At 62.5% G+C, this 113,713-nt stretch carries 109 protein-coding genes, 1 tRNA gene and 2 pseudogenes (1 of these 112 running past the window's edge); 48 read left to right on the top strand and 64 right to left on the bottom strand.

Annotated features, from left to right (window positions below):
• The 6 genes from AB7531_RS07960 to AB7531_RS07935 form a co-directional block, all read right to left on the bottom strand.
• Positions 1-1,944, bottom strand: the 5' portion of a protein-coding gene (locus AB7531_RS07960; RefSeq protein ID WP_354102278.1) for a DUF3631 domain-containing protein. It extends 444 nt beyond the left edge of the window; 1,944 of the gene's 2,388 nt are visible here — the first part of the coding sequence; it begins with the start codon at positions 1,942-1,944; its stop codon lies off the left edge, out of view.
• A gap of 65 nt (positions 1,945-2,009) precedes the next feature.
• Positions 2,010-2,657: a hypothetical protein gene (locus AB7531_RS07955; RefSeq protein ID WP_063981270.1), complete on the bottom strand. Its 648-nt coding sequence runs from the start codon at positions 2,655-2,657 to the stop codon at positions 2,010-2,012.
• A 72-nt stretch (positions 2,658-2,729) separates the two neighbouring features.
• Positions 2,730-2,963, bottom strand: coding sequence for a hypothetical protein (locus AB7531_RS07950; RefSeq protein WP_063981269.1), 234 nt, complete (start codon positions 2,961-2,963; stop codon positions 2,730-2,732).
• Between the two features lie 209 nt (positions 2,964-3,172).
• Positions 3,173-3,367, bottom strand: coding sequence for a helix-turn-helix domain-containing protein (locus tag AB7531_RS07945; protein ID WP_063981268.1), 195 nt, complete (start codon positions 3,365-3,367; stop codon positions 3,173-3,175).
• A 39-nt stretch (positions 3,368-3,406) separates the two neighbouring features.
• Complete coding sequence (locus AB7531_RS07940) at positions 3,407-4,111, bottom strand: hypothetical protein (protein ID WP_187387935.1); 705 nt, start codon at positions 4,109-4,111, stop codon at positions 3,407-3,409.
• Positions 4,112-4,117: 6 nt separating this feature from the next.
• Positions 4,118-4,471, bottom strand: a complete 354-nt coding sequence (locus AB7531_RS07935) for a hypothetical protein (protein ID WP_187387934.1) — start codon at positions 4,469-4,471, stop codon at positions 4,118-4,120.
• On the opposite strand from AB7531_RS07935, the gene AB7531_RS07930 reads away from it, so the two are divergent.
• Both AB7531_RS07930 and AB7531_RS07925 read left to right on the top strand, forming a co-directional pair.
• Positions 4,470-4,781 (top strand): hypothetical protein, encoded by a 312-nt coding sequence (locus AB7531_RS07930; RefSeq protein WP_063981266.1) that lies wholly within the window; start codon positions 4,470-4,472, stop codon positions 4,779-4,781. The two genes, AB7531_RS07935 and AB7531_RS07930, sit on opposite strands and share 2 nt — an antisense overlap.
• Before the next feature lie 112 nt (positions 4,782-4,893).
• Positions 4,894-5,205 (top strand): helix-turn-helix transcriptional regulator, encoded by a 312-nt coding sequence (locus tag AB7531_RS07925; RefSeq protein WP_441279927.1) that lies wholly within the window; start codon positions 4,894-4,896, stop codon positions 5,203-5,205.
• Positions 5,206-5,223: 18 nt separating this feature from the next.
• On the opposite strand, the gene AB7531_RS07920 is transcribed toward AB7531_RS07925, so the two are convergent.
• Complete coding sequence (locus tag AB7531_RS07920) at positions 5,224-5,433, bottom strand: hypothetical protein (RefSeq protein ID WP_187387933.1); 210 nt, start codon at positions 5,431-5,433, stop codon at positions 5,224-5,226.
• 158 nt (positions 5,434-5,591) lie between these two features.
• A pseudogene (locus AB7531_RS07915) lies at positions 5,592-5,930 on the bottom strand (SOS response-associated peptidase family protein); the annotation flags it as partial.
• Positions 5,931-6,104: 174 nt separating this feature from the next.
• Between AB7531_RS07915 and AB7531_RS07910 the strand changes: the two are divergent.
• From AB7531_RS07910 to AB7531_RS07900, 3 genes are all read left to right on the top strand, one after another.
• The gene (locus AB7531_RS07910) at positions 6,105-6,368 is read left to right on the top strand and encodes a hypothetical protein (RefSeq protein WP_063981263.1); all 264 of its coding nucleotides are present in this window, start codon (positions 6,105-6,107) and stop codon (positions 6,366-6,368) included.
• An 836-nt stretch (positions 6,369-7,204) separates the two neighbouring features.
• Positions 7,205-7,384: a hypothetical protein gene (locus AB7531_RS07905; RefSeq protein ID WP_063981262.1), complete on the top strand. Its 180-nt coding sequence runs from the start codon at positions 7,205-7,207 to the stop codon at positions 7,382-7,384.
• 41 nt (positions 7,385-7,425) lie between these two features.
• Positions 7,426-7,614: a hypothetical protein gene (locus tag AB7531_RS07900; protein WP_148312123.1), complete on the top strand. Its 189-nt coding sequence runs from the start codon at positions 7,426-7,428 to the stop codon at positions 7,612-7,614.
• A 28-nt stretch (positions 7,615-7,642) separates the two neighbouring features.
• On the opposite strand, the gene AB7531_RS07895 is transcribed toward AB7531_RS07900, so the two are convergent.
• Positions 7,643-7,888: a PilZ domain-containing protein gene (locus AB7531_RS07895; RefSeq protein ID WP_063981261.1), complete on the bottom strand. Its 246-nt coding sequence runs from the start codon at positions 7,886-7,888 to the stop codon at positions 7,643-7,645.
• Positions 7,889-8,219: 331 nt separating this feature from the next.
• Here AB7531_RS07895 and AB7531_RS07890 point away from each other — a divergent pair, with 331 nt between their 5' ends.
• Positions 8,220-8,387, top strand: coding sequence for a hypothetical protein (locus tag AB7531_RS07890; RefSeq protein WP_354102280.1), 168 nt, complete (start codon positions 8,220-8,222; stop codon positions 8,385-8,387).
• A 36-nt stretch (positions 8,388-8,423) separates the two neighbouring features.
• Here the strand turns inward: AB7531_RS07890 and AB7531_RS07885 are convergent, their stop codons facing one another.
• Positions 8,424-8,720, bottom strand: a complete 297-nt coding sequence (locus tag AB7531_RS07885) for a hypothetical protein (RefSeq protein ID WP_063981260.1) — start codon at positions 8,718-8,720, stop codon at positions 8,424-8,426.
• 151 nt (positions 8,721-8,871) lie between these two features.
• On the opposite strand from AB7531_RS07885, the gene AB7531_RS07880 reads away from it, so the two are divergent.
• From AB7531_RS07880 to AB7531_RS07850, 7 genes are all read left to right on the top strand, one after another.
• Positions 8,872-9,102 (top strand): hypothetical protein, encoded by a 231-nt coding sequence (locus AB7531_RS07880; protein WP_063981259.1) that lies wholly within the window; start codon positions 8,872-8,874, stop codon positions 9,100-9,102.
• Between the two features lie 237 nt (positions 9,103-9,339).
• A complete protein-coding gene (locus tag AB7531_RS07875; protein WP_245328547.1) occupies positions 9,340-9,663 on the top strand; it encodes a cyclic nucleotide-binding domain-containing protein in 324 nt (107 codons plus the stop codon).
• Positions 9,664-9,742: 79 nt separating this feature from the next.
• The gene (locus AB7531_RS07870; protein WP_245328546.1) at positions 9,743-10,003 is read left to right on the top strand and encodes a helix-turn-helix domain-containing protein; all 261 of its coding nucleotides are present in this window, start codon (positions 9,743-9,745) and stop codon (positions 10,001-10,003) included.
• A gap of 702 nt (positions 10,004-10,705) precedes the next feature.
• Positions 10,706-13,420: an autotransporter outer membrane beta-barrel domain-containing protein gene (locus AB7531_RS07865; protein WP_084794974.1), complete on the top strand. Its 2,715-nt coding sequence runs from the start codon at positions 10,706-10,708 to the stop codon at positions 13,418-13,420.
• Between the two features lie 840 nt (positions 13,421-14,260).
• Positions 14,261-15,325, top strand: a complete 1,065-nt coding sequence (locus AB7531_RS07860) for a ketopantoate reductase family protein (protein WP_063981258.1) — start codon at positions 14,261-14,263, stop codon at positions 15,323-15,325.
• Between the two features lie 242 nt (positions 15,326-15,567).
• Entirely contained in the window at positions 15,568-16,386 is an 819-nt protein-coding gene (locus tag AB7531_RS07855) for a YkgJ family cysteine cluster protein (RefSeq protein ID WP_063981257.1), read from the top strand.
• 105 nt (positions 16,387-16,491) lie between these two features.
• Positions 16,492-18,003, top strand: coding sequence for an ATP-binding protein (locus AB7531_RS07850; RefSeq protein ID WP_063981256.1), 1,512 nt, complete (start codon positions 16,492-16,494; stop codon positions 18,001-18,003).
• A 6-nt stretch (positions 18,004-18,009) separates the two neighbouring features.
• On the opposite strand, the gene AB7531_RS07845 is transcribed toward AB7531_RS07850, so the two are convergent.
• From AB7531_RS07845 to AB7531_RS07795, 11 genes are all read right to left on the bottom strand, one after another.
• Positions 18,010-20,325, bottom strand: a complete 2,316-nt coding sequence (locus tag AB7531_RS07845) for a TonB-dependent receptor (protein ID WP_063986109.1) — start codon at positions 20,323-20,325, stop codon at positions 18,010-18,012.
• Complete coding sequence (locus AB7531_RS07840; protein ID WP_063981255.1) at positions 20,306-21,379, bottom strand: HoxN/HupN/NixA family nickel/cobalt transporter; 1,074 nt, start codon at positions 21,377-21,379, stop codon at positions 20,306-20,308. Before AB7531_RS07840 ends, AB7531_RS07845 begins: the two co-directional genes overlap by 20 nt.
• Before the next feature lie 254 nt (positions 21,380-21,633).
• The gene (locus AB7531_RS07835) at positions 21,634-22,374 is read right to left on the bottom strand and encodes an ABC transporter ATP-binding protein (RefSeq protein ID WP_063981254.1); all 741 of its coding nucleotides are present in this window, start codon (positions 22,372-22,374) and stop codon (positions 21,634-21,636) included.
• Positions 22,371-23,219 (bottom strand): ABC transporter ATP-binding protein, encoded by an 849-nt coding sequence (locus AB7531_RS07830; protein WP_063981253.1) that lies wholly within the window; start codon positions 23,217-23,219, stop codon positions 22,371-22,373. Before AB7531_RS07830 ends, AB7531_RS07835 begins: the two co-directional genes overlap by 4 nt.
• Positions 23,219-25,042, bottom strand: coding sequence for an ABC transporter permease (locus AB7531_RS07825; RefSeq protein ID WP_063981252.1), 1,824 nt, complete (start codon positions 25,040-25,042; stop codon positions 23,219-23,221). The genes AB7531_RS07830 and AB7531_RS07825 overlap by 1 nt, the downstream gene beginning before the upstream one ends.
• 56 nt (positions 25,043-25,098) lie before the next feature.
• The gene (locus tag AB7531_RS07820; RefSeq protein WP_063981251.1) at positions 25,099-26,256 is read right to left on the bottom strand and encodes an ABC transporter substrate-binding protein; all 1,158 of its coding nucleotides are present in this window, start codon (positions 26,254-26,256) and stop codon (positions 25,099-25,101) included.
• Positions 26,257-26,311: 55 nt separating this feature from the next.
• The gene (locus tag AB7531_RS07815) at positions 26,312-26,896 is read right to left on the bottom strand and encodes an alkylhydroperoxidase domain protein (protein ID WP_063981250.1); all 585 of its coding nucleotides are present in this window, start codon (positions 26,894-26,896) and stop codon (positions 26,312-26,314) included.
• A gap of 12 nt (positions 26,897-26,908) precedes the next feature.
• A complete protein-coding gene (locus tag AB7531_RS07810; protein WP_063986108.1) occupies positions 26,909-27,532 on the bottom strand; it encodes a CMD domain protein in 624 nt (207 codons plus the stop codon).
• A 37-nt stretch (positions 27,533-27,569) separates the two neighbouring features.
• Positions 27,570-28,604: a putative FMN-dependent luciferase-like monooxygenase gene (locus AB7531_RS07805; protein ID WP_063981249.1), complete on the bottom strand. Its 1,035-nt coding sequence runs from the start codon at positions 28,602-28,604 to the stop codon at positions 27,570-27,572.
• 123 nt (positions 28,605-28,727) lie between these two features.
• On the bottom strand, positions 28,728-29,522 hold the full coding sequence (locus tag AB7531_RS07800; protein ID WP_028153283.1) for a MetQ/NlpA family ABC transporter substrate-binding protein: 795 nt from the start codon (positions 29,520-29,522) through the stop codon (positions 28,728-28,730).
• A gap of 410 nt (positions 29,523-29,932) precedes the next feature.
• The gene (locus AB7531_RS07795) at positions 29,933-31,378 is read right to left on the bottom strand and encodes an MATE family efflux transporter (RefSeq protein ID WP_063981248.1); all 1,446 of its coding nucleotides are present in this window, start codon (positions 31,376-31,378) and stop codon (positions 29,933-29,935) included.
• Between the two features lie 142 nt (positions 31,379-31,520).
• On the opposite strand from AB7531_RS07795, the gene AB7531_RS07790 reads away from it, so the two are divergent.
• Positions 31,521-32,099, top strand: coding sequence for a TetR family transcriptional regulator (locus AB7531_RS07790; protein ID WP_063981247.1), 579 nt, complete (start codon positions 31,521-31,523; stop codon positions 32,097-32,099).
• Between the two features lie 23 nt (positions 32,100-32,122).
• Here AB7531_RS07790 and AB7531_RS07785 read toward each other — a convergent pair whose 3' ends face one another.
• The gene (locus AB7531_RS07785; protein ID WP_187387932.1) at positions 32,123-32,677 is read right to left on the bottom strand and encodes a hypothetical protein; all 555 of its coding nucleotides are present in this window, start codon (positions 32,675-32,677) and stop codon (positions 32,123-32,125) included.
• 263 nt (positions 32,678-32,940) lie between these two features.
• Between AB7531_RS07785 and AB7531_RS07780 the strand changes: the two genes are divergently transcribed.
• Entirely contained in the window at positions 32,941-34,728 is a 1,788-nt protein-coding gene (locus tag AB7531_RS07780; protein WP_441279926.1) for a peptide ABC transporter substrate-binding protein, read from the top strand.
• Here the strand turns inward: AB7531_RS07780 and AB7531_RS07775 are convergent.
• Complete coding sequence (locus tag AB7531_RS07775; RefSeq protein ID WP_187387931.1) at positions 34,691-35,668, bottom strand: AraC family transcriptional regulator; 978 nt, start codon at positions 35,666-35,668, stop codon at positions 34,691-34,693. The two genes, AB7531_RS07780 and AB7531_RS07775, sit on opposite strands and share 38 nt — an antisense overlap.
• A 220-nt stretch (positions 35,669-35,888) precedes the next feature.
• On the opposite strand from AB7531_RS07775, the gene soxC reads away from it, so the two are divergent.
• From soxC to AB7531_RS07740, 7 genes are all read left to right on the top strand, one after another.
• A complete protein-coding gene (soxC, locus tag AB7531_RS07770; protein ID WP_063981243.1) occupies positions 35,889-37,160 on the top strand; it encodes a sulfite dehydrogenase in 1,272 nt (423 codons plus the stop codon).
• A complete protein-coding gene (locus AB7531_RS07765; protein ID WP_063981242.1) occupies positions 37,147-37,695 on the top strand; it encodes a c-type cytochrome in 549 nt (182 codons plus the stop codon). Before soxC ends, AB7531_RS07765 begins: the two co-directional genes overlap by 14 nt.
• Before the next feature lie 10 nt (positions 37,696-37,705).
• A complete protein-coding gene (locus tag AB7531_RS07760; RefSeq protein ID WP_063981241.1) occupies positions 37,706-38,173 on the top strand; it encodes a DUF302 domain-containing protein in 468 nt (155 codons plus the stop codon).
• 32 nt (positions 38,174-38,205) lie between these two features.
• Complete coding sequence (locus AB7531_RS07755; protein WP_063981240.1) at positions 38,206-38,541, top strand: hypothetical protein; 336 nt, start codon at positions 38,206-38,208, stop codon at positions 38,539-38,541.
• A gap of 153 nt (positions 38,542-38,694) precedes the next feature.
• Positions 38,695-39,756 (top strand): HlyD family secretion protein, encoded by a 1,062-nt coding sequence (locus AB7531_RS07750; RefSeq protein ID WP_283017535.1) that lies wholly within the window; start codon positions 38,695-38,697, stop codon positions 39,754-39,756.
• Positions 39,753-42,083 (top strand): ABC transporter permease, encoded by a 2,331-nt coding sequence (locus tag AB7531_RS07745; protein WP_283017536.1) that lies wholly within the window; start codon positions 39,753-39,755, stop codon positions 42,081-42,083. The genes AB7531_RS07750 and AB7531_RS07745 overlap by 4 nt, the downstream gene beginning before the upstream one ends.
• Complete coding sequence (locus AB7531_RS07740; protein WP_063981237.1) at positions 42,070-43,044, top strand: HlyD family secretion protein; 975 nt, start codon at positions 42,070-42,072, stop codon at positions 43,042-43,044. The genes AB7531_RS07745 and AB7531_RS07740 overlap by 14 nt, the downstream gene beginning before the upstream one ends.
• A gap of 116 nt (positions 43,045-43,160) precedes the next feature.
• On the opposite strand, the gene AB7531_RS07735 is transcribed toward AB7531_RS07740, so the two are convergent.
• Positions 43,161-43,307 carry a hypothetical protein gene (locus AB7531_RS07735; protein ID WP_187388109.1) on the bottom strand — a complete coding sequence of 49 codons (147 nt, stop codon included), beginning with the start codon at positions 43,305-43,307 and terminating at the stop codon, positions 43,161-43,163.
• Between the two features lie 440 nt (positions 43,308-43,747).
• Between AB7531_RS07735 and AB7531_RS07730 the strand changes: the two genes are divergently transcribed.
• On the top strand, positions 43,748-45,673 hold the full coding sequence (locus AB7531_RS07730) for a sigma-54-dependent Fis family transcriptional regulator (RefSeq protein ID WP_063981236.1): 1,926 nt from the start codon (positions 43,748-43,750) through the stop codon (positions 45,671-45,673).
• 94 nt (positions 45,674-45,767) lie between these two features.
• Here AB7531_RS07730 and AB7531_RS07725 read toward each other — a convergent pair whose 3' ends face one another.
• The 10 genes from AB7531_RS07725 to AB7531_RS07680 all read right to left on the bottom strand — a co-directional run bounded on the left by AB7531_RS07725 (position 45,768) and on the right by AB7531_RS07680 (position 55,685).
• Positions 45,768-47,396, bottom strand: a complete 1,629-nt coding sequence (locus AB7531_RS07725) for a molecular chaperone GroEL (protein WP_063981235.1) — start codon at positions 47,394-47,396, stop codon at positions 45,768-45,770.
• Positions 47,397-47,474: 78 nt separating this feature from the next.
• Positions 47,475-48,263 (bottom strand): metal-sulfur cluster assembly factor, encoded by a 789-nt coding sequence (locus AB7531_RS07720; protein ID WP_256376462.1) that lies wholly within the window; start codon positions 48,261-48,263, stop codon positions 47,475-47,477.
• A gap of 5 nt (positions 48,264-48,268) precedes the next feature.
• Entirely contained in the window at positions 48,269-49,312 is a 1,044-nt protein-coding gene (locus AB7531_RS07715; protein WP_063981233.1) for an amidohydrolase family protein, read from the bottom strand.
• 111 nt (positions 49,313-49,423) lie between these two features.
• Positions 49,424-49,780: an MmoB/DmpM family protein gene (locus AB7531_RS07710; RefSeq protein WP_028150059.1), complete on the bottom strand. Its 357-nt coding sequence runs from the start codon at positions 49,778-49,780 to the stop codon at positions 49,424-49,426.
• Positions 49,781-49,826: 46 nt separating this feature from the next.
• Positions 49,827-50,930 (bottom strand): aromatic/alkene monooxygenase hydroxylase subunit beta, encoded by a 1,104-nt coding sequence (locus tag AB7531_RS07705; RefSeq protein WP_063981232.1) that lies wholly within the window; start codon positions 50,928-50,930, stop codon positions 49,827-49,829.
• A gap of 49 nt (positions 50,931-50,979) precedes the next feature.
• A complete protein-coding gene (locus AB7531_RS07700) occupies positions 50,980-52,020 on the bottom strand; it encodes a 2Fe-2S iron-sulfur cluster-binding protein (RefSeq protein WP_063986107.1) in 1,041 nt (346 codons plus the stop codon).
• 105 nt (positions 52,021-52,125) lie between these two features.
• Positions 52,126-53,796, bottom strand: coding sequence for an aromatic/alkene/methane monooxygenase hydroxylase/oxygenase subunit alpha (locus AB7531_RS07695; protein ID WP_028156528.1), 1,671 nt, complete (start codon positions 53,794-53,796; stop codon positions 52,126-52,128).
• Positions 53,797-53,946: 150 nt separating this feature from the next.
• Positions 53,947-54,216, bottom strand: a complete 270-nt coding sequence (locus AB7531_RS07690; RefSeq protein WP_283017538.1) for a hypothetical protein — start codon at positions 54,214-54,216, stop codon at positions 53,947-53,949.
• Positions 54,213-54,584 (bottom strand): hypothetical protein, encoded by a 372-nt coding sequence (locus tag AB7531_RS07685; protein ID WP_187387930.1) that lies wholly within the window; start codon positions 54,582-54,584, stop codon positions 54,213-54,215. The genes AB7531_RS07690 and AB7531_RS07685 overlap by 4 nt, the downstream gene beginning before the upstream one ends.
• 57 nt (positions 54,585-54,641) lie before the next feature.
• Positions 54,642-55,685: an NAD(P)-dependent alcohol dehydrogenase gene (locus AB7531_RS07680; RefSeq protein ID WP_063981231.1), complete on the bottom strand. Its 1,044-nt coding sequence runs from the start codon at positions 55,683-55,685 to the stop codon at positions 54,642-54,644.
• Positions 55,686-56,021: 336 nt separating this feature from the next.
• Here AB7531_RS07680 and AB7531_RS07675 point away from each other — a divergent pair, with 336 nt between their 5' ends.
• The 9 genes and pseudogenes from AB7531_RS07675 (at position 56,022) to AB7531_RS07635 (ending at position 66,177) form a co-directional block, all read left to right on the top strand.
• The gene (locus AB7531_RS07675; protein WP_063986104.1) at positions 56,022-57,899 is read left to right on the top strand and encodes a sigma-54-dependent Fis family transcriptional regulator; all 1,878 of its coding nucleotides are present in this window, start codon (positions 56,022-56,024) and stop codon (positions 57,897-57,899) included.
• A 99-nt stretch (positions 57,900-57,998) separates the two neighbouring features.
• Entirely contained in the window at positions 57,999-58,421 is a 423-nt protein-coding gene (locus AB7531_RS07670; protein WP_063981230.1) for an SseB family protein, read from the top strand.
• A 137-nt stretch (positions 58,422-58,558) separates the two neighbouring features.
• Positions 58,559-59,159: pseudogene (locus AB7531_RS07665) on the top strand (transposase); the annotation flags it as partial.
• Positions 59,160-59,445: 286 nt separating this feature from the next.
• Positions 59,446-60,447 carry an autoinducer 2 ABC transporter substrate-binding protein gene (locus tag AB7531_RS07660; protein ID WP_028150067.1) on the top strand — a complete coding sequence of 334 codons (1,002 nt, stop codon included), beginning with the start codon at positions 59,446-59,448 and terminating at the stop codon, positions 60,445-60,447.
• Between the two features lie 112 nt (positions 60,448-60,559).
• Positions 60,560-62,044 (top strand): sugar ABC transporter ATP-binding protein, encoded by a 1,485-nt coding sequence (locus tag AB7531_RS07655; protein WP_063981229.1) that lies wholly within the window; start codon positions 60,560-60,562, stop codon positions 62,042-62,044.
• Complete coding sequence (locus tag AB7531_RS07650; protein WP_063986103.1) at positions 62,037-63,041, top strand: ABC transporter permease; 1,005 nt, start codon at positions 62,037-62,039, stop codon at positions 63,039-63,041. Before AB7531_RS07655 ends, AB7531_RS07650 begins: the two co-directional genes overlap by 8 nt.
• Positions 63,038-64,045, top strand: coding sequence for an ABC transporter permease (locus AB7531_RS07645; protein ID WP_063981228.1), 1,008 nt, complete (start codon positions 63,038-63,040; stop codon positions 64,043-64,045). The genes AB7531_RS07650 and AB7531_RS07645 overlap by 4 nt, the downstream gene beginning before the upstream one ends.
• Positions 64,046-64,051: 6 nt before the next feature.
• Positions 64,052-65,467 (top strand): FGGY-family carbohydrate kinase, encoded by a 1,416-nt coding sequence (locus tag AB7531_RS07640; RefSeq protein WP_283017539.1) that lies wholly within the window; start codon positions 64,052-64,054, stop codon positions 65,465-65,467.
• Complete coding sequence (locus AB7531_RS07635) at positions 65,464-66,177, top strand: class II aldolase/adducin family protein (protein ID WP_441279925.1); 714 nt, start codon at positions 65,464-65,466, stop codon at positions 66,175-66,177. The genes AB7531_RS07640 and AB7531_RS07635 overlap by 4 nt, the downstream gene beginning before the upstream one ends.
• 90 nt (positions 66,178-66,267) lie before the next feature.
• Here AB7531_RS07635 and AB7531_RS07630 read toward each other — a convergent pair whose 3' ends face one another.
• On the bottom strand, positions 66,268-66,444 hold the full coding sequence (locus AB7531_RS07630; protein WP_167768162.1) for a hypothetical protein: 177 nt from the start codon (positions 66,442-66,444) through the stop codon (positions 66,268-66,270).
• 428 nt (positions 66,445-66,872) lie between these two features.
• Positions 66,873-67,712: a DUF1194 domain-containing protein gene (locus tag AB7531_RS07625; protein ID WP_283017540.1), complete on the bottom strand. Its 840-nt coding sequence runs from the start codon at positions 67,710-67,712 to the stop codon at positions 66,873-66,875.
• Here AB7531_RS07625 and AB7531_RS07620 point away from each other — a divergent pair.
• From AB7531_RS07620 to AB7531_RS07605, 4 genes are all read left to right on the top strand, one after another.
• Positions 67,704-68,723: a hypothetical protein gene (locus AB7531_RS07620; RefSeq protein ID WP_187387929.1), complete on the top strand. Its 1,020-nt coding sequence runs from the start codon at positions 67,704-67,706 to the stop codon at positions 68,721-68,723. The two genes, AB7531_RS07625 and AB7531_RS07620, sit on opposite strands and share 9 nt — an antisense overlap.
• 45 nt (positions 68,724-68,768) lie before the next feature.
• The gene (locus AB7531_RS07615) at positions 68,769-70,400 is read left to right on the top strand and encodes a winged helix-turn-helix domain-containing tetratricopeptide repeat protein (protein ID WP_187387928.1); all 1,632 of its coding nucleotides are present in this window, start codon (positions 68,769-68,771) and stop codon (positions 70,398-70,400) included.
• Positions 70,401-71,884: 1,484 nt separating this feature from the next.
• Entirely contained in the window at positions 71,885-72,118 is a 234-nt protein-coding gene (locus AB7531_RS07610; RefSeq protein WP_187387927.1) for a hypothetical protein, read from the top strand.
• A gap of 1,303 nt (positions 72,119-73,421) precedes the next feature.
• Positions 73,422-73,613, top strand: coding sequence for a hypothetical protein (locus AB7531_RS07605; protein WP_028150075.1), 192 nt, complete (start codon positions 73,422-73,424; stop codon positions 73,611-73,613).
• Positions 73,614-74,128: 515 nt separating this feature from the next.
• Here the strand turns inward: AB7531_RS07605 and AB7531_RS07600 are convergent.
• From AB7531_RS07600 to AB7531_RS07530, 15 genes are all read right to left on the bottom strand, one after another.
• Complete coding sequence (locus AB7531_RS07600) at positions 74,129-74,317, bottom strand: hypothetical protein (protein ID WP_223153873.1); 189 nt, start codon at positions 74,315-74,317, stop codon at positions 74,129-74,131.
• A gap of 358 nt (positions 74,318-74,675) precedes the next feature.
• Positions 74,676-75,206: a DUF1269 domain-containing protein gene (locus tag AB7531_RS07595; protein WP_028150077.1), complete on the bottom strand. Its 531-nt coding sequence runs from the start codon at positions 75,204-75,206 to the stop codon at positions 74,676-74,678.
• A gap of 261 nt (positions 75,207-75,467) precedes the next feature.
• On the bottom strand, positions 75,468-76,457 hold the full coding sequence (gene dhaK, locus AB7531_RS07590) for a dihydroxyacetone kinase subunit DhaK (RefSeq protein WP_063981221.1): 990 nt from the start codon (positions 76,455-76,457) through the stop codon (positions 75,468-75,470).
• Between the two features lie 39 nt (positions 76,458-76,496).
• Positions 76,497-76,922, bottom strand: a complete 426-nt coding sequence (locus tag AB7531_RS07585; protein ID WP_063981220.1) for a hypothetical protein — start codon at positions 76,920-76,922, stop codon at positions 76,497-76,499.
• Positions 76,919-78,517, bottom strand: a complete 1,599-nt coding sequence (ptsP, locus tag AB7531_RS07580) for a phosphoenolpyruvate--protein phosphotransferase (RefSeq protein ID WP_063981219.1) — start codon at positions 78,515-78,517, stop codon at positions 76,919-76,921. Before ptsP ends, AB7531_RS07585 begins: the two co-directional genes overlap by 4 nt.
• Positions 78,518-78,522: 5 nt before the next feature.
• Complete coding sequence (locus AB7531_RS07575) at positions 78,523-78,837, bottom strand: HPr family phosphocarrier protein (protein WP_063981218.1); 315 nt, start codon at positions 78,835-78,837, stop codon at positions 78,523-78,525.
• On the bottom strand, positions 78,830-79,231 hold the full coding sequence (dhaM, locus tag AB7531_RS07570; RefSeq protein WP_028150082.1) for a dihydroxyacetone kinase phosphoryl donor subunit DhaM: 402 nt from the start codon (positions 79,229-79,231) through the stop codon (positions 78,830-78,832). The genes AB7531_RS07575 and dhaM overlap by 8 nt, the downstream gene beginning before the upstream one ends.
• A complete protein-coding gene (dhaL, locus tag AB7531_RS07565; RefSeq protein WP_063981217.1) occupies positions 79,228-79,842 on the bottom strand; it encodes a dihydroxyacetone kinase subunit DhaL in 615 nt (204 codons plus the stop codon). The genes dhaM and dhaL overlap by 4 nt, the downstream gene beginning before the upstream one ends.
• On the bottom strand, positions 79,839-80,846 hold the full coding sequence (locus tag AB7531_RS07560; RefSeq protein WP_063981216.1) for an ABC transporter ATP-binding protein: 1,008 nt from the start codon (positions 80,844-80,846) through the stop codon (positions 79,839-79,841). Before AB7531_RS07560 ends, dhaL begins: the two co-directional genes overlap by 4 nt.
• On the bottom strand, positions 80,839-81,936 hold the full coding sequence (locus tag AB7531_RS07555) for an ABC transporter ATP-binding protein (RefSeq protein ID WP_063981215.1): 1,098 nt from the start codon (positions 81,934-81,936) through the stop codon (positions 80,839-80,841). The genes AB7531_RS07560 and AB7531_RS07555 overlap by 8 nt, the downstream gene beginning before the upstream one ends.
• A gap of 6 nt (positions 81,937-81,942) precedes the next feature.
• Complete coding sequence (locus tag AB7531_RS07550) at positions 81,943-82,155, bottom strand: hypothetical protein (protein ID WP_063981214.1); 213 nt, start codon at positions 82,153-82,155, stop codon at positions 81,943-81,945.
• Positions 82,152-83,105 (bottom strand): carbohydrate ABC transporter permease, encoded by a 954-nt coding sequence (locus AB7531_RS07545; protein ID WP_028150087.1) that lies wholly within the window; start codon positions 83,103-83,105, stop codon positions 82,152-82,154. Before AB7531_RS07545 ends, AB7531_RS07550 begins: the two co-directional genes overlap by 4 nt.
• Positions 83,102-84,061 (bottom strand): carbohydrate ABC transporter permease, encoded by a 960-nt coding sequence (locus AB7531_RS07540; protein ID WP_014492573.1) that lies wholly within the window; start codon positions 84,059-84,061, stop codon positions 83,102-83,104. The genes AB7531_RS07545 and AB7531_RS07540 overlap by 4 nt, the downstream gene beginning before the upstream one ends.
• A 103-nt stretch (positions 84,062-84,164) precedes the next feature.
• Complete coding sequence (locus AB7531_RS07535) at positions 84,165-85,511, bottom strand: ABC transporter substrate-binding protein (RefSeq protein WP_063981213.1); 1,347 nt, start codon at positions 85,509-85,511, stop codon at positions 84,165-84,167.
• 422 nt (positions 85,512-85,933) lie between these two features.
• Entirely contained in the window at positions 85,934-88,504 is a 2,571-nt protein-coding gene (locus AB7531_RS07530) for an ATP-binding protein (RefSeq protein WP_283017541.1), read from the bottom strand.
• Positions 88,505-89,284: 780 nt separating this feature from the next.
• Between AB7531_RS07530 and AB7531_RS07525 the strand changes: the two genes are divergently transcribed.
• Positions 89,285-89,707: a hypothetical protein gene (locus tag AB7531_RS07525; RefSeq protein ID WP_084795334.1), complete on the top strand. Its 423-nt coding sequence runs from the start codon at positions 89,285-89,287 to the stop codon at positions 89,705-89,707.
• Positions 89,708-90,408: 701 nt separating this feature from the next.
• Here the strand turns inward: AB7531_RS07525 and AB7531_RS07520 are convergent.
• Positions 90,409-90,624, bottom strand: coding sequence for a hypothetical protein (locus tag AB7531_RS07520; protein WP_063981210.1), 216 nt, complete (start codon positions 90,622-90,624; stop codon positions 90,409-90,411).
• Between the two features lie 191 nt (positions 90,625-90,815).
• Between AB7531_RS07520 and AB7531_RS07515 the strand changes: the two genes are divergently transcribed.
• Positions 90,816-91,103, top strand: coding sequence for a PilZ domain-containing protein (locus tag AB7531_RS07515; protein ID WP_084794970.1), 288 nt, complete (start codon positions 90,816-90,818; stop codon positions 91,101-91,103).
• A gap of 551 nt (positions 91,104-91,654) precedes the next feature.
• Here AB7531_RS07515 and AB7531_RS07510 read toward each other — a convergent pair.
• Positions 91,655-92,032 carry a hypothetical protein gene (locus tag AB7531_RS07510; protein WP_063981209.1) on the bottom strand — a complete coding sequence of 126 codons (378 nt, stop codon included), beginning with the start codon at positions 92,030-92,032 and terminating at the stop codon, positions 91,655-91,657.
• Between the two features lie 374 nt (positions 92,033-92,406).
• On the opposite strand from AB7531_RS07510, the gene AB7531_RS07505 reads away from it, so the two are divergent.
• Positions 92,407-94,209: a flavin-containing monooxygenase gene (locus AB7531_RS07505; protein ID WP_283017542.1), complete on the top strand. Its 1,803-nt coding sequence runs from the start codon at positions 92,407-92,409 to the stop codon at positions 94,207-94,209.
• Between the two features lie 778 nt (positions 94,210-94,987).
• Here the strand turns inward: AB7531_RS07505 and AB7531_RS07500 are convergent.
• From AB7531_RS07500 to mnmA, 4 genes are all read right to left on the bottom strand, one after another.
• Positions 94,988-95,064: transfer RNA gene (locus AB7531_RS07500), tRNA-Met, on the bottom strand.
• Positions 95,065-95,308: 244 nt separating this feature from the next.
• On the bottom strand, positions 95,309-95,674 hold the full coding sequence (locus AB7531_RS07495; RefSeq protein ID WP_063981206.1) for a hypothetical protein: 366 nt from the start codon (positions 95,672-95,674) through the stop codon (positions 95,309-95,311).
• Positions 95,675-95,861: 187 nt separating this feature from the next.
• On the bottom strand, positions 95,862-96,500 hold the full coding sequence (locus AB7531_RS07490; RefSeq protein ID WP_063981205.1) for a class I SAM-dependent methyltransferase: 639 nt from the start codon (positions 96,498-96,500) through the stop codon (positions 95,862-95,864).
• A gap of 21 nt (positions 96,501-96,521) precedes the next feature.
• Positions 96,522-97,703 (bottom strand): tRNA 2-thiouridine(34) synthase MnmA, encoded by a 1,182-nt coding sequence (mnmA, locus tag AB7531_RS07485; RefSeq protein WP_063981204.1) that lies wholly within the window; start codon positions 97,701-97,703, stop codon positions 96,522-96,524.
• 357 nt (positions 97,704-98,060) lie between these two features.
• Here mnmA and AB7531_RS07480 point away from each other — a divergent pair, with 357 nt between their 5' ends.
• From AB7531_RS07480 to AB7531_RS07440, 9 genes are all read left to right on the top strand, one after another.
• Positions 98,061-99,623 carry a flagellar hook-length control protein FliK gene (locus tag AB7531_RS07480; RefSeq protein WP_063981203.1) on the top strand — a complete coding sequence of 521 codons (1,563 nt, stop codon included), beginning with the start codon at positions 98,061-98,063 and terminating at the stop codon, positions 99,621-99,623.
• Positions 99,624-99,636: 13 nt separating this feature from the next.
• Positions 99,637-100,344 carry a flagellar hook assembly protein FlgD gene (locus AB7531_RS07475; RefSeq protein ID WP_063981202.1) on the top strand — a complete coding sequence of 236 codons (708 nt, stop codon included), beginning with the start codon at positions 99,637-99,639 and terminating at the stop codon, positions 100,342-100,344.
• 372 nt (positions 100,345-100,716) lie between these two features.
• Positions 100,717-100,992, top strand: a complete 276-nt coding sequence (sciP, locus tag AB7531_RS07470; protein ID WP_002714638.1) for a CtrA inhibitor SciP — start codon at positions 100,717-100,719, stop codon at positions 100,990-100,992.
• 188 nt (positions 100,993-101,180) lie between these two features.
• Positions 101,181-102,791 carry a flagellar basal-body MS-ring/collar protein FliF gene (gene fliF, locus AB7531_RS07465; protein ID WP_166080900.1) on the top strand — a complete coding sequence of 537 codons (1,611 nt, stop codon included), beginning with the start codon at positions 101,181-101,183 and terminating at the stop codon, positions 102,789-102,791.
• A 17-nt stretch (positions 102,792-102,808) separates the two neighbouring features.
• A complete protein-coding gene (fliG, locus tag AB7531_RS07460; protein WP_028153248.1) occupies positions 102,809-103,900 on the top strand; it encodes a flagellar motor switch protein FliG in 1,092 nt (363 codons plus the stop codon).
• Positions 103,900-104,523, top strand: coding sequence for a FliH/SctL family protein (locus AB7531_RS07455; protein ID WP_063981200.1), 624 nt, complete (start codon positions 103,900-103,902; stop codon positions 104,521-104,523). Before fliG ends, AB7531_RS07455 begins: the two co-directional genes overlap by 1 nt.
• Positions 104,524-104,526: 3 nt before the next feature.
• Positions 104,527-104,877, top strand: coding sequence for a flagellar motor switch protein FliN (fliN, locus tag AB7531_RS07450; RefSeq protein ID WP_018318401.1), 351 nt, complete (start codon positions 104,527-104,529; stop codon positions 104,875-104,877).
• A 51-nt stretch (positions 104,878-104,928) separates the two neighbouring features.
• A complete protein-coding gene (flbD, locus tag AB7531_RS07445) occupies positions 104,929-106,314 on the top strand; it encodes a sigma-54-dependent transcriptional regulator FlbD (RefSeq protein WP_028153246.1) in 1,386 nt (461 codons plus the stop codon).
• A 381-nt stretch (positions 106,315-106,695) separates the two neighbouring features.
• The gene (locus AB7531_RS07440; protein WP_063981199.1) at positions 106,696-107,844 is read left to right on the top strand and encodes a M20 family metallopeptidase; all 1,149 of its coding nucleotides are present in this window, start codon (positions 106,696-106,698) and stop codon (positions 107,842-107,844) included.
• A gap of 169 nt (positions 107,845-108,013) precedes the next feature.
• Here the strand turns inward: AB7531_RS07440 and AB7531_RS07435 are convergent, their stop codons facing one another.
• The 7 genes from AB7531_RS07435 to AB7531_RS07405 form a co-directional block, all read right to left on the bottom strand.
• A complete protein-coding gene (locus tag AB7531_RS07435; RefSeq protein WP_028160973.1) occupies positions 108,014-108,169 on the bottom strand; it encodes a hypothetical protein in 156 nt (51 codons plus the stop codon).
• Between the two features lie 97 nt (positions 108,170-108,266).
• Positions 108,267-108,848 (bottom strand): flavin reductase family protein, encoded by a 582-nt coding sequence (locus AB7531_RS07430; protein WP_063981198.1) that lies wholly within the window; start codon positions 108,846-108,848, stop codon positions 108,267-108,269.
• Positions 108,849-108,880: 32 nt separating this feature from the next.
• Positions 108,881-109,717, bottom strand: a complete 837-nt coding sequence (locus tag AB7531_RS07425) for an ATP-binding cassette domain-containing protein (protein ID WP_063981197.1) — start codon at positions 109,715-109,717, stop codon at positions 108,881-108,883.
• Positions 109,718-109,724: 7 nt separating this feature from the next.
• On the bottom strand, positions 109,725-110,531 hold the full coding sequence (ssuC, locus tag AB7531_RS07420) for an aliphatic sulfonate ABC transporter permease SsuC (RefSeq protein ID WP_063981196.1): 807 nt from the start codon (positions 110,529-110,531) through the stop codon (positions 109,725-109,727).
• On the bottom strand, positions 110,528-111,694 hold the full coding sequence (gene ssuD, locus AB7531_RS07415) for an FMNH2-dependent alkanesulfonate monooxygenase (protein ID WP_063986101.1): 1,167 nt from the start codon (positions 111,692-111,694) through the stop codon (positions 110,528-110,530). The genes ssuC and ssuD overlap by 4 nt, the downstream gene beginning before the upstream one ends.
• Before the next feature lie 8 nt (positions 111,695-111,702).
• Positions 111,703-112,665, bottom strand: a complete 963-nt coding sequence (locus AB7531_RS07410; protein WP_063981195.1) for a sulfonate ABC transporter substrate-binding protein — start codon at positions 112,663-112,665, stop codon at positions 111,703-111,705.
• 38 nt (positions 112,666-112,703) lie between these two features.
• Entirely contained in the window at positions 112,704-113,654 is a 951-nt protein-coding gene (locus tag AB7531_RS07405; protein ID WP_063981194.1) for a sulfonate ABC transporter substrate-binding protein, read from the bottom strand.
• Positions 113,655-113,713: the final 59 nt, after the last annotated feature.

Here is a 113,713-nt window from a genome sequence, read left to right as displayed (position 1 = left end):
CCGAAGGTTCTCCGACCTCACCTCATAGTCGCGCAGGGTGACCGCGAGCTGGCTGGGTGTGTAGGCCTGCCCCTTGTTGACGGTGTGCCACGGCGCATCCTCGAGCCCGAACAGCTCCTCAAGTATCCTCTTGGTGGCAAGGCCATGCGGAATCGCCTGCGCGACCGCCACCAGGTTGTTCAGGAACACCGTGCGCAGGTCCCCCAACAATCTCAGGTTCAGGCTGACCGGCGTGTCCCGGCTCACGGCAACGAGGGCTTCAGCGGCCTCACGCGCCAATGTCGGCCACGCGCCGCCCGCCAGATCGGCCACCGCCAGCAAAGGCTCCCAGCCGTCCGCCTGACGATCCTCGACAGATGGCGGCATGACGGGTCGCGCCTCCTCGGCGTCGGCGGCCACCATGCGCGCCCAGCCGATCAAGCGTCGGCACAGGGCCGCGCCTTCCGGGGTATGAAGGCGGTGACGGAAAGGCTCAACGCGCTCGCCGCGTAGACGCCGGCGCATACGAATAATGATGCTGCGGGTCAGGATGGTGTCCGGCAGCCAGCCAATCCCGGCCAGTGCGACGGCGGCATAGCTCTCGATCTCTTCAGTCTCGACAATCGTGCCGCGAACCACGCAGCGCCCAAACTTGGCGCCGCGCCTATGACCGCTATTGATAAAGGCCCGGATGTCCTCGTGCTCCTTCGCCCTGGGACCAAAGATGGTGTCGATCTCGTCGAACAGCACGGTCGGTTGTCCCTCATCGCTGCCGGTCTTGCGGAACAGGTAGGAGGCCGACGAGTTCATGGTGTTGATGGGACGGGGCACCAATGGCTCGGTTACCTCGAGGCACCGCGTCTTTCCGCTCTCCGGCTCGGCCGACAGAAACGCAAGACGCGGCGTGCTTTCCCACGCCGACATCAGATGCGTATGCGCAATCCACAGCGTGTGCGCGATGGTGGCATGCTCAGACGGGTAACAGACGAACCGATCCAAATAGATGCGCACGTCGTCGAGCAAAGGGGCACCGTCGTGCTCGGCAACCGCGTCAATTGCGGCGTCCTCCTCCCTTTGCCTGTTTTCCCGTAACAGCCGTAACCCGCTCTTCACCAGTTCCGGGATCTCGCGGTGGCGTTCCTTCCAGCGCTTGTCGCGCGGTGCCTCCGATCTCGCCATCAGACTGCGCAGCGTATTGACCACCGCACCGGGATCGGTTCCCGCCGTAACAAGCTTGGCGGCGAGATCGCGCAAGCTGTCGTGCAGGGCATGGCCGGCGAGAATGTTCGCGTAAAGATCGCCCCAGTTGCCAGACGCCTCGCTGCCGTTGGTACTTTCGCCACCAGTAGGCGCATCACGGTGCTTGCCGTTGGCGTTGTCGTTCCTGCTGCGCTGATAGCCGTGGTTCAGCATCACCGCGGCGAGATCGTCCATCAATGCCTGCGCTTCGGCCTCGTCAATCAACGGCAACTCCGCGCGCTTGGTGTTGCCGGGATTGCCGCCGCTCCACTGGTACATTTCTTGAGTGTCGGGGTGAACGCCGTGGACGACAACTTGCTGGCCACGGCAGAGGAACTCGACCTTCTGGTTGGTGTCACCGTCAGGCGCGGTCAGCAGGACCTGTACCTTCGCGAATGGCATATCGGTGCGGAACGGAATAGCGACCTTGGGACGACGCCCATAACGCAGCAGGACCTTGCCGAGCTCACCAAACCGCTCGCGCACCAGCGCGACAGCGGCATCAACGGCGGCCTCGTCCAGAACGTCGATATCCAATGTTGGGCAATGCGCGCAGAGCATGCCGGTGTTGGTGGCGCTGGGGTACAGCCTGCTCCAGATAGCAAGATCGTCTTGGGAGACCCCGACGCGCTCCGGCCAGCCCTCGAGAACCGCCGCTTTGCCCTCCACCGGGGTCGGCACGTACCCGGATTTGATCATGTGCTGGCGTATGTCGGTGGGTGTCACGGCTGGCCTCGTCGAAATTGAGACTAGGAAAGGGCGAGGCCGAAGCCTCGCCTTCGCAACCTTGGTTAGCGGATGGGATCGTTCATCCCGCCGCTATCGTGCGCGATGGCAATCACCTCCGCGCCGGGAATGCTCCAGTCCACGATCTTGAAATACGGCTTGGATCTCATGCCGTACTTTGTCCGCATGACCTGCCATTCCAGCGACAGCAGCGGCACGACGCCGGGGCGAAGACGGCGGGCGTTGCGTACGGCGTTCTTGAGATCATCCACCGCGCTGCGTCCGCCGGCCGAGGCCGTGCAGAAGGTGTAAGCCGTACACGTATGCGGGTCGATGAGCAGCACCTCTCGCGAGTTCTGCAACGGATCGGTGGGTTTGTCGTCGGGGCCGCATTCCCACTTGCTCTCGTCGGTGTAGCCGAGTTCGTGACGATTAGGATAATGGCCATCGATCTCCGTCACGAAGTCGACGACCTTGCCGTTTTCCCACCTCTTCCAGCCTGTCCTGATACTCAAAGCGATGTAGCAGCTGCCATTGGGGATCGCCGCCTTTTCCTTGCCGGCAAACCACTGTTTGTCGTCAAAGCGCAGCAGCGTACCCTGGATCTGACGACCGGCGCCCTCGTCATCGATGGGGCTGTTCCAACCGTCATCAACGAGTGTGTAGGCCTGCATGGCAGTGCCAGCGTCAGCGTTGTTCACGTTGTCGGCCATTGTCTTTTCTCCTCTTTCCTTGATCACCAAAAGGACGGCGGCACCGCTCGTCACGGTGCCGCCGTCAGTCGTCTAGGCCGCTTCGCGCAACTCATGCAGGCATCCCTGCAGTTCGTTAAGGAACTGAACGGCGGCGTTAATCGCGACATGCGCCTCGTTCGCGCCGCCGAGATCGTCCGGGTGGATGCGGTCGGCCGCCATATCCAGACCGAAAATCAATTCGCCGATCGTCCGGTCGAGGATCGCGTTGCCGATCTTGCCGCAGAGGCTTGCAGCCCCTGCCTTCTTCGCATAGATGATACTCATCTACCTGCGCCTCCGGGCGCGCTCCGGCCCACTTGTTGTTACCTCTCGGGGGGTCGGTATTTGCCGAGATTGCAGGTGGCTTTCGACTTGCCGGTCAGGCCACCTGCTCGACTCTCTGTTTTCCGCGGCCATCTTCGATCCCTGCTCAGCCGTCTTCCGGCGTGAGCAAGCTCCGCGTGGTCATCTGGGCGCGGGAGCGCGCCGGTCAGCTACGCGGCCTCCGGCGACTGCCTTACGGGCAAGGACTTGATCCACGCCTTGAGTGCCTCGGCGGTGATGATCGTGCGCGCGCCGGCCTTCCTGGCCTCCAGCCGCCCGCGCTTGATCTCGGAAAAGATCAAGGTCCGCCCGACGCCCGCGCGATGCGCGGCCTCGTCAGGCGAGAATGCGAATATGTCGTTCATGGGTGTTTCCCGTCGTTTAGGCCGCACGTGAGCGGCCTTCTACGAACGGGGTGTACGCTTCCGCCGGCTCTTTTGGACGTGGGGGAGTTTTGAAGAAAGATTCAAATCTCCCCCATGGGCCCGTGCAGTCGAGAGGGCCCGCGCAATCGTCTCCGGCTTGTAGGGCCTGCCGCGATTGAAAATACGCAATTCCTGCAGCGTCGCCTGAACAAATCTGACGTAGGGGCCGCCGACGACTTGATCGTCGCTTCGACTGCGGCGCGCAGGACGATTGAAGTGCCGCTTATAGATGGCCGTGAGGTAGACACCGGCGAGCCAGTCGAACGGACTGAGCTTTTCTAAACCCAGCTCGGCCATCGTTCTCCTTGCCGCTTCGGTTGCCCACGCAGGCTCCTCGATCGGCGTGTTGTAGTCCGCTGCCGCTGCGGTAATGAGCTTCACGACAGTTCGGGCGTCAGGGTCAACGTCAGCCAGCGCACGCGATATAGCAACCCACGCATCTTCGTCTGCAAGACGTGAACTCAGCTTGCGTGCCGCCTTCTCAATCTCGCCGACCTTTTCTTTCCGTTTGGGCAAATCCGCCAACTTCTTCCGAGTAACGTACCAGGTGCGCGCCCAGTCCAAGTCACGACACAGTTCGGCGACGTCCAGAACAGTTGCGATCCCGGTTTCGGAGATGATTGCCTTGACTTGGTTCCGCCAATCGTTCGATGGCTCCGGGAATTTTCCGCGAACAACTGGCACGACCAATTACCCCTGAGCGCGTACGAATGGCCGCACGTCCCGGTCTTCCGATAACCCATGCCGAAGCGTGTCGAGATAATCCGCCCACACCTGCATCATTGCGATCCGTTCGCCCCAAAATTCGGCGGCGTGCATGTAGGCGCGGCGAACGTCGTTCTCTACCATGTGCGCAGCTGACGCTCGATCGCGTCCGGATTCCAGTGGACCATCTCGTTGAGCAATGTCGATGCGATCGCCTGGAAGCCCGACGCGGTCCGAGAGTTTCGCTGGGGCTCGCTCAATTTCGACGACGAGAGACTTACCGGCGAGGCCGCACTCTTTCAGGTGCTTGGACGGGAGGATCACATTCCATTTTCCCATGTCCGGCTCCTGCGTTTCTGACCTGGCACCCGAAGTGGTGTATCATCACCACCAGGTCACTCGCCCTTGGCGCGGGCAACTCGCCAACAGCGCCGGTGAGACCTTTGAATACTACCTCAACGAGATTGACGAAACCATGGTCAGCCTCACAATCCGTGTTACCGCGGCGATTGAACGCGAAATGTTCTCCAAACTCGTTACTTTCACAACCGGTGCGTTCAGCCAAATCGAAGCAGCGGTAAGACGATTCGTGAATCCGCGGGCGATCCGCCGCCGCTCGGAGATCAACCTTGAACAGCGAGAACGGTAACGCGGGGGCGCTGAGGCGGTAGCTTTGGGTTGTCAATACGTGCCGCCAGGACGTTGCCATGAGTACCGGATGTTGGCGCATCAAACCTCCCGGGCCTGAGGGGAAGTTCGTAATGACCGCAGCAAGGCGAACACCCAACGAGACAAGCGTTGATGCGGCGCGCAGGTCTGGTCCTCGCCGCATGCTCAACGAGAAGCAGGTGCTGGCGATCGTTCCCGTTTCCAGAACTACAATTTTTCGACTGGAGAAATCCGGCCGCTTCCCCAAATCGACCTACATCTCCCCGAACCGTCGCATCTGGTTTGAGGACGAGATCGTGGCGTGGCAGAATGCTGTCGATGAATTCAACCCGCATCGGGCTCGGGGCAAAGGACGTCGCCCGCGTACGGCTGGGGGCAAATCGAACGCGCGCTTCTCGCCGTAGTCTGGGAACCTGAGCCGCTTACGGCTTGGTTTCCCTTGGGAAGACCAACGATCGATCGTCGAAGTCCTGAACCGGAAGTTTGGCGCTGCCGACGGCTTGAGGCGGTTGCGGCTTCGACGTCGCGAGCCCAGTCGTCGTCGAATGGGTGAAATGCAAGCCCGATCGCATCAACCCGGACCCTATTCCGAGCAGAGCGACGAGCACGAGTGCCGACATCATCATCTTCATGGCAAGCTCCATGCGATTGAGAGTTTGCGCCCAACGCTCCGTGTACGGCGCGCACCACAAGCCGAGTGTGAACCGCCTCACATCTCTCGAAGGCGTGATCATTGTCGTGCCGTTATCGCGGCGACCAGTTCGCCGGGCTCCGATCTCGGCGCGCAGCGCTATGCAATCGCTGCCTTGTCTTCCTTGTCCGCTCCGCGCATCACGATCCGCAGCGCGTCATCCGGTAATGGCCGCTGCAATGCCTTGGCCTCGTCCCACGCCGCGCGCATCCAGACATCGCGCTCCTCATCGGTGGTCAGGATCACCGGCATCGCTTTCGGATCGATCGGCTCGACCACCGCATTCGGCGCGGTTGTCAGGAAGCCATAGACCTGATGCGGTCCTGGCACCGGCTTCGACTTGGTGCCGCGATCACCGTTGAACGTCGTCCGGATGCCAGCGAAGGCGAACAGCAGACGGTCCTCGTTCAGCGCGAACCACACCACATCCTTTTTCTTAATCCCTGCTGTCCCAGCTTCCGGACAAGCAAAAGTTTAATAAAATTTGCCACTTAACTCTAAATCAGGTTCCAGATTTTCAGTTCAGTTGAAGGGCGTATGGTTGCTTTCATTAAACCATGCGCTTCCGTTACGTACCAAAAGCCAGCGCGGCCAACGTACCGAGGACTGCACATGAACAAGCATCCTACCGAAGGGCTGCTCTTTTTTGATGGCAGCCAGAATTTGCGTGTCATTGCTTGCGATGTCAGCCGAACCGGCGCCGTCGTCCACTCAGACCGGCTCGGCCTGCTACCGATCGATTTCTACATCACGTTCGACGACTTTCTGACGGTGGCAAAATGCCGGCTCACATGGCGCTATCGCGACGATTTCGGCGTCGTTATCGACCGCTGGCTAGATCTGCGTCAGTGGATCGCGGGCAACCAAGCAGGATAAGGCGGATCGCATCGGCCCCGGCGGACAACCATGAAAAAACCGCCGCGCGATTATGTTCGGGCCTCGATCAGAAGCGCTGCTGCGCCGGTGTACCAGCCGTGCTCGCACGGCGACCAGCGAGGGCCGACAGTGGTTGGTTATGCATCCACCGACGGCCATTTTCTGATGGGCATTTCGTTGTAGCGCGCGTGGTTCAGCTCCTCGGCGGTGAACAAATCGCATGTCCAAGCGCCGCCCATCCATGGGCTGTTGGCTCCATCATTACCCTGCGGTCACTGATTTTCCGTCCGTACTCGATCAACCCGGCGCGCCAAAGCCACCACACCGACCGTGTACTGCGGCCCTCCCGATTCACGAAGCCGAACGAGAACACGTGGGGGTCATGCGTGACTTCGCCTCGCGCGGCGGCTTCCAGTGCGCTTCGCTGCGATTTGGTCAGCCCTATGTCGTCCGGAGGTTCCTGCGCCATCGCCCAACATTGCCGTCCCGAAGGAAACTATGCCGCAAACCATTGCTAATGATGGTCCACTTTTGAGCGTAGGAACTCAGGGCAAAGGTCAGCCCCGGCGCCGGGGCTGGAAGGCGCCGGAGACCGCCGCTGCCTCGCCCGCCGCCGGAGAGATCTTTGGAGGAGGACATCCGTCAAGGACGGGGCCGTTGAAACGCTGAGATAAGTAGTCGTCGTCAGCAAGTGCAGTTTGTGCCATTCGGCGTATCAACAACGGAAAGGCCATTGCCGCTAATGGATACACGGGAACCGGTGTTGCGAGGCGAGATTTCGACCATAATGTGTGCGGGCGAATTTGCCGCTTTTTGCAAAGGATGGCTCGAGACCCATGGGGCGCTGGAAAGTAAGTTGGACCGAGCAAGAGATCGAAAAGCTCAAATTGCTGGCGGGCACCATGCCGCTCTCGCTGATCGCCAAGGAGCTTGATCGCACCACGGGCGCTGTGCTGGCGAAGGCGACGGCAAAAAAGCTCTCGATAATCGTGCACACACGTAGCGGTCGGGCCTGAGCCCACGCGCCGCAGATTCATTTGGCTGGGGAGGTATGGGCGTGGATCGGGAACGTCAGCGCGGATTGGACGCAGGCCGGCGTTGGGCCAAGGTTGCGACCGCGCATGAGATTGCCACCGTGGTCAGCGGATCGTTCGACGACGTTTGCCGCATCATGCCGCCCGATGTATCGGACCACTTCGTTGGCGGTTTCCGTGAGGGGGTGCTCCACGTCTGGCGCGGTGCGTGATTTACCTGCAAACAATTGGAGCGCGGTATCAAAAGACAAATCTGACGCCGCACGTAGTCCCGTGCCGCCACACTACATGGCAGCGCCTCGTCGTCTTGAAGCCATCCAGCGACAGATCGAAATCGCGAGAAAACACGTAGAATGGGCAGTGAAACTTCGCCCCCTGATCGTTCACGTCCTTCACCACGCAGCCATGAACGCCGTCAATTCCGTCAAAGTGAATCATCGCGGGTTGGTTGATTTCAATGCGCGCCAATGCTCGCCGCTCAATCATAGGACCAACTCCAAACGTCATCGGATCAAAAATTAACGCGATAATCGGCGCAGACTATCGCGACGATTTGGATTTAAAAGTAAGAGACCATAACTTTTTAAAATTGTACGAGGTTCAAATCTTTCCAAACGTGTGCGCGCGTGGTCCCCGCGCGATCTTGTGCATGTTTCGCACCCGGCAAACCAATCCAGCCGAGACGACGAGTGGCGCGACGGCAGGACGTAGTCAGCGCGAGATCAAACGATTGGATGCCGTCAAAACGGTGCCAGCAATGCCGCCTTAGCCACTCTTACCGGTGAGGACCTGATCTTGAAACGTAGGAGAGTACGTCATGCCGCCGACCGATCAGTCGCGAAATCATGTTGGCGAACTGAACGAGAGAAAGAATTGCGAGGAATTCCAAAATCATTTCAAAAAGCCTCCGGGTTCGAAAATTCGCTGTTGTAAAACACGCCCCAGCCCGGAGACCGCAAAACTAAAACTGTTTGGTGCGGCGTAAACGCAAAATAGAACGCTTCAACGAAGAAACAATAAATCAGTTGCTTTTCGGCAACAGCACGAGGAGATTGCAGCGTTCTCGTAAACACGCTGTTATTTGCCGCTGGTCGCCAACATGCGCCAGCATCATCCGTACCGTTCGTCGAGTGGTGGGCTCGCCGCACTTGTCGGCCATCTCCTGACAAACGCGAGCGATCTCGCCGCGCACCTGGAACACCACCCGCTCGATGCTGCGCCGGATCGTAAGGAAGCCATGGAATTCGCCTGCGAGCTGCTGCACACCAGCAAGGCATTCCACAGCATGGTCTGCAATCGGCTCGAAGTGATCTGCCATGAAGACCTCGACACCATCGCGGCGCCATGGGTCGTGCCGTTCGTCGCGACGGCGCTGGCGCAGTCCAGAGAGCGCTACAGCAGCAAGATCGGCGAAGCACGGCTGATGGTGGGCAACTGCATCAGGATCATGTGCAGGGCTCCCAAGAGCCGTGCTGGGTGCCACTGCTGCGATCGGGCTGCGGTTTCAACTCGAAGGCTACGTTCCGGCTGTTCCAGATTTCGCCAACGATCAGCACACGCTGGCGGGCCACAAGCTGGGCCGTGGTCTCGATCACTTCCGCAGCGAAGGCGCGAAGCTTGTGCCGCCGCCGGTCGATGATGATCCCTACGAGGACGAAGTCTACCGGCTGTGGGCGATCAAGCAGCGCGGCAGGCCCTGAACGTCCCGTCCGGCCTAAGGGCCGACGTAGAAGCAAGTCGCGTTTTGGCCCCGCGGAAGTAGTGCCGCTTTGGCGTCGGTTTTGACTTGAAGCACGCGCTCTCAGTCGCAAAGCTGCCCGTCGGTGACACTCCTTAGCCTTGACTTACATAAAATAGACGCGTCACCTCGGTCGGAGAGGGCCAATACTGCCATCGCGCGGGCACCGGCGGCATAACATTCGTAACCGGAGTTCGGGATGCAGGTCAGAAACAACGTACTTAACCCCAATTCCAACGAACATCGCTTAGCCGTCCTTGCAGGCGAGCAGATCTTTAGCGAGTTCAAGTATCGTAGGGGAAGGGAAATCTTCGGCGAAGGACATGAGACTGGGCATGTCTATCAAGTCCTCTCTGGAGCGGTTCGATGCTTTAGGCGGCTCCCTGATGGTCGCCGCCAGATCAAGTCATTCCACTTGCCGGGTGATATGTTCGGGTTCGAGAATGGTGCTAACCATCGGTTCTCTGCCGAAGCTGTTGTAGAGACAAGGGCCGTTTTCCTGAAGCAGCGCAACCTTTCTTGACGCATTCGCAAATCAAGAAGGGGGCAGAACCGGCTTGCTCCGCCTTGTTACAGAAAGTCTTCAACACGCTGAGAACCACATGCTTCTCTTAGGACGAAAGACCGCGCGCGAGAAAGTGGCGGCATTCATCCTCGAAATGGACGAGCGGCATGCGCATCCGGACGTGATCGTTTTGCCGATGGGCCGCCGCGATATTGCAGACTATCTCGGATTGTCGCTTGAGACAGTAGCACGGGCCTTTTCGAGCCTTCAGGACGACGGCGTGCTGCGGCTCATCGGCACAAGCCATAAACAATTTATAATCCGACGTCGTGCTGAACTCGCGCAGCTTGACGCATAAGGTCACCGCTTCCAATAGTGGGCAATCTCTACAGCGAATTCGGTTTTTGGCCCTTCTGAGCCAATAAGCAGGCTGCACTGACGGTCGGACGGGCTCGGACTTCTACGATGTCGGACGACGGCATTGCGCCACATCGCGCACCACCTTTGTGTACCGACCTGCATAAAATTTAGTTCGCGATTGCGCGATTGCAAATATCCTCAAAGGTCGCGGTCACGCGGTCCCCGCAGGTTCCCACGCGTTCGGAAGGACCCAAAACCGATGAGGGCATCCACGTTACCGAAGCGCGACGGGAAAAATAGGTAGGTACTGCAAAAGGGAGGAAGATGTGCCCTCAAACAGGGAGAGGCATCAATGCCCACGGTTGAACAATGCAGAGCCTACGCTGCGGAACACAAGCTCTTGGGAGCGGATGCGAGGAATTCAGCCCGCCGATCCGCCGTGCATAAGAACATTTCCAATAACTGGACAGCGAGCGCACCAACTTGAGAGCCTTGCGATCATCGAGAAGGAAGGAAAGTAGGCCGCTTGGGGCAAGCGAACTATTCAGAACTGGTCAGCAACTCTGTCCACTTCGTGACACGTTCGCAACAGCAAGCTACAAACTGTAATTGCGCTTGTCGTTCGCCACACTTAAGGCAATCCACGCTCTCACCGTTCGTCAGTCATTGCTGAAGTCGCGGCTCCTCGAAGGGGGAAACGATGAGTTCTGGGGACAGCATCAGGCGAGCCAACGTCGATACAAATGCGCAGAAAACTCGCGCGACCAAACCGGCAAGATATTCGGACCGCTTCAGAACCACGCATCAACCGGAAAATGCTTCCGGAGCAACTCGGTTGGCCTTGAGAGGTCTGCGCAGGGGTGAGGTCCGCGCGCATCTGGTGGCCACGACGGCAGTCGCGGCGCTGCTCGCTGCGACATCCGCACACGCGCAGAATGCGGATTGGCTGATCAATCCCGGCTCAGGAGATTTCAACACCGTCGGCAACTGGAACCCTGCCACGGTGCCGACCGGCACCGCGTCCTTCGGGTTCTCCACGATCCCCAACCTGACGTTCAACTCGGGTGCCGCAAACAGCGTCGGCGCTTTTATCTTCAGTAATTTGGCGCCGGTCTATACGTTCAGTCTCGCTCCCTTGAGCAGCCTGACATTTACCGGCGCGGGCATCTTCGCTGCTCCGAACGGCGTGCAAATTACCACTTCGCCCCTAAGCAATTTGGTGTTCACTAACAACAGCTCAGCGGGCACTTCAGTGGGCGCTGCCGCCACCACAATTACCAACGCCGGCAGCGTGACTTTTGCTGGAAACAGCTCGGCGGGCACCGCTACGATCGCGAACAACTTTCAGTTAATGTTCACAAACAGCAGCACGGCGGGCAACGCCACCATCACCACGAATGGTATAACGACGTTTTCGGGCAACAGCACCGGCGGCAACGCGCAATTGATCGTCAACGCTGGGGGGAACCTCACTTTTGAGTTCACGACGGGGCCAAATGGCGACAATCAGATCACAGCCGGATCGATCGCGGGCGCCGGCAATTACATACTTCCCGGTAAAACACTGACAGTTGGCAGCAACAATCTATCGACCGAAGTCAGCGGTGTGATCATCGGCGCCGGCGGCTCGCTGGTCAAGACGGGCAGTGGCACGTTAGCGCTGTCTGGCACCAATACTTACACCGGCACAACGACGGTGAACGCCGGTTCGCTGTTGGTGGATGGTTCGATCGCATCATCGAGCCTGACCACTGTGAACTCAGGCGCTGCGCTCCACGGTAGCGGCACCGTAGGCCCGGCGAGCATTAACGCGGGCGGCTTCCTCGTTCCCGGTCCGGTGGGGACGCCGGGCAGCATAAACGTCGCCGGCAGCCTCGCGTTTCAATCCGGCGCGTTCTACATCGTGCAGGTAAACCCCTCGACGGCGTCGACCACCAATGTGACCGGCACCGCTTCGCTCGCGGGGACAGTGGGGGCCGTTTTTGCACCTGGGAGTTATGTCTCGCGCCAATACACCATTTTGACGGCCGCCGGCGGGCTCACCGGCACGTTCGACGCGCTCGCCACCTTCGGCTTGCCGGCCGGCTTCGGGGCGCGACTGGCCTACGTCGGCAACGACGCAATACTTAATCTCAAGGCCCAGCTCGTTCCCGATCCTAACCCGCCAATACCTATACCACCCATACCGGGTGGACCGACGCTGCCGCCGCCCCCACCGGTCTTCACCGAGAACCAGCTCAACGTCGGCCGTGCCATCGACAACTTCTTCAACAACGGCGGTGCGCTGCCGCCGGCCTTCGTGCCGCTCTTTGGCCTCGCCGGCAGCAATCTCACCAATGCCCTCGATCAGATCTCCGGAGAAGCTGCGACCGGTGCACAGACAGCCGCATTCCAGCTCGGCAGCCAGTTTCTCAACCTGATGCTCGATCCGTTCGTCGATGGTCGATGCGGTGTTGGCCGCACTGACTATCCAGCGCTCGGCCTCAGGCCCGACTGCGAGCCTCGGCCGTCGGGACCAGCTCTTGCCTATGCCTCGATGTACACCAAGGCACCCCCGGCGCCGGCGCCGATCTATGAGCCGCGCTGGACGGTGTGGGGTGGCGGCTATGGCGGGGGCAACAAGACCAGCGGCGATCCCGTGATCGGCAGCCATGATCTTTCGACACGCACCGCGGGTTTCGCGGGCGGGTTCGACTACCGCCTTGCGCCCAATTCCGTGGTGGGCTTTGCAATCGCCGGTGGCGGCACCAATTGGAGCCTGTCGCACGGGCTTGGCGGTGGTAGAAGCGATGCCGTCCAGGCTGGCATTTACGGCGCGACCCGCTGGGGCGCGGCCTATCTCGCCGCGGACTTCGCCTTCACCAATCACTGGATGTCAACCGACCGCTTCGCCTTTGGCGGCGACCATCTGACGGCTGACTTCAACGCGCAGAGCTACGGCGGGCGGCTGGAAGGCGGCTATCACTTCGAGACGCCGTATGTCGGGGTTGCGCCCTATGCGGCGATCCAGGCGCAGAGCTTCCACACGCCGAGCTACGGCGAAATCGGCACCATTCCCAATGGCTTTGCCCTCGCGTTCGGTTCGCGCGATGCGACCGACACCAGGAGTGAGCTTGGTGCGCGCTTCGACCGGTCGCTGGCGCTCTATTCCAACGCCGTGCTGACGTTGCGCGGCCGGCTCGCGTGGGCGCATGACTGGGTGAGTGATCCCACCCTCATGCCGGTGTTCCAGGCGCTGCCGGGGGCGAGCTTCATCGTCAACGGGGCGATCCCCCCGAAAGATTCCGCGCTGACGTCGGTGGGTGCGGAGCTTCGGTTCGTCAACGGCATCAGCCTGCTCGCCAAGTTCGACGGCGGCTTCGCCTCGCACTCATCCACCTACGCTGGCACCGGCACGATCCGCTACAGCTGGTAACAACGGCCCGCCACTTCTCGGGCAGGGACTTCAACTTATGGGCCCTTGCCGCCTACAAGTGGTTCGCGTCCGCTTTCAGCGGATAAGCGGTCTAGGGCCTATTGGGGCCCGGCCATCTCACCCGCGGTTCGCTTCGTCATTCAGAGATCTGAAAAACGTCTTGTTCTGCAAGAGATTGTCTCATCCACGGCACCCGAAAATTAGTGCTGGACGCCAGGACCACACGGTTTTGCCGCACGCACGGCCCGCCATTTCGCCGCAGTTTTTCCAGCCCTGTCGACGGAGCCGGAAACTTACAGACGAGACGAACCTGACAGCGCCGCTCATCCGGCACGAAGTTTTGGGCTCACGGAGAGCAATCCGCCCTGCCCTTGACCTCTCGCGCCCGACGCTGTCGCGTCCACCGCAAGCCCGACTCGCGACAGTGACGACACAAGATCGCCCCTCTTGGTGAGCCGGGATGGGCGACACATACGCCAATTCCGAATTTCGGTAAAGTGGAATATTTTCGCCCGCGCGGCTTGACGCCCTCTCGGGTGTTTTGCCCGTCGGGCAACGAGACCCCGTCGCCCGGATGGAGCCAACGGGTCGACGCGAAGCGCCGCCCGATCACGGGCTCCGCGCAATCCGGGAAAGGCGTGAGCGCCGGACGAGCGGTCCCGGATCGGGCTGCGCTCCATCCGGGCGACCGATCACCCGCGCCCGCCCGGCAGTCCGCCTTCCGCCTTGTATGCATTATCCCAGTTGCCATCCCCGCGGACTTCGCTTTACATGCCGGCAACTCGCCCGCAGATGACGGCCGGGGCTCAAAAATCACACACATTTTCAAAGGGACGGAATATGGCGCGTAACATCCTGATTCTCGGGGCTTCCTACGGTTCCCTGCTGGGCACGAAGCTGCTGATGGCGGGCCATAACGTGTCCCTGGTCTGCCGCGCCAAGACCGCCGAGCTGATCAACCGTGACGGTACCGAGGTGCGCATCAAGCTGCGCGACGAGGCGGTGCACCGGGCGATCTTCTCGCGCGACCTGCCCGGCAAGCTCGACGCGGTGACGCCGGGCAATGTCGACCTCTCGCGCTACGACATGGTCGGCCTGGCAATGCAGGAGCCGCAATACACCAACCACACGGTCCGCGTTCTCATGGTCAAGATCGCCGCGGCGAAGCTGCCGTGCCTGTCGATCATGAACATGCCGCCGCTGCCCTACCTGAAGCGGATCCCGTCGCTCGCCGACATGGATCTCGAGGAGGCCTACACCAATGCTCAGGTGTGGGAGCGCTTCGAGCCCGGCCTGGTGACGCTGTGCTCGCCCGACCCGCAGGCCTTCCGTCCGCCGGAAGAAGCCGCCAACGTGCTTCATGTCGGTCTGCCGACGAATTTCAAGGCATCGGCCTTCGCCGACGAGAAGCACAACAAGGTGCTGCGCGAGCTCGAAGCCGACATCGACGCGGTGACGCTCGACGGTCACGACGTGCCGGTGAAGCTGAAAGTGTTCTCTTCGCTGTTCGTGCCGCTGGCGAAATGGTCGATGCTGCTGACCGGCAACTATCGCTGCATCACGCCGCACGAGCCGCAGTCGATCCGCGACGCCGTGCACGGCGATCTCAAGCGTTCGCAGACGATCTACGATCATGTCGACGCGATCGCCCGCCGTCTCGGCGCCGATCCGCAGGACCAGGTGCCGTTCGCGAAATACGCCAAGGCCGCCGAAAGCCTGCTCAAGCCGTCATCGGCCGCGCGCGCGGTCGCGAGCGGCGCGCCCTTCATCGAGCGCGTCGACCTGCTGGTGAAGCTGATCTCGCATCAGCTCGGCACCCCCAATGCCGAGATCGACCGCACGGTCGAGACCGTGGACCTGAAGCTGAACGAGAAGATCGTGCAGGGCGGATCTGGCGCGCAGTAGCAGCGTGCCGGCGCTGCCGTCATAGGTCGCGCCGGCCTGCACTGATCGAATTGTCGATGCAGATCGGATCGCCCCTCAGCATGGGCTTACAATTTGGCCCAATACGGGCGATCCTGCTCAGCAGTCCGTTTGCGTAAATCCCGCATACATGCGACTGCTAGCCGTCACGCGGGCGCCGATTTCCGCAGGTTCCGGGGCAGCGCGATGGCCGGATCGAAGGGCTGAAGAACAAGTAGAAGACGATGGATCAGACGGCGTTGCAGGTCGCTCGCGCGGTGGAGGCCGGCGCGACGACGATGAAGGGGATCGTTGACGCGACCGGATTGTCCCGCCTCAAGGTCGAGCGCGCGCTGAGCACGCTGGAGAAGCAAAAGCTCCTGGTCCGCGACGGCCAGGGTTTTCGCGCGACCGGCCTGCCGAAAACGGCGCCGCTGACCCGGCAGTGCGGATCGTGCAACGCCTGCTGCGATATCCTTGAAGTGGCCGCCGTCGACAAGCCGGTGAACCAGCTGTGCAGACACTGGCAGACGGGAACCGGGTGCACCATCTACGACCGCCGCCCGCAGATGTGCCGGTCGTTCGTCTGCGCCTGGCTGCAAGGTCATCTCGATGATGCCTGGTTTCCGGCGACGTCCGGCATCATCGTGCATTTCAGCCAGGACGCGGTCAACGTGACGGTCGACGACCACTGCCCCGATCGCTGGCGCGAGGAGCCTTATTTCAGCAAGCTCGTCGAATGGTCGCTGAACGGGATCAGGCGGATCGGTAACCGCGGCTACGCGACCCTCGTGGTCTCCGGCGAGAACCGGTTCCTGCTGCTCGGACGCACCATCGTTCCCGAGCCGACGCTGTTCGGAACGGCGTTCCTGCCGCTCACCACCGACACCTTCCGGTTCTGGCGCGCGACATCGCCCGAGCATCTGCAGCGGCTGCACGAGCGCATCGCCGAGATCGAGCGTATCCGGCAGGAATTCGGCTCCTGTGCGATCCCCGAGAACGAGGACGACGATCCGCAGGCGCCCTATCGGCCCGCACTTTTACGGCAATCGAATCACGCCTGAACTCCGCCGTGGGCAACACCGCATGATTCGCACGGTGCCGCTCGACGCGCCCCGGCCGGGTTGATAAGCCCCACTCCGCGAATGATGGGGACTTGAGTCGGGGACATGACAGTTGCGATCGAGATGGGGCAGACCACGGCAGGCGCCGCGGCCGCCATGGACCTCGAGGAACTGCTGGCGACCCGGCTCCTGGTGCAGGGCAATTCGGGCTCCGGCAAGTCGCATCTGTTGCGGCGGCTGCTCGAACAGAGCGCGCCCTGGGTGCAGCAGGCCATCATCGACCCCGAAGGCGACTTCGTCACGCTGGCCGAGCAATTCGGCCATCTGGTGATCGAGGCCGAGGATCACACCGAGCGCGGCCTTCAGGTCGCGGGCGAGCGGGCGCGGCTGCATCGCGTCTCCACCGTGCTCAATCTCGAAGGGCTGGACGCCGAGAACCAGATGCGGCGTGCCGCGGCGTTCCTCGGCGGCCTGTTCGACGTCGACCGCGATCATTGGTACCCGATGCTGGTGGTGGTCGACGAGGCGCAGCTGTTCGCGCCGGCGGTCGCCGGCGAGGTCTCGGACGAGGCGCGCAAGCTCTCTCTCGGCGCGATGACCAATCTGATGTGCCGCGGCCGCAAACGTGGCCTCGCCGGCATCATCGCGACCCAGCGCCTGGCAAAACTCGCCAAGAACGTCGCGGCGGAAGCCTCCAATTTCCTGATGGGCCGGACCTTCCTCGACATCGACATGGCGCGCGCCGCCGACCTGCTCGGCATGGAGCGGCGGCAGGCCGAATCCTTTCGCGATCTCGAGCGCGGACAGTTCATGGCGCTCGGCCCGGCGCTGTCGCGACGCCCCCTGCGTTTGCATATCGGCCCGACCGACACCCACGCGCGCAATTCCACGCCGCGGCTGATGCCGATGCCGGAAGCCGCACTCGAGGATATGCGCGCCGTGATCCTGGCCGCACCGCCGCCCGATGCCAGCCGCCCGCAGCGCCGGCCCGCGCCCGATCTGCTCGAGCAGCTCCGCGCCGCGAAGGCGGCCGCGCCGGAGATCCGGCCTGAGGTGACCGAGGTGCCGATCAGCGCCGAGGAGCTCGCCGAGCGGCGCGAGCGCGTCGATCGTACGCTTCGCGCCGTGCTCGCCGAGCCCGATGCCGGCTTCCGCGCCGTCGGCGTGCTCTATCAGGAGTTCGTGGTTCGCTGCCGAATCGAGGGCCTCGGCTCCGCGGTGCCCGATCTGAACGAATTCCGCCGCATGCTGACACGCGCACGCGCCGGGCTCGGCGCCGAGCATGCCGAGGACGACGTCTGGCAGGACGTGTCGCTGCGCGCCTCGATCCTGCCCGACGACATGCAGGGCGTGTTCATGATGATCGCACGCGCGGCGAAGGAAGGCTGGCCCTGTCCCGGCGACGCCGCGATCGCGCGCGCCTACGGCTCGCATTCGCTGCGCCGCGCCCAGCGCCTGCTCGGCTATATGGAGGAGCAGGGCCTGATCGTCTGCCAGCTCGACGGCGCCGGCCGCCGGATCGTGACGCTGGTGGAGCTGGCCTGGGCTACCGCGCCGGGTGATCCCAACGGCGACGATCTGCCGGCCGAGCCGGTTCCGAGCGCGGCCTCGGCTTGAGATCGCCTAGAACGTCCCGGCGACAGTCAGGCGAAAGGTCAGCGGCTCGACCGGGTGCAGCACGTAATCCATCACGCCATTCTGGCAGACCGCCGTCGGCGCGACGCCGCCGGTGCAGAGATTGTACAGCGTGTCGGTCTTGAGCAGCAAGCCATAGGCATAAGTGATCTGGTTCGCCTGCGTGTTGAAGAGATTGAGCACGTCGAGCTGGATGCGCCAGCCATTGTCGATGCGATAGCCGAGGCGGCTGTTGAAGATGCTGGTCGCGGACGAGCGGAACGCATTGTCTTCCGTCAGCGGGCTCGACGCCAGATATCGCCAGCGCAAAGACCCGAACCAGCCGGTCTTCTCGCCGAGCGTGATGCCCGCTGAGGCCACCATCGCCGGCGCGTTCGGAATGTAGTTGCCGGGCGCGTTGCCGATCTGCGCTTCGGGATAGCCCGCGAGCGAGGCATAGACCTCCGCCTGCTCGCTGTCAGTGCCGCGGAAGCGCGCATGCGTCATGGCGAGATCAGCATCGATGTCGATCCACGAGCGCGGACGGTAATGATTGGTCCACTCGAAGCCGTAGCGGCGGCTGGCGCGGGTCGCCGAGGTATCGCCGGCATCGCCGGAGAACAGGATCTCGGAATCCTGATCGAGGATGAAGAGGCTGAACGAGGTGTCGAGGCCGGGCACGATCTTGCTGCGGACGCCAACCTCCGCGCCCCTGGTACGCACCAGCAGCGGCGACGGCGTCAGTCGCGTGGCGGGATCGCTCGGATCTTCCGTCGTGGTCGCGCCGCGCGCGTCGTTCGAGTGCATGCCGGTGCCGGCGCCGAGGAAGAATTCGGTCTGGTTGAACGGGCCGAGCGCCACGCGGAATTTCGGGCTGCCGAGCGCGGCGTCAGTGCGGCCGGAATTGTTGGCATTGAACAGCGAGGTGACGTCGGCCGCATAGTAGTCGCCGCGCAGGCCGACAGTGGTCCTCAGCCAATCAGTCCAGCGCACGGTGTTCTCGGCGAAGACACCGACGCTGCCCTCGCCGACCTTGTCGCTGCGAATGCTTGAGAGGAAGCCGCGCTGGAACGTGTTGCTCAGCGCCAGATCGATCGAATCATAGCGCGATTGCAGGCCGATCGTGGTCTGCATCGGCAGGCCGGCGAACGAGCCGTTCAGCGTGCGCGAGATGTTGGCGCCCGCCATCAGGCGGTCGTCGTGCTGGTGGAACTGGTCGCCGAGCACGGGATCGCTGAGGAAATAGGTGAAGTTGTTGAAGAGGTCGAGCTGGCTCTTCACGACATAGGCGTTGGCCTGCCACGACCCCACATCATCGCTCTGCGCGGTGCGGCCCGAGAGCGCAAAGCGGTTGGTGTTGCCGCCGTCGCTCGGATCTTCCGAGCCGAACCGATCGAGAAAACCGCCGGTGATCGCGCGCTGCGGCACCTGGTCGGTCGAATTCCATTTGTTGGCATAGGCCATGCCGGTGATGGTCAGGCCATCCGTCGCGGTGCCCCGGCTGTAGCGCACGAGACCGTTCAGCTTGCGCACGTTGTCCGGATTTTCCCAGGGGCCGTTGTAGGTGCCGAGCTCGCCGGCGACGAGCAGCGAACCGTCACCGACTTTCGCTGAGTCCATGCCGAGAAGACGACGATAGCCAAAGCTGCCGGCGGTCACCTGCGCGAGACCCTTTTCGGTACGGTCGATCAGGCCGATGCGCACGCTGCCGACAGAGGCGAAATCGCTCTCGTCGGCGAAGTACGGCCCCTTGCGCACATCCATCGCGCTGATGGTTTCCGGGATCAGCCAGTTGAGATCGGCATAGCCCTGGCCATGCGCGTGGGTGCGCATGTTGACGGGGACGTCATCGACATAGATGGCGAGATCGGTGCCGTGGTCGAGATTGTAGCCGCGCAGAAAATACTGGTTGGCTTTGCCTTCACCGGAATGCTGGGTCACGATCAACCCCGGCACGACTTCGAGCGCCTCACCCGGCCGCATGAAAGGGCGCGCGTTGATCTCATCGCCGGAAACGGTGATCTCGCTCGCCATGCCTGGCGGGCCCTTTGCGCCGGAGGCGACGCTGCGGGCGTCCGAGGCCGGGGCTTGCGTCGACTGAGCTACGTGACGGCGATTGGCCGGGACCGGCTTGCTGGCTCGCCGCGATGCGGGCAGTCGCTTGTGAGGCTTCGTCTCGCCGCCGGAGACCTGGATCGGCGGCAGTTCGCGCGAGGCGCCACTGCTCTGCGCGAAGGCGCTGCCGTCATCCGCGAGAAGCATGATGGCCGAAAATGCCGTCAACGCTCCGCGACGACGGCCAGACTCAGGCCGCCTCGGTCGCATCGGCGCCCCGAAGTACATTCGCGCGGGACGCGGCGCCCGCAAACATGCGGCGATAGAGCACGATCGAAACGAGCCAGGCGATCGCAAACAGCGCGATCACGGCGAAGCCGACATTGGCGAGCGACTCGTTGAGGCCGTCGACCAGCGCCCACACGCCGCCGGTTCGACCAAGCCGATCGGCGATCAGGCCGAGCGCCTCGATGCCGCCGATCAACAGCGCCACCGCGACGGACGCGCCGGTGATGGTGAGGTTGTACCAGAGCTTTCGCAGGGGATCGACGAAGGCCCAGCGATAGGCGCTGACCATCAGCGCCGAGTCGGCGGTGTCGACCAGCGCCATGCCCGACGCGAACAGCGCGGGAAAGACCATGACGTCGACGAGCGAAGCGCCGCGCGCGGCTTCCGTCGCGGAGATGCTGAGCAGGCCGATCTCGGTCGCGGTGTCGAAGCCGAGCCCGAACAGGAACCCGAGCGGGAGCATGTGCCAGGGCTTTGTCACCAGGCGGAACATCGGGCCGAGCAGGCGCGCCAGGAATCCGCGGCTCGCCAGCAGCGCGTCGAGCTGCGCGGCGTCGTGGATGCCCTGCGCGCGCGCGATGCGAAACGTCCGCCACAGGCCGACGAAGATGGCGAGATTGATGGCCGCGATCACGAGCAGGAACAGCGCCGACACCGATGTGCCGATGAGGCCGCCGATATCCCTGAGCAGGCTGTCGCCGCCGAGGCTTACCACCCCGAGTGCCAGCAGCATGGTCGCGACCACGACCACGGTGGAATGGCCGAGGGCGAAATAGAGGCCGACGCTGCGCGGCGCACCGCCCGCATGCATCAGCTTGCGCACGACATTGTCGATGGCGGCGATGTGGTCGGCATCGACGGCATGGCGGAGGCCAAACACCCAGGCCAGCAGCGCGGTCGCCATCACCGTCGGCCGGTCACCGAACGCCGCGAAGGCCCAGGCCCATGCGGCGACGTTGGCGGCGATGAGCCCGCCGAACAGCAACACGGTGGCGGGCTCCACCGCCCGTAGGGACCATTTCGTCACGACAATCATTCCGTTCGCACGCCCCTTCGCGGCAACGGTATGATCTTTTCATAGAATGATCACACTAACCAATGCAATTCCAGGGGGCCGCTTTGCAGGAATGCTTGTAACCATCCTTCGAGACGCCCACTGCGCGGGGTCCTCAGGATGAGGCCTGGATTCGCGGCCACGTTGCGAGCAGACCCTCATGGTGAGGAGCCCGCGCAGCGGGCGTCCGGACGATGCTCTGCATCGCCGGGCGAACCATGCAGGCCGAGATGGTGCTACGCGGCCTCGGAACCACCAAGATAGGCATCGCGGATGCGGGGGTCGTCCTTCAGCGCCCGCGCCGGGCCTGAGAGCACGATCTTGCCGGTCTGGAGCACATAGGCCTCGTGCGCGATCTCGAGCGCGAGGCTGGCGTTCTGTTCGACCATGAAGACCGACACGCCTTCCTGGTTGATGGTGCGGATCAACTCCAGCACGCGGTCGACATAGAGCGGCGACAGGCCCATGGTCGGCTCGTCCATCACGATCATCCTCGGACGGCTCATCAGCGCGCGCGCCATCGCGACCATCTGCTGCTCGCCGCCGGAGAGCGAACCGGCACGCTGCGACAGCCGCTGACCAAGCTTCGGGAACAGCGTCAGCATCTTGTCGAGATCCTGCGCCACCGCATCGCGGTCGTTGCGCACGAAGGCCCCCATCAGGATGTTTTCGCGCACGCTCATGTCCGCGAACAACCGCCGCGCCTCGGGAACAGATGCGATACCACGGCGGACGATCTGCGGCGTGGTGAGCCCGAGCAGCGAGGCACCGTCGAAGGTCACGTCACCCGAGCGCGGTTTCACCAGGCCCAAGATGATCTTCATCGTGGTCGACTTGCCGCTGGCATTGCCGCCGAGCAGGCAGACGATATGGCCGCGGCCGACCGTGATCGACAGGTCGAAATGCACCTGCGCCTGGCCGTAGAAAGTGTTGACGTTCGAGAGCGCCAGCAGCGGCTCGGATGCGCCAGTCGTCATACCACGCTCTCCCGCTCCGGCGTCTCCGACAGGCCATGGCCGAGATAGGCCTCGATCACCTTGGGATCGCCACGCACCACTTCACCCGGCCCTTCCGCAATCTTCTTGCCCTCGTCCATGACGATGACGCGGTCGGAGAGGCGCATCACCATTTCAAGCTTGTGCTCGATCAGGAGGATGGTCAGCCCCTCGGCCTTCAGCTCGGCGACGAGGCCCTGCATCTCCGCGGTCTCGGTCGGGTTCATGCCGGCGGTCGGCTCGTCGAGCAGCAACAGGCGCGGCTTCAGCGCAAGCGCGCGCGCGATCTCGACGCGGCGGCGGTTGGCATAGGACAGGCTGTAGGCCGGCTGGTCGATCCGCGGCAGCAACCGCTCGCCGAAGCGTGCGAGAATAGTCTTCATCTCCTCGCGCAGCCGTTCCTCTTCGTCCCTGACGCTGGCCGGACGCAACAGCGCCAGCCCCAACTCCAGCAGCGGGCCGATCACCGGCACCGCGGGCTTCACCGCGCGCAGCCGCGTGTGCGCGCCGATCAGGACGTTGTCCATGACGCTGAGATTGCCGAAGACACGGCCGAGCTGGAACGTGCGCGCGATGCCTCCGGCCGCGAGCCGTTCGGGCGAGAGACCCGTGATGTCCTGCCCTTCGAAGTGGACATGGCCGGCATCGGGCCGATCGAGCCCGGTCACGAGGTTGAACAGCGTCGTCTTGCCGGCACCGTTCGGGCCGATGATGCTGATGAGCTCACCCCTGGCGAGATCGAGGTCGATGGCATCCACTGCAGTCAGGCCGCCAAAGCGACGCGTCAGCCCGCGCAGGGACAGCATGGGTGTGTGCTGCTCTGCCATCATATCGTTCCCAACAGGCCCTGCGGCCTGAACCGCACGAGCAGCAGCAACACGATGCCGTAGATCAGGATGCGATACTCCGCCGCGATCCGGAACACCTCCGGCAGGCCGACCAGCGCGACCGCTCCGACGATGGCCCCGACGACGTTGCCGAGGCCGCCGAGGATCACGACGGTCAGCGCCAGGATGGATTGCTGCGTGTTGAAGGTCTCGTGGTTGATGTAGGAATAAAGATGCGCGGCGATGCCGCCGCTGACACCGGCCGCGAAGCCGCCGAAGATGAAGGCCAGCGACTTGTAGCGGTTCAGGCTGAGGCCATAGGCGCGCGCGGCGATGTCGTCGTCGCGGATGGCGCGGAAGCTGCGGCCGAGATGCGAGCCGAGCAGCCGCCCCTGCAGCAGCGCCAGCACGACCATCACGACAAAGCTGAACCAGTAGATCGAGGTCGGGCTGACCAGATCGTAGCCAAACAGCGACAGCGGCGGAATGCCGGAGATGCCGATCGGGCCGCGGGTGACGCTCTCCCAGTTCAAAATCACCAGCGACACGATCTCGCCGATGGCCAGCGTCGCGATCGACACATAATGCCCGCGCAGGCGGAACGACGGCGAGATCAATGCCGTGCCGAGCGCGGCACTCATCAGGCCGCCGGCGATGATGGAGAGGCCGACGGGGACGGAGAAATTCAGCGACAGCAGCGCCGAGGTGTAGGCGCCGATCGCGAGCAGCGCGGCATGTCCGAGCGAGACCTGTCCCACCGTGCCCGCAACCAGCGTCAGGCTGAGCGCGAGCATGCCGAGTAGCCAGGCGTTGATCAGGGTCTGGAGCACGTAGAAGGACACCGGGAAGAACGGCAGGATCGCGAACACGCCAACGGCGACCAGCAGCGCCCAACGCGGAATCCGCACCGGGCGGCTCGGCGCGATGAAAGTGCCGGTGAGCGGCTCGGGTGGCGCCTGCCGCGCGCTGGCGAACAGGCCGTTCGGACGCAGCACGAGCACGACGACCAGCAGCAGGAACGCGAATAGATTGCGGTAGCTGGTGCCGAACACGGCGACGCCGTAGCTCTCGACCAGCCCGAGCAACAAGCTGCCGATCACGGCGCCCGGCACGTTGCCGGCACCCCCGACCACTTCCGCAACGACGCCCTTGAGCGTTGCCTGCAGGCTCATCGCGGTGTCGATCTGGTTGTAGTACATGCCGACCAGCAGGCCGGAGACGCCACCGAGCGCCGCCGCAATGCCAAATACGGCCTGATTGACGCGGTTGACGTCGACGCCCATCTGCATCGCGGCATCGCGGTCCTGCGCGGTGGCGCGCACCGCCCAGCCGAGCTTGCTGTAGCGCAGGAACACGAACAGCAGCAGCGCGCTGGTGAGGCCGACGCCGGCGATCAGCAGATCAAGAGGTCCGATCGTGCCGCCACCAACCTGGAAGCGAACGTCGGGCAGCTGGCTCGGCAGCGCGCGCGGGTTGGGCGAGAAGGTCAGCATCACCAGCTGATCGAGCACGAAGCTGATGCCGATGGTCGCGAGCAATGGTGCGATGCGCACGGAGTTCTGGAGCGGACGCAGGCCGAACCGTTCGATGATCAGTCCGACGATCGCGGCCGCCACCGCCACCACGATGATGGTGAGCGGCAGCGGCGTATGCAGCTGCACCACCGCGACCCAGCCGATATAGGCGCCGACGAGATAGATCGAGCCCTGGGCAAAGTTGATCAGCCGGCTGACGCCGAAGATCAGCGCAAGCCCGACCGCAACGAGCGCGTAAACATTGCCGACGATCAGCCCGTTGATCGTGTAGTCGAGCCAGGAAGACACGCTGATATCACCACGTAGAGAGGAAAGCGGCCGGAGCCCCCGCTCCGGCCATCATGTCAGGTCGGCTTGCCGTCCCAGAGCGCGAACTGGCCCTTGCGCACGACGAGCTCGGCGTTCATGGCGCCCTTGACGCGGCGGGTCGCGACGTCGAACGTCGCGGCGCCGAAGATGACGCTCGGCACGTCCTTGACCTTGGTGAAGGCGTCACGGACCGCCTTGCGGTCGGTGCCGCCGATCTTCACCACGGCAGCCGCCATGTTCATCGCATCATAGGCGTAGGCGTTGAAGGCGTCGGGCTCCAGACCGTTGTACTTCTTCTTGAAGCCGGCGATGAACTTCTGCACTTCGGGCCGCGGGTCTTCCGGGAAGTAGCGCGTGCCGACATGGACCTCTTCGACGGCCTCGCCGCCCAGCTCCAGGAATTTCGGCGAGTAGACCGAGCTCGCCGCGCAGATCACCTGCTTGAGCCCGACCTGTCGCGCCTGACGCGCGATCAGCGCGCCGTCGGAGTAGTAGGAGATCAGGATCAAGCCATCTGGGTTGGCGTCGCGGACGCGCACCAGGGTAGAGCGGAAGTCGCGCTCCTCCGCGATATAACCCTCGGTGACCGCGATTTCCGCGCCATATTCCTTTGCAGCATTGACGAAATAGTCGCGGCTGGTGCGGCCCCAATCCGTGTTGAGGTGCAGCACCGCGAGCTTCTTCAGGCCAAGGCGCTTCACGGCATAGGACGCCAGCAGCGGCTGCTCGTCGGCCTGGCTGACCGAGGTGCTCCACATGAAGTCGCCGCCCTTGGTGAAGTCAGGATGCGAGTTGGTGAAGCCGAACTGCACGAGGCCCGCGCGCTGATAGATCGGCGAGGCCGCCATCGAGGCCGGGCTGGAGAAGTCGCCGAGCTCAAGGACGATGCGGGGATCGGAGACGAATTTCTGCGCGATCGCCACCGACTGGCGCGGATCGCTCTGGCTGTCCTCGAAATTGTAGGTGAGCTTGCGGCCGTTGATGCCGCCGGCCGCCTGGATCTCGTCCAGCGCGAGGTCGAAGCCCTGCTTCCACTGCGTGCCATATTGCGCGTTCGGCCCGGTCAGGGGGCCGCTGACGCCGAGCAGGATCGGCTCGGAGGATTGCGCGAAGGCGCCGCGCGAACCGGCCGCTCCCGCCATCATGGCGGCGAGCGAGCCCTTGACCAGGGTACGACGATCGATGTTGCTCATGCACGGCTCCATCCAGTGTTGAAACAAGCAGCAATTCTTGTGCCGGTGAGATCGCCTATTTCGAGGGCTCACCGAGTGACAGCATCAGCCGGTTCGCCCAATTGAAGAACGACGCGCCGTTGATGACGTCGACGATCTCGGCATCGTCGAGGCCGGCGCGGCGCAGCTCTTCGACATTCTCAGGGCCGAACGCGATCGGCGTCGCGGCCAGCGCGACCGAGGCCTTGACCACCGCATTCCAGCGCTCGCCAAGGTCGGCCTTGACGCCTTCGTCGAGCAGACGCTGCACGTCGTCACGGCGCTTGGAATAGGTGCTGGCGAAACGCGCATGCACGGAGGCGCAATAGATGCAGCCGTTGTAGCGCGACGTCGCGGCCGCCGCGAGCTCACGCTCGGCGCGCGGCAGGCCGTCGGCGACGTTGTAGAAGATATCCTTGTCCGTCTTGGTGCGGGCTTCCAGCACCTCGGGATCACGCACGAGAAGGCGGAAGTATTCGGACTTGGCACGGGAGCGATCGACCAGGCCCGCGAAATGCCGCTCGGCCAATTCGGCCTCGGGCAGCGGGTCGATCCACGACACCCAGCCGAGCTCGTCCTGGGTGAAGACGACGGGCGGATTGACGTTGTTTGCAGCGCTCATGATGCAGTCTCCTTACGCGCCAGCCGCCGCGCTTGCGGTGCCCAGCGAGGCGCCGAGCACGCGCAGGCCCGTGACGACGCGCACCTGGAACGACAGGAACGCGACGAGCTGAGAGAAAGTGACGATGCCGGTGTCGGACCAGCCGGCGGCCAACAGCGCCTTCATATCGGCGGACGCGGCATCGCGCGGGCGGAACACCAGCAGATGCGCATGCTCCAGCGCTGCGGCGAGCCTGGCGCCAAGGACGGACTTGCCCTCCGCGCTCGCGCGATAGATCAGGCCGGCCGTGTTCTCGACTGACAGCGGTCCGGCAGGATACGCACCGTACGGGCCTGACGTCTCGCCGCGCCCGATTTCGACCTCGATCGCCTTGGCCAGGCGCGCACCATCGGCGGTCGCCGCGAGCTTCGCCCGGTAGAAGGCGGCCATGGTGGGCTCGCGGTGAAGGCCGATCACGAAGAGCCCGACTGCGGCGCGCTCCACAAGCGAAAAATCGCCGGCGTCGATCGGCTCGAACAGCGAGAGATAGCTCTTCTGCGCGTTCTCGCGCGCCTGCACGCGGCGTGCCCGAATGCCATCCAGAGCCGTGCCCGGTTCGATCCCGGCGAGCGTGTCGATGATATCTTTCGTAGCCATCATTCAGCCTCGTGCAACGCGATCATGTTCGCTCCGATCAGCCCGCCAGAGCCACGTCAGCCGCCGTCCGGGTCCAGCCCAGCGCCGGCGCGACCTTCTCCGCGACAAGCTCGATCGAGCGCAGGATATGAGGATGCGGCGCGTCCACCGAATGCGCCTGGAAAACGAGGTCGGTCACCCGCTCCAGCGTGGCGTCGGCGCGGAGCGAGGCGATGACGTCGTCGGCCGCGCCGACATGCGTGTCGAATGCGGTGATCATCTCCTCCAGCGTCTCGCCAGGCCTGGCGTGACCGCCCTTGAGGAACTGCGGCAGCGCGCGCCGCAGCCCGATGTCGGCAAGGCGCATCGCTTCAGTCCGGTCGTCGGCGACGAAGACGCTGCGTGAGGCCATGATCCGGGGCTCGCATCCCGGCGGCAGCGCTTCGAGATAGGCATCGATGACCGGATTCTGGATCTCGGCGAGCGTGGCCTTCGGCGCCTCCTTGGTCCGGGGCTGGGTGCGCGACAGCAGCAGGCCATCGCCGGCCTTGCCCGCGCGCGCACCACCGGCGACCGAGAACGTCGCCTGCCAGATCCGCTTGTCCAATTGGGGCCGTTGCGGATACAGCGTATCGCCACCAGTGAGCGGCTTGCCGACCAGGGCGGTGCGGACCACGTCAAGATTGCGGGCAAAGATCTCGTTGCGCAGGGCACTGTCGAGGCCGAAGGCGGCAAAGGCCGACGGATTGCCGCCGGTGCCGACGCCGAGCTCGAAGCGGCCGTTGCAGAGCAGATCGAGCACGGCGGCATCTTCCGCCACCCGCACCGCATTCTCCAGCGGCAGCGTGACGATGCCGGTGCCGAGACGGATGCGCGAGGTTTGCGCCGCGACGTAACCGAGGAAGGTGAAGGGCGACGGCAGGCCGCCCTCGCGTTCGTGAAAATGATGCTGCGCGATCCACGCGGAATCGAGGCCCGCTTTCTCTGCGCGCACGATCTGCTCGGCGGCAAAGCGGTAGCGCTCCGCGGGCGGGGCTTCATCGAGGAGGCGCGTGAAGAACCCCAGTCGTTTCAGGTTTGCAAAGCGTTTCATACGACCCCTGTCGGGCGAGGATGGGCCCCGATGATGTCGGTTGCCGCAGCTCCAGACAAGCGGGCATTGCGCAAGGCTGCCCGCCGGATCGCCCCCGCGCTGGACCTTGGCTAGGCAGATTGCCTACCAGCTCGGCAGCACCGCGCCCTTGAACTTGGTCAGGACGAACTCCTTGACCTCGGGCGTATGGTAGCTGTCGACGAGGATCTTGACCCAGGGCTTGTCCTTGTCGGCGGCGCGTACCGCGATCAGGTTGACGTAGGGGCCCTTCGGGTCCTCGCGCAGGATCGGATCCTTGACGGGATCAAGGCCCGCCTGGGTTGCATAATTGGTGTTGATCGCGGCGGCATCGACATCGTCGAGCGCGCGCGGCGCCTGCGCCGCATCGACCTCGATGAATTTCAGCTTCTTGGGATTCTCCGTGACGTCGAGCACCGTCGGCTTGAAGCCCGTGCCGTCCTTCAGCTTTATCACGCCCTTGTCGCGCAGCAGCAGCAGCACGCGGCCGCCATTGGTCGGATCGTTCGGGATCGAGACCTTGCCGCCTTCAGGGATATCGGCGAAGGCCTTGTGCTTCTTCGAATAGACGCCGATCGGGAAGTTCACGGTCAGCCCGACGGATTCGATCTTGTAGCCGCGGTCGGCCTTCTGGTTGTCGAGATAAGGCTGGTTCTGGAACGAATTGGCCTGGATCTCACCGGCATCGAGCGCGGCATTCGGCACGACGTAGTCGGAGAACTCGATCAGCTGAATGTCGAGGCCCTGCTTGGCTGCGATCGGCTTCACCGCCTCGAAGATCTGCGCATGCGGGCCCGGCGTCACACCGATCTTGATCGTCTCGGCGGTTGCTGCGGCCGACCAGGCGGCAAGCGCGGTTGCGAGGATCAGGGGGAGGCGAAACGACATCTTGGTCTCCATCACGCGGGCGGCAATCAGTGGAACCGTATTCGCTTCTCCGTGAGGCGAAATCAATGAAATGAAAATCCATAATGACTACCGGTGGCGGACTCTCGTTCTCCATTTGGCGCAAAATAGGAAACGAATTCGCAGGTCATGGGGCGCGTTGCGCAAGCGTGATGGGCATCACGGCAAAGTGTCACCCCGGATGCGAGATAAGTAGCAAGGCTAGCAAGGAGCTCAGCCATGACCGCCCTCGCCGCCCCGAAGTTCGCCAGCCCGAAGCGCCTCGGAGCCTCTATGCCCTGCTCCAGGGCGTGCCGTTCAATTCCGGCGTCGCCCTGACGATGAAGCTGATCAACGCGTCGTCGCTCAAGTTGCTGAGCAACTTGCTGCTGCTGTCGGCGCTACCGGCATCCAGTGATGCCTGTTTACTCGGAGCGCCACGTCCACGGTGACAGCATGATCAGGACGCAGATCGCGGCATAGGCGGCGAGCGAGGCCGTGACCATGGTGGCGAGACCCGCCATGCCCGCGCCAAAGCTCGCCACCGCGATCCAGCCGCCGCCGGCCGCGATCAGGATGCGCGCAAAGGACGAAGCGAGCGGCCCCATCGCTCGGCCGGTGCCTTGCACCGCGAACGAACTGACAAAACCGAAGCCGAGCGCGGCATAGGCCGGCGCGACGATGCGCAAATAGGTCATGCCCTCGCTGACGACGTCCGCGTCATGGCTGAAGAGGTGCAGCCAGGCTGTCGGGAAGATCGCGACCAGCAAGCCGATCGTGCCGGTCATGATCATGCCGACCACACCGCTGATCCAGCCGATCTTTCGTGCCCGCGCGGTCTGGCCCGCGCCCATGTTGACGCCGACCATGGTCAGCGTCGCCGTGCTGATCCCGAACAGCAGCGGAATCATGATGTAGTCCAGCCGCGAGGCGATGCCGTAGCCGGCGAGCGCGGAGGTGCCGAACAGGCCGACCGCGCCGGTGACGAGAATGACGGTGAGGTTGGTCAGCACCGCGTTGAACGCGGTGGGGATGCCGACCTTCAGCATGTCGCCGAAGATTTTTGCGCGCAACGGCACGATGTGCAGCTTCAGGCCAGTCGCGCCCGTCGACATGTAGCGCAGCAGGAACAGCATCGCCGCGCCGTAATAGAGGCCGAAGGCTATGCCGGCGCCGCCGATGCCGAGCCGCGGGATCGGCCCGAACCCGAAGATCAGTGCCGGCGAGACCGGAATGGTCACGATGGCGCCGACCAGAGTCACCAGGGCCGGCACTTTGACGTTGCCGGCGCCGCGCAGCGCGGCAGCCTGGAGGTTGACGATCCACACCGGGATGGCGCCGGCGAACAGATAGTTGGAATAGGTGGTGGCAGCGCTAAGCGCACCGTCGGTGCCGCCGAGGGCACGATAGAGATGCGGACCACCGAGGACGACGCCGAGCGTGAACACGCCGCCGGCAATGATCGCGAGCACCACGGCATGAAACAGCGCCGCCTCGGCATCGGCGCGGCGGCCGGCTCCAACCGCGCGCGCCACCGAGGACGCAACGCCGGAGCCGAACCCGCCGTTCGACATCATGGTCATCAGCATGAAGATCGGGAACACCAGCGCGGCGCCGGCGAGCGCATCGGTGCCGAGATAGCCGACATAATAGGCCTCCGCGATGTTGACCGCGGTCTGCGCCACGAGGACGGTCACGGTCGGCAGCGCGAGCTTGAGCAGCGTGGGCAAGATCGGCGCGGTCAGGAGCGCGGCGCGTCTTTGCTCAGCCGCGCTTGGTGCGGGCGTAGCCGCCTGGCGAAGCGGCGCCGCGGCGTGGGCCACGAATGGCGCGGCGGACAAGGCCGGCGCGGCGGCATCTTCGACGGACATGGTTCGATCCTGTGGTTCCCTCGGACCGCCCGGTCGGCCGCCCATTGCATTATGATCATAATGTATTAGTATGAACGTAATGCAATAGGACAGACCTCACGATTTTGTGGCATAGGGGGCGGCGGGTTCGCAGGAGGCGGAATTGGCGCGCTATGACAAGGGACACAGGGACACGACGCGGCGGCACATTCTCGATGTCGCATCATCGCAGTTCCGCGAGAGCGGCATCGCCGCGGTGGGCCTCGCCGGCATCATGGCGGAAGCGGGCCTGACCAACGGCGCCTTCTACACGCACTTCGCCTCCAAGGAGGATCTGGTGCGCGCGGTGCTGCTCGACGCGCTGGAGCGGCGCGAGCAGCGGCACAAGGACAATCTCGAAAACGGCGTCGCGCTCGAGACCGTGATCCGCGACTATCTCTCGCCCAGGCATCGCGATCGCGCGGCGACCGGTTGCCCGACCGCGGCCCTCGTCTCCGAGATCGCGCGGCATCCGAAGGCGACGCGCGAGGCCTTCACCGGCAAGATGTCCGACATCCTCGCGCTGATGGCAGCGCAAATGCCTGAGGGCACGCCGGCGGAACGGCGCCGCCGCGCCATCGCGGCCTACGCCACCATGGTCGGCGCGCTGCAATTGTCGCGCGCGGTGAGCGACAGGCAATTGTCGGAGGAGATTCTCGAGAACGCGGTGGATGCCGCGCTGGCGCTTGCGAAGGGGCGCTAGCCCCAGGGCGGCCTGCGTGTTGCTCAGCTCCTCGCGTCGAGCTGGCTGCTGCGACCGGACGAACTTGCTTGCGAGGCATAAGCGGAAGCTGCGGCCGACGCCGGTGAATAGTGCGACAGCGATTCGGCGAGTTCTTCGGCAGCCTCGGTGAGCTCCTTCAGGACGGCGTCGCTGTCCGTGGCATGGCCGCCGGAGGAATGCAGCACCTCGAACGAGATTCCGTTCGGAAGATCGACATGAACCTTGTCGATCCCGACGGCGTCGGGCGTGTCGCCGTTCTGCGCCTGGTCGGCGCTGGACGCCGGATCACCTGATATCTGCTGGCTCGCGAGCTTCTGCACGAAATCCTCGATGGACTTGAGCGCGCTGCTGTCGAAGCCGCCGCCACCGAAATGGACGATGCCGATCGACATACCATTCGGCAGGCTCACCTTGACCTCGTCGTAGGGCGTGCCGCTCTCCAGCAGAGACGAGAACATCGAGGCGCCGTCTTGTGAACCCGCTGATTTCGACTGGCTGGTGGATGAAGGCGACCCCGCCGCGCTTCCACCGATGCTGCTCATGCTGCTGACGCTCATACCCGCACTCCACTGTCATTGCGAACGCACGCTTTGCGTGCAATGCGCATGCCAGATGAGAGCCTCATTGCCATCAAGGGCTTATCGCGAAATCCGGCCGGCATCCCTTTCACGCCGGCAACAATGTCCCGGCAGAAGCTGCCCATCTCCACGTTCGCCATTTCGTCGCAGGGCCTTGCGGCCTCGCCGGCATTGCCGCCTCGTGCATGATGCAACATGATGGGGTGCCGAAGACGATTTTTCTTCGAGGTGGGGGTCATTCGATGAACGAAGACGAGATACGCAAGTCCATCGCGGAGGTGAAGCAAGGCACGCTGTCGCGACGCTCGTTCATCCGGACCATGGCTGCGGCCGGGATCGCCGCGCCGGTCGCGAGCCAGATCCTGCTCTGGAACGACGTCGCGATGGCGGATGCCACGCTGCCATACAAGCCGACCAAGGCCGGCGGCGGCGGCCCGCTCAAGATCCTGCTGTGGCAGGCCCCCACCCTGCTCAATCCGCATTTCGCCATCGGCACCAAGGATCAGATCGCCTCGCGCATCTTCTTCGAGCCGCTGGCCGGTTGGGACAAGGACGGCAACCTCATCCCCTGCCTCGCCGCCGAGATTCCGACCAAGGCGAACGGCAGCCTCGCGGCCGACGGCATGAGCGTTATCTGGAAGCTGAAGCAGGGCGTGAAGTGGCATGACGGCAAGCCCTTCACCGCCGACGACGTCGTCTTCACCTGGACCTATGCGGCGGACCTCGCGACCGCCGCCTACAGCACGGGATCCTACAAGGACATCACCGTCGAGAAGATCGACGACCACACCGTCAAGGTGCTGTTCAAGGCCCCGACCCCGTTTTGGGCCGACCCCTTCGTCGGCTCGGTCGGCCAGATCCTGCCGAAGCACCATTTCGGCGACTATGCCGGCGCGAAATCGCGCGAGGCGCCGGGCAATCTGAAGCCGGTCGGCACCGGCCCGTACAAATTCGTCGAGTTCAAGCCGGGCGACCTGATCCGGGCCGAACGCAACCCCGACTATCACGTCAAGAACCAGCCGCATTTCGACACGCTCGAGGTCAAGGGCGGCGGCGACGCGGTCTCCGCGGCGCGCACCGTGCTCCAGACCGGCGAGTACGACTATGCCTGGAACCTGCTGGTGGAGGAGGAGGTCCTCAAGCGCATGGAGGCCAGCGGCAAAGGCAGGGTCGACATCACGCCGTCCGGCAACGTCGAGTTCATCATCCTCAACACGACGGACCCCTGGACCGAGGTCGACGGCGAGCGCTCCAGCGTCAAGACCAAGCACCCGACGCTGTCCGATCCGGTCGTCCGCCAGGCGTTCAACCTCCTGATCGATCGCGAGGCGATCCAGAAATTCATCTACGGCCGCGGCGGCATCGCCACGGCAAGCTTCGTCAACCAGCCCCAGCAGTTCAAGTCGGGCAAGCTGACCTACGCATTCGACGTCGACAAGGCGAACAAAATCCTCGACGAGGCCGGCTGGAAGCGGGGCGCGGACGGCATCCGCGAGAAGGACGGCAAGAAGCTCAAATACGTCTTCCAGACCTCGATCAACGGCCCGCGCCAGAAGACGCAGGCCATCATCAAGCAGGCCTGCCAGAAGGCCGGTATCGACATCGAGCTGAAGTCGGTGACCGCATCGGTGTTCTTCTCGTCTGATGTCGGCAACCCCGACACCTACTCGAAACTCTATTGCGACATGGAGATGTACAACACGACGCAGCCGCAGCCCGATCCGGAGCGGTTCTTGAACCAGTGCGTCTCCTGGGAGATCGCCAACAAGGAGAACAAGTGGCTCGGCCGCAACATCTCGCGCTGGTCCGATCCCGAGGCCGACAAGGCCTACAAGACCGCGAAGCAGGAGCTCGATCCGGTCAAGCGCGCCGCGCTCCTGATCAAGGTCAACGAGATCTTCTGCGAAGCCAATATTCTGGTGCCGCTGCTCTCCCGCAACATCGTCGGCGCCGGCGTCAATAACCTCATGGCCGACATCTCGGGCTGGGACGTCACGACCTGGAATTTGGGGAGCTGGTATCGGGTCTGACGACCGGCGCGCGAGGACCCGGCTCCCTCAAGGCGCCGGGTCGCATGCCGTATCTGCGCATGATGGCTTTGCTCAGCGCGCCTTCGGACGCATAGCCGACCTCGCCGGCGATCTTCGCGATCGGATCGGAGGTGCCGGCCAGCCGCTTGCGCGCGACCGTCAATCGCAAATCGGACAGGAACGTCATGGGCGCGACCCCCGCGCGCTTTTGAAAAGCGCGCACCAGCGTCGCGCGCGAGGCGATCGCCACCGCCGCCATGTCGTCGAGCGTCCAGTCCCGGGCGAGATCGTTGAGGATCGCCGACACCACACGGGCCGTCACGCGGTCGCGCAACAGCGACACCGTCCCGTTCCCGGAGGCATCGTCCGAAAGATGGTCGCGGAGCATCATCACGAACAACGCCCTCGCGAGGTCGGCCGCGACCACTTCCGATCCAACCCGTCCAGCGTCCAGTTCCTCTCGGATGTCGATCAGCAGGCGCCGAAACCGTTCCAGCAGCGGCTCCTCCGCTGTGCGCAGGATGATCTCGTCGGGAAGCGCGGCGATCAACGGATTATCATCCGACGTTTCGAACAGGAAACGGCCGCACAGCAGTTCGGTATCGACCTCGGCCTCGACCGTCGCGCGCTGGCGGACGCCATTGCGGACCTCGGTCGTAACACGCCTGACAGCGCCGCCCGTCCGGCTTCGAACCGCGTGACTGTCGCCATGCGGCAGGAGAAGGATGTCGCCGGCTTCCAGCCGCTGCGGGCCCAGGCCCGGCCGCTCGACCACGCAAGCGCCGCGCGTGACCATGTGGAACTGCGCCCACCCCTTGCCGTTCGGCGCGTGTAGCGACTCCCAGCTGCCGCCAAATTTGCAGGAATCCTCGAATATTGGACGGATCCTGAACAGCGGCACCATCGCCTTCAACAATTCCGCCGCGTCCGCCTCCGACATCCCTCTCCCCTTGATCCGCCCGGACATGTCTCCGAGCCGCCCGGCCATTCCATGGAACAGCCAAGCGCATCTACCATACAAGAGGGCCGTCCCGCGCATGAGTGGACCAGTACTCATGGCTTTTAACACATCCTAACGAGCAATCCTCACGGTGTTCGGTAATGTCACGGCATGAAGGCGGCAGGGATTTCCAAAAACACGGTCATCACGGGGAGATCATATGACGTCCAAGACGCCAGTTGAGTTGTTGCCACGGCCTGCGAATGTGTCGCGCCGCGGCTTCGTGGGAGGCCTGTCGGCGGGCATCCTTGGCGCGGTGGCGTCCGAGGCGGCGGGCGCCGAGACGCTCGCCGACGTCCCCGATCGCGGGCCCGGCGCTGATCTGAGCGCGCACAGCGAACGCTCCCGGTTTGCAAAACTCGATCGCATCCCCGAGGCCACGCCGGGCAAGCGCAACGTCGATCCCGGCGATGCCATCAATTCCAAGACCCCGCATCAGAAACTGGTAGGCAACATCACGCCGACGGACCTGCATTACGAGCGCAGCCATTCCGGCGTGCCCGATATCGATCCTGCCCAGCACAGGCTGCTGATCCACGGCATGGTCGGCAAGCCGCTGGTGTTCAGCGTCGAGGATCTGAAGCGGATGCCGTCGGTGACGCGCGTCGTGTTCATCGAATGCACCGGCAACGGCTGGGAGAACTGGAAAAAAGCCGATCCTGACGTGACGGTGCAGAACACGCATGGCCTCGTCAGCACCAATGAATGGACCGGCGTTCCGCTCAAATTCCTGATCGACCTCGTCGCCAAGGACAAGGGTTCGAACTGGATGCTGGCGGAGGGCGGCGACGGCGCGGGTGTCGATCGCAGCATTCCCCTCACCGACGAGATCGTGAACGAGGCTTTCGTCGCCTACGGCCAGAACGGCGAGCCGCTGCGGCCCGCGCACGGCTTTCCGATGCGGCTGGTGATGCCGGGCTTCGAAGGCAACCTCAACATCAAATGGCTGCGCCGCCTCAAGTTCGGCAGCGAGCCCTGGATGACGCGCTGGGAGACGGCGCGCTACACCCAGCTGCTGGCCAACGGCAAGGCGCGGCAGTTTCAGCTGCGGATGGAAACCAACTCCGTCATCACGCAACCATCGGGCATGATGCAGATCCAGCCGGGCTATAACCGCATCTCGGGTCTTGCCTGGAGCGGTCATGGCAAGATCGCCAAGGTCGAGATCTCCACTGACGGCGCCAAGACGTGGAAACCCGCGCAATTGAGCGAGCCGGTGCTGTCCAAGGCGCAGGTGCGCTTCCAGATGGATTGGGTCTGGGACGGCAAGCCGACAAAAATCGTGAGCCGCTCGACCGACGACCAGGGCAACGTTCAGCCGGACCGGCAGTCCTTCATCGCCGCGATGGGGACCAACGCGCTGTTTCACTACAACGCCCAGCAGACCTGGAGCATCGACGAAGCCGGGAGGGTCCGCAATGTTCTCGCATGACAAGCTGTTTCTCGCCGGCATCCTCGCCGCCGGCCTGTTCGCCGCGCCCGCGCTGGCGTTCGATTTCGGCCGTCCGGCAACGCCGCAGGAAATCAAGCTATGGGACATCGACGTCGGCCCCGACGGCAAGGGCCTGCCCGACGGCAGCGGCACGGCGGTGCAAGGCAAGCAGATCTTTGCCGACAATTGCGCGGCCTGTCATGGCGACAACGGCCAGGGCGGCATCAAGGATCGTCTCGCCGGCGGACAGGGCACGCTCGCCTCCAACATGCCGGTCAAGACCGTGGGCAGCTTCTGGCCCTATGCGACGACCCTGTTCGACTACATTCATCGCGCGATGCCGTATCCGACGCCGGGCTCGCTCAGCACCGACGAGACCTATGCCGTCACCGCCTACATATTGAGCCTCAACGGCATCGTTCCCGCCGACGGCAAGGTCGACAAGGAGTCCTTGCCGAAAATCAGGATGCCCAATCGCGACGGCTTCATTCCGGAGCCGGAATTCGACCCGGCGCGATTATTCCGCAAGAAGTGAGCCTGACATCATGAGGCTCTTCACACTGATCCGGATCTCCGCGCTGGTCGCGACATGTTTCTGGGAGACGCAGGCAATGGCTACAGACGGACTTATCACCATCAAGAGCAATTTTGGCCCGCAGGACACGATGACGCGGCTCGAGACCGAGGTGAAGGCCAAAGGCCTCACCGTGTTTGCCCATGTCGATCACGCCGCGGGCGCTGCCGCCGTCGGCATGACTCTGCGGCCGACCGATCTCCTCATCTTCGGCAACGCCAAGGGCGGCACGCCGTTGATGCAGCAGGCGCAGACCGTCGGCATCGACCTGCCGCTGAAGGCGCTGGTCTGGCAGGACGAGCAAGGCGCGACCTGGCTGTCCTACAACGATCCGGCCTATCTCGCCGGCCGTCACGGCGTCGGCGAGCCGGCCAAAACCGCCATCGGCGCGATGACCGCCGCACTGCATGCCATCGCGGCCAAGGCCACCGCACCGTAAGCGCGCCGCGACGGCCGCGCGAGGAGAGGTTCATGAACGTGACCAGCGGGCAACCGGCGCCGCCCAAGGCGCAAGACGGCAAGCTCGCCAGATGGCTGGTCATCGCGGCGTTGTGCGCCATGCTCGTCGCCGCGAGTGTTCTCGGCTATCTCGGCTGGACCAGCACGGATACCAGCGTGCCGGCGTCCGGCTATGTCGCGCTGGTGCTCGGCGTGGTGTTCTCGCTGGTTGTCGGCGTCGGCCTGATGGCGCTGGTGTTCTACAGCAGCCGCAAAGGCTATGACGAACCGGTGGTGCTGATCCGGGAGCCGGAGAGCGATTCGGAGGATGGACAGAGCGGCCCGCGCGAAGCCGCAACAAGGGGTTGACGGGGTGACGGGTGTTTTGCCCGACGAGCAATCCGAATAAGATGGCCGCCGGCACGTCGCGGAGTATTGAAAGTACCGCACCGCTTCGCGATTGCGACTGGGCCTGGCAACCGAATAGAGTGGGCCATCCCGTCACGAGAAAGGGAGTCAGGCATGGACGCGCCGAGCTCTGACAAGGACATTCAAAACACACCCGACGAGCCGGCTAACGAACAGGCGAAAACCACGCGCAACCCAACTCGTACTCCTTCCATCATCGTCGGTGTCGTTGCGGCTGCCGTCGTCGCGCTTTCCGCCTTCTATCTCTTACGACCCGAACCCTTGCTGGTTCAGGGCGAGGTCGATGCAACGCGGCTCGATATCGCGGCGCGCGTGGACGGACGGGTCGGCAAGATTCCCGTCGAGCGCGGCCAGAACGTCGCTGCGGGCGCGGTGCTGGTCCAGATCGACAATCCGGAAACGCTGGCCAAACACGACCAGATGAAGGCGGCCAAGGCCGTTGCGGACGCCCAGCTTGCCAACGTACTCGTCGGAACGCGGGTGGAAGTGATCGCGGCACGGAAGGCGGAGATGGAGCGCGCCCAGGCGGCGCTGGTGCTGGCACAGAAGACGTTTGACCGCACACACACCTTGACCGAGCAAGGCAACGCGCCGCAAGCCCGCCTCGATCAGGCCACCGATGCGCTGCACGAAAGCGAGCGCGCCGTCGACCAGGCCAAATCGGCCTATGAGCAGGCGGTCAATGGCTACACCAAGGAGGAGCGGGCCATTGCCAATACCAATGTCGAAAAGGCCAGTGCCGATATCCAGAGTGTCCAGTCGATCATCGACCAGCTCGTGGTTTATGCGCCCGTAGCCTCGCAGATCTATCAGCGTAATGTGGAACCCGGCGAATACGTCTCGCCGGGCGTCCCGCTCGTCACCTTGATCAATCTCGCGGACCTCTGGGTGCATTTCGATCTGCGCGAGGATCTCGTCAAAGGCCTCAAGGTCGGCGATCGCTTCGATGTCCGCATTCCCGCCCTCGGCGACCGCTCGGTGACAGTCGAGGTCAAGCTCATCGCGACCAAGGGCGAATATGCAAGCTGGCGGGCCACGCGTGCTTCGGGTGATTTCGACCTGCGGACGTTTTCGATCCGTGCCTATCCGGTGCAACCGGTGCCCGAGCTGCGACCGGGAATGAGCGCCTATCTCGACTGGCGGTCGCGGCCATGAGGCCGGCGCCAAAGCCCGGATTTCTGCTGGTCGCGCGGCGCGAGTGCCGCTGGCTGCTTCATGACCGCGTGGCGCTGCTCCTGATCTTCGGCGTGCCGCTGTTCGCGTTCGTGGTGCTCACCACGGTCTTCAGCCATCCAGTCATCCGCGGGCTCGGCGTGACTGTCGTCGACGAGGACAAGTCGGACGCGTCGCGTGCCCTGGTGGAATACATTGCGGCGTCGCCAAGCCTGAAGATCGTCGACCGCTCCGGCACGCTGTCCACGGCCGTGCAGGACATACGCTCCGGCAAGTCGATTTCGGCCGTCCACATTCCGCCGGATTTCGAGCGCGACCTGAAGGCCGCGCGCCGCCCGCAGATCGTCGGGTTTTATAACCAGCAGTTTTTGACTCCCTCCGGGATCGCATCCTCGGGTCTGAGCGATTCACTTTCCGCAGCGGCAGCGGTGGCCGCTCCCGCCAGTCGCGCGGCACCTGCGCCAGCGTCCCTGGGTGCGCTCAAAGCGGAGACCATGGCGCTCGTCAATCCGCAGAAGAACTACGCGCAGTTCCTGCTGCGCGCGCTGCTGCCGACCATCATCCATGTGGTGATGACCCTTGCCGCCGGCTATTCCGTCGGCTCCGAATTCCGCCGCCGCGACGCGCGGGCGTGGCTCGAAAGCGCCGGCGGCGATCCGCTTGTCGCGCTGGCCGGCAAGCTCGCGCCGCTGTTCTGCATCTTCATTTTGATCATGCTGGCCGAGCCGCTGTTCCTGGAGGGTGTGCTGGAGATTCCCTTCAAGGGCGACTTGCCGTTGATGATCGCTGCGGCCTCGCTGCTGATCATCGCCTATCTGTCGCTCGGCGCCCTGCTCCAGCTTCTGGTCGGCGATCTCGCCACCGGACTCGGGCTTGCGGGCCTCATTGCCTCGCCCGCATTCGGCTATGCCGGCGTCGGCTTTCCCACCATCGGCATGAATGCCTTTGCGCAGACATGGAGCGCGATCCTGCCGCTTCGCTGGTACATGGCCGTCCTGCTGGGACAAGCCGCGCGGGGATTGCCGGTCGCGGATTCCGCTATTCCCTTCGCTGCACTTGCCGGCCTGGCGCTGGTCTTTGCCGGCCTGGCGTGGATGTGCATGGCGAACGTCACCCGCAAGGGCTGGTTCGCAACAGCGCGGCCTGCCGAGCCACACGAGGTCATCTCCACACCGCGCGGCGTCGGCGGCGCCTTCGTGGCGGAGTGGCGGCGCGTGCTGGGAACGCGGGGCGCCTTCGCTCTGCTGTTTCTCGCTCCCCTGGTCTACGGCATCTACTATCCGCAGCCCTATCTGAACCAGATCCTTCGCAAGCTTCCGATTGCGGTCGTCGATAACGATCTCAGCAATCTCAGCCGGCAGATCGTCGAGACGCTGGACGCGAGCGGCGCATTAAGCGTGACGGTTCGCGCCCGAACGCTCGCCGAGGCGCACAGCGCGATCGATCGCGGGCAGGCCTTTGCCGCCGTCGAGATTCCACCCGACACCGAACGCGACGTGCTCAAGGGCATCACCGCCCACATACCCGTCTATGCGGACGCAACCTATCTGTTCATCTTCAGATCGAGCGCCAGCGGGGTCGCCACCGCCATCGGAACCTTGACGTCCGAGCTGGTTTCGCGCGGCGCGCGCTCGGATGGCAGCCTCGTCAAGGCGAAGCTCGCGACGTCGAGCCCGGCCGACGTGTTGCTGCAGCCGATCTTCAACCCGGTGGGCGGCTATGCGAGCTACGTCGTTCCGGCGGCGTTCATCCTGATCCTGCAGCAGACCCTGCTGATCGGCGCAGCGATGCTGACCGGCACCGCGCTGGCGAGCGGAGGCGCAGCCTTTGCCGGCGTGCTCGGCCGCGGCATCGCGCATCTGACCGTCTACCTTCCTGCGCTCGCGCTCTATCTCATCGTGCTGCCGCGGATCTACGGTTTTTCGACACTCGGCCATCTTCCGCAGATCCTCGCGCTCGCGAGTGTCTTTCTGCTGGCAACGAGCTTCATGGGGCAGGCTGTCGGGGCCTGGTTCACGCGGCCGGAGAACGCAACCATCCTGCTGCTGGCGACGAGCCTGCCGCAGTTCTTCATGGCCGGCTTCGCGTGGCCGCGCGAAGCAATTCCGGACGTGGCCCTTGCGTTCGGCCGGTTATTCCCGGCCGACTCCGCGATCGACGGCCTCGTGCGCGTCAACCAGCTCGGCGCCGGTATCTGGGAGGTTGCGCATGACTGGCTCGCATTGTGGTGCCTGGCGCTCGGCTACTTCGCGCTCGCGGTGATCTCGGCATTTGCCGTCAGGAGGAGACAGGGACATGTCCAACCTTAGACCTGCCGCCTTCGTCGCGATTCCGCTCGCGCTGGTCGCGGCGGGCGCGCTGCTCTATGTCATGCGCCACGCGGCACCGCCCGCCGCCATCGTCGGCGTCGTGCGCGCGACCGAGATCAGGGTCGAGCCGGAGGTCAACGGCCAGCTGGTCTCGATTGCGGTCGAGAAGGGTGCCTCTGTGAAGGCCGCCGACGTCGTGGCGCGGCTCTCGGCGGTGGAGTTGACGGCGCAGGCGGACCAGGCGCGTGCCGTGCTCGCGTCCGCCGTCGCAAGCCGCAACAACGTCTATGCCGGCGTGCGCCGCGAACAGGTCGATTCGCTGAAAGCCGCCATCGCCAAGGCCGGCGCCCGCCTCGACTACGTGCAGGCTCAGCTCACACGGACCAGCACGCTGGCGCGCCAGAGCTTCGAATCCCAACAGTCGCTCGACCAGGCCGAGAATGACGTTGCAAGCGCGCGTGCCGGCGTGGCGGAGGCCCAGGCCAATTACGATGCGGCCGTGGCGGGACCGACCCGGGAAGAGCGCGCGGTCGCCGACGCTCAGGTGCAGGCTGCGGCCTCCGCGGTCACCGTGCTCGAGCGCCGCCTCGACAAGATGGTGTTGCGCGCGCCGGCCGACGGCGTGGTCAGCGTCATCGCCGCCGAGGTCGGCGAAAATGTTCGCGCGGGCCAACCGATCCTGATGGTCGAGGCCGCGGGCAGGCAATGGCTCTCGTTCAACGTGCGCGAGGATCATCTCGATCGTCTCGCGATGGGAGAAACAGCGAACGTGATGCGGAACGGCGCTAATGGCGCGACCAAGGCGGTCATCACCGAGCTGCGGCCGCTCGGAACGTTTGCCACCTGGCAAGCTGAGCGGGTCATCGGCGATCACGACCGCAACACGCTTCGCCTGCGCCTCGACCCGAAGGGAGAGTTAGCAGGCCTTGAGCCGGGCATGACCGTCTGGATCGGCCCCTAAACCCCGGTGATTTGAGCTCGCGGAACCAAGCGGTTCCGACCGTCTGCAAAATGAAGCCCCAGCAGTCATTGAGACCACTGGGGTTTTTCAACAGCCTTGCGGAATTCGAATTCAGCCTAGCTGGTGACGGCGGCTTCGGTGTAGGGCGCCGTATTCTTCGCGCGGTTGTCGATGCTGAGAGCGCCCGCACCGAAAGCCGCGATCTGGAGCAGTCCGCCCGCCATCATCACGTTCTTCAGGAAGTGAATCACCCCGATGTCCATAGCTGCGGCCCATGCGGATGACCGAAGATACTAGCGCGCGCCGCCCAATTCCCTGATGCTGCGCCGCACTACAGCGCGCCTAGCCCGGACTTTCGAACAGATCGAGCCGCGGCCCAGCGGAACTTCGATCGCTACCTTTGCTAGAACCATTCAAAATGTATAGGCTGATCCGGTCAACGGGCTTGAGAGAAAGGCCTGGGACGTTCGGGACGTGGAACGCTGAAGGGGTTGCTTGATCGGAAGGCGCGGTCGTCTTCACGGCGGGTGCGACGGATATGGAATCCGATTCAGACGGCCGTCACGGCGGCCGGGAAGGGTCTTACCGTCGGACTTTACGTGAGCGAACCGGCAGTTGCGGCAGGCACTCCCCCGCATTCAGGTGAATGATCGCAGGGCCCGTCATGAGCGGGTCCAGCACCTTTCACGTCGGAGGAGCCGGGATGGACCAACGAGAAGTGCTGGCGGCGTGGGAGAAGTTCGTCGAGCGCGGAGCGTTGTCATCCGACTTGAGATCATCGGTCGCAGCGTCGTGGCAGCGATCCAGGAACCATCACGTCACCGTCGACCGTGCGCGAGCGCCGCTGGTCGCGGACGCCGAGTTGTTTCGTCATCGCTCCAAATACGCCTCGCTCCGTCATGCCGCCCGCTGCGCTCTCGAGAACTCAAAAACATTTCTGCGCGATGCAAACTCAATCATGATCCTCACCGATCCGAGTGGGCTGATCATCGATACGCAGGGCGACGACAGGGTCATCGACGCCGGCCGCGCAGTCCATCTCGAACACGGAGGACGCTGGAGCGAGGCCGACATCGGCACCAACGCGATTGGCGCCGCGATAGCGGAATCGAAACCTGTCCAAATTCACGGTACAGAGCATTTCTGCTCGGAGGTGCAGCGGTGGACTTGCGCTGCCGTCCCGGTTCATGACCCGACCGATGGCGAACTGCTTGGCGTGGTCGACATCTCGGGTCCTGCAAGCACCTTCAATCCGCAGAGCCTGGCTTTGGCCGTCGCGGTCGGCCATCACGTGGAAAGCGTTCTGGCCCAATCGGTCCGACAGGAACACGAGGAGTTGCTGTGCCGCTTTCTCGGCAGGAGATCGCAATGGGCGAACGATGAATGCATCGTGCTCGATCGTCGTGGCACGATCCTCCACGCCACCGAGCGTGCTCTGAACGCACTCCAGCATGATCGCCACGGCATTTACAACGACGCGCCAACCCGCTTTTTGAAGACGGTTCCCTTCGATGAGTGGCCGAGCAGGTTGAAGGAGCTGCTTCCGAACGCGAGCTTCAACTTCGTCGAGAACGAACGCTCCGGCATCGGCGCCATCGTGGTGCTGCATGCGCGACGACGGCAGTTGACCACGCATCGCGACGTCCATAAATCGAGATCCGAATCTGACGGTCGCGAGACCGCGAGCTCATCATCTGCCCGAAAGGATTCAAAGCCGGAACCACGGTCTCTTCAGAGCATGGCCGCCGGCTTCGTTGCGGACGACCCCGCGGTCCGAGCCATCGTCCGTCAAGTCGAGACCGCGGCAGCACGCAAGATGCCCATCCTCATCCGAGGCGAGACCGGAACCGGCAAGGAACAGCTTGCCCGCCACGCCCATATGGCGAGTGGGCGGACCGGCGCGTTCGTTCCAGTGAATTGCGCCGCCCTGCCGGAAAGTCTGATCGAGAGCGAGCTGTTTGGCTATGCCGCCGGAGCATTCACCGGGGCGCGGCGCGGCGGCGCGATTGGACTGGTCAAGGAGGCCGACGGCGGCACGCTGTTCCTTGACGAGATCGGCGACATGCCCGTCGCGCTGCAGGCGGTGCTTCTGCGCCTGCTCGACGACTGGACCGTGCGCCCCGTCGGCGGCGTCAGATCGAAGGTCGATGTCTTTCTCATCTCCGCCACCAATGCCAGGTTGGACAAGGCCATCGCCGAAGCCCGGTTCCGATCCGACCTGCTCTATCGTCTCAATACGCTCGAGGTCAACCTGCCACCGCTCCGGGATCGCAACGACTTTGATGCCATCGTTCGCCATCTGCTCAATGCGATCGACCCGAATTGCGAAATCACGCGGACGGACATTGCGCATCTCGCCGCACGTCCCTGGCCTGGCAACGTCCGCGAGCTCCGCAACGTCCTGGCGCGATTCACCCTTGCCGCTGCGGACGGCTCTATCAGCGAAGCCAGCGCGGAGAGCATCGTTCAACACCCCGGAGCGGAGTCCGGATCGCTCCACGACATCCACCGCGCGCGAATCCTTGTGGTGTATGCCGAGACCGCCGGAAACGTCAGCGAAACCGCGCGACGCCTCGGCGTCTCAAGAAACACCATCTATCGCGCACTGGGGCAGAAGAAGCCCGAGTGATGCCATAGTGCCTCGAATCGCCGATGCTACGAGTATCGCAGCATGCCCTACTATGGACGGAGCGCGGTCGCTTCGAACCGATGATCGGCTCCGCTCAAAGCAGCTCAGCTCCACCACCCCGGGCCGGGCCAGCGGTCGGATCGTAGTCATCCGGCTTCTTGGCGATCAAGGTCTGAGTCGTCAGGATCAGTCCGGCCACCGATGCCGCATTGCGAACCGCGCTGTAGCAAACCTTGACCGGGTCGATGATGCCAGCTTCGACAAGATCGACCGCCGAGCCATTGCGCACGTCGAGCCCGTAGCCATTCGTGGCCTTGGCAATTCTCGCAACTTCCGCCTCTCCATTCAGACCGGCATTGGCGGCAATGTAGAAAAGAGGCCGACTGAGCGCGCGCTGCAGCAGCTCGGCGCCCTGCCTGGCGCCTCCGTCCAGACGGTTGATCAATTCGTCGAGCCTTGCAGCGATCCTGAGCAAAGCCACTCCGCCGCCCGGCACAATGCCTTCTTCGATCGCGGCGCGGGTCGCGTTGATCGCATCCTCGATCAACTGGGTCCGGCGTTTTTGCTCGACCGGCGTCGCGCCGCCGGCAAGAATCATCGCTGTGCCGCCGGACAGTTTTGCGATGCGCTCCTGGAACTTGTCGCGCTCAATATTTTCGGGAGCGACATCGTATTGGCGCAACACCTGCTCGCGTCGCGCCGCGATGGCCTTCTGATCGCCACCTCCCGCCGTGATCAGGGTCTTCGAGGCGGAAATGCGCACTTGGCGCGCGGACCCGAGGTCGTGCAGCTCCACCTTCTCGAGCCTCCCGCCGAGATCGGCCGAGATAACGCGCCCTCCGGTCGCGATCGCGATATCCTCGAGCATCGCCTTGCGCCAATGGCCGAACTCCGGCGGATGAATCGCGGCAACCTTGAAATTGGATTTCTCCCGACGCGCCAGCAATTGCATGATGACAGATGGCGCCACTTCCTCGGCGATGATCAGCAAAGGTCGCCCGCTCTTTTCGATGAGCGAGATCACACCAGCCAGTTGCTCCCCGGTCTGGATCTTGAGATCGGTCATGACGATGAACGGACTGTCGAGAACCACCTGCATTTTCTCGACATCGGTGACCATATGATGTGAAAGATAGCCGCGATCGAAGGCCATGCCTTCAACGATTTCCAGCGTCGTCTCGACCGTGTTGCCAAATTCCACCGCGACGATTCCGTGATTGCCGGCACGTTCGAAGGCTTCGCCGACCATATCGCCAAGCGCTGTGTCGTTGGCGGCAATGCTCGCAACAGCCCGCAGGCCAGCAGACCCCTGCAGCGGTCTCGCCGACCGTCGTAACGCCGTGATGGTCTCACTAACCGCCAGCTCCAGCCCTTGAACCAGCTCGACCGGATTGGCGCCGGCCGCTAAACATTTCAGGCCTTCCTGCACAAGAACATCGGCCAGCACGGTGGCCGTGGTGGTGCCGTCCCCGGCTACCTCATTGGTTCGCGCTGAAACCTCACGCAACACCTGCGCGCCCATATTCTCAAACGGGCATTCAAGTTCGATTTCGCTGGCAATGCTGACGCCATCGCGCGACACGATCGGTGTGCCGATCGGTCGGTCCATGATCGCGTTCATGCCCCTCGGACCCAGCGTTCCGCGTACCGCCTTGGCGAGCTTGGCGACGCCCCGGCCCAGCGCGGCCCGCGCAGCTTCATCGTGCAACATGATCTTCGGCATTCTATATCCCCGACTTTGCCTTGAGGTCGTCTGGTCTGGACTTGTTATCGATGCTGCGCACCCGCATCACGGCACCTGTTACGTGCCCGGCGACGCCGGCATCGTCCTCGATTTCGGTACGAACGGTGTGTCGAGGTCGAACCGCGCGGCAAGCAGGCCGCGGCACAGTGCGCCGTTGAATTCAGCATTGATGCCCACGCGCCGTAGATTCGACAGGTATGCGGCAAGGCCGTCGGCTTTCAGCCGCGCTCCGTTCGCATCGACAAAGGCGGGTTCACCACCGCTTGCCGGACCTACGACGGCACGTCGCTCGAGATAGCGCTGAATCAGCGTCTCACCTGCATCGTCGAGCGGCAGGCAACCGAGCTCCGTCAACGTCAGGCTCACGATCTCTGCCGCCGATTGCCCCAGCGCGACGAGGTGACTGAGTAGCGCAACCTGCCGGCGCTGGAACGCCTTGACGAGGAATGTCTGACGCAGATCATCGAGGCTGCCATCGGCCTCGGCGCCGAACGTTTCCTGGAACGAGCGCCCCTGCGCGAGGCCCGCATTAATCTTGTCGGCATACATGTGCTCACCCAAGACCACGCTGACGCCCTTGACCCAGTCCAACGCGCTGATGGACCGGCGCATGTCGTCCGCCATCAGGAACGAAAAGTTGGCAGCGCACCAATAGGTCGGCAAGCGGAACTCGATGTGGACCCGATCCTTCGCGTCGACATCGGCCCTGGTCACGAAATTCAGGTCGATGACGGACTCGTCGAGTTCCGGGTCCATCACGTCTCGCAGGCAGGCCCATATCTGCGCCTGCCTGTCATCTGACGAATGGCTTCTCGGCCGCTCCCTCCCCTCAACGCCACGCTTCATGGCCATCACCTCGGCGCGTGAACAGCTTCGGGCAAGTAGGCATAACCGCCGCCCGCCTGGATCTTCTTCTTCTGCGCTTCGACATCGATGCCGTAGATACGCGCGGCATTGAGACCAAGGATCTTGATTTTCGTCTCCATCGACAGCACCGAACCGGTCTCCTTGGTGACGTCGGCCGGAATTTCAAATGCCATGAACTTGTCGATCAGCCATTTCGGCGTCCAGATGCCATAATCGCTGCCGTAAAGGATCTTGTCCGGTCCGACCCAGAATAGCAGTTCGGAAATGACGTGGGCGAAGTACCCCGGCCGCGAATGGATGAAGGGCAACGCCACCGCGAGGCCGGCATAGACATTGGTTTCCTGGGTCGCGATCCAGCAGAAGTCGTCAAGGCGCGGCAAGCCACAATGCTCGACGATGAAGTTCAAATCCTGGAACGAGGTGGCGACGTCATCGATATCGGCGACATCGAACGCATCCCGGTTCAACGGGATGATCGTTGGCCCCTTGTGGACGTGGATGTTCTTGATCCCGAGCTTCTGCGCCGCCTCGAGATACTGGTAGGACGCCTTGTCGGTGAGCTTGTAGCCCTTCGACTCGCCACGCCATTCGGCGGTGTAAAGCTTGACACCCTTCAGCTTGTGCTTCTCGGCGAGCGCATGAAGGTCTTCGATTCCCTTGGTACCGTCACGCGGGTCAAAGGCGCCGTTCAGGATGAAGCGGTCCGGATGGTTTTTCTTCATCGCCGAGTTTCGTTCGGTGGTATTGAAGCCGTTCTTGTAGAAGTCGGTGAGATAGGTCGGCTGCAGGATCGCCATGTCGTCGTAACCGGTGACGAACAGGTCGTCGAACATCGTCTTGGCGTCGTACTTCTCGAACTTCTCCTTCTCCCATTTCTCCGACGGTGGGCTCAGATTCGAGTGATAGGCGTAGAAGCAGTCGATGAACTGCTTGCCGTGGATGTTCTTCTGGTTGGCCGGGCTACCATCCCAGAAATGCGTATGCCCATCGATGACAAAAATCTCTTCACCCTTGGCCGTCCTGTACATGGCGTTACTCCCGCTCCGCTGGATATTGCGTATTGTTGTGAGGCGCGATTGATGTCGTCGAAATGAGCCCGGCCGGCTCTGGTGCCGGCCAGGCTGGTTCGCTGGCGATCATTAAACGATGTATTTCATCATCTCGTTCATGTCGCCGAACAGCATGACGGTGTTGTCATCCGTCATGACCATGCGGCCGTAATGCGTCGAGGTTGAAATCTCGAAGAGATGCGGGGTCATGACGCGGCCCAACTCCTCGGAAATCTCATCCATCTTGAATTCCATCTTGCCGTCGCCATCGATACGGATCATCGCCGGCATGTAGGTCACCTTGATGTGTTCATGACGGCTCATGACTTCGGCGATAGCGCGCGCCTCGACGCTATCGTTCATTGTCACTCCGCATTGATGCGACACCGTGTCCTCGAACGTGATGTCTTTCATCGATTTGAAGATGTTGTCATTCTCGTGCAGCATGTCGGTCTCCAGAAGGATTGAGTGTGAGGGCGTGAAGCGATGCCGATTACGACGCCAGTCCGGCCGGAACCGTCAGGCCAAGCTCGGCGGCGATACCCCTGATACGATTCTTCGCGTGTGCCATGGCATCGGCGAAAGCCGCGACCTTGACCCGAGGCTGCGACCAGATGGGCTGCAAATGATTGGCGGCATCGAGCGCGAGATCGGCATGATTGGCCAACCATTTGTTGAACAACGCAAGGTTCTGCGCCCCGAAGGTCGGATCAGTGCCGAGGATGTGGAACAGCTCGACGGTGTTGGCGAGATTGCGCTCATAGTCGGCTTCCGCAGCGGAGACGACAGCCGGAGTGATGAAGTCGTTCTGCGCAGACGCCGCCTGCATCAGGAAGCCTGAGCGGAAGAGTTCGCCGACCAGCGGCTCGAACACCGCATTGGTCGCAAAATATTGCTCGAGATAGTCGTTTGAACCCATCACTGATTCAACCGACTTGCGCACGCCTTGCCAGATCGGATCTTCCAGCCAGTGCTTCTTGCCGGCGGCAATGTCGAAGCCTGGAAGGTCGAGGCCGATTTCGCTCAGATAAAGAGTGATGTCCTGCGCGAAGCGAAGCTTGTAGGACGAGTTGGTCAAGATCGCATTGTTGACCATCTGCGTGTAGCCGTAACGCTGCGCCTGCATCGTCGAGGTGCCGAGACCGAACTCGGCATGCTTGTAGGCTCCGAGATGGTTCTGCAATATCTTCACCCAGGCGGGATCGAAGCGGGTCGGCGCGCCCGATTTCCGGCCATTCTCGATGGTGTTCTGCACCATGCCGCAGATCGTCGACTGGCGCTGGTAATGGGTACGCTCCCACTCCTGGTCGACAGCCCGGAATTTGTGCCAGTTGGAGCTTTTTGCCGCCGTCCAGTCCTTGGAGTAGGTCGGCGTTCCGTCAGGGAATGAGATGATCCAATCCTGCAGCAGATAGCGCTCCGGATCGGGTTGAACATCGACCGTCATGTCTTCGTAATGGGTCGCCTTGCGCCCCTTCGGTTCGAAGTAGTTGTATTTGCGGCTGTCGGAGCCCGGGAAAACCGCGGCCCCCGCGGCTCCGGATTTGACGATTGCCGCAGGCTTGGTCGCTGCTGCTCTGCTCGTTTGCGCGCTCATTGCTTACTCCCTTTCTGCCATTCTGTTCTGCGACGAACCTCGAACGCCGTCATCGCACCGCCGGCGTAAACTTGTCGAAATAGATGTGGTCCGGCTCGACGCCGTTCATTTGCAGCACGGGCAATACGGCGTCGATCATCGGCGTCGGCCCGCACGCGTAGGCGTCGATGGCGCCGCTCAGCTTCTCCTCGCGCAGATGGCGCAGCACGACCTCGTGGATCAGTCCGGTCTCGCCGTCCCAGCCGTCACCCGTCTCCGCATGCGACAGTGCCGGCACGAATTTGAAATCGTTCAGCCGCGCCGCGATGGCCGCGAGTTCATCGAGGTAGAACAAGTCGGCGCGGGTACGCGCTCCGTAGAAAAACCGGACCGGTCTCTGCTCGCCACTCCCGATGTGATCGGCCAGGATCGACCACAACGGCGACATGCCCGAGCCGCCGCCGATCAGCAGCATCGGCCCCGGACGTTCTTCGCGCCGGAAGCAGGTGCCATACGGCCCCTTGGCGATCACGGCGTCGCCGACGGCCAACTTCCCATCAAGCTGGGACGAAAACGCCCCGTTCGGATATTTCTTGATGATGAAGCGGAGATTGATGCCTTCTCCGGGCGGGTTCGCCATCGAAAAGGCGCGGGTGATGGTGCCATCCTGAAGCGTCAGATCGACGTACTGGCCGGCCCAGAACTTCATCGGCCTCTCGATCTCGATCTCCAGCAATCTGATGTCTGACGTCAGCGCGCTAATCCCTGCCACGCGGCCGGAAAATGCCTTCACCGCGATCGAACGGCTGAGCAGGTCTTCGTCATAGTTGAGCAATTCAACACTGATGTCGCTGTAGACATGCGTCCGGCACAGCAGGATGTGGCCGGTCTCGCTCTCGTAGTCCGGCAGGGCGAAGGTCGAGTATTTCAGAAGCTCGATGTCCCCCTCGACCAGCTTTGATTTGCAGCTGCCGCACTGACCTTCCTTGCAGCCATGCATCAGCGAGATGCCCTGACGAAACGCGGCATCCAGGACGGTCTCGCCCTCTTCCACTTCCATCTCGATACCCACTGGTTCGAAACGAACCATGTGAACCCGCACGTCCGTCATGATCCCGGCCCTGTCGTCGTGGCAGTTGTACAGAACGATCGGCAAACCGTTGCCGGTCCCGGCAAGAGGGGCCGCCAAAGGCGGCCCCTCCCCCTCATCATCTGCTTAGTGGCAGGGATTGATCTTGAAGCCCTTACGGTATTCGGCCGTCGCCACCTCGCGCTCGATCGGCGAAAGCGCTCTGAAGCCACGCAACGGACTACCAAGCGTGTGTCCGCGCACGTGATCGAGCGTCCACATGTCCTTGGAGTCGAAGCGCAGATGGGGTTGCGCGATCATGGTCTTGCCGTCGGGCCGGACAAAACCGAGATCCTTGATCGCGTCGGCGACGTCCCAGCCGTGATAGCAGTCCTCCCATTCACGGCGACCGCTGAAGCGGCCCATTGCCGGCGTCGCGCGGCCCTCGTATTCCGCGGCGAACGCCACCTTGTGGGTCCAACGGCAACCTTCGGAGCAGTAAGTGTAGATCTTGCCGTCGACCTCGTCGCAGACGAAGTCCTCGCGGATCAGGCAAGGGACCATGCAGCTCCAGCAGCGATGCGGGTATGAATAGCCCACCTCGCTGTTGAAGAGGATGTTGGTCTCGCCGGGCACGCTGAGCTTGGCGTGCCATTTCCAGAAATCGCCGAATTCGGCGTACCAACCCGGATATTTGTGCTCGAACCACTCGAAATCACGCTCGGTCTGGGCCTCGATCCGCCAGAAGTTCACCGACCATCCGACCGTGAAGAACTGCGCGGTCTTGTGGACATAGTTCTTCTTGACGATCCGATCCCAGGCGGCGGCGACGTCATCGTGATGGATCTTGATGCCGTACTTCTCGAGCGGCAGCATGTAGGTCCGGTAATAGTCTTCGTAGATCCAGCGATGCCAGAGCTCGGCGTAGGACTCCTTGTTCTTGTCGCGGTTGGTCGTGCCGTACTCGATGAACGTCCCGATCGCGGCATCGACAATCGCGTGATTCTGCCAGAAGGCGTATTTCAGATCGCGCTCCAGCAGCTGGTGGTTCGACGGATCGTTGATCATCGCCATCAGCATCGAGTGACCGTTGCCGATATGACGGGATTCGTCCGACTGGACCGACAGGAACACGGTTGGCAATGCATAGTCGCCGTTGCGCGCCGCTTCCGACGGCATCGCCACGAACAGAGTATTGGTGAAGGCGGTTTCCGCGACGACCGTCAGATAGACGTTGGCCGCGGTGATTGCGTCACCGGTCAGGAAGCCCTCGGCGAACTGGCGGCCGATCGTGGTCGCATAGCATTTGCCGAACGCGGCTTCCGTGATATCGAACCCGGCTGGATCGATGTAATTCTCCATGTACCACTTCTTGAGGTTCATCTGGATCGTCGAGTGCCGGAACTCGTCGACCATCTGCATGGTGAATCCGGTGCGCAATTCCTCGCCGGGCGCCAACCGCCCGACCATCGCCATCGAACGCGCCGCCGAGATCTCCGGGAACGGGATGATCGCCAGGAACAGCTTCATCCACTCGACCCATCGCGGCTCGACATTGCGGAACATGTCGCCGCGCAACGCCGCATCCAGCGCGCCATAGACGCGGTTGTCTTTCTCTTCCTGCATCGGGAAGTATGACCGCAGGACCTGCTTCATCGGGTCGCGCGGTGTCTTCGAGATCTTGTAGTCGGTCGGGAACGTCATCGCCTCCTGCACGTAGCTTGGCGTCCAACCAAGGTCCGCGACGCGGTTGGCCGCTTCAGCGATGCTGATCCCCTTCTGCGCGGTGATCTTGTTCAGTGTCAGACTTGCAGACATTTCCAGCTCCTTTGAACGTTGCGTTATCTTCGGCATTCTCGCTTCGGTTCCGGGTCAAACCCCTGGATCGCGTTGTTGAAATTCTCCGCCGCAAAACACACTTTAAGTCCGTTAAATGGATTGATTGATCTGCTGACTCGTCGTTTCGCGTCAGCCCGATTTCTCGGCGCTGACGGTCTCGTCACCTCCGTTGGCTCGTTTGATGAGAGGTTTGCCTTCGGCAACGAATTTCGCCGAGAGGACCAACGCACCAGTAGCGAAATCCCTGCCGTGCGCGGCGATCATGGCCTCCGCGATCTCGGCCAGCTGAATGAAGAAGGCGTCTTTCGACCCGGCTTCCTCGCTCATGTCCGGTTGCGGAGACGGCATTTGTGCCTGTTGCTTTGATGCAATCATGGTTGCGTTGTTCCTGCTCATCATGCGTGCCCCGAACGTTGGTGGTCGCCGGACGAAGGACCGTTGTCGATCTCCAGCAGGGACGTGTCGAGCCATTCACGCTCGGCCACCAGGCGTCGATGCTCCTCCCGGAGCATCTCCAGGCGCGCGATCGCTCGCTCCAGTTCAGCATGCGCGTCGCTTCCGGCGTCGGCGCGCGCCGCGCTACGCACGGCGCACGCGAATTCGATTTCGGCTCCGCCGCGCGCGTACTCATTCTTGACTTGCATCTCGTTGTTATCGACCATCTCGTCGATCAGCCTGTCCCGGGCAATCATCCGATCGCGGGCGCGCTGCAATTCAGCGGCTTCCTCGGCGGTGATCGGTGGCCGGCATCGGCTGTCCTTTGTCACTCGCGCCACTCTCGTTCGATGATCTGGACCGAGGCTTTGCATGTCGCGGCACATGCCCTACGGGATCAGGACCGCACGGCCATGAATGCGTCCATGATGCAGATCATGAAGCGCGTCATTGGCCTGGCTCAGCCTGTATTCCTTGGTGTGGAGTTCGACGAGGCCGCGATCCGCGAGCGCCATCAGCTCCACCAGCTCGGCGTATGTGCCGACCAGGTTGCCGACGATGGTCTTTTCCGATGTGATCATGTCGATGGTCGGGATATCGATCTTCCCACCGTACCCGACGATGTAGTAGTAGCCGGCGTTCGCTGTCATCGACAGGCCCTTGGCGATAGCGTCACCCTCGCCAACAAAATCGATCACGGCCTCCGCGCCGCGCCCGTCGGTCAGCGCCAGCACCGCCTCGACTTCGTTGCCGTCTGCCTTCACGACATGATGTGCACCGCACTTCTTGGCGAGTTCGAGAGACTGTTCGGCGCGATCGACGACGATGATTTCCGCCGCGCAGAGCGCGGCGAGAACCTGGATGCCGATATGGCCCAGCCCACCGGCGCCGATCACCGCGACATATTCGCCGGGCAACAGATGACGGGATGCCTTCTTCGCGGCGCGATAAGCCGTCAGCCCGGCATCGGTGTAGGGAGCAACATCCTTCGGTGCGAGCGACTTCGGCAGCTTGATCAGGGAGCGCAGTCCCGTCAGCAGATACTGCGCATAGCCGCCATTGGCGTTGATGCCGGGAAACGAGCTGTCCAGCGCATGCATGTCGTCGCCGCGCCGGCACGCGAGACAATGCCCGCTGGTCACCAGCGGATGACAAATTACGCTGTCGCCAACCTTGATCCCTTCGACACCCGGGCCGATCGCTTCGACCCAACCGGCGTTCTCGTGGCCCATGATGTATGGAAGCTTGACGTCGACCTTGCTGCGCCAAATGCCCTCAACGATGTGCAGATCGGTGCGACAGACGCCGGCACCACCGATGCGCACGATCACGTCCATCGGGCGCGAGATCTTCGGGTCAGTTACGTCATCGAACTTGACGAACTCCTTGGCCGTCAGCTTCTCGTCGAACTCATGAAGCACCGCCGCTTTCATTAAACGCCTCCCCGGCAAAATTCTTATTCTGTCGATCTGACGCGATCGCCATCCCGCTGAACAGTTGAGCAAGGGCTGTGCCACGCGCACAACGGCCTGATCTTTCTATTGTTCTTGCGATCTCGGGAGTGCTCGCGCCGATCCGCCTCGGAGCAGATTTTGCGAGCGACTGTTCCGAGACGGAACAGTTCGACGGCTGCGACAGCGGGTGAGCAGAAATTTGGATTTTTGATTGTTTGATCTATGATCGTGAGAACCGCGCCACGCGCGAGAACGACCCGAACCGGGCTACGACCAAGAGGAAATCGCCAAGCCGCGACTCCCGGAGGAGCTATGATGCTGACCGCCAGCCGACGCATGGACAATGCTTGGATGACGCTCGATCAGCGCGGCGCGCCGCCGGCAGAGCTTCTATCGGCCGATATCTACGACAGCTGGATGCGCTGCATTTCGCTTGGTCTCGATACATTGCGCCCTCCTTCGCCCGAATTAGTGAGCGCCGCTGTTTTGCGCCAGGAGCAGCAGCGCTGTTCACTGATTCGCGGCTTGGCGCTAGCGGAGATGCACACGCTGCATCAGCAGATTGCCGGCTCCAATTTCATGATCGCCTTTGCAAATGCCGACGGCTTGCTGCTCGACATCATCTCGGACTCGAGCTTCAGTGATGCCTCGAACGCAGCGAGCATTCGGCCCGGCACTATCTGGACTGAAGCCATTTGCGGTACCAACGGCCTCGGCACCGCTGCGTATCTCAAGCGGGCTATCGTCGTTCACGGGGGCGAGCACTTTTTCTCGCGCTACAACAATCTTACTTGCATCGCGGCGCCAATCTTCGCGCCCGATGGCGAACTGGCCGGAATACTGGACGCGTCATCGGACTGCATGTCGAGGCAGGCGCATACCCAGGCGCTCGTCGTGATGGCGGCAACCCAGATCGAGAATGGTCTGTTCCGTGAACATCACCGCGGAAACATCCTGATCGCTTTCCATAACCGCGGCGAGTATCTGCATACGTTGAGCGCGGGCCTGCTGGCCGTCGACAACGAGGGCAGGATCCTTGCAGCCAACAGGGCCGCAAGCGTCCTGCTGCACGGTCTGCCAGCCTCACCGGGTCGTCGCTTCGCCGACGTCTTTCGTACGAAATTCAACGCCTTTGTCGATGAAGGCCGGCGCAAGGAACGCCAGCGCCTCGAGGACGAGGTCGGTAGCCAGTTCGTCGCAACAATCGAGAACGCGCGCCAGTTCTCGATGATGCAAGCCATCTCGCGGCCTCGGCCGTCGGCGCCCAAGGACGTCCTCACCCAGTTCGTCTCCGCCGATCCGGCGATCGCTTCCGTTGTCCAACGGGTGGGAGTCGCGGCGGTCCGCAAGATGCCGATCCTGATCCGTGGCGAAACCGGCACCGGCAAGGAGCAGCTCGCCCGCCATGCTCATACTGCCAGTGGACGGGCCGGCGCTTTCGTCCCGGTAAATTGCGCAGCGCTCCCTGACAGCCTGATCGAGGCGGAGCTGTTCGGCTATGCCGAAGGCGCTTTCACGGGAGCAAAAAAGGGCGGGGCGGCGGGACTGTTCAAGGAAGCGGACGGCGGAACGCTCTTCCTCGACGAGATCGGCGACATGCCGGTGACGTTGCAGGCCGTGCTGCTGCGCTTTCTGGACGATTGGACTGTCCGGCCGGTCGGTGGCACCAAACGTCAGGTCGACGTTCTCCTGGTGTCTGCCACCAATGCCAATCTCGACGACTCGATTGCGAAGGGCCGGTTCCGATCCGATTTGCTGTTTCGTCTCAACACGCTGGAGGTGACGTTACCGCCTTTGCGCGAGCGTTCCGATTTCGCCGAGATCGCACGCCATTTGATCCACAAGATCGATCCCTTGATGGATTTGACCGCAGGGGCGATCGATCGTTTGGCCGAACTCGATTGGGATGGAAACATCCGCGAACTGCGCAACGTGCTTTCCCGATTGTCGCTGGCCGAGCCCGGAGATCTGATCGACGAGACATCGGTCGAGTCCGTACTTGCACATTCAGGCGGCGAGCGCTTGACCGGCAAGGCGGTGGGTGGTGGGCTCAAGGCCAATCTGCATGAGATTCAGCGCTCGCATGTGCTGACCGCGTATGCGGAAACGGGCAACAACATCAGCAAGACCGCGCGCCGCCTGGGCGTGTCGCGCAATACGATCTATCGTGCCCTGCGCGGCAACAAGGATTAGCACAATCGTGGCGAAGGCTCTGCGGCGACCGCGCGATCTGCGCTGTAACTGGAGGCGTTGAAGTCCAGCCCCTCGTCGGGTTCAATTGGGAGTGTCGCCATGTTTGAACCGGAAAACAGTCTCGAAGCCCTGATGCAGGCTGCCGCAAGAGACACCAGCGTCGTTCCCGCGTTCTATCGCGCGTTGCTCGAGACGGAGATCTACATTCTGACGCCGGAAGCGCCGATGAAACCTGGACGCCGTCGCTCGCTCAAATTTCAGGAGGAGATCAACGTTGCAACGGTCGATTTCCAGAACATGAGATGGCACCCCACCTTCACCTCAAAGAAACGCATCTACGACTATATAAAGCAGCCTGAGGTGTGCCTTGGCGCCGCTGCGCGCAATCTGTTCGAAATGTTGCCTGACTCTAATTTCTGGCTCAATCCGTTGTCCGAATGTCAGAAGCCACTGCCCGCCGCCGAGATCGCTCTCCTCATGAGCGGCGAGATCTTTGACATGCCGATTAAGTCCGCGCGATAGGCGCAGACTTCCTGCCAGATGCTGTCGGCCAAGCGGAATTATTTCGAAAACGGCGCAGCGACATTAGTTCACTAGACCATCTGCCTGATTTCCTGAAGTGTGCCCGCAAAGGCTCGTGGCGAGCCGGGCGGATGGGAATTCGCCAGGCCGAGGTCGGAGCGGCGAGGACAATGATCGAATGAACAGAGGAGCGCTTTGGTCTCAAGCCGGAGCGGCTTGCCGGGGATACCGCTTACGGGGCTGCTCCGATGCTGAACTGGCTGGTCGAGGCGAAGGGCATCGCACCACATATCCCCGTGTTCGACAAGTCGAAGCGAGATGACGGTACCTTCTCGCGCAGCGACTTTCGATATGATCCGACCGGCGACGTCTACCACTGCCCCGGCCGGAAAGCGGCTCGGGACGAGCGGCACCGTGCACGGGGGCAAAACGCTTTTGTATCGTGCGAGCAAGCTCGACTGCGACGCATGCCCGCTTAAACCGCAGTGCTGTCCAAAAGAACCATCGCGCAGGATCCCCGCGCAACATACATGAGCACGCCCGGGACGTCGCCCGGTCGTTCGCTGGCACCGAGGGATTCGAGACGTCGCGACGTCAGCGCAAGAAGATCGAGATGCGGTTTGCGCATTTCAAGCGCATCCTGAGGCTTGGTCGGCTTCGGCTTCGTGGCCCACGGGCGCCCAGGACGAGTTTGTTCTTGCTGCAATCGCTCAAAATCTGAGGCGCCTCGCGCGTTAGGGTCGGCGGATCAAAGCCGGTCGGCCTTACCGAATGGCCGAAAGACATCCGTCGGTTACAGCCGACTTTTGCAACAAAATCGGCCATGCCCGGACATCGCCACAGGCGGGGCTAGCTGACACGTCGCTTGCTTGACACCTCTCGTAGCGTTGGTCTCTAATCCCCAGGCAAGTCCTGAGGCTGGAGGCGAAATTTTCGCCGCCAATCAAGAATAAGGCCAACTGCTCCGCCAGGCGAGTGCCGGGTAAAGGAGCAGAGGCCAAAAATAGCTTCCTGGGAGGGAACAATGGACAGACGCCAGACAATCAAAATGCTTGGTGGTGCGGCGGCGATCGCCGGTACCGGTTTTCCGGGGTTTGCTTTTGCGCAGGCTCAAAAGGAAATGGTCACGGTCGTGAAGATCGCCGGCATTCCGTGGTTCAACGCTCTTGAAAAGGGAATCCAGAAGGGCGCCAAGGACTTCAGCATCAATGCCACCATGGTTGGACCGGCGAACGTCGATCCGGCACAACAGGTAAAGCTGCTCGATGACCTGATCGCCAAAAAGGTCAACGTGATCGGCTTGGTGCCGCTGGACGTCAAAGTGTGCGAGCCGGTGCTCAAGCGCGCCCAGGCGGCCGGCATCAAAGTCATCACCCATGAGGGCCCCGAACAAGAAGGCCGTGACTGGAATGTCGAATTGATCGATTCCGTTCGCTTCGGTGAAGTGCAGATGGAGCGTCTCGCCAAGGACATGGGCGGCGAAGGCGATTACGTGGTTTATGTCGGGACGTTGACGACGCCGCTTCACAACAAATGGGCCGACGCCGCGATTGCCTATCAGCAGAAGAATTTCCCGAAAATGAAGCTCGTCGCCGACCGTTTCCCCGGCGCCGACGAGATCGATACCAGCCAGCGCACGACGCTTGACGTGATCAAGGCCTATCCGAACCTGCGCGGCATTCTCGGCTTCGGCTCGAATGGGCCGATCGGGGCCGGCAATGCGGTGCGTCAGCAACGCCTTGGCAAGAAGATCGCCGTGGTCGGCACGGTGCTGCCGAGCCAGGCGAAATCGCTCATCGCGGATGATACCATCCGCGAAGGTTTCCTGTGGAATCCCACCGATGCAGGTTACGCCATGGTTGCAGTTGCCAAGCTCGTGCTTGATGGCAAGCCAATCACGGATGGCGTCGATGTTCCCGGCCTCGGCAAGGCTGCGGTCGATGTGGCCGGCAAGCAGATCAAGGTCGACAAGATCATGCGGATCAACAAAGAAACCATCGACGGACTGATCGCCGGAGGACTCTAGAACTACACCGGTCCCAGCCGCCTCGTCGCGCTGCATTCCCGGCTTTCCGACCGGGAATGCGATCCTCGTCGAGGCGATCGCTTGACGAGCGGTCCCATTACAGGACGAAGCCTTGACGACTTTCCTGAAGATGTCCGGCATATCAAAACGTTTCGGCGGCGTGCATGCGCTTCGCGACGTCGATCTGACGCTGGAGGTCGGAGAGGTGCATTGCCTTGTCGGCGAAAACGGATCCGGCAAGTCCACGCTGATCAAGATCATTTCCGGCGTCGAGGCGCCGGAACCAGGAGGCCGGATCGTCATTTCCGGCAAGGAGTACCCAAAACTAAGCCCGGTCTACTCCACCCATTGCGGCATTCAGGTCATCTATCAGGATCTATCGCTATTCTCCAACCTCACCGTCGTCGAGAACATCGCCATGGCGCACCATCTTGGCGGCGTCCACACGGTGAACTGGTCCTCTATGCGGGCCATCGCCATGGCCACAATGGCGAAGGTCGGCGTTGAGGTCGATCCAGAAACAAAAGTCTCCGAACTCAGCATTGCCGGACGCCAGCTGGTCGCGATCTGCCGGGCCTTGGCGGCGGATGCCAAACTTCTCATCATGGATGAGCCGACGGCGTCGCTGACCCGCCACGAGGTCAACACCTTGATCAAGCTCGTCAGCGACCTGAAAAGAAGCGGTATCTGCGTCGTATTCGTGAGCCATCGCCTCGACGAGGTGCTTGAGATTGCCGAACGCGTGACGGTGTTGCGGGACGGCGCCAAGGTAGGCACCTTTGCCGCAGCGACCATCAACGGCAGCAAACTCAGTCACCTGATGACCGGGAAGGCTTTCGAGTATCAGAAACAGGTGCCCGACCTTGCCGTGGGTGCGGTTGTTCTCGAGGTCCAGGGGCTTGGCCGCGATGGTGACTACGACGATGTGAGCTTGCAATTACGCGCCGGAGAAGTCGTGGGCCTTACCGGATTGCTTGGATCGGGCCGAACCGAGCTCGCACTGTCGCTGTTCGGCATGAACCCACCCGATCGAGGCACCATGGCGCTTGACGGCCACCGCATCGCGCTGAACACGAATGCAGACGCGATCCGTCGAGGCATCGCCTACGTATCTGAAGACAGGCTTACGCTTGGCCTCATCCTTGACCAGTCGATCACGTCGAACGTCACGCTGACTGTGTTGGAACGTCTCGCCGGCGCGTTCGGCCTGATTGGCGCACGCGCGCGGCAAAGCCATGTTGCGCGATGGGTCGCCGAACTCGGAATCAAGGTCTCTGATCCCAACAACCCGGTCAAGACGCTCTCCGGCGGCAATCAGCAGCGGATCGTGCTCGCCAAATGGATGGCGACCAACCCACGAGTGCTTATCCTTGATAGCCCAACGGTCGGTGTCGACATCCGCGCTAAGGATGGGATTTATGAGATCATCCGGCGGCTGGCCCGCGAGGGCGTCGCAGTGCTGATGATATCAGACGAAATCCCCGAGGTGCTTTATCACAGCCATCGCGTGCTGGTGATGCGCGAAGGGCGTTTGACTACTGACGTGATGGCCGCAGACACCTCCGAAGATGCGCTTCGGCAGGCAGTCAATGCCTGAATCGCGGTTTGCTTCATTTGGCAGGTTTCGGCGCAGCCATGAGTTCTGGCTGTTGATCGTGATCCTCGTGCTCTGCGTCAGCCTGGGCGCGGCGAACGGCCAGTTCCTGACCATGCAGAATCTGTTCGACCTGCTGACCTCCTACGCATTCGTAGGCATCCTCGCCCTCGGGCTGCTCGTGGTGCTGATCGCCGGCGGAATCGACATCTCCTTCACGGCGACGGCATCGGTGGCGCAATATGTCACGCTTACGGTGGCGAACGCATACGGCGCGAACTGGATCTGCGTTTTTGCGATCGCGATCGGCATTGGCGGTGCGCTCGGCGCCCTCAACGCGATCTTCATCCAGAAGCTTCGGATACCATCAATCATCGTGTCCGTCGCAACGTTGAACATTTTCTATGGGCTGCTGATTTTCTTCACGGGCGGTAAATATATCTATTCGTTACCCGACTGGTTCGCGACCGGGATATTCTGGTTCGAGTTCGATTGGGGCAAAGATACGTCCTACGGCGTCAACCTGCAGATCCTCGCGCTCGGGTTCTCATTTCTCTTCACCTGGCTCCTGCTCAATCGTAGCAATATCGGTCGTCAAATCTACGCCATGGGGGGCAATACCGATGCCGCGCAGCGACTCGGCTTCCATGTCTTCGGCCTCAACATGCTGGTCTATTGCTACATGGGGGTCATGGCCGGTATCGCCTCACTGGTCCAGGCGCAGCTTGCACAGTCCGTCGCTCCGACGGTGCTGGTGGGCAAGGAGCTCGATGTGGTTGCGGCCGTCGTGCTCGGCGGCGCCAGCCTGATGGGCGGCGTCGGCACCGTTCTCGGCACGTTTCTGGGGTTGGCACTGCTCGCCATCCTGCAGAATGGAATCATTTTGCTTGGCGTTTCGTCCTACTGGTCGCCATTTTTTGTCGGGTTGGTCATTCTGATCTCGGTCTCGGCAACAGCCTGGTCGCAGCGAGAACGGCGGACCCGGAGCGCGCGGCCATGAGAAATGAGTCCACCCTCGCCCTTCGCGGACGCCTGATCCGTTTTGCCGGCAGCGGGACGATCGCAACCCTGATGCTGTTGTTGGTCGCGCTCTGGTTGGTGTTCGCCATTACCATCGGCGACCGGTTTTTCTCCGTCAACACGCTGCAATCGATGGCCTTCCAGATGCCGGAGCTCGGCATCCTTTCGCTTGCGATGATGCTGGCCTTGTTATCTGGAGGCCTCAACCTTTCCATCATCGCCACCGCTAATCTCTCTGGACTGACCATTGCCTTCCTGCTGACGCACTACATTCCGGGCACTCAGGGCATTGCCTGGGTCGGCGTACAGGTGCTGGCGATTGCGGCAGGGTTTGCCGTCGCGGCACTGGTCGGCCTTGTCAACGGATTTGTCATCGCCTATCTCGGCGTTTCGCCGATCCTCGCAACCCTCGGCACCATGACACTCTGCAAGGGACTCGCGATCGGCCTGACGCGCGGCAATGTCATCTCCGGATTTCCGGAGCCCATTGTTTTCATCGGCAATGGAACGGTTCTCGGGGTGCCTTTTGCCCTGATCGTGCTGGCGCTCTGTGCGTTGCCGGTCGCGCTCATGCTAAACGCAACGCCCTTCGGGGCAAGGGTTTACATGATCGGCTCGAACGAGAAGGCAACCCGCTACTCCGGCGTCGATACCCGCGCCGTCCTGCTCAAGCTATATGTCCTCTCGAGCCTGCTCGCCGGTGTCGCAGCGGTCGTCATGCTGGCACGTTTCAATTCAGCCAACGCGGCATATGGCGAGAGCTATCTGCTCGTCACCATTCTTGCAGCAGTGCTCGGTGGCGTCGATCCATTTGGCGGCTTTGGCAAGGTCGGCGGATTGCTGCTTGCGCTGATAATCCTTCAGGTGATCTCCTCGGCGTTCAACCTTCTCAATCTCAGCCAGTTCCTCACTCTGGCGATCTGGGGGGGCATCCTGATTGCCGTTGCTGCGGTTCCCCATCTGGGCGGCAAAGCGCCCCGGTAGACAACGATGACAAGATCGGAAGCCTCTCCCCGGATCGCGGTTCTCGACATTGGCAAGACGAATCTGAAACTGCTGGTCGCGAGTGAGGACGGCTGGCCGCTCGAAGCACTTTCGATCCCGAATGTGCCGACCACGGCAGGACCATACCTCGCCTATGATCTTGCCGGGCTGGAAGAGTGGTTCCTCGACACTTTGGCCGTGGTGACGCAACGCCACACCATCGGCGCGGTGATCGCGACCGCGCATGGGTGTGGCGCCGTTCTTGTCGAAGGTGACGAGCCAGTGCTGCCGATGATGGACTATGATGCGGTCTCGCCGCCTGAGATCGACCAGACCTACGCCCGGATTGCGCCTGCCTATGATGAAGTGTTTTGCGGTATCAGCGGCGCGATGCGGCTCGGCAAGCAATTGCTCTGGCAGGAAAGCGCATATCCCACCGAATTCGCCCGCGCGAAAACCTATCTTACGACTGCGCAGTATTTCGCCTTGCGGCTCGGCGGGTGTGCTGCAAGTGAAATTTCACAGCTCGCGGCTCAGAGCCATATCTGGGACCTTTTCCACCATCAGCCTTCCTCCCTGATGCGCAAGCGCGGCTGGGACCGTCTTCTGCCGGAGCGGGCATCCGCCGGTGCGGTGCTAGGGAGGATTTCGGAGGCCGTAGCCAAGCGTACCGGCCTGGCGCGCTCGACCGAAATCCTCTGCGGCGTGCATGATTCCAACGCCAACCTGTTCCGCTACAAGGCCGCCGGCATGGCCGATACCTCGATCCTATCAACAGGCACCTGGATGATCGGCTTTCAGCGCGGCCTCGCGCTAGACAAGCTCGACGCCACACGCGGCATGGTGCTCAATATCGATGTCGACGGTGAGAACGTACCCTCCACGCTGATCGCGACAGGCCGCGAATACGACTTGATCAGCAGAGACCACGACGCTTCTGATGCAGCCGTCCTCACCGCATTGCCGAGTCTACTGGCCCTTGGAACCCTGGCACTCCCCTCCTTCGTTGGGGATGATGGACTGTTCCCCGGTGCAGCTCACCGCGGACGCATTATCGGACCGCGGCCCGAGACGCCAGCCGAATGGCAGGGGTTGGCAGTCCTCTACGCCGCATTCAGCGCAAACCGCTGTCTAGATGCGCTTGGCAGCTCGAAACACATCGTCATCGACGGTGGCTTCGCCGCCAACCTGCCCTTCGCGCGCGCTCTGGCCGCGTTGCGGCCATCGCAGAGCGTCTCCGTGAGCCAATCTCGGGATGGAACGGCGCTCGGCGCGGCGCTGCTGTGGCGGAGATTTTCGCGTACGATTCCGGTTTCGAGCGTGGTGCTTGAAGCTGTCACGCCGCTCGGCGAGGATGAGTGCAAACGCACCCTTTCCGCCGCCTATCAATCCTGGATTTCTTTTTCGGAGCACCCATCATGACAGACCGCAATCATGCCGATCTCCGCCAGGGCATCGTCGATACCTGCAAGGAGATGAACCGAAACGGTCTCAACCAAGGGACTTCCGGCAATCTTTCGCACCGGATTCCAAACGGCATGCTAATCACACCGACAAGCTTGCCCTACGAGCGCATGCGGTCAGAAGACATTGTCGCGATGGATTTTGCCGCGAATTACCAGGGCAACCATCGCCCTTCTTCAGAATGGCGTTTTCATCGCGATATTCTGCGAGCGCGGGCCGACATAAACGTCGTGCTTCATACGCATTCCACCTTCAGCACCATTCTCGCCGTGCACGAGCGTGGCATTCCCTGCTTCCACTACATGGTCGCGGTAGCCGGTGGCAACGATATCCGTTGTTCGCCTTATGCCTGCTTCGGCACACAAGCGCTGTCGGATTATGCCGTCGATGCGCTCGAAGGACGAAATGCCTGCTTGCTCGGCCATCATGGCTTGATCATAACGGCGCAGACATTTGAAAAGGCGCTTTGGCTTGCCGTGGAGGTGGAGACCCTGGCGAAGATGTATGTCCACGCGCTGGCGATCGGCGAACCTCCGCGCCTCAGCGAGACCGAAATGGCACTGGTCCACGAACAGATGAAACGCATGGGCTACGGCCAGGCGCCCGATCTTGACGACGTCGGTGATGTTCCACGCGCCATGCCTCAGTCGAAACTGGCGCCACATTGACTCAGAGTGTCGCTGAACGCGGCTAGTCTTCTCTTCGCTAAGGAAACTTGCAAGCAACTCTACCAGCCGCTGGTGATCAATCGAAAATTGTCAGACAGCGTGCCAATATCCCTTGTGAATATCGAACTTCACGGCGCCGTCGTCACGCATCTTCAACAAGAGCGATTGGCAATCGTCCTCATGCTTTATGTTCACGCGCTTCATGATTTCGAAAACCTTCAGAGGCTTTTCGCCAAGGGCAATCAGAATCTTGTCTCGATCAGTCATTGGGGCTCCTTGTATCGGCATCGGCGACGGTACGCGCTGTGCAGATCGTCTGCAACGGCCGCGTTCGCCTGACGAGGTCCGTTCCGGGTCACCAGGCCCGAAGCTGCCGCGCCAATACAACAGCACGGAGCGAGCTTCGCTACCCCCAGCGCGACGACCACACCGGATACGTGCTCTTTTCGTTCGTGCACAGCCCGCGAGGGTGTTAGGCAAGCTCGCCTGCTGATGAGTGGGGGGGGACAGCATCCACGATCCTTGCCTTTCCGGTCGACGGAAGCGGTTTCCGCATTTGATGATGAAGTCGGACATCTCCGGTAAAGCGGAAGTCAGCCATAACGCCAATTATGTCGGCTGAGGGCCGTGAGCAGACGTACTACGCTCGTTCAACGCGGATCGAACTGTGCGCCTTCCAAAAGGTACCGAAGCGCTCACCACCGGCTTCGTTTCGCCCATATTGCCTCACCAATGAGGCAGGATATTCGTGGCTCCCTTTCGGTCACCGAAACGATCCGGTCCCTGGGCACGCCGCCGGCAACCTCGAGCACGAGCTTTGTTCGGATCGCCTCCTTGAACCCGTCACGGCTTCTGATCGTCACCATAAACGAGCCTGACCCGCCAATCACACAATCCTCGTAATAGAGATCGAGGTCGTCGATGTCCATTTGCGACGGAAGCCTTCCTTCGAGCATGATCGGCAATCCGTTGATGGTAATGCCCCTTGCCAGCGCCGCATCACGTGCGATGGTAACTGGGCTTCCGTCGTTGTTCACGCCATCGCCGGAAACGTCGATCACACGCCGCAGTCCACGATACGGATCCGCATCGAACAGCGGCAATGCGAAATTTATCGCGCCAGAGATCGAGGTGCGTGAGCCCATGCGAACCGGCGCTTTCGCGATTTCCGCCGCCACCGCAGCTGCAGATTCGCGGCTGTCGATCAATCTCCACGGCACGATGATTTTCTGATCGTTCGGTCCAGACCATTCCACATAGACCAGGGCCAACCTTCGGTTCGGCCCGGCCTTGAGCGCCTGGAGAAATTCGTTGGAAACGATGGCCTCCGCGTAACCCTCGCGCTGAAGCAAAAGCTCGCCAGGATCCATTGAATAGGAGACATCAACAGCAAGAACGAGTTCGACATCAACCGATGGCTGCTCGCTGCCGGCAACCACTCGGTACCCCGAATTGAGGGCGGCCGTGTTGGCGACTTCACCTCCGGCGATCACTCCGGCGATCAATGCCGCTGCGATGGAGACACGATGAAGCATGGTGGCCTCGCTGCTGGTTCCTCTTCATGGTGGCAGAAACGCCGCTGCCTGATCGATCGGTCCAGTGCCGGGTGCGGATTGATGCGAGCGCGCGAAGACGAACCGAGATGTCACATGTATTTCGGAGGCGGCTTTGCCGTCCTGGCCGATGAGGATCAATCCGGCGCCGCCATTTGCTACATTCAGAACAATCGGCTCGCCACTCCACGTCTTGATTGGCTCCATTCCGATGATGAGAAATTCACCGATAGGCTGGTCAAGATATTGGATGCGCAATTGCGGGCCGACTTCGGCTGCCGCGAGTTCGAAGCCGAGCTGTCGAGCACGCGCGTAAACATCAGCCAAGGTCACAGTATCGGACGTGAATCCAAGCTGGGCTGGCGATACGAGGATAAGCTCCACGTCTGTCTTGCGAGAGCCAAGGATGAATGTCGGTCGAGCAAGTATTTCAGCGGCCTGCCCCCCGATACCGCAACCCATGCCGTCCAGCTTATTGCGCAGTCCAAGCGGATCAGCGAAGGTACCAATGGTAATGGTCTTCCATGTCGCCACATCGCGGCCGGACTGAATGAGTTGCTGGGACACTTCGGCGGGGCGCGTCTTGAGCTTCAGCTGGTTTTGCAAGACATCGCGAGCCGTGCATTGAGCCCGCGCTGGATTGGTTGCGAACTGAACGATGCAGGCCGCGCACAGTATCGACACAATGAAGTAACGGCTGCCCCGGCGCGCGCGCGAATGACGGTCGGCTCCGCCGCAATGCGCCCTTCCCGCTGTGATGGCTATCGAAAATCTCTTCCGCATTTGCAATCTCGCGAGAAGAAAGAGACCACCGTCTGGCACTGGACACACTCTGCGCCCTGTGAGCGCGGTGCAGCTTTCTCGGTATCGCGTTATTCGGTTACCGCGGGCTCAGGGCAGCGGCTCTCCGGTTGTCAACGTAGTGCAGGTCTGCGGGAAAACCGTACGAAAAGGCACGATAAAGGACGAAATCGGGCTCTGCCGCTGCCTTGAGACGCACTTTCCGTTCCGCTAAGATCAATGGCGGGAGGTGTGCGCATGACCTGCCTGCGGCTGAACGGATACACGCTCAATTTGGATCAGGCGCAGTTATTTGACCGGCACGGCCAGGCCGTTGAGCTGCGGCCTCAGGCTCTGGCAGTGTTGCTTGAATTGGGGCGCCGTCCCGGAGAGCTGGTTACAAAACTCGATCTCGGTGCGCGAGTGTGGCCGGGCGTTTCGGTCACCGACGACTCGCTCGTGCAATGCGTGGTCGAGATCCGGCGCGCGCTCGGTGACAGCCGGCAGCAGGTCGTGCGGACGATGCCACGACGTGGTTACCTTCTGATCGTTGACGCAGCCGACACGGCGCCGCGCGATGTGCGAAGATTCTATCGCCTTGCCGCCGCCCTTGCGATGGTGGCAGTCGCGATCATGCTGGTCTGGCAACTTCTACTGCCCGGCGCCGGCTCCGGGCCCCCCAAGGTACACAACAGGATGGTGGCCGACGTTGCGGTTCTACCCCTGCGCGTACTCAACACCTCTCAGGAAGGCAGTCCGGACGGCAACGGATTAGCCTACATGATTGCCTCCGAACTTGCGCGCAACCCCGACCTGCACATCGTCTCAACCCTCGCCACAGCCGAGCTTAGCGGCAAGAACCTGTCGCCGGCCCAGATCGCCGCGATGACCCGCGCTCGCTACCTTGTGGATGGCAGCGCAGAGAGACGCGGCGACCGGCTGCAGCTCCACGTGCAATTGATCGATTCCGGCAACAACCGCATCGTCTGGAGCGGCCGGTTCGAGCCCACTGCGCAGGACCTGCCCGACGTTACTGAAACGTTGATCTCTCGGATCAGCGCCTCGCTTGGTGCAACCGTGCGCGAGTCGGACCGGGCGGCGTTACGGAGCCGCGCGCCGGCCTCGCTTGATGTGCATGCGCGCGTGCTGCGCACGCTTGCGCTGACCATGGCACCAAGTTCCGAGAGCCTCCGCCAAGCGCGGCAGGAACTCGAACTGGCGGTCCGCCTTGATCCGAACTACGCGCCCGCGTGGACGGGACTCGGACTGGTGAAGAAGATGCTGATTTTTGGCCATCACGATCCTGGGCTCAGTCGTCAGGACTTGCCGCAGGCGATCGCCGACGTCAGGCGCGCGATTGCGCTGGACCCGCTGCGTGCCAGTTCGTGGCGAGTGCTGTCCTTAGTAACCGACGCAGGTCAGGACCCTGAGTCAGCGGTGAGCGCGGCCGAGCGGGCGATCGAGCTCGGCCCTGGCGATCCGGACAACTGGGTCGTCCTTGCCGGTGCATTGCATTATGCCGGTCGAACCCAGGCAGCGATTGAAGCCTTCGAGAAGGCGATCTCCTGGAACCCGGTACGCCCAGCACACTACGCGCTCTACGGGGCAAGGCTGCGCTATTCCGTGCAGGATTACGAGGATGCGCTGCGTTTCGCCCGCGAATGTATGGATCGAACACCTGCGATAGGCGTCTGCAAGGCGGTCTGGCTATCGTCGCTTATTCGTACCGGCCATGCCGCCGACGCGGAGGCGGCGTGGCCCGCTTTGGTCGCGGCCGCCCCCTCTTTGCAGACGTACCGGATGACGCCGCGGAATACGCCGATGGCTCTGGCGGTTGATGAGGACCTCGACAGACTTCGCAAGAGCAACACCACGGCAATGGCCCAGTAAAGCTTCAGGCGCGTGAACCTGATGTGATCATTCCAAGTTGGCCTTTTTCGGCGCAGAAGCGGCTTCGAGGCTGTTCCGGATGGAGTGATCCGCGTCGCTTTGCCGTTTGAGGCCGGTGTCAGCTCGTTCTAAGGGCCAACAGGCGACGTCCAGAAGCTACCAACTGAAGTGGGCTTTATTCAACTGCCTCTCTTCAATTTCGACATGACATCATCTCCGCCCGTGAGAACGTATCGAAGCGCGTACCCGATCAGCCAAGACGCCGCCGCTAGGCCCAGGCCAACCATTGCTAGATAGATGTTGATTCGATCCCAGGCGAAGCCAGCGGCAATAAGCGTCATCCATGCTTGCGCTACCGGCCTGCCGCAGGTGCATGCCGCGCCTACGCGCGCCCAGGTGCTCTTGGCGGCCGAGGGGATGCGACGCAGATCGCGCGCTGCTCGAACTGTGGCTGGACGATGCGGTAGCCTGATGAGGCATTCGCGAATTTGTGTGCGTGTCAGTCGCGGAGATCGCCATCAATATCTGGACTCTCCGGTTCCACGCGCCATAATGAGGCGATGGACGGGATATCCAAAACCTTAAATTGTGCGCGTTGCGGCAAGCCGCTGGTCCTGATAGCGCGACCGGATGGCAAGGGCCCACTCCGGCCGACATGCTTGCATTGCGAGGAAGCCGATCCGATCACGTCGCCCGAGGTCGCCAGGTGGTTTGCTGGGGAATTGCAGCCGCCGAAGGGATAGGCCGTGAGGATCGCTGCCATGGCCGTGACTGCCGCATAGTGCCGAGCTTGAGATGCTCGGGGACGACCGTCGTTGGCCTCAATTGTGTCGACAAATTACGGTACTGATTCGCCAGTGAGCCAGCGTCTCGCAATCGGTTGGTCCTTTGGCCTCTGAACTCACAAGTCACCGACGCGAGTGGCGTGCAATGGGGCCCGGCCCAGCCGGGCCTTTTGTCCTTTGTGAATTATGTGCACTCACTGCACCCTGGGCCCATCGCGACCGAGGACCCTCGTTGGCGCGAACTCACAAATATTCGGCCTGAACTGCCAAGATACAAACTGCCCTTTTTACTATGGCGACCCAGTTGGCCCAACGCACGGGGTGCACTTCGACCGGGGATCGATGACCAATGCGCGTTTTTTTTAGTTGCTTGTTTTGCGGGACGCTTCACAGCGCTATCCAAATAAGGCGGCCGGTCGTGGCAAGCGGGCGCTTCGATTGCAAAGCGTGCGGGCAGACACTGCATCGATGGTGGGCCGTATACGACTTTACAGATTGGAAGGGGCCGCTCGACCAGTAGCGGGCGCGGCCAATCCGGGTCGCCGCACCTTGCCGGCCCCGCTCAAATGCGCCTATGCCCGTCCTCACCCGCCGGCGCGATCCGCACCGCAGCGATTGCTGGCACACCCACTTTGACGACATCACGTCGGCAGCATAGCAAAAGCCGTCGGAAACCCCAGACTCGTCCGAGGTTTGGCAATGGCAGTGCGGCTTCTATCCCGGCTCGAAGCCCGGCAAGCACCGCAAAGGCTCGGCGCCGTCGTTCGAGGCGGCTCCCGCGCGGCGTTCGAGGTGGCATGGAGCGAATATCTGCCCAAAAGCACAGAGGCCAATTTCCGGGCCTCGCGCGTTCATGAGGCGTGGACTCGCGAGAAATACGCGCGCTTTGATTGCGGCGAACGGATACCGTCGGACTGGCGTCAGCATGGCTGAATCCGATGGTTGCTTACGCCGCTTTGACACTCGGATCGTGCTACCCAGCGGCACCGAGCTCATCACGTTGCCCGATGCGATCCGGCACTTCAGCGAGACGGTGCCGAAACGCGAGCACAAGCACCCGCGCGTACTTCTCGCCGCCACCGCGCTGACCGACGCCGCCGAGGGCCGAACCGCGCAGCGATTGCCTCGGATACCGCTGCGCGCCTCTTATCGTCCGCATCTCAACATATCCTCGGATTGTCGCCATTGTCGCAAATGCGGCCGGGCACGCCCCGGACCGACGGACCGAACCATATTGGAATGCCCTCCCAGACAATCCAGCAGCCGCCGGGGCCGGTATTGAATATATGACAGGGCTTGCCGTACACCGTGATGCGCGTTGGCCCGGCTGCGAATTTCTCGCGAGCCACGGCGGTCGTTGTAAGGACGGTGATCGCGATCAATCCAGTCGCCAAGAACTTGATTGTGGTCATCGAGCTTGTCCTTTTGACCCTTGATGGGGGCTGCAACCTTAGCCTGTTTCCTGGGCCAGTGGAGGACCGGATGCGCTTGCTCGTTCGCATCCTGCCTGACGAAGCTCACAGTAGGTAACGGCAAGGACCTATTTGCTCAATCGTCGCAAAGAGTGGCGTTTGGCGCCGGAACGAGGACAAGAGCAAGACGCCCCGGCTCTGTGATTTATTGGGCCTCAAGCGCTTCACGCCGCACGATCTCCGCCGAACGGCGCGCGTCGGCGGTCAAGGCGTCAAGTAAAGCGCGAGCCACGCCAGTCGATTAGACTACTAGGCTCGTAAAGAAGGGCTTGGTTATCTCGACGACCGAGGGTTCTCTCTCATCAGGAGTGGCGGCGGTGACAAACTCGCTTTTGCAGTTAAAGCAGCGCCAAAGGTCATGGATTTCTTGGGCATTGACGCGCTCACGCCACTCTAGATGGACCAACCCAGAACCACATTGAGGGCATTTTTCTGGATGGGGCGTCGAGAAGATTGATGCCATGTGGAACCTCCCTCATTTTCGGCGCAGCGTACGACTGTCTGGGCACCTTGGAATTGATCCACAACAAACAATTTGCCCATTTGTCATCGCCGGGCGGCTTCCAGGTCCGGGACCGTCGAGTGCTGGCGCGCGCCCTCTGCAATCGGGCCTTGCCAGTTGGTACATAAAGGGCGGCGATGTGGCGCATGTCGAATACGGAAGCCGTGATCTTCATGGGTTGGAACGCCCAGGGCCCGCATAAGGTTAGATAGATTGCGCACCATCGCGGCGGCCTGGCCGCACGCTGGATTGGAGGCAGCACATGAAAATCGTGGACGAAGACGGCGAGATCATCGCAACAGCATCCGATGACCATACTTTAATCGGCGGCCACCACCGCCTCGCAGTGGCGGCCAGCCTCGGTAAAAGACTGTTCTGGCGAGATACCGGCGAACCAGTGAAGCTTGATAACTTCTTCAAGCATTATGGAAGTTCTCTTCGACATACAGCCTGAGCCGCTCGCCGAGCGTACATTGTTCGGCGCATCGCAACAACGCCAACGAGGATTTTTGCCATCGCGCATTCCTGGTTTAATTTTTATGCGGTCCCGTACACAAAGGCGGCGCGCCATGTGGCGCAAGTGCGACAATCGATCACCCCCGTTTGGCCCTGGTCTCCGAGGGACCCCGGAAAGCAAATAGGGGCATCGTTGGTTCGCGTCTGACCGCTCTTGCCATCAGCCCGCTCCATTTAAGCTCTCCCTCCCTTTCCCACGCGCCTCTGGCGTGATCGAGGCGGTCGAGGCGGTGCGGCCGGCGGCACTGGCGCAGAGGCGATGCCGCAACGAAGGTTCGAGCGAAAGAAATCAACTGCGACATCTGCCGCAGTTGGGAAGCGCACGGGCAAGAATGGTAACGCCCGCAAGGTGCCGGTCGAGCGGCGCGCCTTGGCCGCCTGGGTCGAGCCTGTGTCACGTCGCGAGATCTGGTCACTTCAAATGACCAATTGCGCGGGCCCGCCGCCGATCTATCAGGTCTGCCTCTTCACGATTTCAAATCCGTTTGCGTGCAATTCCAGCAGTATGCCCTGTGCCAAGTGCGTGCACTCTTCAGACTTGATCCAGTGCGGACTTCTCCAATCCGGGTCGTCTTCCTTTGGGTAACTGGTGAAGGCGGAGCGAATGGCGGCTTCGATCACGTCGATGGGATTGTCCGACATCTGCATCCCTCACGCATTTGGCGAAATAGATCAAAATCCTGGGAATTAAAGAACAAGCCCAGCCGAACACTCACCCGGCGGCCCTCTCCGTTCAGAAGAACGTCACCGCCATCAATGGTTTGATCTAGGTCAACGCTGTGCCTCGGGCTCAGGCACGTGAACGGATCTCACTAAATTTAACGCGGTATGATGAATTGCAAATATATTCATACGGCGCGGTCGCGCGGTCCCGGCACTTGCCTCTGGCCCTCACAAAGGACCCGGAACTGCACCAATGACCGCACCCGGCGCGGCGTCACTGGCCAGAGAGGGCTGCGGTAATGCCGGGAGCGGTCGTCGGCAGGCGGTCGCCATCGTTTCAAGCGCCCGGCAAATCAGGAGGCGAAGCCGCCGGTACCGCCGCTTTGACCTCCGCCAGCGCCGCTTGCAAGGCGGCTTCCTTAGTGTGGTCGAGAGAAGTCTTTAGCACCGTGCCGCCTTCGCCTTTTAGCCTCTCAAGAACCTTGTCTGCCGTGACTTTGCGCACCAGTACGAAGAGCGCTGCGGTTCCGGGTTGAACGGCGGCAGCGGTCTCTTTCATCCATTTGTCGTTGATGCCGACATCCGTTAAATATCCGCTGAGTGTGCCGGACGCGACGCCAAGGGCAGCACCAGCAAGCGGCATCAAAAAGATCAGGCCAATCAGCGTGCCCCAAAAGGCGCCAGTAGCCGCACCAGCAGCCGTGGTATTGATCAGTTGATTTAGTTTGATGTTTCCGTTGCTGTCTTTCACCGCGATCACGGCATCGCCGAGTTCGATCAAATACTCCTTCTGCATGGCCAGCAATTTTTGACGAACTTCCTCCGCCTTCGCCTCGGTTGGAAATGCAATTACGACAAGGTCGCTCATCTGTTCTGCTCCTCTACTCGAACGATTGCTGCCCATGCGAGAGAGGATGCGCCCGGTCGCGCGGGACAGGCAAGCCGCTACGGATAGCGGATGACGGGGCTCCGGGCACAAAGGGAGGCGGCGGGCACACCCGGCACGGGCGGCCCGGCTCGCGAGAACCGACAAGATGAGGCGTCAGGGTGCGAGTCAGGAGACCGCTAACGCCTCTCCCCACACGACGCAGATCTGCGATATCAGCAAAAAATGAGCCGCGCGCGGAAATCAGACGCCCCAACGCAGAGCTGCGGTCTGCACCGGGGCATCCCATAATGTCGTGGCTTTGCGATCGAGCACCGATACGGTGATCGAGACACCGGCCATGTCGAGGGATGTGACGTAGGAACCGGTCAGGAAGCGCGTCACCGTGATCCCCGCGCGATCCAGAGTCCGCTTTGCGACATTGACCATCAGATAGAGTTCGATCAGAGGCGTCGCACCAAATCCGTTAACGAGAAGCAGCACTTCGCTGCCCTTGCTCGGCGCAAGATCCTTCAGGATCGCGTCGAGCACCTCGGCGGCGATCGCATCGGCGGAAGCCAACGGTACCCTGCGCCGGCCAGGCTCGCCATGAATGCCGACGCCCATTTCCATTTCATCGTCGGCCAACGTGAAATTTGGCCGTCCGGCGGCCGGCACAGTGCATGGCAATAGAGCTACCCCCATCGAGCGCGTACGCCGGTTGACTTCATCGCCGAGCGCCTTGAGCGCGGCAAGCGGCATTCCGGTCTCGGCAGCGGCGCCGACCATTTTTTCCACGATCAACGTTCCAGCGACACCGCGACGACCGGTCGTGTAGGTCGACTTTTCGACCGCCACGTCGTCGTTCGTCACCACGCTTGCGACTTCTCGGCCGGCCATCTCGGCTGCCATGGTGAAATTCATCACATCGCCTTCGTAGTTTTTGACGATGAACAGCACACCTGCGCCGGTGTCGACGGCCTCCGCAGCCTCGATCATCTGATCTGGCGTCGGCGAGGTGAAGACCTGGCCAGGACAAGCCGCGTCGAGCATGCCCAGGCCGACAAAGCCCGCATGCAGCGGCTCATGTCCCGAGCCGCCTCCCGAAATCAGCGCAACCTTGCCCGGTTTCAACGTGCGACGGCGCACAAATTTGCGCTCGGCGCCGAGAAGCAGGATATCGGCGTGCGCTGCGGCGAGGCCGTCAAGACTTTCTTCGAGTACAGTATCGGCGCTGTTGATCAGCTTTTTCATGAGCGTTCTCCCAGTCCGGTCTAAAGTTCGATTCAATGGCTAACCGACGCTTTCCGCAAAGCGCGCGAGCTGCGCGGCTAAATCCACGATGAGCTGCTCGAGCGCACGATTCTTCTTGTCGTCACCAAGTTCAGGAACGGTCACGGTAATGACACGCGTGCGCGCTTCGCGGTGGGGTGCGCGCAGTCTTCCGGGGTGCGCGCGGCCATACGCATCGAGAAATGCCGCACGCTCGGCGCTGGACGGATGGCAGACGTCGAAGATGACCGCGACATGCTTCGCCGGGATCGGCACCAGATAAGCCGGATTCGTGATTTGACTCACGAACGAACGATTCTTGCCCAGCGCCGCCGCAAGCTTCAGGCGCGTCCCCGAGGGCCGATTGTCGAGTACCTTTCGCAGGATTATTTTGTATTCTGCGACATTCTTGTCACCGGGCGTGTCCTTGCCGACATCGTCCCTCATGAACTCACCTTTGCGATTGCGGCCTTGAGCCGTGCGACGGCAATCGGCGACACAGAGAGAGTTGTCAATCCGGTCGCGAGCAGCGCCGCCGTGAGGTGAGTGTTGGCCGCGGCGTCGCCACAGAGCGAAACCTCGACGCCTCGCTTTAGCCCGGCCTCGACGGTCGCGGCTATCAGTGCCAGCACAGCCGGATTGCTGGTATCATTGAGGTCAGCGACTGCGCCGATGTCGCGCGCCGCCGCCATGGTGTACTGGGTTAGATCGTTCGAACCGATGGAATAGAATGCAGCGCCAAAATCCGCTGCACAGAGCGCCGCCGCTGGAACCTCGACCATAATGCCGAGCGGCGGTCGAGCGCAGGCAACTCCTTTCGCTTGGAGGGCTGTGAACTCCGCGTCAAGTATTTCGTTCGCGCGGTCCAATTCCGACGGGACCGCAACCATGGGCAACATCACTTTCAGCGTGCCATGGACAGCCGCACGGCAGAGCGCGCGGAGCTGCATGCGAAACACCTCCGGCCGCGCGAGCGAGAGGCGGATACCGCGGAGGCCGAGAAACGGATTGCTCTCACCTTCGACCGTCAAACCGGGAACCTGCTTGTCTCCGCCTGCATCCAAGGTCCGGATCGTCACCGGCTTATCTTGGGCCCAGACGAGAATGTCTCGATAGACCCTGTATTGCGTTTCCTCGTCCGGCAGGCCGTGGGCTGCCTCGAACAGGAATTCCGTGCGTACAAGGCCGATGCCGTCGCAAATTGCGGAATCAAGGTTTGCAAGGTCTTCAGGCCCGGCGACATTGAGCAGAACCGCTATCCGCCGACCATTGGCGACGAAGGCAGGCGCAAGGCTGGTCTCCTCGGCGACAGCCAGTTCGGCCTTCGCAGCCGCCATACGCAGCTCAAAGAGACGGATGGTCTCCGGCTCCGGATCGAAGATGACCCTTCCGGCGTCGCCGTCCACCAGCGCCAAGACGGGTGGCTGTCCATGCCACGACAACGGACCTAACCCAACGACCATCGGCGCCCCGCGCGCTCGCGCCAACATGGCGACATGCGAGGAAGGTGAGCCACTGGCCAGCGCGATCGCGCCGCCTTGCGACCAGTCAGTCGCAAGAAAGGTCGAAGGCGTGATATCTTCAGCCGCAACAATCGAACCGCCCGCGATTCCGGCGACAACATCCACACCGCCCAGATGCGCAAGCACGCGATCGCGGATGTCAACGATATCAACGGCCCGGGCACGGAAATATTCATCTTCAGCCGCGCGATAGCCGGCGATCTCTAGGTCGAGTGCCCGGCGCCAGGCATGGTCGGCAGCGATCCCGATCGCGATAAGTTCATATGCCGTATCTGTGAGTGCATCGTCTTCCAACATGGCGGCCTGGAACTCCAGAATGTCTGCCGCCTCACTCTGAATCGTCTTGATCTGCTCGGCCAGTTGCGCCCTCGCCCCCCCAATCGCCGCCCGCAGCGCTGCAGCCTCCTGCTCCGGATCCTCGCTCGCCATTCGCCCGGCCACGGCCGCAGTCAGCACGGCGACCGGCCCGAACGCGAGGCCCGGCGATGCGGCACGGCCGATAAGTTGGATCTCTGCCACTGCCGTTAAGCCTCACCAAAACCGTCATGCACAAGCGCAAGCATGGCAGCAAGCGCCACCTCTCCGTCCGGTCCGGCGACCCGGAAATGCAGCGTCGCCCCCTGCGGAGCTTTTACACGCATCACCTTCACCGGACTCTTGGCATCCGTCCAAGGCCCGTCTCCAGAGAGGGCGAGTTCGATCTTTGCGGCAAACCTCTTCGCACACTGCGTGAGCTTGACCGACGGCCGCGCATGAAGTCCGACCTTGTTGACGAGAACCGCCGAGGCGGTCAGCGGCACCGACGTCTCAGCTGCCCGGCTGGCGTGGGCATCATGCATAGAATTCCTCCGCGCTACGCTTGACGGCTGCGAGCGATGAGCCACCCGAGGATTCCGTCGCTGCAATCACCGCTCCTTCGACCACCGGAGCATTGCAGACGACGACGCGCGCCCTTCGATCTTCAGCCAACATTTCCACCGCCATCTCGGAATTTGTCTCCGCTCCACCGAGATCAACGAGCACAGCCACACCTGCTGCGGACCACGCCGCCTCGATCGCCTCCAGGATTCCAGCAACATTCGTGCCGAGCCCTCCATCGACATCGCCGCCGGTCCAGGCGAGCGGCACCGCATTGCCCACCATCTGGCGCACCATATCTGCCGCGCCTTCCGCTATCTTGGGCGAATGTGAAACGATAACGATTCCGACATTGCCGCCATTTGGATTGTTCATGACCTTGCCTCGAATTCCAATACTTTGACTGCAGCCCCGATCAACAGGGACGTTGAGCGCGAACCGGGGTCCATGTGACCAATGGAGCGTTCGCCGAGAAAAGAAGCCCTGCCGCGAATAGCGAGCATCGGCGTCGTGCGATCGGCCGCCTGCACCGCTTCTAACGCAATCGCCCGCGCATCGCCGCCTGCAGCCAATACCGCTTGCACGGGCACCAGGACATCCAGCAAGGTTTTCTGTCCTGCCTCCGAGCGTCCGCGCGCCTTTACGGCATTGATTGCCATATCCGTAGCCGCGACAAACTCCGCGCGTGTTGGCTGCTCTGGAAGCGCCTTGCCCAACTCCATGAAGAAGGTGCCAACCAGCGGCCCAGAAGCTCCGCCAACCTTCATGACCAGCGTCATTCCGATCGACTTCAGCATTTCTGGCAGAGACTTGTCCGCAAGGCCGGGCAACGTCGCGAGCACAGCCTCGAAGCCGCGTTTCATGTTCAGCCCATGATCGCCGTCACCGATCGCCTGGTCGAGGCTGGTCAGTTCGTCGGCGTGCTGGATCACCGATTCCGCAAGCGCCCGCACCAGATTCTCCCTAGAGGTCCGATCGAGACTCATGCCGCGACCCTCCCGCCGGCCGCATCGAAGAACAGCGGCCTGTTAAGGCGTAGCGACACGACGTCGCCGACGTCTAACCTCGCCTCAGGGTCCGCCAACGTCACGACAGGTTGGCCGCCGAGATCGAGATGGACATGGCTCTGGTCGCCGAGATGTTCGACCCGCGTGACGGTGGCCGACACGTCCCCGCCGCTGCGTGCGATCGCCAGGTGCTCGGTACGAGCGCCAATCGTCTTAACGCCGGGCGGAACGCCGGCAAACAGAGTTGCCGGCAGCAGGTTGATCATCGGCTGGCCGAGCCGGGCAGCGACATAGGCGTTGACCGGGTTCTCGTAAATCTCGCGCGGCGTGCCGATCTGCATCAGCCGCCCGGCCTCCATCACGCCGATGCGCGATGCCATGGTCATAGCCTCGGTTTGATCGTGGGTGACGTAGAGGATCGTCGCGCCGAGATCGATCTGGATGCGCTTAAGCTCCAGGCGCATTTCACCGCGCAGCTTGGCATCGAGCGAAGAAAGCGGCTCGTCCATCAGGTAGATCGAGGGCGAGCGCACCAGAGCGCGGCCAATCGCAACGCGCTGCATCTGCCCGCCCGACAACTGGGTCGCCTTGCTGTGGAGCTTGGCCTCGATATGGAGAAGACGCGCAACCTGTTCGACCTTTGCGCGAATTTCGGCCTCCGGCAGGCGCCGAGTCGGCGCGCGTAGCGCAAAGGCCATGTTCTCGAACACGGTCAGATGCGGGTACAACGAATATTGCTGGAATACGAAGGCGACGTCACGATCCGCCGGCGCATCACTGGTCACATCGCGTCCGTCGATGCGGACCGAGCCGCTGTCGGGCGCCTCTAATCCGGCAACGAGACGCAGCGTCGTTGTCTTGCCGGCGCCGGTCGGCCCCAGCAACGCAACAAATTCGCCATCTCCAATGGTGAGGGACAGATCGACGACGGCTTGCGTCTTGCCAAACGCCTTGGAGACCGCCCCGATCTCGACTTCAGCCATGCTTGCCTCCCTCGTGCAATGCGGTGCGTATTGCCCGTCCCGACCCCTGGTCGAAGAGCGACAACGTATCGGGCCGAAAATCGAGCCCGACATTCATCCCAATCCGAAAGGGCATGCTGGCGGGCGAGCGGGCCTTGAGAGCGCCGTAAGGCGTCGTCACCGTCACGATCTGCGTCGTGCCGAGATATTCCGACCCATAGATCTCGCCCCGCACCATGCCGCTATCGGAAAAACGCACATGCTCGGGTCTGACGCCCAGGACAAGGTCGCTCTCCACCAGAGCCTCGCGTGCGGTGGGTATCGCAACGTCGCGATCCCCGAGCCGGATCGCCTGCGCCCCGGCTTGCAGGCTGCCGCGAAACGGCAGGAAATTCATCGCTGGAGAACCGATGAAGTCCGCGACGAAGAGCGAAACAGGCCGGTCATAAATGTCGCGCGGACTCGCAATCTGCTCGACCACGCCGTTGTTCATCACCGCAATCAGGTCCGCCATTGCCATGGCCTCCAGTTGATCATGCGTGACGTAAACGGTGGTCGCGCCAAGCCGGTCATGCAGCGCGCGCAATTCCTGGATCATCGCCTCGCGCATCTCGGTATCGAGCGCTCCGAGCGGCTCGTCCATCAGGAAGCACTTCGGCTTGCGGACGATCGCCCGCCCAAGCGCGACGCGCTGACGGTCGCCGCCGGTGAGGGTCGAAACCGACCGATCAAGGAGGTGGGAGATACGCAGGATCCGAGCGGCCTCCACCACGCGCCGGTCGCACTCCGCGGCTCCGATGCCCTCGCATTTAAGCGGAAAGCCGATATTGCGCCGGACATTCATGTGCGGATAGAGCGCAAATAGCTGGAAGACGAAGGCGATATCTCGCGCGGAGGCACGGTTCATCGTCACGTCCTCACCGTCGAGCCTGATCGTGCCGGATGTCGGCAATTCCAGTCCTGCAATCATCCGCAGCGTTGTCGTTTTGCCGCAGCCGGACGGCCCAAGCAGACAAAGGAACTGGCCGTCATCCACCGTAAAGCTCGCGCCCTTGACTGCGTGAAACTCTCCAAAGGATTTGTTGAGCGCTTCAACCCTGATCTGTGCCATCGAGCGCTACTCCCGGACCTTCGAGACGATCGTGAACATCACCGTCCCAAAGAGAGTGACCGCGAAAGACCAGGAATAAAGCGTCAGAAAAAACGGCTGCATCAGCATGACCACGCCTGCGGCAATGATCGCCGTCGCGATGGCCTCCAGCGGACCGCGCCGCAACATTCTGCTCGTCAGGTTAACGTTCGGCGTTGACGTGTTCACATCAAGGTTCATTTGCGAACGGCCCCAAAGGTAATCCCGCGCAGAAGATGCTTGCGAAGCAGCACCGTGAACACGACGATCGGCACAAGAAAGATCGTCGTGCCGGCGGCTACGGCCGGCCAATCCTGGCCGCCTTCGCCAATGATGATCGGAATGAATGGGGGCGCGGTCTGAGCGTTGCCAGAGGTCAGAAGCACAGCAAAGGCGTATTCGTTCCACGCAAAAATAAGGCAGAAAATCGCCGTCGCCGCGATCCCCGTCGTCGCCTGCGGTAGAACCACCTTCACGAACGCCTGAAAGCGCGTATAGCCATCGATCATTGCCGCTTCTTCGTATTCACGCGGGATTTCGTCGATGAAGCCCTTGAGTAGCCAGACAGCGAGCGAGACGTTCACCGAAGTGTAGAGCAGGATCATCCCGAGACGGGTATCCGATAGCCCGACGGTCCGGTACATCAGGTAGATCGGGATCGCGACCGCGATTGGCGGCATCATTCTGGTCGACAGAATGAAGAACAGGAGGTCGTCCTTGAGAGGCACGCGGAAGCGCGAAAAACCATAAGCCGAGAGCGTACCGAGCGCGACGGCAAGCACCGTCGAGCCAAAGGCGATGATCAGCGAGTTGATGAAGCGCGGCACGTAGTTCGACGGCCCGGCGACAACCATGTTGCGGCTGCGCGCGATGTTGTCACAAAGCCCCTGCGGCGGCCCCAGCGTCTGGATAAACTCCTGAGTCTGACGCGAGCGTGTTGTGAAGACATTGCAATAGCCTTCAAGGGAGGGCTTGAAGAGGACCTTCGGCGGATAGGAGATCGCATCGTCAGGCGACTTGAACGAGGTGAGCACGATCCATATCAGCGGAACCATCGTTATGATGGCATAGAGTATGACGAGCAGACCGGCAAAGCGGCGAGTGCCGGTCGACGGTTCGACGACTGAGTGGGCTGCATTTGAGGCGCTCATCTGCTTTTCACCCGGTTCAGCGCCTTGACGTAGATGTTGGCAAGGCCAAACACTGTCACGAACAGAATGATCGCGAAGGCCGAGGAATAGCCGGTTCGCCAACTCTCAAAGGCCGCGCGCTTCAGTGTGATCGAAGCGACTTCCGTGGTCGAGCCCGGCCCTCCTCCGGTCAGGAGGTTGACCATGTCGAACATCTTGAAATTCTCGATCCCGCGAAAGAGCACCGCGAGCATGATGAACGGCAGAGCCATCGGCAGCGTGATCGACCAGAACTGCCGCCAATTCGACGCGCGGTCGACCTCCGCTGCCTCATAAATGTAATCCGGGATCGACCGCAGCCCCGCCAGGCAAATCAGCATCACGTAAGGCGTCCACATCCAGGCGTCGACGATGACGATGGCCCACGGGCTGAGGGTCACGTCTCCCAGCATCTGGAACGACGAAGCGCCGCGCCCCGTGAAGAAGGCGACCACGTAGTTGAACAGCCCGATCTGCGGCTGATAGAGGAAGGTCCAGAAATTGCCGACAACCGCTGGTGAGAGCATCATCGGCAACAGAATGATCGTGGTCCACAGGCCATGGCCACGGAATTTCTTGTCGATCAGGAACGCAAGGCCGAATCCGAGCACAGTCTCGATCAGCACGGTCCAAACCACGAAATGCGCCGTGACCTGCATTGCCGCCCAGATATCCGGATCGGTCAGGATCGACTGGTACCAATCGGTCCCCAGCCATAGCGTCGGCGCGTTCGGCCGATTGGCGCGGTAGTTGGTAAATGACAGGTAGATCGTCCATACCAGCGGGAAGATATTGATCGCCAGCAGCAGCACGATCGTCGGCGTGATGAAGAGCCATGCGAGCGCCTGGTCCGAAAGGCCGCGGATACGACGTATCACGCCTGGTCGGATCGGGACGGCCCGGTAGGTGATCTGCGACGAAGTGCTCAAATCGTTCATGGCCCTGGTCAATCCTGGCGTCGCGATTGTCGACTATGCGACGCCTGCGGGTTCTACCGAAGAGAGCCTGGAGCGCGCTCGGCGTGCGCTCCAGGCGTTTGCCCTAGAACTTCTTGCCTTCTTCCTTGAAGATCGCCTTCCAGTCCTTGACCAGGCCATCGAGCGCTTCCTGCGCGGTGCCCTTGTCCGCCACCACGTAGTCATGCACGCGCTTCTGTTCGGCTTGCAGGAGTTGGGCATAGGAAGGCTCGGCCCAGAAGTCGACGACCATTCCCATCGACTTCAAAAACTCGCCGGCAAACGGCGCGCTGTTCGGGAAGCCCGGATCGTTCAACACTGACTTGGCGCAGGAATAGCCGCCTAGCGCCCACCACTTCTTCTGCACATCTCCACCGGAGAACCATTTGATATATTGCAGCGCCTCGGCCTGGTTCTTGGAATAAGAAACGACCGAGATGCCCTGCCCGCCGAGCTGCGTCGCCCGAGTCGCGGGGCCGGCGGGATTGCTGAAGAAGCCGATCTTGTCCCCACCGACGTTCGGATCTTTGTAGAGGCCCGGGAAGAAGGCGAAGAAGTTCATCTGAAGCGCGACTTGCCCCGACTTGAACGCATCAAGCCCTTCGGACATGTAGGAGTTGGATGCGCCGGGGGGCGTGCAGCACTTGTAGAGCTCCTTGTAGGCCTCGAGCCCCTTCACCGCGCCAGGCGAGTTGACGAACCCGTCCATTGAATACGGCTTCTTCGGATCCTGATACTGGAAGCCGTAATCATAGAGGTAGTTCGACACGCCCATGGTGATGCCTTCCGAGCCCCGCTCGGTATAGATCGAAGCGCCATAGACCTTCTTGCCGTCGATCTCGCGGCCCTGGAAGAATTTTGCGATGTCGCGCAGTTCATCGAGCGTCTTCGGCACGGCGAGATCGCGGCCGTACTTGGCCTTGAAATCCGCCTGGATCTCAGGCCGCGCAAACCAGTCTTTGCGATAGGTCCAGCCCACCGCGTCACCCATGGCGGGCAGCGCCCAATAGTTCGGGCTGTTCTTCGGCCACTCGGAATAGCCGACCACTGTCGCCGGCATGTAGTCGTCCATGCTGATTCCTTCCTTTGTGAAGAAATCGTTGAGCTTGACGTACTGACCGTTCTCGGCGGCGCCCCCGATCCATTGCGAATCCCCGATGATGAGATCGCACAGCGAGCCATGCGAATTGAGCTCGTTCAGGAAGCGGTCGGCATAGTTGGTCCACGGCACGAACTCGAACTTCATGCCGACGCCGGTCTTGGCGGTGAAATCCTTCGACAGTTCGACCAGGGCGTTGGCAGGATCCCACGCGGCCCAGCACAGCGTGATGGTCTTGGCCTGCGCATGCGCAGGAGTAGTCCCCACTCCGACACCGAGCGCGGATGCGAGAACTCCGAACGTAGTAAGAAGCGCCTTTACTGTCTGTTTCATAACGCTTTCCCTCCCAGTGGGGCCGGCCATCGACATGGCGCGACTCTCCAACCCGCTCGAATGCTTCGAGCAGAGCGATACAGTCCTTCACGGGCTGAACGACTAAACGGACGTTTCCTCGCGCCTGCCTGGATTCTTAGGGATTCAGCCAAGCTCGATTTGTTTAGTGAAACACTATATACTAAACATTGCAAGCACGCTCTTAAGTCGCTCGGTCATGGTGCCCCTCGCGAAATTGAGGCAGCAACCATGCGCTCAACCGGTACTGGCTATGCGATCTGCGCCACCTTGAGTTACGTCAGGGACTTTGCGTTCGAGCACGGCTGCCTCGACCTGATCCGCAAGAACCGTAAGATGGCTGGCTCTAGAGACGAATACGCATTGTCGCTATGGACGGCGATGCCGTCTGGCTTCGTGCCTGCCTAAACATCTTCTTTCTGAAGAAGAGAATGCAGACGTTGAGCGAGTTCGGCCACGCCAAAGGGCTTGTGAATAATCGGGAACTCGTCTGTCGCCCCGTGACGCGCGAGCACGTCTCCCACGTAGCCCGACGTAAGTAATATCTTGATCCTGCTGTTCCGCCGCTTTGCTTCGCGAGCAAGCTCGACGCCATTGGGACCATTCGGCATGACAACATCGCTGAACAGAAGATCGAACCCCTGATCGCTGTCGAGAATTCGGATGGCTTCGGTACCGTTGTGAGCAAGGCGAATCCGATAGCCAAAGCTCGTCAGCATTGCAGACACGACTTCCAACAGATCTTCATTGTCCTCGACCAAAAGAATTCGCTCGGAGCCTCCCGGCATAGCCCGGGTCTGTTCAGTTTCCACCTCGTCGCGAGCCTCCTGATTGGCTCTCGGCAGGTACAGTGAGATCGTGGTGCCGGCGTTAGGGGCACTTTCGACTGAAATATAGCCACCGGATTGCCGGACAAAGCCATACACCATGCTGAGACCGAGGCCAGTGCCCTTGCCAACTTCCTTGGTAGTGAAGAAGGGCTCGAAAATCCGGTCTCGCACCTCGGGAGACATCCCCTGCCCCGTATCCGAGACGGACAGCCTCACATATGATCCGGCCGGACATCCAGCGACGGCTTCCCGATCCAGAACGACGTTCCGCGCCTCGATCTCGAGCACTCCGCCGCCCGGCATCGCATCGCGGCCGTTCAGCGCTAGATTGAGAAGGGCAGTCTCCAGCAGGGATGGATCCACCTGACAGAGCCACAATCGCTCGTCGATCTTCAGCCTGACCTCGCATTCTGCGCCGACCGCCTGACGGACGAGCCCCTGGAAGTTGGAGATCAGCTCGTTGGCATTGATCAGTTTAGGGTTGAGCTTTTGCCGTCGAGAGAAAGCGAGGAGCTGTGCGGTGAGCTTCGCCCCCCGGTCGGCGGCACGCCGCGCAGTCGCGGCGAAGCGCCGGATCTTGCCGTCATTTGCCGCGCGCTCGATGAGATCAAGGTTTCCCGAAACGACGGCAAGCAGGTTGTTGAAGTCATGGGCAACACCGCCCGTGAGCTGTCCGACGGACTCCATCTTCTGACTCTGATGAAGCTGCTCCTCGATGCGCTGGCGCGCCTCCACGGCATGCTTTTGCTCGGTGACGTCTCGAAAGAAGATCGCGATCCCTTCGCCAGAAGGAAACGCGTTGATCGCATACCAAGCGGCACGACGAGGACAGTGCGCTTCGAACGAAACCGGACGGCGGTCCGACATGACTTCCCGAAGCTGCTCGACGATTCCCGTATCGGCGGCATCCAGAAGCGACGCCTGCAGGTGCATTCCAATCAGATCACGCCCCTGAGCGATCTGAGACCAGGCCCTCTGGTTGAAGAAGCTGATCCGCCAATCGTGGTCGACGATCACGACGCTGTCGGTTGTGCTTTCGAAGAGCATCGTAAGCCGGGCCGCGGCGTCCTCGGCCTTCTCTTTTGCATCGGACAATTCCTGCTCGCGGCGATCCAGCGCATCGGCCATGGTGTTGAAGGCGCCGGCTACGCCCGCGATTTCAGAACTGCCGCGGATATTCACACGGCGAGCATAGTCGCCGAGACGCCATCGGTTCGCGGCGTCAACTAATAGTCCGAGCGGCCGATGGATGAATTGCCGGGCGCCGAGCAGCGTCAGGCCCAGCACCATCATGGCGCTGAGGGCGATGAGGAAGATGTCGTGTCGGGTCCGGCTCTGGATCTCGGCAAAGGCGTTCGCCTTGTCGAGGCCGAAGCTGACGCGAAGTCCCCCAGAATCGGGCCCGAGAGTCGAGAAACCCACGATCCTCTCGACGCCGTCGACATCAACCAGGTCGGCTGCGAGACCGTCGCCATACTGCCTCTCATCACCAACGCGAACCAATTTCTTACCGACAAATCGGTCATTGTCCGGATAGCGGGCAAGGTAGGTGCCGTTGCGATCGGTGATGGCCAGCGCGTCTCCCGCCGGAACACCCGCGCGCGCGATGTAGTCCGCTAACCAGTCCAGGCCGAGAGGCGCAATGATGACGCCCCCTGGCTGACCATCATCTCCGTAGAAAGGCAGCGCGAACTGAATGAGTTTCCGATCGACGGACAGACCGATCGAGAATTGTCCCACCGTAAACGCGCCCGTCTTCAACGCGTCCGCAAAGTAGGGACGCCCGGAGACATTCACCGGCTTGCGATCTGTGTTTGTATCGCAGAAGGGCTGGCCACTCAGATCGGTCGCGACGAAAGTGAGGAAAGCCGGAAACCGGGACCTCATCCCTGCCATCGCCGCATTGCACCCCTGGCTATCTTTCGCCTTTATCGCAGGGAGTTCGGACAGCGCAATCAGGACCTGCCGAATGCCCTGAACGATCTGTTGCTGCTGTTCGGCGGCGAGCTTAGCGAGACCGAGCGCCTGATTCTGTACGTCCACTTGGCGCGCGCGTCGAAGGTTAACTTCGTTGTACGCCTGAATCGAGATAGCGGGCAATAACGCGACTGCGACAAGCGCCAACAGGCGCGACAAGATGGTCATTCTCTGCCGTATTCAAATCGTCCCGGAGCTTGCTGTGCATTTCAATCCCAATGGCCATACGCTTATAGGCGTTCGTTATTCCAATCACGATCGTGAGAACCACGAGTGACCGCTCGTTGAACATGCGCGGCGGCGCGAGCTTTCATCCGCACCCGCTTTCAAATGACACATGTTGCATGTTCGCCCCTGCAATCCCGCCCTACTCGTGAGCGCCATGACATCGCGCGGTGGTACAGCCACAATCGACAATCTTGGTACTGTTTTTTTGAGCGGGCATCGCGCATCTATCTGCCGAGACCAACGGCAACTCGGATGTAACTTCGACCTGTGGAACGACGGTTCGAATGCGTCGGGCGCGATCGCGCCGCGGCGTCGGAGTATTGCGTCGGTAAGACCAAACCTACTTTGCTTAAAGCACCGCCTTGCTCATGATCGCTCATGAAATGCCAGGCGATCACAGATCCGATCTGGACCGCGCCAGCGAACCGGCAAGCGCCGGTACTTCATCGCCCAACCATCCTGGAAAAGCTGGCGGTGATGGAGTTATGGTCCAACGAATCGGCGGATGTGTTTCGGTAACGGAAGGAGCCACCTGGATCGGTTCCGTTACAAGCGCCTTTATCTTGTCGAAGTCTGCCTTTGACCCTCCAGGCACGATTAACCTTGGCGGTTAGGCTTACCGAGCAAGCATCTCCGCGAGAAGCTTGACGGCCGATCTATGAGCCGTTGGCCAGAACCGATAGATTGTAAGGATTGAGTCGTTGCGTTCGAGTGGCGCGCGTGAGTTTTCAGCTTTCCATATTGAAGATTTTGGCAGGGCAGCCAGACGGCCGGGGAAACCTTGAGCTTATCAAGCTGCATCTCGCGGTTTTCTATACGAGCGGCCCTGAATGGACGTTGCGTATGAAGCGTCTCGCTGAACTTGCGCCGGATCTTGATGCGTTCAGCCAAGGCCTCATCACTCGCGAACGCGGCGCTTGGACTATCACGAACCAAGGACGCGACTTCCTTGCCAAACTCGAGGGGGCTGCCTTGGGTGCAACGCCGGCCATACGGCCCCCCGACCCAGCCGAGCCGGTTGAGGTCGAGCAAGCCTCGCCAATAGCTCCTCCAGCGGCGGCTTCTCTGCCGAAAGTACTGGAGCGATCGCACGGGCGCCCCCAAGGCAAACACCGCAAGAACCATCGCAAACGATCGGCTTAAGTCGGCGGAATCTTAGATCGGTTCGGTCTAAGACGGATCGACCTCCTCAGCCCTACGGTTGGTCAGTGGGGCGAGAAGGCGCGCGATGGCCTCGTAATGGCGATGTACTGCCTCGAATACTCCCCGCTCTCCGAAGATGACCGTCTGCGGGCGCGTCAGCCGTCGTAACGAGAAGGGCAGCGGTCGAAAGAAGCAGCGAGTGACGGGTCGTGATTGTTGGATGCGGTACGTTTCTCATCGCTTAACTCCAAATCGGGGCAACACTTTTGCGCGGTCGACCCACAAAACCGCTTCCGACTTTTGATCAATCGTTATCGTTGTGCCTCGCTATCCGACCAACACGTAATTGCGCGAGTGTTGTTCGGATACCTTTGTGGGCGAACCTAAGAACCAAATCACCAGATCGGCGTTATCCCGGCACTATGGAGCCGTTTCGCGGAGGTCTAATGATGGACCCGAATCGAGCAGCTTTACTCCTATCTGCTATCGCTCTGGCCATCGCCATTGGATCGGCAATCACGTCAGAGCACCTCGATACTCGTACGGCCAGCAACGACGCACCTCCCGGAACGGTAGGCCTCGCTAGACCGCACCCGCCGCTGGACCGTGCGCCAGGTGAACCGATACAAACGGTAGGCGGGCCGCCTGGCGCGAGTATTCGGCAGCGTCCCTGACCGAACACTGGCCACCCAGCGAGAGCGCTACCGAAGCTCCTTGATGTTGCCGGTGCTGTCGACGATGAGCGACCGCTCCGTACCCTCCTTGATTGCTCGGTAGGTCTTGATCTTGCCGCTCGGGACCTCCTGAATCTGCGAATAGCCCGCGGCACGTAACTTGGCCTCAATCTCCCCCTGCGTCAGGGCGAGCACAGGCGAGGACGCCCCGACCGTTACAACAATGGCAATGACTGATCGCATCGTTCGCCTCCTGGCTCCGCCAGAGGATGCGATGGCTCCTACCGTTTTTGGCGGCGCGCACTGTCTCACTGAAGTTCGCCAATTTTCGCTAGCGATTAGTCGAGCTACAAAGCGCGAATCGCTAACTCTTGTTAATCATTGGGGCACACGCTCTACGTCAGATATTTCATACTTCTATTTTTTTGCCGCGCATGGCCTTTGGTCGAAGAAAATCGGACCGTGTTCAATTTGCCCATCAGCACGCCGTCAACTTGATGGCTGTGGTTGGCACTTGGAGCCGAGTCTGCGTTCTCAAAGACATTTCGGCAACGGGGGCAAAGCTAGAGGTTGAGGGCTCGACTGACGTCCTAACCTCGCGAGAGTTCTTCCTAGTTCTATCGTCAACGGGCCTCGCATTTCGCGGCTGTCAGTTGGTCTGGTTGGATGGACCAGCCGCTGGCGTGCATTTCATCCACGATAAGAGGAAGTCTGCGTCGTGAGCGCCATGCTGCAAAACATGGAGCTGATCGTCCAGCGCAGCTTGCCTACTCTTGACGTAGAGTCCCTTGAATGTTGTGAGGCAAAAGAAGCACTTTTCCGAAGCAAAGATGGCTTTATGCTCTATCTAACAGATGGAGCCCCACCGCCTCTTGGTAGGGAGCGACTGGTCCCATTGAGTCTTCGTCAGGCACTCCTCTGGCTCAACGAAAACCAACTCTCTGAGGCTGGGTCTTTCTGGGCATAGCGGAGAGCAGCTTAGCTGCAATACCGGCAAAACCAAGTTTGCGTCTGGGCCCAACCCGCTTAAGCAGCTCCGGAGTTGCGGATGGAGCATCCCCGCGCGAGACCGCAATCGCATTGAGGCCACTCCGGATCCTGCCTTCAAATCACTTCCGCCGATGCTGTTGGCTTACGTTCTCAACCAGGCCCTGATCACGATCCGCCACCGGGTGCTGTTCTGGGAGCGTCGCGGACGGGTTGAGGCACGCTTATTGCTCCCTGCCCTCACGCGACACGCATCAACTCGGCGTCACGCCAATGCTCGACCCGCCTACTTGATCGTCGCGTGCACTGTGATGACCGATGTGCCAGAAGCCTTCGGCCCCTTGCCCGTTGCTTTGATGGCAAAGGTGTCACTTCCTTTGTATCTGGCCCTCGTCCTGTACTCGTAAGTCGCAACGTTGAGCTTCTTCAGTTTGCCGTGTGCTGGCTTTTGCGAGATTTCCGAGCTACTTGCCGCGCCGCGCAACGTGATCGGGAAGATGCAACTGTCCCCAGACGCGACGCTGATGTCGCCGGTCGAGTTCTCGCCCCAATCCGCCAATTCCATTGATCTGGAACATTCCGAAGCCGCCAGGACGATAGAAACATAAGTTGGGCTGGAAGCTCCCGCGACAAGCGCCAGAGTGGCAAGGCTAGACAATCGCATCGCTGATCTCCCGGATCATGCCGCACCTTAGCGCGAATCGGTGAGCAGTAGTTTCGTTGATTTCAGTGGGGGACTGGCATCGGGTTGCAGTCCGCCGGATCATGGCGGTCGTGAGCTGTCCGGGGTAGAGCGGACATGCTCTGCCCCTCCGTTACAGGAGCCTGCGGGCCAAATTCCGGACGCATGCACCGCAGCAAATAGAGCTCTTAGTCTACCCCATCGCCGGTGGGCGAAGCGGCGTTGTTGCAGGCGAGCGCTGAGAGGCGCTGAAGCCGACCGGGAACCCTGCCGCGCGAGTCTGGATTCCCGCGATGGTTGGGGTAAGGTTACGCTGCCTGCGTAGAAAAATTGCAAACAACACCCGGGAGGAATTGATGCTCGACACCACACTTAGTGCGCGCGTCCAGGTTTTCCTCGACAAGTTTGAAGCTGCGCTTGCGGCAGGCGATCTCGACGCCGCCGTAGGAATGTTCGCTCCGGAATGCTACTGGCGCGACCTCGTTGCCTTCACCTGGAACATCAAGACCATGGAAGGCCGCGATCAGGTCCGCGACATGCTCGCGCATTGCCTCGCGCATTTGAAGCCGCGCAACTGGAAAATCGCCGAGGGTGAAACGCCAACCGAGGCCGGCGGCGTGACCGAATCTTGGATCACGTTCGGGACCGAGGTCGCGCGCGGATATGGACTCATCCGCCTGCAGAACGGTCAGATCTGGACGCTCTTGACAACCATGGCCGAACTGAAGGCCCATGAGGAAAAGGCTGGCTTCAGCCGACCGCTCGGCGCCAGGCATGGCGTCAATCCCGGCGCCAAGACCTGGAAGGAACTGCGTGACGAGGAAGTCGAGCAACTCGGCTTCAAGACCCAGCCCTACGTGCTTGTTATCGGCGGCGGACAGGGCGGCATTGCGCTCGGGGCGCGGCTGCGCCAGCTCGGTGTGCCGACGATCATCGTCGAAAAGAACGCACGCGCCGGCGATTCCTGGCGCAACCGCTACAAGTCGCTCTGCCTGCACGACCCCGTCTGGTACGATCACTTGCCCTACATCGATTTCCCCAAGAACTGGCCTGTGTTCTCGCCCAAGGACAAAATCGGCGATTGGCTGGAAATGTACACCAAGGTCATGGAGCTGAACTACTGGTCGAACACCACGGCCAAACGCGCCAGTTGGGACGACACCAAGAAGGAATGGACCGTCATCGTCGAACGCGATGGCAAGGAGATTACTCTGCGGCCCAGGCAACTTGTGTTCGCGACCGGCATGTCGGCCAAGCCGAACATGCCGAAAATCAAAGGCATGGAAACGTTCAAGGGCGAGCAACACCATTCCTCACGCCATCCCGGCTCCGGCGGCTACAAAGGCAAGAACAAGAAGGTGGCGGTGATCGGCTCGAACAATTCGGCCCATGACATCTGCGCTGCGCTGTACGAGGCCGGCGTCGACGTAACGATGGTGCAGCGTTCAACGACGCACATTGTGCGCTCGGATTCGCTGATGGAGAGTATCGGCGATCTTTATTCCGAACGCGCCGTCCGCGGCGGAATGACGACGGCAAAGGCCGATCTGATCTTCGCTTCACTGCCCTACCGGATCTTGAATCAGTTTCAAAAGCCGGTCTACGACAAGATCCGTCAGGACGACGCCGCTTTCTATGCCGGGCTGGAGAAGGCCGGCTTCAGGCTCGACTTCGGTGACGACGATTCCGGGCTATTCATGAAATATCTGCGCCGCGGCTCGGGCTATTACATCGACGTCGGCGCCTCACAGCTTATCATTGACGGCAAAATCAAGCTGTTCGCTGGACAGGTCGAGGAAATCACGCCCAACGGCGTCAGGCTCGACAACGGCAAGGAATTGCCAGCAGACGTGATCGTCTATGCCACCGGCTATAGCTCGATGAACGGCTTTGTCGCCGATCTCGTGAGTCCGGAAATGGCCGACAAAGTCGGCAAGGTCTGGGGCCTCGGTTCGAATACGACAAAGGACCCCGGCCCATGGGAAGGTGAGCAGCGCAACATGTGGAAGCCGACGCAGCAGGAAGGCCTATGGTTCCACGGCGGCAATCTGCATCAGTCGCGACATTACTCGCAATTCCTTTCCCTGCAGTTGAAGGCGCGCTACGAGAACATCCCGACGCCGGTCTACGGCCTGCAGACTGTCCATCACAAGGCCTGAAATTGCCGAGCGCACAGCGGGGCTCGCGGATTGCGAGCCCCATGCCATTTCCGGGTCTCCACACTCACCAGCGCAATGGCCGCCTTGTCAGCGCGCAGCAGAAAGCGCTCGGGAATGGTTAGGCCAAGTGCCTTCGCACTCTCCGGGCGTCATCGAAGCTGGTGACAGGGAGGTCACCGGTTCTGAGAGAATTCCCCCCGCCAGTGGAATTGGACCTTCTATTTAGACACGGTTGAGAGCGCAGTTCTCAGTGGTTTGCGGGCTGAATTGAGCGCGCCGAAAGTTATTGCGGAGTACGTGCGTACTTATCTCGAAGAGCGAAAGCGCCTCGCAATCACATCGAATGGAAAAAGGCAGCGCCTCGAACAACCGCTTAGACAGTTGAATCGAGAAATCGAACGACTGGTGGATGCGATCGCAAAAGGGCACGGCGATCGATCCATTCTCGGTCCGCGATCGACCGCCCTCGGCGCCGAACGCGAGCGAATATCTGAAGAGTTGCGGAGTGAACCGCCGGCCGCAAAAGAGGTCGCGCTGCATCCAACTATTCTCAAGCGATATGAAGAACAGCTAGGTCGGCTCGAGGAGGCGCTAACGAAGGGTATCAGTTCGGGCGACGGAGAGGCCGCCGAAGCCATCAGAGACCTGATCGACACTGTCACCATGTTCCGAGATCCATCACGCATCGGTGGCGTAACGGTGGAGATATCAGGCCGGTTAAACGCCCTGTTGGGGGAAAAAGCTTTCCCAAACCAAGTCAAAGGGGTGTGGGGAAAGATGGTAGCGGGAGAGGGACTCGAACCCCCGACCCCAGGATTATGATTCCCGTGCTCTAACCAGCTGAGCTACCCCGCCACAGGGTCGCGAGCGGCGGAACGGCCGATCTCGCGAACGCGCGGCATATAAGGAAGGGGGCGGCGGGCTGTCAATCCGCCTTCGCTAAAGCTTTTGGCGGGACAAGGCCGTTTGTGCCGAATTTGGCACCAGAATTTGCAATTTTTCGGCACCGGACTCGTGGAGAGTCCCCCTCACCCGGATCGCATCTTCGATGCGCTCCGGCCTCTCCCCGCAAGCGGGGAGAGGCGAAGGAAGAATCAGCCTATTTCGGCCTGACCGTCGGGTCGCCGCCAGGACTACCGGGGGGTGGGATGACCGGCATGGCGCCGTCCGTAGAAGGGGCCGGGGCGTGCATGTCAGGGTCCACGCCCGAGGGCGGGCAGAGCACGCCGTCGGATTTGGCCAGTTTGTCGCCGAGCGGTTCCCGGGATTGGCCGGTGGTGGTGGTGCCGTCGGGCGCGGTGGCGCGGTTCGGGCGGTCCTGCGGCATGCAATTGGCGGCGTGCTGGGCCGATGGCGGCGCGGTCGCTTGCGGCGGCGTTGCAGGTCGCGGCGGGGCCTGCGCGATCGCGCTGCCTGAGGCGGCGATCAGGAGGCTGGCCAGGATGATGTTTGATGTCGTGCGCATGGGAGGGAAACGTCTCCGGCCATGCGGAGGTTCCGGCCGACGCACGGCGAATTGAAGCGCTGGAAATTGGCTGGCGGTTTCCCTGCGGCCGATCCTTCGAGGCGCCCGCCGCTGGCGGGCTCCTCGGGATGAGGTCGCGTTTTGCGGAGACAGTGCCGACTGACAGCACGATCCCCGCAAATCACGCTCACGATTTGACGTAGCGGATCAGCGAAAAGTGCCCCATCGGCGGCATCGGACGGCGCTCGGCGAGCGTGACGCCGCGGTGCCTGGCGGCCCAGTTGACGAGGCGGTCCCACGGGAATTCCGGCCGCCAGCCGAGGCGGCGGGCGATGGGGGCGAAGGCGAGCTCGAACAATTTGCGCGGGCCGCTCTCGGCGCCGATGTGATTGACGAGGATCAGTTCGCCGCCAGGCTTGAGCACGCGCACGAACTCGTCGAGCGTGCCTTCGGGATCGGGCACGGCGGTGATGACATATTGCGCCACAACCGCATCGAAGAAGTTTTCGGGGAAGGCGAGGTTCTTGGCGTCCATCACCGAGAGCACTTCGACATTGCTGAGCCGCAGTGCACGCACGCGCGCCTGCGCCTTGCGCAGCATCGGCTCGGAGATGTCGACGCCGCAGATCTTCGTGGTGCGCGAATAGTCGGAGAGCGAAAGCCCTGTGCCGACGCCGACGTCGAGGATGCGGCCGCCGATGCGGTCGGCCTCCGCGATGGTCGACTGCCGTCCGGCGTCAAAGACCTTGCCGAACACGAGATCGTAGACCGGCGCCCAGCGGCCATAGGCCTTCTCGACCCCGGCCCGCGAGATGTCTGCTGCCATGCCCCCTGCCCCGGAAATTTTCTAGCCGCGTACCGCTTCCACCAGCGGCCTCGCAGTGCTCGTTGCGACTTTCGCGGCGGCGCTCTGGATGAAGCCGCCACCGAGCACGCGCGCCTGGCCCGAAGGCGCGTCGTAGAACACGCAGGCCTGGCCGGGCGAGACGCCCTCCTCGCCGGCGACGAGCTCGACTTCGTAATGGCCGTTGCCGCCGCGCAGCCAGGCCGGCTGCGGGCTGCGGGTCGAGCGGACGCGCACGAACATCTCGAGGCCGGCGCCGATGGCGCGGTCGATGTCGCCGTCGCCGATCCAGTTGACGTCGCGCAGCACGATGCGGTGCATCTTCAGCGCATCGCGCGGGCCGACGACGACGCGGCGGCCCGGAGCATCCAGCCGCACCACGAACAGCGGTGCGTGAGCCGCGATGCCGAGGCCGCGGCGCTGGCCGACGGTGAAATTGGCGATGCCGTTGTGCCGGCCGAGCACGCGGCCGTCGAGATCGACGATGTCGCCGGGGTCCATCGCGTTCGGACGCAGGCGGGTGATGATGTCGGTATAGCGGCCGGTCGGCACGAAGCAGATGTCCTGGCTGTCGTGCTTGTCGGCAACCGCGAGACCGAAGCGGCGCGCGAGCTCGCGCGTCTCGGGCTTGGTCATGTCGCCGAGCGGGAAGCGCAGGAAGTCGAGCTGCTCCTGCGTGGTCGCGAACAGGAAGTAGCTCTGGTCGCGATCGCTGTCGGCCGCGCAGACCAGCGCGCGCGAGCCGTCGTCGCGGCGGCGCGAGGCGACGTAATGGCCGGTGGCGAGCGCCTGCGCGCCGAGCTCGCGCGCGGTCTTCAGGAGGTCGCGGAACTTGACCGAGCGGTTGCACTCGATGCACGGCACCGGCGTCTCGCCGAGCGCGTAAGAGTCGGCGAAATTGTCGATGACGGACTCGCGAAAGCGATCCTCGTAGTCGAGCACGTAATGGGGAATGCCGAGCTTGGCGGCGACGTCGCGGGCGTCGTGGATGTCCTGGCCGGCGCAGCAGGCGCCCTTGCGATGGGTCGCCGCGCCATGGTCGTAGAGCTGCAGCGTGATGCCGACGACGTCATAGCCCTCGGCCTTGAGCAGCGCAGCCGTCGTCGAGGAATCGACGCCGCCCGACATGGCAACGACGACCCTGGTGTCCTCAGGACGGCCTTCGAGATCCAGACTGTTCAGCATGGGCCTTAAAGCGTTGTGACGGCGGCGTTCGCGATCCGCGATGACTTGGACATTCTTCGGCTTCCGGCGGGACATCGACGCTCCCCGGGAACTTTGGTTCCCCCGGGGGCACGACTGCCCGGTCGAAAGCGGCTGAGAGCAGCTCTTTAATATAGGCCGCATTCCGGTGAAGCAATCACGCGGGCGGCCGCTTAGGGCAATTCTTGCCGGGGAGGCAGAAATGGCGGGGCTCTTGCGTTCCTCGCGGCGGCGGCGAAAATCACCCAATTAATTGATTTTGCTAGATAAAATAGATCTCCAGGAAGCTGGCCCGCTCCTTGCTACCTCTATGCCGAAGATGTTTCCAAGAGGTTTTCCGTGGTCGGTCGGGCGTCAGACGTAGCAGCCAGCGTGCAAGTCCAGAGCGCGCAGCAAAAGCCTGCCCGGTCGCAGAGCTCCAAGGACACGTGTAGCAACGACTCCTTCGGCTCGCTGGTCGACAGCAACACCCAGGCGATCAGCAACAACGCGCCGCCGCAGGACACCGCGCCGCGCCGGACCGAGTCGTCGTCCGCCCCAGACAAGGGCCCGCGCGATACCGCCGCGACCGACCAGCCCTCGCAGAGCAAGGCGAACGACGACACCGACACATCGGCCCCCACCGCGAACGACGCGACGGCCGATCCGGCCAAGCCGACCAAGGACAAGTCCGAGACCTCCGACGCGAAATCGTCGGAGAAATCCGACGGCACCAAGGGCGACAAGACCGACGGCACCGTTGCCGCCACCGTCGATGCCGCCGTGCAGCCCGACGCGACGCAGGTCGCCGTGCCCGATCCGAACGCCATCCTGGTGGCCCCGCCCGTGGTGCCGGTCGATCCGAACGCGGCCGCGAGCCAGGCCGGCGATGCCGCCGCCTCGCCGCTGACGATTGCGGCAGCCGGCATCGCCGCCAGCGCCTCCACCGCGGCGCAGATCGCAGGCGGCAAGACCGACACTGCCACGGCGAGCGACAAGAGCGCCAAGACCGCGGGTGCCAAGGTCGATACCGACACGACGACAACGCTGGGCGATGCCGCCACCGGCACGACCGACGGCACCGCGACCGATGCCAAGACCAATGGCGGCTTGGTCGCCGCAGTGGACCAGGGCACGCCGAAGCCTTCGTTCAAGGCCGTCGCGACCGCGCAACGCGAAAGCGACGTCTCCAATATCGGCCAGGACGCGGGCAAGGCGAACGCCACGCAAACCGCGGCGACGACCGCGCATGGGCAAGCCGCCAAGCCGCAGGCCGAGGCGAACCCGGCCGACGCGAAGACCGGCGCCTCCGACCGCTCCGACGCAACGCCGGCGACGGCAACCACACACGCGCATGCCGGCACGCAGGCCGCAGTGCCCACGACCGACACCAGCGCGCAGGCCGCCTCCACCATCCAGGCGCCGCTGACCAACACGACGTCGGCCGCCACCGCATCGACCGCGACGCTCACCGCGACCGCGGCAAATTCCACGCCCGTGCCGATCAGCGGCGTGCCGGTCGAGATCGCCGCGGCCGCGCGCGCCGGCAAGACGCGGTTCGACATCAGCCTCGATCCGATCGACCTCGGCCGCATCGACGTCCGCATCAATGTCGACCGCAACGGCCAGGTCACCTCGCATCTCACCGTCGAGAAGCCGGAGACGTTGCAGATGCTGCGGCAGGACGCGCCGCAATTGCAGCGCGCGCTCGACGATGCCGGCCTCAAGACCGGCAGCAACGGGCTGTCCTTCAGCCTGCGCGACCAGAATTCATCGGGCCAGAATTCCGGCCAGAACAACGACAATGGCGGCAATGCCCGCCGGCTGATCATCAGCGAAGACGACACCGTTGCTGCGGCGCCCGTCGGGCGCGGCTACGGCCGCATGCTCGGATCGAGCAGCGGCGTCGACATCAGAGTGTGAGGAGTATTCGAACATGACCACCACGAATGCCGCCACCGCCCCGACGCCCGTCTCCGGGACCACCGACGTCCCGAAGTCGTCCTCGTCGAACTCGCTGAGCTCGAGCACGGGATCGACGCTGGCCGGCAACTTCCAGACCTTCCTGACGCTGCTGACGACGCAGCTGCAGAACCAGAACCCGCTCGATCCGCTCGACACCAACCAGTTTACCCAGCAGCTGGTGCAGTTCGCCGGCGTCGAGCAGCAGCTCAAGACGAATGACTCGCTGTCCCAGCTCGTCACCCTGCAGCAGACCACGCAGGCGACCCAGGCGCTGGGCTTCGTCGGCAAGACCGCGCTGGTCGACGGCTCGACCGCGACCATGACGAAGTCGTCGGCGACCTGGCATCTCAACGTACCCAGCGACTCGACCGTCGACATCACCGTTGCCAATTCCACCGGCCAGACCGTGTTCACCGGCAAATATACCGCCGCCGCCGGCACCGACATTCCCTTCACCTGGAACGGAATGGGCAATGACGGCACGCAATGGCCGGACGGCAAGTACACGATCACGGCGACGGGTAAGGATGTCGCGAACAACAACGTCGGCATCGCCGCGCAGGTGCAGGGCGTGGTGTCGTCCGTCGACCTGACCCAGTCGCCGCCGCTGCTCACCATCGACGGTGCCAGCTACACCCTGAGCCAGGTGAAGAGCATCATCGCCACCAGCAGCAACTAAAGGCGCGCGCCTCGCCGCGCACGAGATGTGATCCCCGCGAACTCAGGGGATCCATCACCACAGGACGTCGTTTTCGCGTGAGACCGTAACCCCGAGTCGTCGTCAAATTACTCCCTGGGGTTATGGGTCCCGGGCTCGCGCTACGCGCGCCCCGGGACGACAGTTGGGGCTTCGCTGGCTCCATTCGTTAGTAAAGTATTTACGAAGACCCCGCTCGGACGGCTCGGATCATGGTGTCCAGCCCTCCGGGCCGGCTGTGTTCCAGCCATTTTCAACGAGAATTGTATTGAAGCCTTAGGCTTAGCGGATTTTTAAGCCCGCACGCGTAGGGTTACGGCGTGAGTTCAGTGGTTGAGAGTTTGTGAGTACGCCATGACAGAACCCCATCGCCCGAGGGTAAAATACGTCATCGGGCCGGACGGCAGTCCGCTGACGATCGCAGATCTGCCCGCACCCGGCACCAAACGCTGGGTCATCCGCCGCAAGGCCGAAGTCGTCGCCGCTGTGCGTGGCGGACTTCTCTCCCTCGAGGAGGCCTGCAGCCGTTATACCCTGACGGTCGACGAATTCCTCTCCTGGCAGTTTTCCATCGACCAGCACGGTCTGGCGGGTCTTCGCACCACCCGCATCCAGCAATATCGCCAGTAAGCGATCCGGAAATCTGCAGCTTTTGACGAAAATCGGCCTCGCACCGCGAGGCCGATTTTTTTCATGTTTCCTTTTGGCGCGACTTTTGTCCCAGCTCTTAACCTTCGTTAACCATATCGAAACCATCACCTAGGCAATAATTGCCCAGTCGACCGCTCGGTTGCGGGTCGAAGCTTCGGGGCGGTTGCTTGCAAGGTCTTGCGGACTTTTTGAAGGGTATCGGCGCCGCCCGGTTCGGGGCGATGATCGCGGTCACCGCCGCGCTCATCGGCTTCTTCGCGTTCGTCATCATGCGCGTGACCACGCCGCAGATGACGACGCTGTTCACCGACCTCTCGGTCGAGGATTCTTCGGGCATTATCAAGGATTTGGAGCGACAGGGCATCCAGTTCGAGCTGCGCAATGAAGGCAGCATCATCATGGTGCCCAAGGACAAGGTCACCCGCCTGCGGATGAAGCTCGCCGAGGGCGGCCTGCCCAAGGGCGGCGGCGTCGGCTACGAAGTGTTCGACAAGTCGGATGCGCTCGGCACCACCTCTTTCGTCCAGAACATCAACCATCTCCGCGCACTCGAAGGCGAGCTCGCCCGCACCATCCGCGCCATCGACCGCATCCAGGCCGCCCGCGTCCACCTCGTGCTGCCCGAGCGCCCGCTGTTCTCGCGCGAGGCGCCGGAGCCGTCGGCCTCGATCGTGGTTCGGGTCCGCGGCTCGCTCGAGGCCCAGCAGATCCGCGCCATCCGTCACCTCGTCGCCTCCGCCGTCAACGGGCTGAAGCCGCAGCGCGTCTCGATCGTTGACGAGGCCGGCTCGTTGCTCGCCGACGGCGCCGCGACCGATCCGGAGCAGGCGGTCGGCGACGAGCGCCGCACCGCCTTCGAGAAGCGGATCCGCAAGCAGGTCGAGGACATCGTCTCCTCCGTGGTCGGCTCCGGCCGCGCCCGCGTCCAGCTCTCCGCCGATTTCGACTTCAACAAGATCACCCAGACCTCGGACAAGTTCGATCCCGAGGGCCGCGTGCTGCGCTCGAGCCAGACCCGGGAAGAGAGCAGTCTCACCGCCGACAACAATGGCCAGGTCACCGTCAACAACGAGCTGCCCGGCAGCCAGCAGAACAGCGGTCCGACGGCGAAGGACCAGAGCAAGAAGACCGAAGAGACCAACAATTACGAGATCTCCCGCACCACCAAGACCGAGGTGACCGAGGCCGGCCGGGTCAACCGCATCTCGGTCGCCGTGCTGGTCGACGGCATCTATTCCAAGAACGACAAGGGCGAGCTCGCCTACACGGACCGCACCAAGGAACAGCTCGACCGCATCGCCACCCTGGTGCGCTCGGCGATCGGCTTCGACCAGAAGCGCGGCGACCAGGTCGAGGTCGTCAACCTGCGCTTTGCCGACGCCCCCTCCACCGCCCCGATCGCCGAGCCCTCCGGCTTCCTTGGCATGCTCCAGTTCACCAAGGACGACGTCATGTACTTCGTCGAGCTCGGCGTGATGATGCTGCTCGGCCTGGTCGTGCTGTTCCTGGTGATCCGCCCGCTGGTCAAGCGCATCCTCGCCTCCGAGGAGGTCGCCGCCGCGATCTCCGGCGCCCTCGCCGGCCCCGCCGCTTCGGAGGAGGCCGCGCCTGCCGGGCAGGCGCTGCTGCCGGGCGGCGCCGCGAGCGCGATCGACGTCGCCACCATTCAGGGCCAGGTCCATGCCCAGTCCGTCCATCGCGTCGGCGAGCTCGCCGAGCGCAACCCCAACGAAACCGTCGCCATCATCCGCCAATGGCTGACCGAACCCGCGAAATAATCGAGAAGTGAACTGACATGGCCGGCAACCTGCAAAACGCCAACTCCAACGACATCACCAGCGTGATCTCGACGCTCGGTGCCCGCCAGGGCAGCCGCGCGGGCGGCAAGACCGAAGCGGTGACGGGTCCCAAGCGCGCCGCGATCCTGATGCTGGCGCTGGGCGAGCAATATGGCGGCAAGATCTGGTCGATGCTCGACGACGACGAGGTCCGCCAGCTCTCGCTGGAAATGTCGACGCTCGGCACCGTCGAGGTCGACACGGTCGAGGACATGCTGCTCGAATTCGTCTCGCGCATGTCGGCTTCCGGCGCGCTGATGGGCAATTTCGACGCCACCGAGCGGCTGCTGCAGCAGTACCTGCCACCGGAGCGCGTCAACGGCATCATGGACGAGATCCGCGGCCCCGCCGGCCGCAACATGTGGGAAAAGCTCTCCAACGTGCAGGAAGAGGTCCTCGCCAACTACCTCAAGAACGAATATCCGCAGACCATCGCGGTCGTGCTGTCGAAGCTGAAGCCGGAACACGCCGCGCGCGTGCTCGGCATCTTCCCCGAGGAGCTCGCGCTCGACGTCGTCAACCGCATGCTGAAGATGGAGGCGGTGCAGAAGGAGGTGATCGAGAGCGTGGAGAAGACGCTGCGCACCGAATTCATGTCCAACCTGTCGCAGACCCGCCGCCGCGACGCCCATGAGGTGATGGCGGAAATCTTCAACAATTTCGACCGCCAGACGGAAACCCGCTTCATCACCTCGCTCGAAGAGGACAACCGCGAATCGGCGGAGCGCATCAAGGCGCTGATGTTCACCTTCGACGACCTCGTGAAGCTGGATTCCGGCTCGGCCCAGACCCTGATGCGCAATGTCGACAAGGACAAGCTCGGCGTCGCGCTCAAGAGCGCCAACGAGGACGTCCGCAACTTCTTCTTCGGCAACATGTCCTCGCGCGCGGCCAAGATGCTCCAGGACGACATGGCGGCGATGGGCCCGGTCCGCCTGCGCGACGTCGACGAGGCCCAGGCGCTGCTGGTCAACCTCGCAAAAGACCTCGCCGCCAAGGGTGAGATCATGCTGACCAAGAACCGCGCCGACGACGAGCTGGTGTACTGATGGGCGCCCCGGCAAAATTTCTGTTCGACACCGACTTCGCAGCGCCGGAGCGGTCTCCGCGCGAGAAGGCTGCGACCGCCGCCGAGATCGCCCAGAAGATCGCGGAAGCCGAGGCGCGCGCCTATCAGGACGGCTTTGCCGCCGGCCAGCGCGAAGCCAAGGCCGAGAGCGACCGCCGCGTCGCGCTCGCCATGGAAGAGATCAACATCGGTGTCCGCGGCGTCGCCGCCGGCATCGGCAACATCGAGACCAAGATGGAGACCGAGGCGGTCGACGTGGCGGTGGCGGTGGCGCGCAAGCTGTGCGCCGATCTGGTCGCTGCCGAACCGCTCGGCGAGATCATGGCGCTGGTCAAGGACTGCTTCTCGCACCTGGTCGCGACGCCGCATCTCGTCGTGCGCATCAACGACGCGCTCTACGACAGCGCGCGCGAGAAGATGGAGCGGCTCGCCAAGCAGAGCGGCTTCGAGGGCCGGCTGGTGATCCTGGCCGAACCCGATATCGCCACCGGCGACTGCCGGATCGAATGGGCCGACGGCGGCGTCGTGCTGGAGCGCGGCGCCATCGTGGCCAAGATCGACGAAATGGTCGGACGCTATATCGCGTCCCGCAGGGGGAGCTAAGCCATGAGCGACACCGACGGACAGGTCCCGCTGCCCGATCTCAACGGCCCGATGCCGCCGACCGGTACGGACGTCGGCTACAACGAGGACGAATATGCGGCGCGCGCCGCCGCCGACCTCGAAGCCGTGTTCGACGTGCCGGTGCAGGTCTCGGCCGTGCTCGGCCGCTCCAAGATGGACGTCAGCGAGCTGTTGAAGCTCGGGCCCGGCACCGTGCTCGAGCTCGACCGCCGCGTCGGCGAGGCCATCGACATCTACGTCAACAACAAGCTGGTCGCCCGCGGTGAAGTCGTCCTGGTCGAGGACAAGCTCGGCGTGACCATGACCGAAATCATCAAGACCGAACGCAGCTAGTAGCGCAAGGAATGACGCGCGGCAGCGCGACCAGACGGACAGGAGACTGACATGCGGCTTCTCATCGTTGGCACATTGAAGGGCCAGCTCACCACCGCCACCAAGATCGCGATGGAGAACGGCGCCACCGTGACCCACGCCGAGGATCACGAGCAGGCGATGCGCGTGCTGCGCGGCGGCAAGGGCGCTGACCTCCTGCTGGTCGACGTCGCCCTCGACATCCGTGACCTCGTGATGCGGCTCGAGGCCGAGCACATCCACGCGCCGATCGTCGCCTGCGGCATCACCAACGACGCCCGCGCCGCGGTCGCCGCGATCCACGCCGGCGCCAAGGAATACATCCCGCTGCCGCCGGATCCAGAGCTGATCGCCGCGGTGCTGGCCGCCGTCGCCAACGATTCCCGCGAGCTGGTCTATCGCGACGAGGCGATGGCCAAGGTGATCAAGCTCGCCCAGCAGATCGCGGGCTCCGACGCCTCGGTGATGGTCACCGGCGAATCCGGCACCGGCAAGGAAGTGCTGGCCCGCTACGTCCACACCCGCTCGGCCCGCGCCAAGCGGCCGTTCATCTCGATCAACTGCGCCGCGATCCCCGAGCATCTGCTGGAATCCGAACTGTTCGGCCACGAGAAGGGTGCCTTCACCGGCGCGATCGCGCGCCGCATCGGCAAGTTCGAGGAAGCGACCGGCGGCACGCTGCTGCTCGACGAAATCTCGGAGATGGACGTCCGCCTGCAATCGAAGCTGCTGCGCGCGATCCAGGAGCGCGTGATCGACCGCGTCGGCGGCACCAAGCCGGTGCCGGTGGACATCCGCATCATCGCGACCTCGAACCGCAACCTGGCGGAAGCCGTGCGCGAAGGCACGTTCCGCGAGGATCTGCTGTTCCGCCTCAACGTCGTCAATCTGAAGATCCCGCCGCTGCGCGAGCGTCCCCTCGACATCCTCGAGCTCGCCCAGCATTTCGTGAAGAAATATGCCGAAGCCAACGGCGTGCCGGTGCGCCCGATCTCCGCGGACGCGCGCCGCGTGCTCTCCACCAACCGCTGGCAGGGCAACGTCCGCGAGCTCGAAAACACCATGCACCGCTCGGTGCTGATGGCGCAGGGCGACGAGATCGGCCCCGACGCGATCCTCACACCCGACGGCGACCGCCTCGACCTCGCCAAGACCGCCCCGGCCGTGGCGCATGCGACCATGGCCGCCGAGCAGGTGACGAGGGCGCTGGTGGGGCGCACCGTCGCCGACGTCGAGCGCGACCTGATCCTGGAGACGCTGAAGCACTGCCTCGGCAACCGGACCCATGCCGCCAACATCCTCGGCATCTCGATCCGCACGCTGCGCAACAAGCTCAACGAATATTCCGACGGCGGCATCCCGATCACGCCGGCGGGAACGCCGGGCGAATATCCGCGGATGCCGATGGTGGGGGCGTAGGTCTCCACGCTGGTTGAGAACGAAGATGCCCGGGCCAGCCCCGGGCATTTTCATTTGCGACGTACGCTAACTCCGTCATCCTGAGGTGCGAGGCATGGGACGCAACGCGTCCCATGGGGAGCCTCGAAGGATGCACGGCCACAGCCGGGCCGTCGTCCTTCGAGGCCCGCTTCGCGGGCACCTCAGGATGACGGTAAGAGATCTCGTAGCCCGGATGGAGCGAAGCGCAATCCGGGGTTAGCTCCGCGATCGGGATTCCCGGATTTCGCTTCGCTCCATCCGGGTTACGGGACCTATCACATGGCCGCACCGCATCCGGCGACTAGGTCGCGCCTACGCGAGGCCCTATAAGCACAGCCCTAGAACCACGCGAGGATACACATGTCGGAAGCTCAAATCACGGACTGGCTGGCGTCGCAGCGGCAGGCGATGATCGATCTGCTGCGCGATGTCGTGAACATCGATTCCGGATCCTACGACAAGGAAGGCGTCGATGCGGTCGGTGCGCGGTTCGAGCGGCATTTTGCCGAGCACGGCATTCCGTTCCGGCGCGAGAGCAACGCCACCTTCGGCGATGCGATCCATGCCGATGTCGCCAAACCCGGCAGCAACGAGAAGCCGGTGCTGTTGATGGGCCACCGCGACACCGTGTTCGGCAAGGGCGAGGCCGGGCGGCGTCCGTTCACGATCGAGGGCAAACGCGCCTATGGACCCGGCGTTGCCGACATGAAGTCCGGCGTCGTGATGAACATCTTTGTGGCGACCGCCTTCCACAAGTTCGGCGGCAGCCCGCATCCGATCAAGGTACTGATCACCTCGGACGAGGAGATCGGCTCGCCCTCTTCGCGCCCGGTGATCGAGCGCGAGGGACGCGCCGCACGCGCCGTGTTCAATTCCGAACCGGGGCGGCCGACCGGCAACATCGTCACCGGCCGCAAGGGCGGCATCTTCATGCACTTTGCCATCACCGGCAAAGCCGCGCATTCCGGTGCCAATTTCGCCGCGGGCATCAGTGCGATCGGCGAGCTCGCGCACAAGATCGTCCATATCCACGCGCTGACTGATCTCGACAAGGGCATCACGCTGAATGTCGGTCTCGTCTCGGGCGGGCAGTCCGTGAACACCACGGCGCCCTCAGCCGAGGGCCAGATCGACCTGCGCTACGTCGATCCGGCGGATCGTGCGAGGATCATGGCGGCGATCGAGACCATCATCGCGACGTCCTACGTTCCGGGTACCAGCGCGACGCTCACGGTGAAGGGCGAGTTCGTGCCGGTGGTGCAGAGCGCGGAGTCGAAGGCGCTGTTCGAATGCTATCAAGCGGCCGCAAAGCAGGTCGGCCTCGCCACGCTCCAGGGCGAGTTTTCAGGCGGCTGCGCCGATTCCGGCTTCACCGCCGCAGTCGGCACGCCGACCATCTGCGGCCTCGGGCCGGTCGGCGGGCTCGCGCACACGCCGGAGGAATATCTCGAGCTCGACAGCATCGTGCCGCGCGCCCAGGCGCTGGCGCTGGCGATTTTGCGGGGGTGAGCGAAGCTGTCGTAGGGTGGGCAAAGCGAAGCGTGCCCACCAATTCGGTCGTCGCGGATAGATGGTGGGCACGGCGCAAGAGCGCCTTTGCCCACCCTACGAGACTCGTCATTCGTGGTTGCACGTGGATGGCCGGGTCAAGCCCGGCAATGACGAGTCGAGAGAGCCGTCACGAATAACTCGGCGCGTCCGGCTTGCGGAAGATGTGGATGGGGTCGCCCGGCACGATCGGCTGGCCGCTGAACATCGCATAGGCGTAGAGCGCGAGGTAGCCGATCGCGAGCGCGCCGATGGCGTAGAAGGCCCAGGTGGCGACGCGCTTCATTGTTCCGCTCCATGGCCGTCCCGGACGGGGCGGCTCAGGGCGCTTCTAGAGCGATGACGGGGAAAAGGCCAGCCTGCGGCCCACCCTAGCGCAGCGATCAAACGCCGCGCAGGCCGCGGGCGGGAACGCTGACCTCGGCGAGCCTCGCCGCGTCTTCGTCCTGGTCGACCGCCACGTACTGGCCGTGCCAATAGGCCAGTGCAGCATTGCGGGTCGAATTCCTGACGCTGCTGACGCGGCCGATGACGATGCCATGCGAGTGGCGCTCGACGATCTCCTCGACCTCGCAATCGACCGCGGACAATGCACCGACCAGCAGCGGAACGCCCGAGACCGCGGTGACCCACTGGCTGCCCGCAAAGCGATCGGCCCCCTTCAGCCCGCCCTTGCCGGCAAAACGCTCGGCGACGTCCAGCTGGTCAGCCGCGAGGATGTTGACGCCGAAGGCGCCGTAGCGGCGGATCAGCGGGAAGGACGAGGCATCGCGGTTGATGCTGACCAGCAGCGTCGGCGGATCGACCGCCAGCGAGGTCACCGAGGTCACCGTCATGCCGGTAATGTCCTTGCCCCGCCCGGCGGTGATGACGCTGACGCCGCCGGTGAGGTGGCGCATGGCGCCGCGGAAATCGGCGGACGAGACGGCAGTTTCAGTCATGAGATCGCGAGGCACTACATTCATGGCATGGTCCCCGAAGCGGGGTTCCCCTGTATCTAGGTACGATCGTCCGCCGACAAAAGATGGCTCAGGATCGAGCCTTCGAGGCTTGCGAGCTCGGCGGAGCCGCGTTCGCGCGGCCGGGCGGTGTTAACCGTAACATCGTGGGCAATCCGGCCCTCGTCGATCACCAGGACCCGGTCGGCCAGCGCGACGGCCTCGGCGACGTCGTGGGTCACCAGGATCGCGGTAAAGCCCTGGTCGCGCCAGACCCGCTCCAGCAGCCGCTGCATCGAGATGCGGGTCAGCGCGTCCAGCGCGCCGAGCGGCTCGTCGAAGGCGAGCACACGCGGATGGGAGACCAGCGCACGGGCGAGCGCAACGCGCTGCTTCTGGCCGCCCGACAGCACCGACGGCCACTGATCACGCTTGTCGGTCAGCCCAACCTCGGTCAGCGCCTTCTCGGCGCGCGCATGCGCATCACTGGATGAGCGATTACGGCCGAGACCGACCTCGACATTGGAGAGCACCCTCGCCCAGGGCAGCAGCCGCGGCTCCTGGAACATCACGCGGATGTCCTCGGGCTGGACATCCTGGCCGAAGCTGATGCTGCCGGCCTCGAACTTTTCCAGGCCGGCGATCAGCCGCAAGAGCGTGCTCTTGCCGCAACCGCTCTTGCCGACGATGGCGACGAACTGGCCGGCGGGAATGTGCAGGTCGATGCCGCGCAGCACCTCGTTGTCGCCGTAGGATTTGCGCAAGCCACGGATGCTGAGCGGCAGGCCTGTCGTCTGCGCCGGGCGCTCCTCGCGCACGACGCGTGCCTGCGGCACGAAATTGGCGCGGCTGGCGAGCTCGGTTTCGGGAAGGGCCGTACGAAGAGCTGTCTGCATGTCACTCTCAGCGTTTCTGGAAGGCGGGGTGCCAGGAGAGCGTCAGGCGCTCCAGCACACGGGAGGCGCTGTCGGCGAGCTTGCCGAGCAGAGCGTAAATCAGGATCGAGAGCACGACGACGTCGATCAGCATGAACTCGCGCGCCTGCATCGCCATGTAACCGAGGCCCGAGGAGGCCGCGATGGTCTCGGCGACGATCAGGGTGAGCCACATGATGCCGAGCGCAAAGCGGATGCCGACGAAGATCGAAGGCAGCGCGCCCGGGAAGATCACCCGGCGGAACAGCTCGCTGTCGGTCATGCCGTAGATGCGGCCCATCTCGATCAGCTGCGGATCGACGGTGCGGATGCCGTGCAGCGTGTTGAGGTAGATCGGGAAGAACACCCCGAGTGCTACCAGGAACAGCTTTGCGCTCTCGTCGATGCCGAACCACAGAATGACCAGCGGGATCAGCGCCAGATGCGGCACGTTGCGCACCATCTGCAACGTGGTGTCGGTGAGCTTGGCCGAGAGCTGCGACAGGCCGTTGGCGAGACCGAACGCGAAACCGATGCCGCCACCGATCAGGAAGCCGATCGAGGCACGCCAGAACGACACCCAGATGTTGCGGACGAGCTCGCCGGAGAGCAGCAGCTTCCAGCCCGCGAGCACGACGTCGCTCGGCGCCGGCAGCACGCGCACCGGCACGAAGCCGGTGACGCTCGCGACCTGCCAGACCGCGATGATGGCGAGCGGCACGATCCACTGGATCAGGCCGTCAACCCGCGGCAGGCGGAAGCTGCGCGGAAGTGAAACGCTGTCAATCAGGCTCATGACTCGGACACTCGCTGCTGCGGACGGTAATCGCTGCCGACCGTTTCGCCAAAAGGACCGCCATTGAAGTGCAGTTTGGTCACGTTGCTCGGCTGCTCCAGCGAGAGCAGCGGGAATACTAGCTCGGCAAAGCGATACGCCTCCTCCAGATGCGGGTAGCCCGACATGATGAAGGTATCGATGCCGATGTCCTGATACTCCCTGATGCGGGCCGCCACCGTCTGGGCGTCGCCGACCAGCGCCGTGCCGGCGCCACCGCGCACGAGACCGACACCGGCCCACAGGTTCGGGGCGATCTCGAGCTTGTCGCGCTTGCCGCCATGGAGCTGCGCCATGCGCTGCTGGCCGACGGAGTCCATGCGGGCAAAGTTCTTCTGCGCCAGCGCGATGGTGTCGTCGCTGACATGCCTGATCAGCTCGTTCGCGGCGCGCCAGGCCTCTTCGTTGGTCTCGCGAACGATCACGTGAAGACGAATGCCGAAGGAGAGCTTGCGGCCGCGCGCAGCTGCGACCTCCCTCACCTTCGCGATCTTCTCGGCAACCAGAGCCGGCGGCTCACCCCAGGTGAGATATTTGTCGACGGCGTCGACGGCGACGTCGATGCCGGCATCGGACGAACCGCCGAAATAGAGCGGCGGCCGCGGCGACTGCACCGGCGGAAACAGCAGCTTGCCACCCTCGACATGGATGTGCTTGCCCTCGACATTGACGGTCCTGCCGGCGAGCAGGTCGCTATAGACACTGAGGAACTCGCGGGTGACCTCGTAGCGCTCGTCATGGCCGAGGAAAATGCCGTCGCCCTTGTTCTCGACGGGATCGCCGCCGGTCACGACATTGACAAGGAGCCGGCCATTGGTGACGCGGTCGAGCGTCGCGGTCATGCGCGCCGCCACGCTCGGCGATTGCAGGCCGGGGCGGACAGCCACGAGGTAGCGCAGCCGCTCGGTGAACGGCGCAACCGAGGAGGCCACGATCCAGGAATCCTCGCAAGATCGCCCGGTCGGCAACAGCACGCCGTAATAACCGAGCTGGTCGGCGGCCTGCGCGATCTGGCGCAGATAGTTGAAGTTGACCTCACGGCCGCCGATGCCGGTGCCGAGATAGCGGCCGTCGCCGTGGGTCGGCAGGAACCAGAGGATGTTGGTGTTGGACTGCTTACTCATGTGCTTGCTCACGATCCTGGTTTCCGGGCCACGTCGGAAATCTTGATGGATTTGGGGATCAGGTTGAGCGCGAAGAACGCATCCGCAACCTGCTGCTGATCGGCGATGACGGCATCGGTGATCGGCCTGATGCCGTAGGCCTGCCGCTTCAGCGCCACCTCGACCACCGGGACAGACAGGCCGATCGCCGGCGCGAGCTGCTCGGCAACCGCGTGGATGTCGCCCTCGGCCCAATCGTCGACCGAACTCAGCTCAGCAAGCACGGCGTCGACGATCTTCGGGTTGGTGTCGAAGAATTTCTTCGAGGCGAAATAGAACTGGTAGTTGGCGACGATGCCGGTGCCGTCGGCGAGCGTGCGCGCGCCGGTGGCGGCTTCCGCGGCGGCCTGGAACGGATCCCAGATCACCCAGGCATCGACCGCGCCGCGCTCGAAGGCGGCGCGCGCATCGGCCGGCGCCAGGAACACCGGCTCGATCTCGGAATATTTGACGCCCGCCTTCTCCAGCGCCTTGACCAGGAGATAGTGGACGTTGGAGCCCTTGTTGAGCGCGACCTTCTTGCCCTTGAGATCGGCGACCGATTTCAGCGGGCTGTCCTTCGGCACCAGGATCGCCTCGCCCTTCGGCGCCGGCGGCTCGTAGGCGACATACTGGATCGGCGCGCCCGCGGCCTGCGCGAAGATCGGCGGGGCCTCACCGGTGTTGCCGAAATCAATCGCGCCGACATTGAGCGCTTCGAGCAGCGGCGGGCCGGACGGGAATTCGGTCCACACCACCTTGTAGCCGTCGGCGGCGAGCTTCGGCTCCAGCGTGCCCTTGCTCTTGAGCAGCACCAGCTTGCCGTATTTCTGGTAGCCGATGCGGACCACCTTGGCTTGGCTGTCCTGGCCGTAGGAGGTGCCGACCGCGGCGGCGACGATGCCGATCGACAGCACGATGGCGGCGATCAGACGTTGAACGATGCGCCTCATGTTCAGACCTTTTGATATGGGGAGATTGGTCGGCACGATCAGGTCGCCGCGCTGCGCCAGACGATGTCGCGAACGACGATCGGCTTCGGGATCAGGCCGAGCTTGTAGAAGCGGTCGGCGACGCCCTGCTGGGTCACGACGATGTCGTCGGTGACGGGGCCGACCACGAAGTTCGCCCGGTCGGCCGCGACGGTCTGGATGTCCAAGGGGACGCCGGTGACTGCGGCGAGCGATTTGGCGACCTCACCGCGGTGCTGTTCGGCCCATTTGCCGGTCGCGGTCGTCACATCGACGATCTGTTGCAGGATGGAGCCGTGGTTCTTCGCGAACTCACGGTTGGCGATGTAGAAGGAATTGGTCTTGGTGACTTCGCGTGCATTGATCAGGATGCGGCCGCCCTGCTTGGTCTCACCGATCGCGAAATAGGGATCCCATATCGCCCAGGCCTCGATGCTGCCATTGGCGAAGGCGGGACCGGCATCGGGCGGCGTCAGATAGACCGGGGTGATGTCGGCATAGGTGAGACCGGCCTTCTCCAGCGTCTGCACCACGACATTGTGGGCGCTGGACCCCTTGGTGAAACCGATACGCTTGCCCTTCAGATTGGCGATCGAGCGGATCGGCGAATCCTTCGGCACCAGGATGCCCTGGCCGTTGGTGATGGGCTGGCCCGCGGCATAGACGATCGCCGCTCCGGCGGCCTGGGCGAACACCGGCGGGGAATCGCCGACCGAACCGAAGTCGACACTACCGACGTTCATCGCCTCCATCATCGGCGGGCCCGAGGAGAACTCGACCCATTTCACGTCGATGCCTTGCGGATTGAAATGCTTTTCCAAGGAAGCCTGCTGGCGCGTGATAACCAGCACGCCGGTCTTCTGGTAGCCGATACGAATTTCCTTCACCGCGCCCTGCGCGTTCGCTCGGGAGGCAAATGCAGCGGCGGCCGCAGTTCCAACGGAGAGCTTGAGAAAGTCACGACGTTGCATTCCACACTCCCGGCCGCCTGCGGCCGTCATTCCCTTGCGTTGCAGGAATGATGGTGCGG

The sequence above is a fragment of the Bradyrhizobium sp. 63_E2_N1_3 genome, from assembly GCF_052076005.1.
In the GTDB taxonomy this organism is placed as follows: Bacteria; Pseudomonadota; Alphaproteobacteria; order Rhizobiales; family Xanthobacteraceae; genus Bradyrhizobium; species Bradyrhizobium barranii.
Note: the sequence above shows the minus strand (reverse complement) of the source record. Positions and strands in the feature narration are given on the sequence as shown.

Excerpts from the sequence above, each read along its gene's own strand:
- AB7531_RS07955 (WP_063981270.1), bottom strand. The coding sequence starts at position 2,657 with ATGGCCGACAACGTGAACAACGCTGACGCTGGCACTGCCATGCAGGCC.
- AB7531_RS07950 (WP_063981269.1), bottom strand. The coding sequence starts at position 2,963 with ATGAGTATCATCTATGCGAAGAAGGCAGGGGCTGCAAGCCTCTGCGGC.
- AB7531_RS07945 (WP_063981268.1), bottom strand. The coding sequence starts at position 3,367 with ATGAACGACATATTCGCATTCTCGCCTGACGAGGCCGCGCATCGCGCG.
- AB7531_RS07930 (WP_063981266.1), top strand. The coding sequence starts at position 4,470 with ATGTCCGGCTCCTGCGTTTCTGACCTGGCACCCGAAGTGGTGTATCAT.
- AB7531_RS07935 (WP_187387934.1), bottom strand. The coding sequence starts at position 4,471 with ATGGGAAAATGGAATGTGATCCTCCCGTCCAAGCACCTGAAAGAGTGC.
- AB7531_RS07925 (WP_441279927.1), top strand. The coding sequence starts at position 4,894 with ATGACCGCAGCAAGGCGAACACCCAACGAGACAAGCGTTGATGCGGCG.
- AB7531_RS07920 (WP_187387933.1), bottom strand. The coding sequence starts at position 5,433 with ATGAAGATGATGATGTCGGCACTCGTGCTCGTCGCTCTGCTCGGAATA.
- AB7531_RS07910 (WP_063981263.1), top strand. The coding sequence starts at position 6,105 with ATGAACAAGCATCCTACCGAAGGGCTGCTCTTTTTTGATGGCAGCCAG.
- AB7531_RS07905 (WP_063981262.1), top strand. The coding sequence starts at position 7,205 with ATGGGGCGCTGGAAAGTAAGTTGGACCGAGCAAGAGATCGAAAAGCTC.
- AB7531_RS07895 (WP_063981261.1), bottom strand. The coding sequence starts at position 7,888 with ATGATTGAGCGGCGAGCATTGGCGCGCATTGAAATCAACCAACCCGCG.
- AB7531_RS07890 (WP_354102280.1), top strand. The coding sequence starts at position 8,220 with ATGCCGCCGACCGATCAGTCGCGAAATCATGTTGGCGAACTGAACGAG.
- AB7531_RS07885 (WP_063981260.1), bottom strand. The coding sequence starts at position 8,720 with ATGGCAGATCACTTCGAGCCGATTGCAGACCATGCTGTGGAATGCCTT.
- AB7531_RS07875 (WP_245328547.1), top strand. The coding sequence starts at position 9,340 with ATGCAGGTCAGAAACAACGTACTTAACCCCAATTCCAACGAACATCGC.
- AB7531_RS07870 (WP_245328546.1), top strand. The coding sequence starts at position 9,743 with ATGCTTCTCTTAGGACGAAAGACCGCGCGCGAGAAAGTGGCGGCATTC.
- AB7531_RS07865 (WP_084794974.1), top strand. The coding sequence starts at position 10,706 with ATGAGTTCTGGGGACAGCATCAGGCGAGCCAACGTCGATACAAATGCG.
- AB7531_RS07860 (WP_063981258.1), top strand. The coding sequence starts at position 14,261 with ATGGCGCGTAACATCCTGATTCTCGGGGCTTCCTACGGTTCCCTGCTG.
- AB7531_RS07855 (WP_063981257.1), top strand. The coding sequence starts at position 15,568 with ATGGATCAGACGGCGTTGCAGGTCGCTCGCGCGGTGGAGGCCGGCGCG.
- AB7531_RS07850 (WP_063981256.1), top strand. The coding sequence starts at position 16,492 with ATGACAGTTGCGATCGAGATGGGGCAGACCACGGCAGGCGCCGCGGCC.
- AB7531_RS07845 (WP_063986109.1), bottom strand. The coding sequence starts at position 20,325 with ATGCGACCGAGGCGGCCTGAGTCTGGCCGTCGTCGCGGAGCGTTGACG.
- AB7531_RS07840 (WP_063981255.1), bottom strand. The coding sequence starts at position 21,379 with ATGATTGTCGTGACGAAATGGTCCCTACGGGCGGTGGAGCCCGCCACC.
- AB7531_RS07835 (WP_063981254.1), bottom strand. The coding sequence starts at position 22,374 with ATGACGACTGGCGCATCCGAGCCGCTGCTGGCGCTCTCGAACGTCAAC.
- AB7531_RS07830 (WP_063981253.1), bottom strand. The coding sequence starts at position 23,219 with ATGGCAGAGCAGCACACACCCATGCTGTCCCTGCGCGGGCTGACGCGT.
- AB7531_RS07820 (WP_063981251.1), bottom strand. The coding sequence starts at position 26,256 with ATGAGCAACATCGATCGTCGTACCCTGGTCAAGGGCTCGCTCGCCGCC.
- AB7531_RS07815 (WP_063981250.1), bottom strand. The coding sequence starts at position 26,896 with ATGAGCGCTGCAAACAACGTCAATCCGCCCGTCGTCTTCACCCAGGAC.
- AB7531_RS07810 (WP_063986108.1), bottom strand. The coding sequence starts at position 27,532 with ATGGCTACGAAAGATATCATCGACACGCTCGCCGGGATCGAACCGGGC.
- AB7531_RS07805 (WP_063981249.1), bottom strand. The coding sequence starts at position 28,604 with ATGAAACGCTTTGCAAACCTGAAACGACTGGGGTTCTTCACGCGCCTC.
- AB7531_RS07800 (WP_028153283.1), bottom strand. The coding sequence starts at position 29,522 with ATGGAGACCAAGATGTCGTTTCGCCTCCCCCTGATCCTCGCAACCGCG.
- AB7531_RS07795 (WP_063981248.1), bottom strand. The coding sequence starts at position 31,378 with ATGTCCGTCGAAGATGCCGCCGCGCCGGCCTTGTCCGCCGCGCCATTC.
- AB7531_RS07785 (WP_187387932.1), bottom strand. The coding sequence starts at position 32,677 with ATGAGCGTCAGCAGCATGAGCAGCATCGGTGGAAGCGCGGCGGGGTCG.
- AB7531_RS07780 (WP_441279926.1), top strand. The coding sequence starts at position 32,941 with ATGAACGAAGACGAGATACGCAAGTCCATCGCGGAGGTGAAGCAAGGC.
- AB7531_RS07775 (WP_187387931.1), bottom strand. The coding sequence starts at position 35,668 with ATGTCGGAGGCGGACGCGGCGGAATTGTTGAAGGCGATGGTGCCGCTG.
- soxC (WP_063981243.1), top strand. The coding sequence starts at position 35,889 with ATGACGTCCAAGACGCCAGTTGAGTTGTTGCCACGGCCTGCGAATGTG.
- AB7531_RS07765 (WP_063981242.1), top strand. The coding sequence starts at position 37,147 with ATGTTCTCGCATGACAAGCTGTTTCTCGCCGGCATCCTCGCCGCCGGC.
- AB7531_RS07760 (WP_063981241.1), top strand. The coding sequence starts at position 37,706 with ATGAGGCTCTTCACACTGATCCGGATCTCCGCGCTGGTCGCGACATGT.
- AB7531_RS07755 (WP_063981240.1), top strand. The coding sequence starts at position 38,206 with ATGAACGTGACCAGCGGGCAACCGGCGCCGCCCAAGGCGCAAGACGGC.
- AB7531_RS07750 (WP_283017535.1), top strand. The coding sequence starts at position 38,695 with ATGGACGCGCCGAGCTCTGACAAGGACATTCAAAACACACCCGACGAG.
- AB7531_RS07745 (WP_283017536.1), top strand. The coding sequence starts at position 39,753 with ATGAGGCCGGCGCCAAAGCCCGGATTTCTGCTGGTCGCGCGGCGCGAG.
- AB7531_RS07740 (WP_063981237.1), top strand. The coding sequence starts at position 42,070 with ATGTCCAACCTTAGACCTGCCGCCTTCGTCGCGATTCCGCTCGCGCTG.
- AB7531_RS07735 (WP_187388109.1), bottom strand. The coding sequence starts at position 43,307 with ATGGACATCGGGGTGATTCACTTCCTGAAGAACGTGATGATGGCGGGC.
- AB7531_RS07730 (WP_063981236.1), top strand. The coding sequence starts at position 43,748 with ATGGACCAACGAGAAGTGCTGGCGGCGTGGGAGAAGTTCGTCGAGCGC.
- AB7531_RS07725 (WP_063981235.1), bottom strand. The coding sequence starts at position 47,396 with ATGCCGAAGATCATGTTGCACGATGAAGCTGCGCGGGCCGCGCTGGGC.
- AB7531_RS07720 (WP_256376462.1), bottom strand. The coding sequence starts at position 48,263 with ATGAAGCGTGGCGTTGAGGGGAGGGAGCGGCCGAGAAGCCATTCGTCA.
- AB7531_RS07715 (WP_063981233.1), bottom strand. The coding sequence starts at position 49,312 with ATGTACAGGACGGCCAAGGGTGAAGAGATTTTTGTCATCGATGGGCAT.
- AB7531_RS07710 (WP_028150059.1), bottom strand. The coding sequence starts at position 49,780 with ATGCTGCACGAGAATGACAACATCTTCAAATCGATGAAAGACATCACG.
- AB7531_RS07705 (WP_063981232.1), bottom strand. The coding sequence starts at position 50,930 with ATGAGCGCGCAAACGAGCAGAGCAGCAGCGACCAAGCCTGCGGCAATC.
- AB7531_RS07700 (WP_063986107.1), bottom strand. The coding sequence starts at position 52,020 with ATGACGGACGTGCGGGTTCACATGGTTCGTTTCGAACCAGTGGGTATC.
- AB7531_RS07695 (WP_028156528.1), bottom strand. The coding sequence starts at position 53,796 with ATGTCTGCAAGTCTGACACTGAACAAGATCACCGCGCAGAAGGGGATC.
- AB7531_RS07690 (WP_283017538.1), bottom strand. The coding sequence starts at position 54,216 with ATGATGAGCAGGAACAACGCAACCATGATTGCATCAAAGCAACAGGCA.
- AB7531_RS07680 (WP_063981231.1), bottom strand. The coding sequence starts at position 55,685 with ATGAAAGCGGCGGTGCTTCATGAGTTCGACGAGAAGCTGACGGCCAAG.
- AB7531_RS07675 (WP_063986104.1), top strand. The coding sequence starts at position 56,022 with ATGCTGACCGCCAGCCGACGCATGGACAATGCTTGGATGACGCTCGAT.
- AB7531_RS07670 (WP_063981230.1), top strand. The coding sequence starts at position 57,999 with ATGTTTGAACCGGAAAACAGTCTCGAAGCCCTGATGCAGGCTGCCGCA.
- AB7531_RS07660 (WP_028150067.1), top strand. The coding sequence starts at position 59,446 with ATGGACAGACGCCAGACAATCAAAATGCTTGGTGGTGCGGCGGCGATC.
- AB7531_RS07650 (WP_063986103.1), top strand. The coding sequence starts at position 62,037 with ATGCCTGAATCGCGGTTTGCTTCATTTGGCAGGTTTCGGCGCAGCCAT.
- AB7531_RS07645 (WP_063981228.1), top strand. The coding sequence starts at position 63,038 with ATGAGAAATGAGTCCACCCTCGCCCTTCGCGGACGCCTGATCCGTTTT.
- AB7531_RS07640 (WP_283017539.1), top strand. The coding sequence starts at position 64,052 with ATGACAAGATCGGAAGCCTCTCCCCGGATCGCGGTTCTCGACATTGGC.
- AB7531_RS07635 (WP_441279925.1), top strand. The coding sequence starts at position 65,464 with ATGACAGACCGCAATCATGCCGATCTCCGCCAGGGCATCGTCGATACC.
- AB7531_RS07630 (WP_167768162.1), bottom strand. The coding sequence starts at position 66,444 with ATGACTGATCGAGACAAGATTCTGATTGCCCTTGGCGAAAAGCCTCTG.
- AB7531_RS07620 (WP_187387929.1), top strand. The coding sequence starts at position 67,704 with ATGAAGCATGGTGGCCTCGCTGCTGGTTCCTCTTCATGGTGGCAGAAA.
- AB7531_RS07625 (WP_283017540.1), bottom strand. The coding sequence starts at position 67,712 with ATGCTTCATCGTGTCTCCATCGCAGCGGCATTGATCGCCGGAGTGATC.
- AB7531_RS07615 (WP_187387928.1), top strand. The coding sequence starts at position 68,769 with ATGACCTGCCTGCGGCTGAACGGATACACGCTCAATTTGGATCAGGCG.
- AB7531_RS07610 (WP_187387927.1), top strand. The coding sequence starts at position 71,885 with ATGGCAGTGCGGCTTCTATCCCGGCTCGAAGCCCGGCAAGCACCGCAA.
- AB7531_RS07605 (WP_028150075.1), top strand. The coding sequence starts at position 73,422 with ATGAAAATCGTGGACGAAGACGGCGAGATCATCGCAACAGCATCCGAT.
- AB7531_RS07600 (WP_223153873.1), bottom strand. The coding sequence starts at position 74,317 with ATGTCGGACAATCCCATCGACGTGATCGAAGCCGCCATTCGCTCCGCC.
- AB7531_RS07595 (WP_028150077.1), bottom strand. The coding sequence starts at position 75,206 with ATGAGCGACCTTGTCGTAATTGCATTTCCAACCGAGGCGAAGGCGGAG.
- dhaK (WP_063981221.1), bottom strand. The coding sequence starts at position 76,457 with ATGAAAAAGCTGATCAACAGCGCCGATACTGTACTCGAAGAAAGTCTT.
- AB7531_RS07585 (WP_063981220.1), bottom strand. The coding sequence starts at position 76,922 with ATGAGGGACGATGTCGGCAAGGACACGCCCGGTGACAAGAATGTCGCA.
- AB7531_RS07575 (WP_063981218.1), bottom strand. The coding sequence starts at position 78,837 with ATGCATGATGCCCACGCCAGCCGGGCAGCTGAGACGTCGGTGCCGCTG.
- dhaM (WP_028150082.1), bottom strand. The coding sequence starts at position 79,231 with ATGAACAATCCAAATGGCGGCAATGTCGGAATCGTTATCGTTTCACAT.
- dhaL (WP_063981217.1), bottom strand. The coding sequence starts at position 79,842 with ATGAGTCTCGATCGGACCTCTAGGGAGAATCTGGTGCGGGCGCTTGCG.
- AB7531_RS07560 (WP_063981216.1), bottom strand. The coding sequence starts at position 80,846 with ATGGCTGAAGTCGAGATCGGGGCGGTCTCCAAGGCGTTTGGCAAGACG.
- AB7531_RS07555 (WP_063981215.1), bottom strand. The coding sequence starts at position 81,936 with ATGGCACAGATCAGGGTTGAAGCGCTCAACAAATCCTTTGGAGAGTTT.
- AB7531_RS07550 (WP_063981214.1), bottom strand. The coding sequence starts at position 82,155 with ATGAACCTTGATGTGAACACGTCAACGCCGAACGTTAACCTGACGAGC.
- AB7531_RS07545 (WP_028150087.1), bottom strand. The coding sequence starts at position 83,105 with ATGAGCGCCTCAAATGCAGCCCACTCAGTCGTCGAACCGTCGACCGGC.
- AB7531_RS07540 (WP_014492573.1), bottom strand. The coding sequence starts at position 84,061 with ATGAACGATTTGAGCACTTCGTCGCAGATCACCTACCGGGCCGTCCCG.
- AB7531_RS07535 (WP_063981213.1), bottom strand. The coding sequence starts at position 85,511 with ATGAAACAGACAGTAAAGGCGCTTCTTACTACGTTCGGAGTTCTCGCA.
- AB7531_RS07530 (WP_283017541.1), bottom strand. The coding sequence starts at position 88,504 with ATGACCATCTTGTCGCGCCTGTTGGCGCTTGTCGCAGTCGCGTTATTG.
- AB7531_RS07520 (WP_063981210.1), bottom strand. The coding sequence starts at position 90,624 with ATGCGATCAGTCATTGCCATTGTTGTAACGGTCGGGGCGTCCTCGCCT.
- AB7531_RS07515 (WP_084794970.1), top strand. The coding sequence starts at position 90,816 with ATGGCCTTTGGTCGAAGAAAATCGGACCGTGTTCAATTTGCCCATCAG.
- AB7531_RS07510 (WP_063981209.1), bottom strand. The coding sequence starts at position 92,032 with ATGCGATTGTCTAGCCTTGCCACTCTGGCGCTTGTCGCGGGAGCTTCC.
- AB7531_RS07505 (WP_283017542.1), top strand. The coding sequence starts at position 92,407 with ATGCTCGACACCACACTTAGTGCGCGCGTCCAGGTTTTCCTCGACAAG.
- AB7531_RS07495 (WP_063981206.1), bottom strand. The coding sequence starts at position 95,674 with ATGCGCACGACATCAAACATCATCCTGGCCAGCCTCCTGATCGCCGCC.
- AB7531_RS07490 (WP_063981205.1), bottom strand. The coding sequence starts at position 96,500 with ATGGCAGCAGACATCTCGCGGGCCGGGGTCGAGAAGGCCTATGGCCGC.
- mnmA (WP_063981204.1), bottom strand. The coding sequence starts at position 97,703 with ATGCTGAACAGTCTGGATCTCGAAGGCCGTCCTGAGGACACCAGGGTC.
- AB7531_RS07475 (WP_063981202.1), top strand. The coding sequence starts at position 99,637 with ATGACCACCACGAATGCCGCCACCGCCCCGACGCCCGTCTCCGGGACC.
- sciP (WP_002714638.1), top strand. The coding sequence starts at position 100,717 with ATGACAGAACCCCATCGCCCGAGGGTAAAATACGTCATCGGGCCGGAC.
- fliG (WP_028153248.1), top strand. The coding sequence starts at position 102,809 with ATGGCCGGCAACCTGCAAAACGCCAACTCCAACGACATCACCAGCGTG.
- AB7531_RS07455 (WP_063981200.1), top strand. The coding sequence starts at position 103,900 with ATGGGCGCCCCGGCAAAATTTCTGTTCGACACCGACTTCGCAGCGCCG.
- fliN (WP_018318401.1), top strand. The coding sequence starts at position 104,527 with ATGAGCGACACCGACGGACAGGTCCCGCTGCCCGATCTCAACGGCCCG.
- flbD (WP_028153246.1), top strand. The coding sequence starts at position 104,929 with ATGCGGCTTCTCATCGTTGGCACATTGAAGGGCCAGCTCACCACCGCC.
- AB7531_RS07440 (WP_063981199.1), top strand. The coding sequence starts at position 106,696 with ATGTCGGAAGCTCAAATCACGGACTGGCTGGCGTCGCAGCGGCAGGCG.
- AB7531_RS07435 (WP_028160973.1), bottom strand. The coding sequence starts at position 108,169 with ATGAAGCGCGTCGCCACCTGGGCCTTCTACGCCATCGGCGCGCTCGCG.
- AB7531_RS07430 (WP_063981198.1), bottom strand. The coding sequence starts at position 108,848 with ATGAATGTAGTGCCTCGCGATCTCATGACTGAAACTGCCGTCTCGTCC.
- AB7531_RS07425 (WP_063981197.1), bottom strand. The coding sequence starts at position 109,717 with ATGCAGACAGCTCTTCGTACGGCCCTTCCCGAAACCGAGCTCGCCAGC.
- ssuC (WP_063981196.1), bottom strand. The coding sequence starts at position 110,531 with ATGAGCCTGATTGACAGCGTTTCACTTCCGCGCAGCTTCCGCCTGCCG.
- ssuD (WP_063986101.1), bottom strand. The coding sequence starts at position 111,694 with ATGAGTAAGCAGTCCAACACCAACATCCTCTGGTTCCTGCCGACCCAC.
- AB7531_RS07410 (WP_063981195.1), bottom strand. The coding sequence starts at position 112,665 with ATGAGGCGCATCGTTCAACGTCTGATCGCCGCCATCGTGCTGTCGATC.
- AB7531_RS07405 (WP_063981194.1), bottom strand. The coding sequence starts at position 113,654 with ATGCAACGTCGTGACTTTCTCAAGCTCTCCGTTGGAACTGCGGCCGCC.